Annotated in this window: 93 protein-coding genes and 2 tRNA genes (2 of these 95 cut by a window edge); 57 read left to right on the top strand and 38 right to left on the bottom strand. The window is 63.8% G+C overall.

The genetic code is table 11. From position 1 onward, the window contains the following. The 4 genes from Spa11_RS06090 to Spa11_RS06085 form a co-directional block, all read left to right on the top strand. Window positions 1-772: the 3' portion of a hypothetical protein gene (locus tag Spa11_RS06090; protein ID WP_145109403.1), read on the top strand. The gene continues 122 nt to the left of window position 1, outside the view; only the last 772 of its 894 coding nucleotides appear in the window; its start codon lies off the left edge, out of view; the stop codon is at window positions 770-772. 20 nt (window positions 773-792) lie between these two features. After that, window positions 793-927 carry a hypothetical protein gene (locus Spa11_RS23440; RefSeq protein ID WP_261342289.1) on the top strand — a complete coding sequence of 45 codons (135 nt, stop codon included), beginning with the start codon at window positions 793-795 and terminating at the stop codon, window positions 925-927. Between the two features lie 88 nt (window positions 928-1,015). Continuing rightward, complete coding sequence (locus Spa11_RS22805) at window positions 1,016-1,189, top strand: hypothetical protein (protein WP_197529781.1); 174 nt, start codon at window positions 1,016-1,018, stop codon at window positions 1,187-1,189. A 308-nt stretch (window positions 1,190-1,497) separates the two neighbouring features. After that, complete coding sequence (locus Spa11_RS06085) at window positions 1,498-2,382, top strand: nucleotidyl transferase AbiEii/AbiGii toxin family protein (protein ID WP_145109400.1); 885 nt, start codon at window positions 1,498-1,500, stop codon at window positions 2,380-2,382. Here the strand turns inward: Spa11_RS06085 and Spa11_RS06080 are convergent. Beyond that, the gene (locus Spa11_RS06080) at window positions 2,359-3,249 is read right to left on the bottom strand and encodes a type IV toxin-antitoxin system AbiEi family antitoxin domain-containing protein (protein WP_145109397.1); all 891 of its coding nucleotides are present in this window, start codon (window positions 3,247-3,249) and stop codon (window positions 2,359-2,361) included. The two genes, Spa11_RS06085 and Spa11_RS06080, sit on opposite strands and share 24 nt — an antisense overlap. A gap of 617 nt (window positions 3,250-3,866) precedes the next feature. Here Spa11_RS06080 and Spa11_RS06075 point away from each other — a divergent pair. Then, window positions 3,867-4,163 carry a helix-turn-helix domain-containing protein gene (locus Spa11_RS06075; protein WP_145109394.1) on the top strand — a complete coding sequence of 99 codons (297 nt, stop codon included), beginning with the start codon at window positions 3,867-3,869 and terminating at the stop codon, window positions 4,161-4,163. Here Spa11_RS06075 and Spa11_RS06070 read toward each other — a convergent pair. After that, window positions 4,137-5,216, bottom strand: a complete 1,080-nt coding sequence (locus Spa11_RS06070; protein ID WP_145109391.1) for a tyrosine-type recombinase/integrase — start codon at window positions 5,214-5,216, stop codon at window positions 4,137-4,139. The two genes, Spa11_RS06075 and Spa11_RS06070, sit on opposite strands and share 27 nt — an antisense overlap. Before the next feature lie 99 nt (window positions 5,217-5,315). On the opposite strand from Spa11_RS06070, the gene Spa11_RS06065 reads away from it, so the two are divergent. From Spa11_RS06065 to Spa11_RS05990, 16 genes are all read left to right on the top strand, one after another. Then, window positions 5,316-5,400: transfer RNA gene (locus tag Spa11_RS06065), tRNA-Ser, on the top strand. 569 nt (window positions 5,401-5,969) lie between these two features. Continuing rightward, window positions 5,970-6,278 carry an EsaB/YukD family protein gene (locus tag Spa11_RS06060; RefSeq protein ID WP_145109389.1) on the top strand — a complete coding sequence of 103 codons (309 nt, stop codon included), beginning with the start codon at window positions 5,970-5,972 and terminating at the stop codon, window positions 6,276-6,278. Next, a complete protein-coding gene (locus tag Spa11_RS06055) occupies window positions 6,275-6,676 on the top strand; it encodes a DUF4190 domain-containing protein (RefSeq protein WP_145109386.1) in 402 nt (133 codons plus the stop codon). The genes Spa11_RS06060 and Spa11_RS06055 overlap by 4 nt, the downstream gene beginning before the upstream one ends. 1 nt (window position 6,677) lies before the next feature. Further along, the gene (locus Spa11_RS06050; protein ID WP_145109384.1) at window positions 6,678-7,868 is read left to right on the top strand and encodes a HesA/MoeB/ThiF family protein; all 1,191 of its coding nucleotides are present in this window, start codon (window positions 6,678-6,680) and stop codon (window positions 7,866-7,868) included. Window positions 7,869-7,898: 30 nt separating this feature from the next. Further along, a complete protein-coding gene (locus tag Spa11_RS06045; RefSeq protein WP_145109381.1) occupies window positions 7,899-9,035 on the top strand; it encodes a Mov34/MPN/PAD-1 family protein in 1,137 nt (378 codons plus the stop codon). Between the two features lie 4 nt (window positions 9,036-9,039). Next, a complete protein-coding gene (locus Spa11_RS06040) occupies window positions 9,040-10,104 on the top strand; it encodes an FHA domain-containing protein (protein WP_145109378.1) in 1,065 nt (354 codons plus the stop codon). A 47-nt stretch (window positions 10,105-10,151) separates the two neighbouring features. Then, window positions 10,152-10,706, top strand: coding sequence for a TFIIB-type zinc ribbon-containing protein (locus tag Spa11_RS06035; RefSeq protein WP_145109375.1), 555 nt, complete (start codon window positions 10,152-10,154; stop codon window positions 10,704-10,706). Window positions 10,707-10,723: 17 nt separating this feature from the next. Next, on the top strand, window positions 10,724-11,425 hold the full coding sequence (locus tag Spa11_RS06030; RefSeq protein WP_145109372.1) for an RING finger protein: 702 nt from the start codon (window positions 10,724-10,726) through the stop codon (window positions 11,423-11,425). 3 nt (window positions 11,426-11,428) lie between these two features. Next, window positions 11,429-12,739, top strand: coding sequence for a trypsin-like peptidase domain-containing protein (locus Spa11_RS06025; protein ID WP_145109369.1), 1,311 nt, complete (start codon window positions 11,429-11,431; stop codon window positions 12,737-12,739). Continuing rightward, window positions 12,736-13,407: a ubiquitin-conjugating enzyme E2 gene (locus Spa11_RS06020; protein WP_145109366.1), complete on the top strand. Its 672-nt coding sequence runs from the start codon at window positions 12,736-12,738 to the stop codon at window positions 13,405-13,407. The genes Spa11_RS06025 and Spa11_RS06020 overlap by 4 nt, the downstream gene beginning before the upstream one ends. Then, window positions 13,408-13,881: a DUF2752 domain-containing protein gene (locus Spa11_RS06015; protein ID WP_145109362.1), complete on the top strand. Its 474-nt coding sequence runs from the start codon at window positions 13,408-13,410 to the stop codon at window positions 13,879-13,881. A gap of 41 nt (window positions 13,882-13,922) precedes the next feature. After that, window positions 13,923-17,357 carry a hypothetical protein gene (locus tag Spa11_RS06010; RefSeq protein ID WP_145109358.1) on the top strand — a complete coding sequence of 1,145 codons (3,435 nt, stop codon included), beginning with the start codon at window positions 13,923-13,925 and terminating at the stop codon, window positions 17,355-17,357. A gap of 210 nt (window positions 17,358-17,567) precedes the next feature. Continuing rightward, window positions 17,568-19,400, top strand: a complete 1,833-nt coding sequence (locus Spa11_RS06005; RefSeq protein ID WP_145109355.1) for a tetratricopeptide repeat protein — start codon at window positions 17,568-17,570, stop codon at window positions 19,398-19,400. Window positions 19,401-19,462: 62 nt separating this feature from the next. Further along, the gene (locus Spa11_RS06000) at window positions 19,463-21,127 is read left to right on the top strand and encodes a TIGR03790 family protein (protein ID WP_145109352.1); all 1,665 of its coding nucleotides are present in this window, start codon (window positions 19,463-19,465) and stop codon (window positions 21,125-21,127) included. Between the two features lie 242 nt (window positions 21,128-21,369). Next, window positions 21,370-22,128: a hypothetical protein gene (locus Spa11_RS05995; protein ID WP_145109348.1), complete on the top strand. Its 759-nt coding sequence runs from the start codon at window positions 21,370-21,372 to the stop codon at window positions 22,126-22,128. A gap of 87 nt (window positions 22,129-22,215) precedes the next feature. Further along, entirely contained in the window at window positions 22,216-23,520 is a 1,305-nt protein-coding gene (locus tag Spa11_RS05990; protein ID WP_231933168.1) for a polysaccharide biosynthesis/export family protein, read from the top strand. A 142-nt stretch (window positions 23,521-23,662) separates the two neighbouring features. Here Spa11_RS05990 and Spa11_RS05985 read toward each other — a convergent pair whose 3' ends face one another. From Spa11_RS05985 to Spa11_RS05970, 4 genes are all read right to left on the bottom strand, one after another. Beyond that, window positions 23,663-24,037 carry a hypothetical protein gene (locus Spa11_RS05985; protein ID WP_145109342.1) on the bottom strand — a complete coding sequence of 125 codons (375 nt, stop codon included), beginning with the start codon at window positions 24,035-24,037 and terminating at the stop codon, window positions 23,663-23,665. A gap of 149 nt (window positions 24,038-24,186) precedes the next feature. After that, the gene (locus tag Spa11_RS05980) at window positions 24,187-25,059 is read right to left on the bottom strand and encodes a hypothetical protein (RefSeq protein ID WP_145109340.1); all 873 of its coding nucleotides are present in this window, start codon (window positions 25,057-25,059) and stop codon (window positions 24,187-24,189) included. Between the two features lie 292 nt (window positions 25,060-25,351). Further along, window positions 25,352-27,568, bottom strand: coding sequence for a GumC family protein (locus Spa11_RS05975; protein ID WP_197529779.1), 2,217 nt, complete (start codon window positions 27,566-27,568; stop codon window positions 25,352-25,354). 283 nt (window positions 27,569-27,851) lie between these two features. Then, the gene (locus tag Spa11_RS05970) at window positions 27,852-30,356 is read right to left on the bottom strand and encodes an O-antigen ligase family protein (protein WP_145109333.1); all 2,505 of its coding nucleotides are present in this window, start codon (window positions 30,354-30,356) and stop codon (window positions 27,852-27,854) included. A gap of 394 nt (window positions 30,357-30,750) precedes the next feature. Here Spa11_RS05970 and Spa11_RS05965 point away from each other — a divergent pair, with 394 nt between their 5' ends. Next, window positions 30,751-31,419, top strand: a complete 669-nt coding sequence (locus Spa11_RS05965) for a lamin tail domain-containing protein (RefSeq protein ID WP_145109330.1) — start codon at window positions 30,751-30,753, stop codon at window positions 31,417-31,419. A gap of 185 nt (window positions 31,420-31,604) precedes the next feature. Here the strand turns inward: Spa11_RS05965 and xrtU are convergent, their stop codons facing one another. Both xrtU and Spa11_RS05955 read right to left on the bottom strand, forming a co-directional pair. Beyond that, the gene (gene xrtU, locus Spa11_RS05960; RefSeq protein ID WP_145109327.1) at window positions 31,605-33,272 is read right to left on the bottom strand and encodes an exosortase U; all 1,668 of its coding nucleotides are present in this window, start codon (window positions 33,270-33,272) and stop codon (window positions 31,605-31,607) included. A 265-nt stretch (window positions 33,273-33,537) separates the two neighbouring features. Continuing rightward, window positions 33,538-33,611: transfer RNA gene (locus Spa11_RS05955), tRNA-Ile, on the bottom strand. A 416-nt stretch (window positions 33,612-34,027) separates the two neighbouring features. Between Spa11_RS05955 and Spa11_RS05950 the strand changes: the two genes are divergently transcribed. From Spa11_RS05950 to Spa11_RS05930, 5 genes are all read left to right on the top strand, one after another. Beyond that, complete coding sequence (locus tag Spa11_RS05950; RefSeq protein WP_145109324.1) at window positions 34,028-34,324, top strand: hypothetical protein; 297 nt, start codon at window positions 34,028-34,030, stop codon at window positions 34,322-34,324. Between the two features lie 53 nt (window positions 34,325-34,377). Then, window positions 34,378-34,734, top strand: coding sequence for a helix-turn-helix domain-containing protein (locus Spa11_RS05945; RefSeq protein WP_197529777.1), 357 nt, complete (start codon window positions 34,378-34,380; stop codon window positions 34,732-34,734). Then, window positions 34,697-35,776: a reverse transcriptase domain-containing protein gene (locus Spa11_RS05940; protein WP_145109318.1), complete on the top strand. Its 1,080-nt coding sequence runs from the start codon at window positions 34,697-34,699 to the stop codon at window positions 35,774-35,776. The genes Spa11_RS05945 and Spa11_RS05940 overlap by 38 nt, the downstream gene beginning before the upstream one ends. Before the next feature lie 121 nt (window positions 35,777-35,897). Continuing rightward, the gene (locus Spa11_RS05935; protein ID WP_145109315.1) at window positions 35,898-36,149 is read left to right on the top strand and encodes a DUF485 domain-containing protein; all 252 of its coding nucleotides are present in this window, start codon (window positions 35,898-35,900) and stop codon (window positions 36,147-36,149) included. After that, window positions 36,146-38,086 (top strand): sodium/solute symporter, encoded by a 1,941-nt coding sequence (locus Spa11_RS05930; RefSeq protein WP_145109312.1) that lies wholly within the window; start codon window positions 36,146-36,148, stop codon window positions 38,084-38,086. The genes Spa11_RS05935 and Spa11_RS05930 overlap by 4 nt, the downstream gene beginning before the upstream one ends. A gap of 263 nt (window positions 38,087-38,349) precedes the next feature. Here the strand turns inward: Spa11_RS05930 and Spa11_RS05925 are convergent, their stop codons facing one another. From Spa11_RS05925 to Spa11_RS05915, 3 genes are all read right to left on the bottom strand, one after another. Beyond that, window positions 38,350-40,770, bottom strand: coding sequence for an MMPL family transporter (locus Spa11_RS05925; protein WP_145109309.1), 2,421 nt, complete (start codon window positions 40,768-40,770; stop codon window positions 38,350-38,352). 168 nt (window positions 40,771-40,938) lie between these two features. Continuing rightward, the gene (locus Spa11_RS05920; RefSeq protein ID WP_145109306.1) at window positions 40,939-41,838 is read right to left on the bottom strand and encodes a phosphodiester glycosidase family protein; all 900 of its coding nucleotides are present in this window, start codon (window positions 41,836-41,838) and stop codon (window positions 40,939-40,941) included. Between the two features lie 24 nt (window positions 41,839-41,862). Beyond that, entirely contained in the window at window positions 41,863-43,206 is a 1,344-nt protein-coding gene (locus Spa11_RS05915) for a phosphohexomutase domain-containing protein (RefSeq protein ID WP_145109303.1), read from the bottom strand. A gap of 257 nt (window positions 43,207-43,463) precedes the next feature. Between Spa11_RS05915 and Spa11_RS05910 the strand changes: the two genes are divergently transcribed. Both Spa11_RS05910 and Spa11_RS05905 read left to right on the top strand, forming a co-directional pair. After that, window positions 43,464-44,591, top strand: a complete 1,128-nt coding sequence (locus Spa11_RS05910; RefSeq protein ID WP_145109300.1) for an FAD:protein FMN transferase — start codon at window positions 43,464-43,466, stop codon at window positions 44,589-44,591. A 155-nt stretch (window positions 44,592-44,746) separates the two neighbouring features. Continuing rightward, window positions 44,747-45,496, top strand: coding sequence for a DedA family protein (locus Spa11_RS05905; RefSeq protein ID WP_145109297.1), 750 nt, complete (start codon window positions 44,747-44,749; stop codon window positions 45,494-45,496). Window positions 45,497-45,725: 229 nt separating this feature from the next. Here the strand turns inward: Spa11_RS05905 and Spa11_RS05900 are convergent, their stop codons facing one another. The 3 genes from Spa11_RS05900 to Spa11_RS05890 all read right to left on the bottom strand — a co-directional run bounded on the left by Spa11_RS05900 (window position 45,726) and on the right by Spa11_RS05890 (window position 49,444). Further along, a complete protein-coding gene (locus tag Spa11_RS05900) occupies window positions 45,726-46,265 on the bottom strand; it encodes a keratin-like protein (protein WP_145109294.1) in 540 nt (179 codons plus the stop codon). A 443-nt stretch (window positions 46,266-46,708) separates the two neighbouring features. Next, the gene (gene serS / locus Spa11_RS05895; protein ID WP_145109291.1) at window positions 46,709-48,001 is read right to left on the bottom strand and encodes a serine--tRNA ligase; all 1,293 of its coding nucleotides are present in this window, start codon (window positions 47,999-48,001) and stop codon (window positions 46,709-46,711) included. Between the two features lie 72 nt (window positions 48,002-48,073). Next, the gene (locus Spa11_RS05890; protein WP_145109288.1) at window positions 48,074-49,444 is read right to left on the bottom strand and encodes a dipeptidase; all 1,371 of its coding nucleotides are present in this window, start codon (window positions 49,442-49,444) and stop codon (window positions 48,074-48,076) included. A gap of 117 nt (window positions 49,445-49,561) precedes the next feature. Here Spa11_RS05890 and Spa11_RS05885 point away from each other — a divergent pair, with 117 nt between their 5' ends. Next, on the top strand, window positions 49,562-49,924 hold the full coding sequence (locus Spa11_RS05885; RefSeq protein WP_145109285.1) for an ATP-dependent Clp protease adaptor ClpS: 363 nt from the start codon (window positions 49,562-49,564) through the stop codon (window positions 49,922-49,924). Between the two features lie 94 nt (window positions 49,925-50,018). Continuing rightward, complete coding sequence (gene mtaB, locus Spa11_RS05880) at window positions 50,019-51,299, top strand: tRNA (N(6)-L-threonylcarbamoyladenosine(37)-C(2))-methylthiotransferase MtaB (protein WP_231933167.1); 1,281 nt, start codon at window positions 50,019-50,021, stop codon at window positions 51,297-51,299. A 145-nt stretch (window positions 51,300-51,444) separates the two neighbouring features. Here mtaB and Spa11_RS05875 read toward each other — a convergent pair whose 3' ends face one another. Beyond that, entirely contained in the window at window positions 51,445-51,939 is a 495-nt protein-coding gene (locus Spa11_RS05875) for a TrmH family RNA methyltransferase (protein ID WP_197529775.1), read from the bottom strand. A 203-nt stretch (window positions 51,940-52,142) separates the two neighbouring features. Here Spa11_RS05875 and Spa11_RS05870 point away from each other — a divergent pair, with 203 nt between their 5' ends. The 5 genes from Spa11_RS05870 (at window position 52,143) to Spa11_RS05850 (ending at window position 58,193) form a co-directional block, all read left to right on the top strand. Further along, entirely contained in the window at window positions 52,143-54,092 is a 1,950-nt protein-coding gene (locus tag Spa11_RS05870; RefSeq protein WP_145109279.1) for a peptide ABC transporter substrate-binding protein, read from the top strand. Continuing rightward, window positions 54,089-55,003 carry an ABC transporter permease gene (locus tag Spa11_RS05865; protein ID WP_231933162.1) on the top strand — a complete coding sequence of 305 codons (915 nt, stop codon included), beginning with the start codon at window positions 54,089-54,091 and terminating at the stop codon, window positions 55,001-55,003. The genes Spa11_RS05870 and Spa11_RS05865 overlap by 4 nt, the downstream gene beginning before the upstream one ends. A 109-nt stretch (window positions 55,004-55,112) precedes the next feature. After that, entirely contained in the window at window positions 55,113-56,339 is a 1,227-nt protein-coding gene (locus Spa11_RS05860) for an ABC transporter permease (protein WP_145109276.1), read from the top strand. 100 nt (window positions 56,340-56,439) lie between these two features. Then, window positions 56,440-57,210 (top strand): GDSL-type esterase/lipase family protein, encoded by a 771-nt coding sequence (locus Spa11_RS05855; RefSeq protein ID WP_145109273.1) that lies wholly within the window; start codon window positions 56,440-56,442, stop codon window positions 57,208-57,210. Between the two features lie 80 nt (window positions 57,211-57,290). Beyond that, window positions 57,291-58,193 carry a YihY/virulence factor BrkB family protein gene (locus Spa11_RS05850; RefSeq protein WP_145109270.1) on the top strand — a complete coding sequence of 301 codons (903 nt, stop codon included), beginning with the start codon at window positions 57,291-57,293 and terminating at the stop codon, window positions 58,191-58,193. Between the two features lie 138 nt (window positions 58,194-58,331). Here the strand turns inward: Spa11_RS05850 and Spa11_RS05845 are convergent, their stop codons facing one another. After that, a complete protein-coding gene (locus Spa11_RS05845) occupies window positions 58,332-59,624 on the bottom strand; it encodes an amidohydrolase (protein ID WP_145109267.1) in 1,293 nt (430 codons plus the stop codon). 135 nt (window positions 59,625-59,759) lie between these two features. Here Spa11_RS05845 and Spa11_RS05840 point away from each other — a divergent pair, with 135 nt between their 5' ends. Next, window positions 59,760-60,497, top strand: a complete 738-nt coding sequence (locus tag Spa11_RS05840) for a class I SAM-dependent methyltransferase (protein WP_145109263.1) — start codon at window positions 59,760-59,762, stop codon at window positions 60,495-60,497. A gap of 119 nt (window positions 60,498-60,616) precedes the next feature. Here Spa11_RS05840 and Spa11_RS22800 read toward each other — a convergent pair whose 3' ends face one another. The 5 genes from Spa11_RS22800 to pilM all read right to left on the bottom strand — a co-directional run bounded on the left by Spa11_RS22800 (window position 60,617) and on the right by pilM (window position 70,974). Further along, complete coding sequence (locus tag Spa11_RS22800) at window positions 60,617-61,246, bottom strand: SlyX family protein (RefSeq protein WP_197529774.1); 630 nt, start codon at window positions 61,244-61,246, stop codon at window positions 60,617-60,619. Window positions 61,247-61,468: 222 nt separating this feature from the next. Next, on the bottom strand, window positions 61,469-64,717 hold the full coding sequence (locus Spa11_RS05830) for a general secretion pathway protein GspD (protein ID WP_145109260.1): 3,249 nt from the start codon (window positions 64,715-64,717) through the stop codon (window positions 61,469-61,471). Window positions 64,718-65,173: 456 nt separating this feature from the next. Continuing rightward, entirely contained in the window at window positions 65,174-67,225 is a 2,052-nt protein-coding gene (locus Spa11_RS05825) for a hypothetical protein (protein WP_145109258.1), read from the bottom strand. 71 nt (window positions 67,226-67,296) lie between these two features. Next, the gene (locus Spa11_RS22795; protein WP_197529773.1) at window positions 67,297-68,682 is read right to left on the bottom strand and encodes a hypothetical protein; all 1,386 of its coding nucleotides are present in this window, start codon (window positions 68,680-68,682) and stop codon (window positions 67,297-67,299) included. Window positions 68,683-68,721: 39 nt separating this feature from the next. After that, window positions 68,722-70,974 (bottom strand): type IV pilus assembly protein PilM, encoded by a 2,253-nt coding sequence (gene pilM / locus Spa11_RS05815; protein ID WP_145109255.1) that lies wholly within the window; start codon window positions 70,972-70,974, stop codon window positions 68,722-68,724. Window positions 70,975-71,438: 464 nt separating this feature from the next. Between pilM and cmk the strand changes: the two genes are divergently transcribed. The 6 genes from cmk to Spa11_RS05785 all read left to right on the top strand — a co-directional run bounded on the left by cmk (window position 71,439) and on the right by Spa11_RS05785 (window position 80,781). Beyond that, entirely contained in the window at window positions 71,439-72,113 is a 675-nt protein-coding gene (cmk, locus tag Spa11_RS05810) for a (d)CMP kinase (protein WP_315851343.1), read from the top strand. A 233-nt stretch (window positions 72,114-72,346) separates the two neighbouring features. Then, the gene (locus Spa11_RS05805; RefSeq protein ID WP_145109251.1) at window positions 72,347-73,051 is read left to right on the top strand and encodes a lysophospholipid acyltransferase family protein; all 705 of its coding nucleotides are present in this window, start codon (window positions 72,347-72,349) and stop codon (window positions 73,049-73,051) included. A 355-nt stretch (window positions 73,052-73,406) separates the two neighbouring features. Beyond that, window positions 73,407-75,305 (top strand): 30S ribosomal protein S1, encoded by a 1,899-nt coding sequence (locus tag Spa11_RS05800; RefSeq protein ID WP_145109248.1) that lies wholly within the window; start codon window positions 73,407-73,409, stop codon window positions 75,303-75,305. A gap of 401 nt (window positions 75,306-75,706) precedes the next feature. Continuing rightward, window positions 75,707-76,603, top strand: a complete 897-nt coding sequence (locus tag Spa11_RS05795; RefSeq protein WP_145109245.1) for a sigma-70 family RNA polymerase sigma factor — start codon at window positions 75,707-75,709, stop codon at window positions 76,601-76,603. Between the two features lie 135 nt (window positions 76,604-76,738). Then, complete coding sequence (locus Spa11_RS05790; protein ID WP_197529772.1) at window positions 76,739-79,609, top strand: ATP-binding protein; 2,871 nt, start codon at window positions 76,739-76,741, stop codon at window positions 79,607-79,609. A gap of 20 nt (window positions 79,610-79,629) precedes the next feature. Continuing rightward, window positions 79,630-80,781, top strand: coding sequence for an HD domain-containing phosphohydrolase (locus Spa11_RS05785; protein WP_145109239.1), 1,152 nt, complete (start codon window positions 79,630-79,632; stop codon window positions 80,779-80,781). A gap of 123 nt (window positions 80,782-80,904) precedes the next feature. Here the strand turns inward: Spa11_RS05785 and Spa11_RS05780 are convergent, their stop codons facing one another. Further along, window positions 80,905-82,872: a TolC family protein gene (locus Spa11_RS05780; RefSeq protein WP_145109236.1), complete on the bottom strand. Its 1,968-nt coding sequence runs from the start codon at window positions 82,870-82,872 to the stop codon at window positions 80,905-80,907. A 145-nt stretch (window positions 82,873-83,017) separates the two neighbouring features. Next, entirely contained in the window at window positions 83,018-83,974 is a 957-nt protein-coding gene (locus tag Spa11_RS05775; protein WP_145109233.1) for an FHA domain-containing protein, read from the bottom strand. 166 nt (window positions 83,975-84,140) lie between these two features. On the opposite strand from Spa11_RS05775, the gene Spa11_RS05770 reads away from it, so the two are divergent. Then, a complete protein-coding gene (locus tag Spa11_RS05770; protein ID WP_145109230.1) occupies window positions 84,141-85,016 on the top strand; it encodes a RodZ family helix-turn-helix domain-containing protein in 876 nt (291 codons plus the stop codon). 204 nt (window positions 85,017-85,220) lie between these two features. On the opposite strand, the gene Spa11_RS05765 is transcribed toward Spa11_RS05770, so the two are convergent. Continuing rightward, window positions 85,221-87,176 carry an Hsp70 family protein gene (locus Spa11_RS05765; RefSeq protein ID WP_145109227.1) on the bottom strand — a complete coding sequence of 652 codons (1,956 nt, stop codon included), beginning with the start codon at window positions 87,174-87,176 and terminating at the stop codon, window positions 85,221-85,223. Then, window positions 87,173-87,757, bottom strand: a complete 585-nt coding sequence (locus tag Spa11_RS05760) for a hypothetical protein (protein WP_145109224.1) — start codon at window positions 87,755-87,757, stop codon at window positions 87,173-87,175. The genes Spa11_RS05765 and Spa11_RS05760 overlap by 4 nt, the downstream gene beginning before the upstream one ends. 256 nt (window positions 87,758-88,013) lie before the next feature. Here Spa11_RS05760 and Spa11_RS05755 point away from each other — a divergent pair, with 256 nt between their 5' ends. From Spa11_RS05755 to Spa11_RS05745, 3 genes are all read left to right on the top strand, one after another. Beyond that, window positions 88,014-88,658, top strand: coding sequence for an RNA polymerase sigma factor (locus Spa11_RS05755; RefSeq protein ID WP_145109221.1), 645 nt, complete (start codon window positions 88,014-88,016; stop codon window positions 88,656-88,658). A 19-nt stretch (window positions 88,659-88,677) separates the two neighbouring features. After that, window positions 88,678-89,739, top strand: coding sequence for an FHA domain-containing protein (locus Spa11_RS05750; protein ID WP_145109218.1), 1,062 nt, complete (start codon window positions 88,678-88,680; stop codon window positions 89,737-89,739). A gap of 634 nt (window positions 89,740-90,373) precedes the next feature. Further along, complete coding sequence (locus Spa11_RS05745; RefSeq protein ID WP_145109215.1) at window positions 90,374-90,880, top strand: methylated-DNA--[protein]-cysteine S-methyltransferase; 507 nt, start codon at window positions 90,374-90,376, stop codon at window positions 90,878-90,880. A gap of 373 nt (window positions 90,881-91,253) precedes the next feature. On the opposite strand, the gene Spa11_RS05740 is transcribed toward Spa11_RS05745, so the two are convergent. The 7 genes from Spa11_RS05740 to Spa11_RS05710 form a co-directional block, all read right to left on the bottom strand. Beyond that, on the bottom strand, window positions 91,254-92,060 hold the full coding sequence (locus tag Spa11_RS05740; RefSeq protein ID WP_145109212.1) for a PEP-CTERM sorting domain-containing protein: 807 nt from the start codon (window positions 92,058-92,060) through the stop codon (window positions 91,254-91,256). A 248-nt stretch (window positions 92,061-92,308) separates the two neighbouring features. Then, window positions 92,309-93,856: a right-handed parallel beta-helix repeat-containing protein gene (locus tag Spa11_RS05735; protein ID WP_145109209.1), complete on the bottom strand. Its 1,548-nt coding sequence runs from the start codon at window positions 93,854-93,856 to the stop codon at window positions 92,309-92,311. 1,356 nt (window positions 93,857-95,212) lie between these two features. Further along, entirely contained in the window at window positions 95,213-95,608 is a 396-nt protein-coding gene (locus Spa11_RS05730) for a type II toxin-antitoxin system VapC family toxin (protein WP_145109206.1), read from the bottom strand. A gap of 5 nt (window positions 95,609-95,613) precedes the next feature. Beyond that, window positions 95,614-95,889, bottom strand: a complete 276-nt coding sequence (locus tag Spa11_RS05725; protein ID WP_145109203.1) for a hypothetical protein — start codon at window positions 95,887-95,889, stop codon at window positions 95,614-95,616. Window positions 95,890-96,007: 118 nt separating this feature from the next. Beyond that, window positions 96,008-97,798: an aspartate--tRNA ligase gene (aspS, locus tag Spa11_RS05720; RefSeq protein WP_145109200.1), complete on the bottom strand. Its 1,791-nt coding sequence runs from the start codon at window positions 97,796-97,798 to the stop codon at window positions 96,008-96,010. A gap of 150 nt (window positions 97,799-97,948) precedes the next feature. Then, entirely contained in the window at window positions 97,949-98,968 is a 1,020-nt protein-coding gene (locus tag Spa11_RS05715; RefSeq protein WP_145109197.1) for an NAD-dependent epimerase/dehydratase family protein, read from the bottom strand. A 98-nt stretch (window positions 98,969-99,066) separates the two neighbouring features. Next, complete coding sequence (locus Spa11_RS05710) at window positions 99,067-101,052, bottom strand: AMP-binding protein (protein ID WP_145109194.1); 1,986 nt, start codon at window positions 101,050-101,052, stop codon at window positions 99,067-99,069. A 120-nt stretch (window positions 101,053-101,172) separates the two neighbouring features. Here Spa11_RS05710 and Spa11_RS05705 point away from each other — a divergent pair, with 120 nt between their 5' ends. The 4 genes from Spa11_RS05705 (at window position 101,173) to Spa11_RS05690 (ending at window position 104,535) form a co-directional block, all read left to right on the top strand. Further along, window positions 101,173-102,027, top strand: coding sequence for a deoxyribonuclease IV (locus Spa11_RS05705; RefSeq protein WP_145109191.1), 855 nt, complete (start codon window positions 101,173-101,175; stop codon window positions 102,025-102,027). 254 nt (window positions 102,028-102,281) lie between these two features. Further along, complete coding sequence (locus tag Spa11_RS05700; protein ID WP_145109188.1) at window positions 102,282-102,842, top strand: GNAT family N-acetyltransferase; 561 nt, start codon at window positions 102,282-102,284, stop codon at window positions 102,840-102,842. A 166-nt stretch (window positions 102,843-103,008) separates the two neighbouring features. Beyond that, window positions 103,009-103,488: an MgtC/SapB family protein gene (locus tag Spa11_RS05695; protein ID WP_145109185.1), complete on the top strand. Its 480-nt coding sequence runs from the start codon at window positions 103,009-103,011 to the stop codon at window positions 103,486-103,488. Between the two features lie 60 nt (window positions 103,489-103,548). Further along, window positions 103,549-104,535, top strand: coding sequence for a putative zinc-binding metallopeptidase (locus Spa11_RS05690; RefSeq protein ID WP_145109182.1), 987 nt, complete (start codon window positions 103,549-103,551; stop codon window positions 104,533-104,535). Between the two features lie 9 nt (window positions 104,536-104,544). Here the strand turns inward: Spa11_RS05690 and Spa11_RS05685 are convergent, their stop codons facing one another. From Spa11_RS05685 to lipA, 3 genes are all read right to left on the bottom strand, one after another. Beyond that, the gene (locus Spa11_RS05685) at window positions 104,545-104,976 is read right to left on the bottom strand and encodes a ribose-5-phosphate isomerase (protein ID WP_145109179.1); all 432 of its coding nucleotides are present in this window, start codon (window positions 104,974-104,976) and stop codon (window positions 104,545-104,547) included. A gap of 96 nt (window positions 104,977-105,072) precedes the next feature. Next, window positions 105,073-106,095: an ATP-grasp domain-containing protein gene (locus Spa11_RS05680; protein WP_145109176.1), complete on the bottom strand. Its 1,023-nt coding sequence runs from the start codon at window positions 106,093-106,095 to the stop codon at window positions 105,073-105,075. A 113-nt stretch (window positions 106,096-106,208) separates the two neighbouring features. After that, complete coding sequence (gene lipA / locus Spa11_RS05675; RefSeq protein WP_145109173.1) at window positions 106,209-107,246, bottom strand: lipoyl synthase; 1,038 nt, start codon at window positions 107,244-107,246, stop codon at window positions 106,209-106,211. 116 nt (window positions 107,247-107,362) lie between these two features. Here lipA and Spa11_RS05670 point away from each other — a divergent pair, with 116 nt between their 5' ends. Beyond that, window positions 107,363-107,602: a hypothetical protein gene (locus Spa11_RS05670; RefSeq protein ID WP_145109170.1), complete on the top strand. Its 240-nt coding sequence runs from the start codon at window positions 107,363-107,365 to the stop codon at window positions 107,600-107,602. Between the two features lie 137 nt (window positions 107,603-107,739). Further along, window positions 107,740-109,368: an AMP-binding protein gene (locus Spa11_RS05665; RefSeq protein ID WP_145109167.1), complete on the top strand. Its 1,629-nt coding sequence runs from the start codon at window positions 107,740-107,742 to the stop codon at window positions 109,366-109,368. 98 nt (window positions 109,369-109,466) lie between these two features. Here Spa11_RS05665 and Spa11_RS05660 read toward each other — a convergent pair whose 3' ends face one another. Beyond that, window positions 109,467-109,964 carry a hypothetical protein gene (locus Spa11_RS05660; protein WP_145109164.1) on the bottom strand — a complete coding sequence of 166 codons (498 nt, stop codon included), beginning with the start codon at window positions 109,962-109,964 and terminating at the stop codon, window positions 109,467-109,469. Window positions 109,965-110,207: 243 nt separating this feature from the next. Between Spa11_RS05660 and Spa11_RS05655 the strand changes: the two genes are divergently transcribed. The 4 genes from Spa11_RS05655 to Spa11_RS05640 all read left to right on the top strand — a co-directional run bounded on the left by Spa11_RS05655 (window position 110,208) and on the right by Spa11_RS05640 (window position 113,489). Next, window positions 110,208-110,579, top strand: coding sequence for a VOC family protein (locus tag Spa11_RS05655; protein WP_145109161.1), 372 nt, complete (start codon window positions 110,208-110,210; stop codon window positions 110,577-110,579). After that, the gene (locus Spa11_RS05650) at window positions 110,576-111,631 is read left to right on the top strand and encodes a hydantoinase/oxoprolinase family protein (RefSeq protein ID WP_145109158.1); all 1,056 of its coding nucleotides are present in this window, start codon (window positions 110,576-110,578) and stop codon (window positions 111,629-111,631) included. The genes Spa11_RS05655 and Spa11_RS05650 overlap by 4 nt, the downstream gene beginning before the upstream one ends. Continuing rightward, complete coding sequence (locus Spa11_RS05645) at window positions 111,628-112,212, top strand: amino acid kinase family protein (RefSeq protein WP_145109155.1); 585 nt, start codon at window positions 111,628-111,630, stop codon at window positions 112,210-112,212. Before Spa11_RS05650 ends, Spa11_RS05645 begins: the two co-directional genes overlap by 4 nt. Window positions 112,213-112,727: 515 nt before the next feature. Continuing rightward, entirely contained in the window at window positions 112,728-113,489 is a 762-nt protein-coding gene (locus Spa11_RS05640) for a PEP-CTERM sorting domain-containing protein (protein ID WP_197529771.1), read from the top strand. 44 nt (window positions 113,490-113,533) lie between these two features. Here the strand turns inward: Spa11_RS05640 and Spa11_RS05635 are convergent, their stop codons facing one another. Together Spa11_RS05635 and Spa11_RS05630 are read right to left on the bottom strand one after the other, a co-directional pair. Then, window positions 113,534-114,607 (bottom strand): S1C family serine protease, encoded by a 1,074-nt coding sequence (locus tag Spa11_RS05635; protein ID WP_145109148.1) that lies wholly within the window; start codon window positions 114,605-114,607, stop codon window positions 113,534-113,536. Then, window positions 114,604-115,343 carry the 3' portion of a S1C family serine protease gene (locus tag Spa11_RS05630; RefSeq protein WP_145109145.1) on the bottom strand. Its footprint extends 286 nt past the window's final position, so 740 of the gene's 1,026 nt are visible here — the last part of the coding sequence; the start codon falls outside the window, past its right edge — the gene reads right to left on this strand; its stop codon occupies window positions 114,604-114,606. Before Spa11_RS05630 ends, Spa11_RS05635 begins: the two co-directional genes overlap by 4 nt.

The following is a 115,343-nucleotide window of genomic DNA, read 5'->3' as shown; positions in this document are numbered from 1 at the left end:
CCTATTCTGTAGGGATCGCAGATTCTGGGAGCTTTTCGATGACTTCCGATTTTTCGGACACTTTCGGTTCATTAGACGCTTATGGTACGCGAGTAGCCGAAGCGGCGTACAGCTTAGCGTTGATTGGTGGCGTGAACTCGATCAGGCGCTTCCTTACTTCCCACGCTTCCGCTTCAACGTCTTTGTGCAGCATAAGAGACCCGATTATTTGGTAGCCTCAAGCGCTGGTGAGTGGGATCAATGGAATCGCCCTTACTATCGCTATAAGATTATGAGCCACCAGCAGAAGGCGCTGGAACAACTTGAGACTTTGGCGGGGAGTAAGGCAATTGTTGTTTACGCAAGCCCTGCCTTCGCAAAGCTGGGGGAGTTGTGGTCGGCAGTCAACAACCGACAACTAATTGAGAAGTCCAATTTCTGTCAACCACGGAAGCTATCAGGGCACCACGCCTATTCCTACGTTGAGCCGGGAAGGGTGGGTAAGGCGCACTCCGACGCAGAAGACGTTGAATCGTTTGACTTTTATGAACGATTCAACGTCTTGAGTGAGACGGCAGAGTTATCTGAAGACAATCGCGCATTCCTGACGCAGTTGGGGCGCTTGGTCGTTGAAGCTATTGAAGATTGCGGCGATCTGACGGATCGGTTCAATGCCATACTTGCAACATTCGACCGCCGAGAAGAGAACGATATTATTGGGTCTATGTCGCAAATCTCCACGTTCAATTTCGTCGTCGGTACTACATGGTCAGTTTCCGTCGCACCAAACTGACGGCGTGCTATTCTTGACCTATGACGCTTACCCAATTCCGCCGATGGCTCCAAGCCAAGATTGATTGGCTTCAAGCGTTCCCGACCGTGCAACGCCTAGAAGGCGACCACATCGACTCGCAGGGGCTGGTTGAGGAAGCCCGGTGCTACGCCTAGCGGGATTCGCTCTGACCGGGGAAATCGGCTACAAAGGCCAATCGCCATATCCGGCGTAGCGATCGCCTCAACTTACAAGGGAGACCAAATGCGATATAAGTTCGACAATCCCGAATTGCAGCGTCGGTACGAAGCGGAGGTAGATCGCACAAAGGGGATGACGATCGAAGAGCAATTAGCCGACTTAAAGGCGCTTCAGGAAGTTATTGAACGTCGTCATCAAGACATTATCGCCGACAAACCCGAAGGCGATGGGAACTAGACAAACGACAAAGAGCCCACATTCCAGGATTCCTGGAATGTGGGCTCTCATATCAGCCCGCCAAGGCACAAAGTGACCTATAGACCCGCACAAAGTGACGGGGCGGCTGGGCAGAGCCCTAGCGTAGTTGGCGGGTTAGTCGAGTCAAAGCATCAGACGCATCGGTCTGAAGTCGCAATCCGATACCCTTGCAACCCGCAGTGGGTTCTTTGCTCTTGAGGTAGAGACTAGTAGAGAATTACTATTGACGCAGCCTTGATTCGGCGCTGAGACTTCGGGAAGTAGCCCTATGTCTCTGGAAGCCCCGAATGGAAAGCATCGACTTCATAAACCGCGTCAAACAGCAAGTCATTATTGCGATACTTGCCGATGACGACTTAGGAGAGCGGCTTGTCCTGAAGGGTGGCAACCTTCTTCAATTCGCGTATGAGTTGACTGCCCGCGCATCGACTGATGTCGATATATCGGTCGATGGCGAATTCGAGGATTTCGAATGGCTTAAAGCTAAAGTAGAGAAGGCGCTTTCAGACTCACTTGCCGAGATTGGACTTGTCGTATTCGACTATCAGTTTTGCGAAAAGCCTGCGAGAATTTCTGATGACCTAAAGTCGTTCTGGGGAGGTTATCAATGCGAGTTCAAGCTAATTGACCCGCAAGCGTTTGAGGACGCAAATGGCAACCTGGACACGATGCGCAGAAAGGCTCATCACTTAGAAGGCGACGCTGGAAGCACCAAATTCAAGGTTGACTTTAGCCGCCACGAGTTCTGCGAAGCTAAAGAGACCTTCGAAATAGGCGGGTATTCAATTTACGGCTACAGTCCGAGGATGTTCGTAGCTGAGAAAATCAGGGCTATCTGTCAACAGATGCCGGAGTATTCTGCGATAGTGCATCGCAAGCGTTCGTCTGCTTCAAGGGCGAGAGACTTTGTAGACATTCATGTAATATGCAATCATTACGGAATTGCGTTTGAAGACACCGAACTTCACGAAATACTTAAGAAGACATTTGCCATAAAGAAGGTTCCGCTTGAATGGATCGGTAGAATCAAAGACACGAAGGAGCACCATGAACCGGATTTTGCCTCAGTGGTGGCTACCGTGAGCGTCGGCTTTGATCTACAGGAATTTGATTACTACTTTTCATGGCTCTGCGATCAGTGCGAGAAGCTAGAACCCTTGTGGCGTGAATAGACGCCACTCTTCATTGTAAGAAGGGTTTTTGATTTGGTATGTCAGGTAAAAGTCAAACTCTCGCGGAATCGCCCGTATCTTTTTGATTTGCGATTCCGAATAAGTGCCTGCTCGTTCCATGTAGTACCCGATCACTTGGTGATATGGGTAGGTGTAATTGAGCGACTTCAGATAAGTAGTTAGCCTGTTGCCCGATACTTTTTCTGCGGCGGCTTTGTAGGCATTAGCGACCTCAGCGACCCCACCTGAGTAGATAGGACGCACCGCTATATCTATTAGCGTCCGCTCAAGGTTAGTAACTGCGACGGCTGAGCCGTCAGCGGTACGCAACGATTCGACTCCGAGTCGCCCAGTATTTTGACCGTTGACCTTGTGAATCGTTACGTCTCGGAATTTGATGACGTTATTTGTGACTCGACACTTACCTTTGAAAGCGCGATCTATTCCCCCCTGCGTTAGCGAGCCGCCGCCCCCTGTTGCTGGTTGCTCTACATTGAAGTAGATCGCTTTGGGTATCTGATCGGTTAAGCCATGCAAGTGCATAGCTGTGTAGTGCGTGAAATACCCCTGAGCGTCTACCGCTTGGATAATCGCGTAGGTCGGCACGTCACCCCATACGAACCGAGTGACGCTTCGGTAGGGAAACGGGAGACTGACGGACTTCAGTTGCGTATGCTTGACCAGCAGGTTGAGTGCCTGCGTTGTGGTCGCCATCGGCGGTATCGGGAAGCAATCTGGTGATGCGTCATCTTGTGACCAGTGCTCCCATTGCTCTTGAATGAATTGCAGCAAAGGCTGCCGCGACCATATGCGTATTCCGGATTCGTCGAAGCTTGCTTTTATGCGCTTACGAGAGAACGCAGCCATCGTTTACCCCTTGGGAGGTGCCTTCATTGGCTAGTAGTATATATACTACTAGCCAATGAGCGTGACCTACTTTCCATTCGTGACGTAAAGCGTTGCCCAGGAAAGAGTTACGGATCAAACTGCGTCTTTTCGCCAGCAGCCGTGGTAGTATATATACTACCACGGCTGCTGGCAGAAGCACCCTTCTATCGGGGGGTGTTTTTGTGACCGAAGGCTTAGCGGCAGGAGTATATATACTCCTGCCGCTAAGCCTTCGGTCTCTACAACGGGACTTCGACAGTTGGGGGTGAGTGCAGAGGTGGTGAGTGCAGAGGTGGTCTTCCTGCGGCGTGGTGGGGCGATGCAGTATATATACTGCATCGCCCCACCACGCCGCACACGACACATCACCCTAAGTCGTTGCTACGAAACACCTTACGACGTGTTCGGCTGTTCTCCCTAGCTGCTGATGCCGTAGTATATATACTACGGCATCAGCGGACTCCCTGGCAGCCACGACTCCTGCCTTTCCGGACCAAATCCGTCTAGCGAATACGCGAAATTGGCGGGATTTCAGCCCTAACCGTCAGGACCAGCCGCTAGCGGTAGCCCGCCGAGGGGTAACCTATGCTTGGGGCATGAACTCTTTCTCCGCATGGTTGGAGTCCGTTAAGCAGAACTGCCAGTTCTTGCCGTACGCCATCCAACCGCAGACGGTCTACCAAGAGACCTTGAGCGTCCCAGAAGCCGCCAAGGAACTCAAAACCAGCGAAGATACGATTCGGGGCTGGATCAACAGCGGCGAGTTGAAGGCAAGCAATGTCGCCACGGGACCGCGACCACGCTACCTGATCCCGCGCGACGAACTCAATCGGTTCTTGAAGGGACGGCAGCCAAGCCCGCCACCATCAAGAAAGGGTAAGCGAACCCGTTAGCCACTTGTGGACGTGGTCAACGCACTTCCGCAACTCTTGGTCAAAGACGGTCTGGTTGTAGACCTCCGACATATCCGGGCGTTCGTGCCCCATGATTTTGTCAATCACTGACTGATTGACGGGGGCTGTCTTGGCGATGGTCTCGAACGTACGCCGCAGGGTGTAGGGCTCGGTCACGCCCTTCTGATAGATGCCGCAGGTTTCGCACAGCGCTTTGAACTCTCTGGCGAAAACGTGGCGGTCCCATTGGCGACCGTTGAACACCAACTGGCTACCGGCAATCGCCGCCACTGCCTTCTGAGTCTCTTTCCAGAGTGGGCATCGCCGGGGGACTTGGGTTTTGACCCGGTAGGAATCGTAGAAGCCGTCCCGAATGTCGCTAGGCAGCAACGACACGCAATCGGTCGGACCGAAGCCCGCATTGATGCCCAGCAGAATCATTGCCTTGATATGCGGGCTGGCTGCGTCGCGTAGCGTCCTGATCTGCTCGGCAGTGAAGAGCTTCTTAGCTGCTTGGTTCTTCCGTTCTCGAATCTGCTTCTTTGCCGGGGACGCCAACGGCTTGCTGTACTTGATATTGGCATCGTGTTCGTCGTTGGCGTACTTGAATACCATCCGCGCGAACGTCAGCAGCCGTTTGAGGGTCACAGGTGAGACCTGTTGCCCCTTCTTCCCCTTCGACAGCAAGCCCCGCAGACGGGTCAAGTCGTCTTTGCCGATGCCATTGATGGAACGATAACGACCCAACTTGCCGATGGTCTCGACCATCGCTTCGTACTCGCCAAAGGTACGGCTGTTGATGTCGCCTTCGTCCAGGGCTCTTTGCTTGTCAGCCTTGAAGGCGTCCAGCACGTCGCCTAGCGTCTCGCATTCGGTTGGCGGGGCTTGTCCGGCGTAGAGGTAGTCCCGTTGCTTGTCGAACTTCTCGCGCGCTGCGAACGGGTCATCCCATACGCCGAAGTAGTACAGACGCCCCCTGATCTTCTTTGCCCACTGTCCGTTAGCATGCGCAAACAGCGGAAAATCGGCGTATGGTTGGCTGGGCTTTCCCATGCGTAAGCCTACGTTGTTCCGCAACTGGTGTCGTAACTGGTGTCGTCACTTTTCAGTATGGCTTGCTAGAATGCGGAAAACAACGTAAAAGAAAGCACCGGTCGGGTGGCAGAGCGGTTGAATGCACCGGTCTTGAAAACCGGCGAGGGGCAACCCTCCGTGGGTTCGAATCCCACCCCGACCGCTTGGCGGCGGCAGCGGCTTGTGTTCGCACACGCTCCCCTGTTCGCAACGCGCAATAATCCCGCCTGATCTCGTCCGACGCGCAGCAACGGTCGATCTGTCGGCGTGGCGGCCTCTTCCAGGCCATGTCCCAGGCCCTCTCTCGGCTGGCCGTTTATCGCCGGCGCGTTTCTCGATTGGCGCCCTTCTCGGGGGTGAAACCATAAGGCCGGTTATGGCGACGATGGCCCCAGACGGCCAAACCACCTTAGCTCCCAGCAAGCCATCGCCAGAGGAAGACACGGATAAAAACGGGGACGCTGAAGCAGAGTCCAAGCAGGGGGCTAGACTGCGAGCTCTGCCGCGATGTGAAGTTTGCGAGTGGCTGGCTGGCGTTCCTTCCAATGCCGTCGCGTCACTCGTAACCTCGCGAGGCATTTCCACCGGTCAAGACGATGGCGGGCCGCTTAGGAGTGACAGGGGACTGTCACGGGACAAGCCAAAATCGCCATTATTCTTACCAGTTGCTTGGACTACACTGTCCGCACTTGTCGAAGGGCAACAAGAGAGATCGCAACAGAGCGACGCGGCATGAGCGACATCAAGATCGAAGTCTGGGACGCCACCGGCAACAAGCGCCAAGTGGTAGAAACCCCGATCGACGCCGAAGTGAATCGGCTAATCGCCGTGCTCATCGAACGAATGAACCTGCCCCGTCACAGCCCGGACGGTCAGGCAATGAGCTACAAGTTTCACCACAAGCGGACCGGCCGGCAACTGCTCGACAACGACACCCTCGCCGCCGCCGAGGTGCAAGAGGGCGACATCCTCCGACTCCAACCGGAGATCACCGCCGGCGGCATCGACAACGCCGGGGCCCGCTACGCGGGTAGTCGATGAGCGAAGGCGTCAAGCACTGCCCGATCTGTGGCGAGGAGATCTTGGCGGTCGCCAAGAAGTGCCGGCACTGCCGGTCGTACCTCGATCCGTCGTTGCGTGCCGCCGCCGAAGCCCCATCGGCGATGGAGCGATTGGCGCTACCGGTCGGGCGACCCGCTACAGCGATCGTGGCGGGCTACGCGGCATTGTTCGCCATCTTGCCTCTGTTTGGCTTGCCCTTCGCGATCACCGCCGCTACTTGCGGAGTGTTCGCGTTGCGTAAGATCAACCGGACACCTGGCCTGTCCGGGCGCGGACGGGCTTGGTTTGGGATCATCATCGGGTCGCTGATGACGATCGTGTCGTTGTTGGCCCTCGTCGTCGTCATCATCGACGCCACCAGCCGAGGCGATCGATAGCATGGACGATGTGTTGCGGATCGACCCCGACGCTCAGGACGATCGGTTCGCTAGGTTCCGTCTGATCGGGTGGTGGGACCAACAACGCATCGCCGAGGCGAAGGTGTTGGTGATCGGCGCCGGCGCTTTGGGCAACGAGATCGTCAAGAACTTGGCGTTGCTCGGTTTTGGACGGGTCGTCGTCTGCGACCTGGACCGGATCGAGCACTCGAACCTCTCCCGGTCGGTGCTCTACCGCCCCGCGGATATTGGCCGTAGCAAGGCGCAAGTAGCCGCCGAGCGGGCGTGTGAGATCTATGAGGGCATGCGGTGCCGGTCGCTCGACGTCAACATCGTCTACGACCTCGGCCTGGGGCTGTATCGCTGGGCCGACGTCATCCTCGGCGGTCTCGACAACCGAGAGGCCCGGGTCGCGATCAACAGCGCGGCCGCCAAGACCGGCAAAGCATGGATCGACGGCGCCATCGAGCGGCTCGACGGCGTGGCGCGGGTTTTTGAGCCGGCCACGGGGCCGTGTTACGAATGCACCATGAGCGATGTCGACTGGCGGATGCTCGAAGCCCGGCGGAGCTGTGCGTTGCTCTCCCGCGACGAGATGGAGCAAGGCAAAGTCCCCACGACGCCAACGACCGCCTCGATCATCGCCGGGATTCAGGTCCAGGAAGCGCTCAAGCGGCTACACGACGTCGCCTCGCTCAGCGGCCAGGGTTACTGCTTCGAGGGGGCGCACCATCAGAGCTATCTCGTCGAGTACCGACGGATGGCCGACTGCCCCACGCACGAAGCCTATGAACCGATCGAAACCCTCAATTGGTCCGTGCATCAAACCACCGCGCGGGACCTGTTGGGGCATGCCCAACTAGACCTGGGATCGCAGGCCGTCGTCGAGTCGAATCACGACCTCTTGCGGGAGCTCGTCTGCGGCGCGTGTGGAGACACCGAGCAACGACTGGGGTCCCTCGGACGCACCACGGCGTCCGACGCCCGCTGCCCGCGATGTGGCGAGCCGCGCCGGCCTGAGATTTTCCATACCATCGACATCGATCACGACTTCATCGACACGCCACTGGGCGAGCTAGGCGTGCCGCCGTGGGACATCGTGACCGTTCGCAGCGGCGGCGAGCAGCGTCATTACGAATTCGCCGGCGACCGCCATGAAGTCCTCGGACCGCTCAACGAAGCGCCGCAATAACTCCTCACGCGCCCCAACGATTGAAAACCCATGAGCGGAGTGGATGTACGCGACCTAGCTTCACAACCGCTCGAGGGCGGCGACTTCCCCGTCTCTTTGCAGAGTGACTTCCGTTTGCACTTCCGTCCCGCTGCGCGGGACAAGATGCTGAGTCACGCCGGCGCCGACGCCGCGATCGAAATCTGCGGCGTGTTGGTGGGACGACTCCTGAAGGACGGTGACGGTCCGTACGTCGTCGTTGAGGACTGCGTCTGTTGCGACACCGCGACGAGCAAGTTCGCCGAGGTGACCTTCACGCACGAGTCTTGGTCGCAGATCAACCAGGAGATGGACACCAAATTCACTGACAAGCAGATTGTCGGCTGGTATCACTCCCACCCGAACTTCGGCGTCTTCCTTTCGGACCGTGACCGCTTCATCCACGAGCACTTCTTCTCCGGCCCGGGTCAGGTGGCGTACGTCATTGATCCGGTCCGCAACGAAGAAGGCGTCTTTATCTGGCGTAACGGGACCACCGCTGCGCTGCCACACTACTGGGTCGGCGATTCCATCCGGCTCACGCAACTGCACGAATACTCGGTCCGCCGGCCCGAAACCGAGCAAGAGAATCCGCCAGCAGGTCGACCTTCGACCGCTGAAGCGGCCTGGTTCACAGGGCTTGTTCCCTTGCTGCTGCTGAGCGCGCTCGCGTTCTTGCTGGGGCATACCTCTTCGCGACTGCAAACCTCATGGGAGCGTCAACGGGTCGTCGACGGCGTCGTCGCTCACTACGGGGTCAACAAACTCGTGAAGCTCGGCCTCCAAGAGAGTTTGGCGGTCGTATCGAACCGCCTGAAGGAACTCGCTTCGGCGTCGGAAAGACTCGCCAAAGCGGCCCGCGACACGGACGCGTCTTCCAATGACGAGACGCTGAAGGCTCAACGGCAGATCGAACGCGGTTTCCGCGACTGCATCGACGCGCTCCAGCAGATCGGCGACCGCTTTGGTTACGACGAGTTCGAACGCCGTGCGTTGGCAGTCTATCTGGCCGAGAAGCAAGCGGGAGTCGGCGCTCCCTCGACAACGCCCGCGCCGACAAAATCACTCCCGCCGCCGCCCGCCGCTCCGGACCAAGCTCCGACGGTGGGTGAGCCTGCGAGCAACGCCCCACAAGAGGACGGTGAGTGAAACCATGAACGAGCCGCTACGGATCACCAAAGGCGACCTCAACACGCCCGAGGTTGACCAATTCGTCGAGATGCAGGCGTACCTCAGCCGTGACACCTCGTTTGAAGACGAGCGATCATGGATCGTGCGGGTGATCTATGCGAACTGGTTCTACTTGTCGATCGCGTCGTTGTGCGGCGCGTTGTTGGGGTGGGCTCTGATTGAACCCTCCATCGATGATTTCAGCGACGACGAGGAAGCCAACGCGGCTTTATTGCTGGTCTTCCCGATGATTGCCGGGTGCGTCGGTCTGTTCTTAGGGGCGGCTGAAGGGCTCATCTGCCGAAACCCTTTGCGTGCGATGAAGAGTGGGTTTGTGGGATTAGGAGTTGGGTTTCTTGGGGGCTTGGTCGCCCTGATCCCCGCGGCGTTCATCTTTGGTTTCGCGAGCCTAGCCTCGCTATCCATCGACGATGGACTCGATCCCAACGGGATGCCTACGGGAGTAGCTTTCTTGGTGCTGATGATGGGACGAGCGGCGGCTTGGGCGGTGGCCGGCATTCCCGCCGGCCTCGGTCAGGGAATTGCGCTGCGTGAGAAGAAAGTCATCATCAACGGCGTCGTCGGGGGCTGCCTGGGTGGCCTCGTCGGCGGCTTGCTGTTCGACCCTATCAGCCTCGTGTTGACTGCCGAGGACGGCCAGGCGACCTACAGCCGCGCCGTAGGCTTTGGCTCGATCGGCCTGTTCGTCGGACTGTTTGTCGGCTTGGTCGAGGGTTGGACCAAGACCGCTTGGTTGCAGATGCTCAAGGGCCCGCTCGCCGGCAAGCAATTCATTCTGTTTAAGGACACAACCTCGCTCGGCAGTTCGCCGAAGGCTGACATCTATCTGTTCAAAGACGACGCCATCGAGCCGCGACACGCACAAATCGTCAACCGTGGCGGGCGTTTCGAGCTCGAGGACAACGAGTCGCCCGACGGGACCTACGTGAACGGCGTTCCGGTGCGTCGTCACGTGCTCCGTGACGGCGACCAAGTCGTTCTCGGAAAGACCGTGCTGCAGTTTTCGCTGAAAGCGAACCCGGATTAGTCAAACAACGACGACTCTCTAGCCCGTCCCCAACTACGGAGCCTGCCGTGCCTATTACCGTCACTTGCCCCTCGTGCGGCGTGACTCTCAAGACTTCCGACTCCGCCGCTGGCAAGAAGGCGAAGTGCCCCAAGTGCCAGGGCCCGATCGTCGTCCCCATGCCACGTGCAGAGCTCGACCCGATCGAGGAAGCCCCTCCTGCCGACGACGCCTGGGGGGATTTCGACCAGGAATCGGAGATCACTGCATCGACGCCGGCCGCGCCGAGTGCGGACCGTAAGCCGTGCCCGGCGTGCGGCGAGATGATCCATGCCAACGCGGCGAAATGCCGTTTCTGCGGCGAGTTCTTCGATGCGGAGTTGGCGAAGGCAGAGAAGAGGAAGCTCAAGAACGATCCTGACGCCAAACTTGGAGTCTTCGACTGGATCGTCGCTATTCTGTGCCCCATGATCGGGTGCATCGTGGCGATCGTCTATTCGACGCAGCGAAGCCCCAAGGCCAAGAAGATGTTTACCGTGATCGCCGTTGTGATGTTGATCTCCTTCCTCTTCAACCTCCTGATCGGGGTGCTTGCTGCGCTCAACGAGAACGGCGGGCTCTAATCGACGGCGGCCTTCCTATGCTTACCTCGCTGAACTGCGACTGCGGCGCCGCGGTGAGCTTGCCACCGGACGCGTCCGCGCGCTCGCTACGATGCCCAAGCTGCCGCAGGGTATTGGCGCTCACCGCCGACGGCGTCGCCATCGCTTCAACGCCGATCACAGCGGATCGCCCCGTAAAATGCCCCATCTGCCAAACGGCAATGACGGCGGGGGAGGAATGCGTCACATGCCCCGACTGCGATCAGTTGCATCACCGCGATTGCTGGAGCGAGATGGGGGGCTGCGGCTCGTACGGCTGCGCGCAGGCGCCGGCGCTCGACAAGGGGGAGTCCGCGGCCACGCCGATGACTGCTTGGGGGGATAAGAAGCAATGCCCCGCTTGTGGCGAGGAGATAAAGGCGATCGCTCTGCGCTGCCGCTATTGTCACACGGAATTCGATTCGGTCGATCCGATGTCGCGAGACGACCTCCGACGCCAGTCGTCGAAGGTCAATCAACGCGATGGGATGAAGCGGATCGTCGTCGGCTTGTTCGTCACGTCCCTACTGGCGTGTGTTGCGCCGCTAACAGCGATTCTCTCCGCCGCCTATGTCATCCCTAAGCGAGCTGAAATCGCCAAATGTGGTCCGATCTATATTATCCTCGGATGGACGTCGCTCGGATTGTCGGTGTTCTATTCGATCCTCATGGCCCTCTTCATCCTTGCCGAATCGACCTGATTTGTGACCCCTGAAACGGAATCAACCGGCGAACCCGCCCCCGCCCCAAGACTCTCAATCGCTCAAGAGCGCGAGGCAGGGACGCTTTGCGCCGCGTGCTCCAAGGTGCTGTCGGTTGGAGAAGCGGTCGCCGTCTGCCGCGATTGCGGCGCGGTCCACCATCAGGGGTGTTGGGTTCCCGAACGGGGTTGCACGGCTTACGAGTGCACCGCGTCTCGGGCAAGCAACGAACGGCTCGAACAAGTTTCCATCCGCGTCTCTGCCGATGACCTTCGCGCTGTGACGCCGCTTCCTGCTCCCGTCCCGCCGAAGGGGGGCATCGACGCCCTCAAGCCGCGGTGGAACCGGGCGAGCCTGTGGGCGATCGCCATCGCGATTCTCGGCGCCCCGCTGTTTGGCCTGATCACGGGGGCGATCGCGATGCTCGTGGCGTGCATCGCGCTGGTTACCCACCGGCCGAACCAGCGAGGCGTTGTCCTCGCCGCCTTCGCAATGGCGCTCGGGCTGGCCGACATCGTTGGATGGGCCGTGGGGCTCTCGTACTACATGGGCGGCCCCAGTAACCAAACCTCGTTCGCTGAAATGGCGATCGATGACGAATCCCTCAATAGCCTGCCCAGCCACATCGCTCGCGCGATGCGGGCGAATGTCATGATCAACTCCAATATGGGGATCGGCAGGATGGGGATTGGCTCGGGAGTGGTGCTACGGGTTGTCGATGGCCTGAGCTACATCGTCACGAATCGTCACGTCATCGACGGCGCCTATACGAGTGGAACAACGACAGCCCTCGCGGACCTCTCGGGAATGGCGCGGCTCACGGTGGGATCGATCACGGCGGTACAGGCGCCGGCTTCGGTCGTCTGGGTGGCGCCGGACGGAATCGACTTGGCCTTGATATCTGCGCGGCTGCCAACCGGGGTTGTCGATGAGGCGCATTGGAACGCCGACGAGGACGTTGTCGTCGGCGACCCAGTTTTTGCGATCGGCAACCCGCATGGCCTCGGTTGGACGCACACGTCCGGCAGCATCTCGCAGGTCCGCCGTCAAACGCGCGGCGGCGTCAGCTATCGCATTCTGCAAACCTCGGCCGCGATCAACTCCGGCAACAGCGGCGGCGGACTCTACGACGCATCAGGGCGGCTGGTGGGCATTAATACGATGACCGCCGAGAAGCGCTTCGCCGAAGGCCTCGGGTTCTCCATCGCCTATGAAGCGCTGATCGAATTGGCGCCTGAAGAGATCGGCCTGCCGAAGCGAAACCCCGACGTATCCACTGACGACCCCACCGACACAACTGCCCCGGCGCCATGAGCACCGTCCGCCTGAAACGCCTGTCTGCCGATCACGCTCAACTGCGTGAGTATGTCCGCGCGCACCCCCGAGTCAGGGTCCTCCAGTGCGAAGGGGACCCGCCGGAGCGTTATCAACTGGAGTATCGCATCAACAGCTTGCGGAGCGTTGCCGGCGAACTGAAGCCGGCGGCGACCCACACCGTCGAGATCGTGCTGCCGCGGAACTATCCGCGGACCCCTCCGATGTGCCGAATGCTGACGCCGGTATTTCATCCGAACATCGCGCCCCATGCGATCTGTGTGGGCGACCATTGGAGCCCGGGAGAGCCGCTGCAATCGATCGTGATGCGTATCGGCGAGCTACTTGCTTACCAGAGCTACAATGTCAAAAGCCCTCTCAACGGCGAGGCGGCGCGCTGGGTCGCCGAGAATGAGGATAAATTGCCGCTAGACAGCGTAAGCCTGTTGCCCGAAGAGCATGACACGGATTCGGCTCACGAGGTCACAAACAGTCAACCTCCCTCGGCGCCGGCGGCCGTCGAGACGTCAACCGAGCCCGCCAAGAATCTGACGGCCTGCCCGAGCTGTCACAAACGGTTCCGAATCAACGCCAACTGGATAGGCCGCCGCACCAACTGCCCCGCCTGCCAAGAAGAATTTGAGCTTCAGCCGATCGTGGAGTCCTGAATGAGCGTCGCCACCGAGAACGCCGAGGACCCCGTCCTGATTGTCGTCGAAGACCCCGTGTCCGACGATTCGTACCGGCGGCGTCACTGGGAGATGCTCGCCGTTGGCGTCGTCGTGTTGACGCTTGCGTGCTGCCTCCGACTCAACGGAAACGGCAACGTCGAGGCGCCCCTTGGCGAGGGGTTCAAGCTCCCGCCCCTGTGCATGAGTCGGGCGTGGTTCGGCGTCGAATGCCCCGGCTGCGGTCTCACGAGGAGCTTTGTCGCCCTGGCCGAGGGGAACGTTGCTCGTTCGCTCTCCTTCCATCGCGTCGGTTGGCTGATGGCTTTGGCGGTGGCCGTGCAGGTCCCGTATCGACTCTATGAACTAAGCGGCCCCAGGCGCCCAACTCCCGACCTTTGGAAGACGCTGTTTGGATCGACGCTCATCTTCGCGCTCCTGGCAAACTGGTGTCTCAAGACATTTGGGTACTAAACGGCTACGACAACTTCATTATCTGGTAAGCGGAAGGTTCGGTGGATAAACGACAAGACGAAGTGGTGTGGCTCTCCATCGACGAGCCGCCGCGCAAGAAGCGAAGGGTTGGCGTTTATGTCCTCGGCGCCCTCGCGGTTCTCGTCGGCGTTGGCGCGTCTGGCGCCATGCTCGTTAAGATCGCCGCCATCATCGCCGAGAAGAATCGTCCGGCTGTGGTCTTGGCGCCACGTTCATCCGACGAAGTCTTCGCCGAATCTTACCGCGTCTTCTCCGACTTCGACGGGGCGAATGCGCCGCCGTCTGACGACGAGTATGCCGAGATTCAGTCGGTGATTGAGAAGATCGCCGAGTGTTCGGCCAACGACGATGACGCCGGCTTCGTCAAGCTCGTCGACTCCAAACGCCTTCATCGGCTGGTCGAATTGCACGGTGGTTACTTCGGCATTGATCCGATCGACAAACCGGCGGCGCGTCGCCAAGCCGTCGGCGTATCGGTCGAACCGTTCTGGTGCTCCCCGACTATCGTCGGCGTGGAGACACCTGCAGGCGATCCCGACACCCGAACGGTCTACATTGTCAGCACGTACCCGGACGATGAGGAGCAGTTCGAATGTCGCCTCCTCCTGGGCCGCGTTGGAAGCACCTGGAAACTCTACGACTGGCAGAGGCTCGATCTTGGATTGACCAATACGCAGTTCATCGCGGCGTGGATACAGACGGTCCTGGCGTCGAATCAGGACCAATTCGGTCCGTGGCTGACGGCTGTCAGGGAGGCTGACGAAGCAATCGCTGCTAATGGCGACGGCGACTTGGCTGGTCGGCGTCTCAAAGAAGCGGAGCAGGTAGTTCCTAGCGGCGAATTGCGAGACTATTGTCTCCTCCTGACCGGCTATCGATGGCAATCCGCAGGAAGGTGGGAGGATGCGCTTCGGTGCTTCAAGGCGGTCCAGGCCCCCGACCGTTTTCCCGGCGCCTACTTCGGCATTCACAACTGCATCAAGGAAGATGCTCGTGAAGAAGCATTGAATCACGCCAGGGCCTACGCCACCTTGATCGGGCCTTCGGCCAGCGCGTGTCGGATCCAGGCCGAACTTCTTGCCCGACTCAACCGGAAGGAAGAGTCCCTCGTCATGTGGCGTGAAGTACTGCGCAGCACCCCCGCCGACACGACGGCCCTATTGAAGACGTTGATCGGTCTGGCCGACGATAAGAAGGAGCAAGTGCTTCCGTTATTGCGCAGGTGCGATGACCCCGCCGTCGTTGCGGCCGAAACCGCCGCTTCACTTGGCTACCAAGATTACAACGGGCTCCGAGTGCTGGCGGACTATTTGCAAGAGTCGGCGCCCGATACGGACGGATATCACAACGCCCGCGGCGCCCTCCACTACATGGACGGTCGCTACGCCGACGCGATGGCTAGTTACCTGAGCGCCATCAAGACCTCCGAGGGTCAATCGGCGTACGTTTGGTCTTACCTTGACGCCGCGGCGTCGGCCGGCGAAATCGCCGGCGCCATCGAGGTCCTGCCCGATCCGGAATCGGCCTTCGAGGAGTTTTTCTACGCCTACGACGACGGCCAGATTGCGGTCTCAACCGAAGAGCTCCACGACGTTGTCGCCAAACGATTCGAAGCAAAGCCGGAGGACGCTGAGGTCGCTCTTCGTATGTCCGAAGTTCTCGGAGAAGGCGGGCGTACCGACGAGGCAGAGGAACTAATTCGCAAGACTCTCCAAAAGCTTGACGGCAAGGACCTGGACGAAGACTCCGAGTACCTGAGGGAGTCGCTTTCCAATGACCTCGTGAGGCTCCTCTATCGCACTGGTCGATGGGAGCAGGCTTACCCGGGGACCGAGCCAAATGACGATGCGCTCGATAGCCTTGTCCGTCTCGCCGCCAGTGAACGCCGACTCGATGTATTGAAGTCGCTCAATGATCGGGCGCAGGCCGCCGATGCGGGAGACGCGAGTCTCGCCGCGTTGGCCGGAGAAATCGCTCTGATAGAAGGCCGCCCCGGCGAAGCGGCGCGTCACTTCAAGCGAGCGGCGGACTCGGTGGAAGACCAGTACGGCTGGATCTACCGGCATTCTCAGCTCAACGCGTGTCTGAAAGCCGGCGAATGGCGCGCCTACTACGAGAGCGCCGACGACCCCGCTGAAGCCTTTGATCGGCTCAGCTACGAGCTTATCGACCGGAAAGAATGGGACTCGCTGCAACAGCTTTGGGCGTTGCATGAATCACAATCCGAGGCGGCCCCAGCGATTCTACTTTCCAAGAGCCGATCCGCCTGGGCCCGCAAGGACTATCACGAGTATCTGCGGCATTCGAGCGAGATTATCCTAAATAAGCCGCACGACCTTGCCGCATACGAGTTCGACGCGGTAGAGAATCAGCGTTTGATCGCGCTGCTGCAAATCCATGAGCACGGCGCCGCCAAGCAATTTGCCGACTCGCGCGAGGACGAAGCCCTCTTGGCGATCGTCTACGCCGCCACAGGCAATGTGGCATCCGCTCAGCGATCCGCTAGGAAGGTCGCTATCGCCAATCCGTCGCTTACCCGGCTGTACCAACATGACTTGATGGGGCCGCGTTTTCTTTCGGCAGAGTACGAGAGCCTGCACGACGAGTTCCCGGTCTCGCTACCTTACGGCGCATCACAAACCGTTGCGGTTCTCTATGCCGCCCAACCCAGAGCCATTACTTCGCCCGATATCCGGGAGGCTATCGACCAATTAGAGGAACGGCCGCAAAGCACTGTAAGGAGCGTCGCCGCCCACGCTGTGGGGATTGAGCAGGTCGCCACCCTGGCGGTGGGAGACGCTACGGTTTGGGTAGTGACGAGAAGCTCGCGACCTAATGAGGGCTTCCGCGTCAACGATGGAAGTCCTCCGTGGGCGACCCTCGTCGATGCGCCCCCGAGTTGGGTGGCGGTGGGCGTCTCGGCTTGGACCAATGGCGGCCGTGAGGGGGGAGAGGTCGTCGCTCGGCAACTTGCGGCTCGTCTCTTTTCGGGTCATGAGGGAGCTGTCCGACTCAAGCCGCCGGGCGGTTACCTCATGTCCGTCGTCTACCGCAACCAAGCCGACTTGCTCAGCGCTTGGGGGAAAGCCGGCGAACTAGAAGATTCTGTCGACGACCGGGTCGAACTGAAGTACTTCGATGAGTCGGATATCGCTGCCGAGCGAGTCTTCGTGGATGGTCTCTTCGCCGCGTTTCGCACTCTGAAATCAAGCCCTGGCCAACGACTCCAGGTCGCCGTCGAGGTTCCCGGTGTCGAGGGTTTCGGCGCCCATTGGTTGGAGGTCGAAAAGGCAGAACGGAGTTATGGGGCGTTGGAGTTCAGTGGACCGCTGCTTTCCGAATCACCACTACTTCCCGTGCTCCGTGAGGGGACGCCGATCCGAACCGGCTCCCACAGTGTTGTTGCTTGGCGATGGGCTAACGATGCTAAGGCCATCACTTGGCGCCAACCCTAGCCGGACGTAACCAGCCCCGTTGAAACGCGACCAAATCGATGGAGGTGGAAGGCGTCTGTCCCTGGAGACGGATACACCGCCTGTAGGGGTATCGGCGGTCGGTTGGGGCGACCGCGGGAGGTGTGGTCAGTCTGTTTGCCGCCGCTCCGGGCAGCGAAGTAAACTGGCCGTTTTACCAGTCGCCACTCCCGACCGGATTCCGCCTCCGCGATGTCCCGCCCTCCCCTCCGCTACCGAATCGCCGATTGGTGCGCAACGCGTGGCCGCCAGATCGGCGCGGCCTGGGATTCGGTGATCGGGCCGATTGAGAACCTCATCGGACGCGCCGGGGAAGGGGTACTTTCAGCTTTCGACAGCTTCGAGGGCCTCGAGTCCTTTGTGGTGCAGACCGTCCGCATCGTTCTCTGGCCGCTGATCTTCTTTGGGCGATTGGTGGGGCGGTTCCTTCCATCTGGAACTGGACGCGGACCGCTTTATGTCATCGGACGATTCCTTGGCCGCACCGGCGCGGCGATCTACGGTCTCGCCGAGCGGCTGAATCTCGACGGCGTTCTCGTCTTCTTGGCCACAATCTCGAAACCCCTGTGGCTGCCCATCGCAAGCCTCTTGGGATTTGCGAACGCTTGGCTCGCGACACGGCGGCCGCACGAACTGCTGCTCGCAGCGCCGGCCTTGGTGTTCGCCCTGCCATTCGCGTTCGTCGCGGTACATGGCGCGATGATCGGCAAGGAGGACATCGCCGAACGCTACAAGATCGCGGTACGCGACGCGGCAAATGCGGGCGACTACGCGATGGTCGAGCTCTTTGAGCGAAAGCTCGCGCAACTCGGAATCGACACGCGACGCACCGACTATCGAACGGCATTGAAGCTGGCAGACGACGGCGACCTGCAAGAAGCCTACATGAGGATGCAGCGGTTGGCGACGCTCGATAGCCCTGGCTACGCCCCGGCGCACTTGTGGATCGCCCGGCATTTGGCGTCTGGTCGAGTCGATGTCGCGGGCGCACCCTCCGATTCAACCGATCGCCTGGCTTCCCTGGCTCTCGCCGAGCAGCATCTTGAACAACTCATGAAGCTCGACATCGCCAGCGACGGGATCGCTCTCTTGCGTGCCTATGTCTTGGCGTCGACCGGTCGCATGGTGACTGCAATTGAGTTGCTGGAGCCCTACTCCGACAACCCGGGGCCTGCGGCTGTTCTGCGCCTACGGCTCTTGACGCAGGTCCGCGACCTTATGGCAGCGCGCGATCAGGCCCGCGTCGTCTTGGAAATGGCCGCCGATCGCAAGTGGCGGGATACGGCTAGGACCGACGACTTCGAATCCTGGGCTCTCGCCGCCGAGGTGCTGGGCGAAGAGGATCAACTAGAAGCGGCGCTTAGCGCGTGGCTAATGTCTCGTCCTGACGATCAAGAGCCACGAAAGCTGTTGTCGAAGCACCGGCGCGAAGAAGCCGAGCAACTCCTCAACTCCCCGACGACGGCGCCGGCGAAAACGGCAACGATCATCGTCGAAGCCATTCGACTCGGCGCCCCGGACACATGGACGAACGCCCTCATCGGACGGATCGTGCAAGATCGGACCACTTCTCGCTATGTCGAACGGGTTTGGGACGAACTGTCGTCTTCTGATGCAACGCCCGAACCGCTCACCACGGCGATGGCGACCATCGCCGCGGCCCGGGGCGACATCGTCAGCGCCCGCGCCGCCTTCCAGCGGGCGATCGAGCACGAGAACGCCAAGGCAGTGGTCTGGAACAACTACGCGTGGACCCTTCTTCAAGAGCCCAATCCCGACCCCCAAGCGGCGTTGGAGGCGGTCGGTCGCGCGCTCGATCTGGCGCCGGACGATTTCCGTTTCCGCGAAACCCGTGGTCAGGCGCTGCTCGCCCTGGGCCGTTGGGAAGACGCCATCGCGGACCTCGAATACGCCCTCAACGGGCTGCCCGACGCCGTTGACGTTCATCGATCGCTCGCAAAGGCTTACGAAGCCACAGCGCAACCTCAACTCGCTGAGGTCCACCGACGACAAGCCGGATTCTAGACGGCGCCCCCGCCCGTTGCTCAAACCATCTTTCGTTCCCTTCGGAACTCACGGTGTCAGTTATGCGAACTCTTCTTGCGATCCTAGCGGCTCTCCTATCGGCGCCCGCTACAAGTTCGTTCGGCCTTGAGCCGAGCGAGATTGCCCTCGTCGCCGCCCGTGGCAATCGCGAATCGGTGGGCCTCGCTAAATACTATTGCCGCCAACGCGGCGTGCCAGAGTCGCAGATCATCGAGATCGATATTTCGCCCGACGAAACGCTCGACCGCGATAAATGGCGATTCGCCGTGCGGCCAGAGATTCAGAAGTGGCTCAAGAAGAACGACCCCGACCAGAAGGTCCGTTGCTTGGTGACGACCTGGGGCATCCCGCTCAAGATCAGCGCCGGCAAGCCGAGCGGCATGGACGCCGAATACCGGAAGTACCTCACCAACGAACTAACCTCCCGTACGCAGAAGCTGAGACAGATCGCGTCGGCATTGGATCGATTGGCGGGCGGGTCGCCGCTGACAGACGCCCTCGAGTCGCTGCCAACCGAGGAACCCACCGCTGACGCCTCGTCGAATGTCGACAAACTCAAGACGCAACTTGAAGCGGCTCTCCGCTCGGCGCAAGAACGCATCGTCAAGTTGCCGGCCGAAACGCGGCGGACACAAGAGGCGCAGCTTCAACAGCTAACCACCGCCGCGGGCGGGGCGACGGTGCTGCTTCAAGCCATCAACCAACAGATCCGCGCTCGCGAAGCCGCCGGCGAAACGGTCCCCACGCAGCTGTTGCAGCAGTTCGAATTGCTCCGTGGCCGTACGTCGGCCTTCACCGAGCTGAAAATCCTGCTCGATGGGCGTCCGCCGAGCTTTGAACGCGATGAGACCACGCTGCGTCTTTTGGAGCAGACGGGCGGTCTGTTGGCCTGTATCGATTGGCTTAAGACGCAAGAAGGCGTCGCTAAGCGCAACGAACGCGGCGCGTCCTTCGACAGCGAGCTGAGTCTTGTTTACTGGCCCGACGGGTACGAGTTACTCCGTTGGCAACCGAACTATCTACGCGGCGCGTACGATAGCAGTCAATTGAGGAAGGCGTTCCCAACGCTCATGGTCGCCCGTCTCGACGGCCCCGACCTAAAGACCGCCAAGCGGCTGATCGACGACGCTATCGCCGTCGAGAAGACGGGCGGCCTCACCGGCAAGGCCTACATCGACGCGCGGGGCCTGACGACGCTCGAAGGCCCGCCGCTCGAGCCGGGTAGTTACCCCGACTACGACCGCGCGCTCCTTGTCACGGCCAAGGGCCTCGAAAATCTGAAGGACGAGGCCGACGAATCGCGGTTCGAGGTGGTTCTGAACGACGAACCCGAGTTGTTCGCGCCCGGCCAGTGCCCCGACGCGGCCCTGTACTGCGGCTGGTACAGCTTGGCGAAGTACGTCGATGCGTTCGAGTGGAAGCGGGGCGCTATCGCCTACCATCTAGCGAGCGCAGAAGCCAATACGCTCAAGGAAGTCGATAGCCAAGCGTGGTGCAAGAAGTTGCTTGAAGACGGCGTCGCTGCAACGATCGGTCCGGTCAACGAACCGTACCTCGTCGCGTTTCCGCGACCGAATGAGTTCTTCGCCTTACTGGTCCAGGGTGAACTGCCGCTGGTAGAGGTTTACTACCGGACGAAGCCATTCAACAGCTGGATGATGACCCTTATTGGCGACCCGCTGTATCGTCCGTACGCGAAGCAGTGACACCCGACGGTAAACGATCGTGACGGAAAGCCACCGTGAAATCCACACCGTAGCGAGGTCAGCCAGCCATTCACACTTCTCGGTGCGCTACCTCGCAACCGGCGTCCGTGTTTCCATGAATGCTGGGGCGCCCCCACGTCTCTCCCGTTTTACCTAAACCTGTTAATCGTTACTCCCGATATCAACGTTAAGGGCCGCATTGCGTCCCGAGGTATTCGCATTGTGCCCAGACAGATCGCTGCATGCATTGCAGGCTCTCTGCCGCTGTTCTCGCTGTCGTCGGGTGCCTCGGGACGTCGGGGTGCTCCGTATGGAGCTATGCGTGGCGTGTAAACGTCTCTGAGCGAAAGCTCTTCTGCCTGGAAGAAGACAACGAAGTCAGTCTGGCGACGTACCGCTCTTGGGCGGACCAGGCTTGGGCCGATGCAGGCGCCTGTTGCCCCGAGGACTGCCTCGCTGCGGACTATGCATGGGGATTCCGCGAAGGATTTGCTGAGTATGTCTATGCCGGCGGCAATGGCGAGCCACCGGCGATGCCGCCTCGTCCCTACTGGCAGGCCGACCTGCGGAGCCACGAAGGCGCCGCCGCCGCTTCGAGTTGGTTCGCGGGATACCGCCACGGCGCCCGCGTGGCTCGCGACGGTGGCTACCGCGCGGCGACCACTCTCAAGCTCTCGGGTTCGCTACGAGATTGCGACGCTTGCGGATGTCAGGACAATGAATTGTGTGGTGTTCAGGCTACCGAGCCGGCAGATGAAAGCGGCCCGGTCCTCGATGCCCCTAGCGTCATCCCTCCGCCCGCGGAGATCGTGATCCCGTTCGAAAGGCCCGACGCCTCCGGGCCGGCGTATGGCGACGACGATGATGAGTTCTTACTTCCCTCGCTAGACAGCGGCGTTGCGAAGCCGGCGCCATTGCCAACGGGGCGCCTTGAGCCACCGGCCATGAATGCCGCGGATCAGGGGCGTGTCCGAACCGCTCTCTTCCATATCGTGAGGTAAGAGAGCGACATGACCACACGCAGCAGCGCAATTGCCCGGCGCCCTCATCGCGTATCGCCATGTCTGCTGGTGGGTCTAGTGGCCACTGTGATCGCCACACTTTCGGGCTGCGCGGCTTTCACTAACCCGGTGGCAAACGGCATCCCGGTGCGGATGCTTCCTGACGATATGCTTGCGCCATCTCGGGAGGGCTTCGAGCCGATCAACCTCGCTCTGCTGCGGACAAAACCGCCGGAGATTTTCCTGCTCGACGTCGGCGACACCTTGGGGATTTATATCGAGGGAATCATTGGCGACGAGAGCACGCCGCCGCCGGTCAATCTGCCTTCGTCGTCCGAGTTGCCTCCGGCGATAGGCTACCCCTTCCCGATCCGCGACGACGGCACAATCTCACTGCCATTGGCTGGATCGGTGAAAGTCTCTGGCATGACCATTGAACAAGCCGAGCACGCGGTGGTGCGGGCCTTCCTCGACAAAGAGATCATCCGCGAAGAAGACTTCCGAATCATCGTCACCCTGCTGCGTCCGCGGACGGTGCGGGTGCTCGTGGTGCGTGAGGATCAGGTCGAACCCAGTGTCACGATCCGCAACCCAGGGCTACGCGGCATCGGCGCGTCAAGCACAACGATCGGCGGCGGCGCAACGCCGACCGGCAACGCCCTGGAACTGCCGATTTACGAAAACGACCTACTCAACGCGCTGACGAGCACCGGCGGCGTCCCAAACAACGCGCGCACGCCGGAAGTGGTGATCTACCGTGGGTACGCTAAGGGCGGAGACCTAGACGAGGTCTATGCGAGCCAGCTTCCCTCGCCAGACCAGTGCCTGTGCGAAGACGCCAGCAACGATGGCCGCCAAGTGATCCGCATTCCGTTAAGGAAGAGGTGTGGGCAGCAAGTCGCAATCCCCCGCGATGAAATCATCCTCCGAGACGGCGACATCGTCACGCTGCGTTCCCGTGAACTCGACCGCTTTTACACCGGCGGCCTGCTGCCTCCCAGCGAGCAGTTCTTGCCGCCCGACTACGACTTGACGGTTATCGAAGCCATCCTCAAATCGAGCGGACCGTTGATCAACGGTGGCGTCAATAGCAGCAACCTAAACGGCAACATTGTTGGTTCGGGGCTTGGTAACCCGTCTCCGAGTCAGCTATCGGTCCTGCGTAAACTGCCCAACGGCCAGCAGGTGAATATCAACGTCAATCTTAACGAAGCGTTGAAAGACCCGCGGTACAACATCCTGGTTCAAGCGGATGACATCCTCTTGCTACAAGAGAACCGGGACGAAGCCTTCAGCCGGTACTTCTTCAACAGTGTGTTCCGGATGGATTTCTTCTTCCGAATCTTGAATCGCAACGACGGGCAAGGCTCGGCGACACTTGGGTTCCCATAACCCATAACGTCGCAACGTCAACAAGCAGCCGATACCAAAGCCGAGCAGCCGTGGCGAATGCTCGCCACGGCTGCTCGGCTTTGGACGCTATCCTCAACACTCGACCATCAAACAGGGCACACTTGTCGAGCGTCGCTGGCTATCATGGGGCGAAAGGCGGACGCGGCGGCGGACGGAAGGGGCTCCGGACCGGCGGGCGGTACGGCGGACGAGTCGCGATCGACGCCGGCGTGAGCTCGATGGCGTCAAGCGACGCCACGGGTTCCTGAGCGATTAATGGCGCGGGCGTTACGGGGTCGGATGCTGTCTCCGTCGCCGGGACGGTTCCCGGCGCTGCCGAGAGGGCGGGCAGCCCAAACGGGTTGCTCACTAGTCGGCTGTAGATCGACACGGCAAATGGATTGGTGACACGCTTCTGACCGGTGGACCTGCCGGTGCGTTCAGCCGCGAAGGCGTCGCTTGAGAAGGCGACGCTCACCGTCAGCAGCGCCACACTCCGCAAGAGGTAGTTAGGCATAGGTGGGCACTCTTCTTTTTGGGCGACGCCAGGAGTTTCACTAGGCGAAGCTGGGAGTGAAATCGATAGCGTCCGCCCGACGTGCTATGCGATTGTAGCCAGCCGTCAGTCACGGCACAAATACCGCGGCCACCCCATCCTTGAGGAAATCAGACCCTGCAGCGAACCGCCAGCACCGCGATCCCAACCAACCCTGCCATCATGGCGCTGGGCTCGGGGATGAAGCAGGGGGCATCCGACTCCGTCACGTGGTAGTTGTCGAAGTACGCCGTGCCAGTGAGGCTCTGCGAAATCGCGTCGCCCGCGGCGGCAAGGGCAGCGATGTCCGCATCGGTGAATTGTGCTGCGCCGGGGAACTCGAAGTCCGTATCAATGACCAAGGCGCCGTTGACGTAGCCCGAGTAAGTCTGTGTGAGGAAGTCCAGCTGAATGTGAAAGCTATTCCAACTGCCGAAAGCAACCGTCTCGCCACCGGGGGTTGGTTGCAAGGCGTCGACGGCGTCGCCGTAGAGGACTTCGCCGGTCGATGCGTCAACGCCCAGCATGCCCATGCGAATCAGCGAGGTAGCGTCGTCGTAGGCTTCGACGCCAAAGAACGGTCCAAAGCCGGCGGAGACGGTCGGTTCGACGAGCATGTCCCAGCCGATGCAGACGTAACGTTCCGCTGGATAACCCGTCACAGGAACGGCCCAGCGATCATCCGAGCCAGCGGCACGGTCAACTCGAACAGCTTGCGAACCCGAAGCCACCACCGAGTCCTGAACGACTGCCGTGCCCGCGCCGGTGTTCGGGCTGCGTTTCCATTGAGTCGATCCAAAGCCGCCATCGATCGAGGCGAATTGGCCTTCGAGCTGGCCGGAACCGAGGAAGGTCGTGGAGTAGTTGGGAGCTTCGAAGCCCTCGCCATCAATGACAGTGAAAGGCGCTGCGCAGGTGGCGGCCGGCATGGCAAGAAGGCCTGCAAAGGCCAGTGCGCCCACGGCCGCCGGCAGGCGGAAGGTCGCTGGGATGGAGGCGTTCACTAGCGCGGTCCTACTGAAGGTGTCTTTCGCCGGTTGTTATCTCTGATGCGCATTCCCTCTTCGACCAGCAAGCACGAGGGCACGCCGTCTACTGCTTGGCAGAGTCGAGCACTTGGTCGAGGCTATTTGGGCGTCAAATGGTGGTCAACGATAAACCTGCAAGAACGTCTAAAAACCGTGGACCCTGCGCCATTAGCGGGCAACCCAAATCGCAAATGTTATGCACAAAGCAAGGGGCTGCGAGCTGCTAACTCGCCGCGGAACCAACCCGACTCACTCGCGTACCTGAGTGCTAACCGTCGATAGACGTCAGGTCCTCATCGGCCATCGATTTGAGGCGCCGCCGCACGGCTGGACGCGCTTCAGCGGCGTCCTCATGCCCATACGCAACTTGGCCGTAGCTCCCGTAGCCGTAACCGGAGTAGCCTCCAAAGTTCGACCGGTGGATCGGCGCCGCGTTGACCACAACGCCAAGCCGCTGGGTCCGTACTCGAAGCAGTTCGTCGCGGGCGCCAACACTTATCCGCCGTGTCGAGCGCTCGGCACGCAAGACTAGGAGCGAGCAGTCCACCATCGCTGAGATCATCCGGGAGTCAGCGACGGGCATCACCGGCGGCGAGTCGATGACAATTTGGTCGTATTGCCGCAACAACTGCTCTAGCACTTCGCTAAACATGCCGTTGTTAAGCAACTCGACGGGATTCGGCGGGATCGGGCCGCACGGCAAGAGGTCCAAGTTGGGCGCAACGCCGGAAACGACCGCCTCGATCGCGAGAACAGCGCCCGTCAGCACGTCCGAAAACCCGGTGGTCGGCGTCATGCCAAAGGTCTCGTGCTGTGTCGGCTTCCGCATATCAGCGTCGATTAGCAGCACCCGCTGGTTCGCCTGGGCCATAGCAATCGCCAGATTGCTCGCCACCGTGGACTTGCCGTCACCGGGAGCGGGTGAGGTCACCACGAAGGTCTTGGATTCCCCGCCAATCCCAAAGTACAGCGCAGTCCGTAATGTGCGGATCGCCTCGGCCGCGGTCGAACGCGGCTGCAGCGCGACAAGCCGTCCGCCGACACTGCGATCACCCTCTCGACCGCGCGACCCCGCCATGAGCGGTACGGCGCCGATCACCGGAAGCTGCATCACCGAAGCGATCTCTTCGATGGACTTAAGCCGCTGGTCGAGCATGCTGCGGAGCCACGCCAATCCGAAACCCAGCATGCTGCCGAACGCCAGGCCTAGCGAGAGCGTCTTGCGACGACCCGGGAATGTCTGGATGCCGGGCGTGGCGACTTCGAGGATCGACACGTTCATGGCCCCAACATTCTCGCTGAGATTCACCTCGCGGATCTGCTTGTTGAGCGTGTCGCAGTACTCGGAGGTCTGTTCGTAGGCCTCTTGCAGATCGGCCAACTTAGCCGCCTGTTGGCTGACTTCAGTCGCTAGAGCGAATTGCTTGTCGTAGGCCTTCTGGAGTTCGTCACGACGCTGCGCGAGGAGTTCGTAGTTTTGACGCAGGCCATCGACATAGGCGTTAAGGGTCGCTTGCTGCTGTTCGGCGCGACGTTCTCGGAGTTTCGCCAGCGACTCCTCTAGCAGCCGCACCGCGGGGTAACCCGGCCCCCACTTCGCCTGCTGGGCAATGAGGTTCTGCTCCATCATCTGGATTTGACCGTCGAGGTCACCGCTACGCGAGCCTGCCTGGGCAGTGCGGGCCAGCTCCATCAAGAAGGGAATCTGGTCGGGGTTCTCGAGCATCTTCTGGGCACGGGCATAGCGTGTCTTCGCTTCGAGCAGCTCGATCTGAGTCGCGTTTAGTTCACGCGACAGCGCTGCGAACAACTCGGTGACGACGTTGCCCTCTCGCCCCTCTTTCGATTGCACGGCGAGCGTGACATGGTCGCGTCGGAACTCGTCGAGCGCTTGGCGGCGTTCTTCGAGGTCTTGGTCGCTGCGCTGTTTCTCACTGCGGAGGATGTTCACCACATCAACAACATCGGAACGACGCTCTTCGGCGTACTTGGTGATGTAAGCGTCGACCACCGAATTCACGATCTGGGCCGCGTCGGTCGGGTTCTCCAGTTCGATCGAGATGTTGATGATGTCGTCGCGTTCACCGACAACAACCTCGATCTCTTCTCGCAGCAGTGCGAGTGGGTTATCGGTGTTGCGGAAAGTCTCAATGCCGACGTTCTCTGGCGCTTCAATTGCGGCGTTGAGAACCGAAGGCGAGCAGATCAACTGGGCTTGGGTATACAGGTGCTTGGTGGAGAAGGCGCCGAGTGACTCGCCGGCGAGAACGCTCGGCAGCTTCTGCTCGACGAAGATACGAGACAGACTGGTGTACCGCGGGGTGGCCTGTTGCAGGTACGCCCACGCCGCCACGCCGCCCAGCAGGGTGAAGAGCAGAATCAGCCAACGGCTCTGCCACGCGACCGCCAAGACGTTCACGCCATCCGAGTCGTCCTCTTGATCCACGCTCATGGCCGCCGTCGCCAGCGGACTTACGTGGCTCATAGCGACAGGCGTCGGCGCGTAGGGATTAGCGGGAGACGACGCCATCACGTTCCTACGCTAGTTGAAGGCGGTGGGCCTGCGGTGTCGGGGGGCCGGTCAAATGCGTAGGCGTCCTGCGGACGAGGGCGCCGGCGGGGAGACGATTTCGCCGACTCGCATCATAACGTTGAGCCGAAGTGAAGGCCAAAGTTTCATTCCACGTTACGCAGCCGATACCAAGACTCGCTGCGCACGGTCTGATTCTGTCGGTTACGCAGGCGGTCACGACCCTCGGCGGTGACGATCAACCCGCGGGGGGCGGCACGGCATCAGCGCCTTCGCTTCTGACGGGCATTGCCGGTGTCGGCTGCAACGGTTCATCGGGAGGCGCGAGCAGACTGAGCTGCTCCATCCGCTGGATCGCCGGCTGCCAACCCGGCTTGATCCGCAGGCAAAGCCGCGCTTCGCGGAATGCCTCGTCGTACCGTTGGAGTTTCGTCAGCACGTCGGTTAGCGCGAGCCGCCAGTTCACATTGGCGTGACTACGAGCCAGCGCCTGGCGGTAAAGCTGTGCCGCTTCTTCCAAGGCCCCTTCCGCCGCCGAGCACTCCGCCGTCGCGGCGATTTGAGACGGACTGGCCTTACCGGCGGCGACCCGCTCTCGGGAAACCACCGCCGCACTCTGTAAGACTTCCTCGACCGTTTCGTTGTGACCCCCAACCTCACGGAGCACTTGCGCGACTTGCCTGAGGCGTTCTGGGTTGTCGTCGGCGAGGCGGATCGGGAACTCTTCGTCTCCGAAGGTGTTGACCCAGACCCGCACCGTATCGACAAACAAGGGGGGACGGAGGGCGACGGCCCGGCTCAACAGCTGTTCCGCCCGCAAATGGTCGGGCGGGTCCTGCAAGCATGCGGCGTAGCCGGCGATATAACTTGCCTCAGGATCGCCTGGAGAAAGCTCGCGCCCCTCTTCGATGCGTGCAAACGCCCGCGGGTCTTGCATCGTTAGAAGCACCTGTCCTTCGAGCGTGTATAACGGCCCGAAAGTCGGGCACAATCGCCGCGCCGACGCGATCTCGGCGACCAGGCGCTCGGCGACTTTGGCGCCGACGGGTGACTGAACCACCTGAGTGGCATCGACGCCGACCGTAAACGCCTCCCAGCGATAGGCGTTGAGCCAATAGGCGTATTCAACGTCGTGCGGTCGGATCGCGTAGGCCGTTTCCGAGGCGGCCAACAGGTTGATGTAATCGTTCTGCGTCGGCTCCCAGTCGTCGCGGTGGATGAGCCGCTCCGTCGCCTGGGCAACGGAGAACCAGCGTTCTCCGCGATAGTCGAGCCACGCTTGGTAGCTTAGCCACCCGGCAGCCCCCAGCGCTGTCGCGACGACGCCAAGTGTCGACAGGTTCGGTCGAGCGATGAACGTCGGCGTCTTGCCGGCAGCGATCCCCGACACCGCCGGGACCAAGCCTGCTAACGCGGGTATCGTGCAATACACTGCCGGCAGCCGCAAGCCGAAGTCTGTCAGGCTTTGCGCGCCACAAGCCACGATGGCGTAGAGCACCCCATAGAGGGCGTAGCGGACCGAAGACCGACTCGTGCGGGTGATCCGCTCCAACGCGAAGAGCAGCACAACTACGAGAATCGCCGCCAGGGCGGCGCCGGGCGCCCCCATTTCCTCGAAGAGCTGGGCGTAGTCGTTGTCCGCCTGCTCGGCGAGGGCGGATGAATTCGTCGTGTCGTAAGCGGGGAACACATAGCGATGCGTCCCTAATCCGGTCCCGGCTACGGGATGATAGAGGCCGACCCGCAACGTCGCTTTCGAGAGCTCGATGCGGTCGGCGTAGGAGGAGCGCTCGTCAAGCGTATCAATGCGGTCGAACAGAGCGTCGGCGCCGACAGCAAGCAGGCCGGCGATCGAGATGGCGGGGACCGCCAGCAGGCCCCATGCCGTCGGCCCTAGCCGCCGATGTCGACCCAGCGTCAACGCTACAACCGCCGCCGCCGCGGCCACTCCGATAACGCCGCCCCGGCTGAGCGATAAGGCGATGGCTACGGCTTGGACCGCGAGTCCAACAAGCACGCTGCCATGCTTCTGCAGATAGGATGGCAAGCTGAACCCATGACTCAATCGCCCAGCGAGGCGACGTTCGGCACTGGAACGCATCAGCAGCAATCCCAATCCCGCTCCGAACGTCGCGTTGACCAGTTGGCTGAAATTACTGTGATTGACGAAGCTGCCGGTCCACGGACCGACGCCGAGGGAGGCGTCCCAGTAGACCCCCGGCGCTTCTGTCGCCATTTGCAGGATCGCCAGCAACGACTGCGCGACGCCAACGGCGAACAGTCCCGTAAGCAGCCACGTTATGGATTCCGCGGATCGAACCGTTGTCGCTACGGACGCAAAGACAGCGCTCGCGACCAGCAGACTGGCGAGCGCTTGCCGGGTGGAGGGAGAGTAGTAGCTCAATGGCGCCCACGCCGGCGCTCCGTCCAACGACCCGTCGCCGAGCTCGCTTAAGACCTGGGCCCGAGCAGGAGAAAGCAGGTTGAGTACCCCTAGCGGCAACGGAACCAATTGAACCGCGGCGATAGCCACGAGTAGAGCAAGCGAGACCGAAATCCAGCCAGGCCGGGGGTACCCTCCGGCCCGCGCTGACACGACCGCTAGAAACCCGGCGGCGGCGATCAACAGCGGTTGGACCCACGCCTCTACGCCGCCGTAGGCGAACGTGGAGAGGCCGACAACCGATACGATCGTCGTAACGACCGCCAGCGACCACCGCCGCATGGCGGGGTCAGGTGGCAACGGGATCGGCGCGGATCTGGACCTGCGGGACACGTGCGAGAACCGCCCCAGCGGTAGGCGAGCGAACAGAAAGCTCTAGGTTAATCGCGACTTTGTCACTGCCAAAAACTTCTTAAAGCGTGCCACCAGCACTCTGTACGCTCTCGAGCCACAGCGGCCTGTGCCTAAAGATCGAGCGGCTTACTCCGGCTGACTGCGATGTTTCGCGGCACGAAACCCTCCTACCGGGGGGATTCTGGTCACTCGGCAATGAAGAGTTGGAGAAACTTCTCACTATCGAGGCCGAAATAATTGACGGACGGGATGGTCGTAAGGATTCTGCTCACCGAACAGTAATGTCCCCAATGAGTGGCTGCGCCCGCTCTCGTAACCTCACCGCGAGGCACTCTCCGCTATGAATCGCACCTTGTTGGCTGCTCTTGCGTGTGTCGCCGCAGCGTCATCTGCGAACGGTAACCTCGTCATAAGCCAGTACGTCGAAACTAACTCCGGCACCTCTCCGAAGGGTATTGAGCTTTGGAATATCTCCGGAGCGACGATTGATTTCGCGGTGACAGGACTTTCGGTGTTGCAGGGAACGAATGGCGGCGCCCCGGCAGCCGGATTTACGCTAAACACCGGCACGCTTGCAGCGGGCAGCGTTATTGTGATTGGTACGCCGGACATGGAAGCTACTGCCGTAGGAAATGGCGCTACTTATTATGAGAGGGGCTACACATTCAATGGCGACGATTCCCTCGTCGTGCAATTGGGCGGCATGACAACTGACACGTTCGGCATGCCCGGCAGCGACCCCGGATCGGCTTGGTCGGGCGGCGGCGTTTCTACTGCCAACAGCAACCTTGCCCTGATCGAGCCTGTCGATCTGGATTCAGTATCCTTTACCTCCTTCACGGACCCGTCGATTCGCTTTGAGACGATTGGCACGACCGGCGCTGGCCTGTTGACTGGATTCGGAATTGCTCCGGCCGCGATCCCCGAGCCCACGGCCGCTCTGTTCGGCAGCCTGGTCGCTGGCGGCCTTGGCTTGATGGTCGCTCGTCGGCCTGCCGACCGCGGCTGATCCTCTGAATACCCGCTCTAGCATTACAACAAAGCCACCCGCGTGATTCGCACGGGTGGCTTTCTTCATGGATGCCTTGGTGAGCGACACCATGGCGATACTGGCGAGGCCATGACGCGACTCTTGAAGGGCCAATAGCCCGTTCCCCTCCTGTCACTCGCGTCGCGGACTCGCCGCGGCCGCGTTCACAGGGATTCGGCGACCGCTGCGACGCGCTTCCGCGCCTCGTCCAGCAGGTTTTTAGCGACCTCGCGGTCGGCGTCGGAGATCTCTTCGATCCGTTCGGTAAGAACCTGCACCTGGTACGTCTGTCGTGCGTCGGCGTACGACTCGCGGCGTGAGAAGGCTTCGAAGAGGCTCTCAACGAGCGTCAAGGCCGGCGCCTTGATCGGAGCGCCGTCGATGCCCGTCGCGCAGAAGTCGACAAGCGCCGATCGGCCGTCCGGTCTTGTGAGTTCAAGCCGGGCGAATTCGTAGGCCTCCCCACCGGCGCTCACGACTTCGACCTCTCGGCCATCGAGGCGCCACCCGATGCCCCGATAACAGACCGACAGTTCGTGCCATCCCCCCACGAACGGGAAGTCACACGACACAAGATAGACATCGCCGTTCCCGTGCTTGTACTCGTAGATCACCGAGTTAGCGCCGAAGATCGAATCTCTGTCGCGCTGTTGGTGCTCGGTATGGATGAGCTGCATTCCAAGCAACCGGTCGGGCATCGCCCCGTTCTGAAGCCCGGCGGCGAACGCCCCGACGTCCGGGAAGTTAAGCTTGGCCCGCTCGGGAGTGGTAAGCCACACGAGCTGCGCCGCGCCGAGGGAGGCGAAGGCCAGCGTGGCGACGAGCGTCGCTCCGAGCCCTACCGAACCGGTCAGCAGCCAGCCCCAACTGAACGACCCCGCGTAGGCGGGCTTCTCGACAGGCCGACCGGAGGTCGCGATGAAGCGGTCCCAGGCGTTCACCAACAGCGAGCCAAACCGCAGCGGTTCGCCCGTCAGTTGGCGCCATCGCGGGCCGACCTCTGCCAGCGCCGCCTTGAGCAGCCAATCGGTCGCCACAAGCGTCAGGAGGCTGAGCGCGAACGCGGCAATACCGACCATCGTGTGCGGCAGACCCTCGGCCCAGTCGGCGCCCGCCCACCGGTGCGCCAGCGCGATGCTGACGATCCGCATGACGTTGATCAGCACGGACCACCCCGCGGCTGTAGCCATCAACAAGAGGCCATGCGCCAGTCCACGGCGGCGCCAGACGGCGTACATCGCGGCGCACGTGACGATCGAAATAGCCGATACGATTCCGCTGCACGCCTCGTCAACGAACAACGTCTTGTCGATGAGCACCAGGGCGTTGCCGTCCATCAGGTGGTTGACGCCCATCACATCCAGCGCCTTCCCGGCGAGCCAACTGCTGGAGCGCTGCAACGTGCCGATCAGCTTGTGGTCGAGCCCTAGCGGCGGCGGCAGCACGAGCCACGCCAGCGCCCACGAAGCCAGGGGGAACGGCGCGTCGGCCCTGCGAGCAAGCACACAGCCGCCCGCACCGAGAAGGAGCAACAGCGACGCGGACGCGAACAGCGGCGAGGGGATCAAGGACGCCAATCCCAGGAGCAGCCACGAGGCGATCCCCCCCACCCAAGCCCACGCCTTGTGCGGCGGCTCGTCCGGACCGGGGTCCGCCAATCCGCGGGCGAAGAGCAACACCGACGCCAACAACACGAACGGGAAGTGCTGGTAGTGCGACCGCCGCCAGAGATTGCCGGCCTCCTCCATCAACAACGGCCCGTACGCCGCCGTGATCGCGACAGCCAGCAGGGCCAGAAGTCCGATCAAAACGGCGGGGCGTTCCACCTTCATCGCGACGGCAGACCTGGGTCGTGACGGGTCAATCGTGGGAGGGCAAAGAAGCCTCCATCGTGCTTGAACGCCCCGAAGTTGTCGAGCAACAGCGCATCACCCCAACAACCGGCACGAACCCGACGACCGGGCTCTCGCCACCACATCGCCATCCACCAACGGCGTCGGGTCATCAGAACCGCCAGCGCCCAACGAGAAGACGCCACGGGGGCGCGACGCACGAGCCCCCGGAAATCGGGGAGAGGGCGTGCCGTCACGGCAAAAGTAGCCCGGGAGGGACTTGAACCCCCGACCAAGGAATTATGAGTTCCCTGCTCTAACCAACTGAGCTACCGGGCCAAAGGTAGTGGACGTCACAGGTTACGTTGGATCGGCGTGGGGGCCAACTGGGGCTTCGTTCTAGACGATGCCTCACAGGAGGGGGCGAAGCAGTAGGTCAGTTAATAATTTCACTGCTGTTGACAACGCGATCGGCAAAGCTCATCATCCGCTACGCCTGAATCAACAGGCTTGTTCTTTGACAATTCGCTGAACCTCATTGCGTGGGCTCTGACCAAACCCGCCGGCTAAGTGCCGGAGGCGAGCCTGCCGTGCCGCTGGCATGGCGGGACCGCCGCACCTCCACCCCAAGGGTGGCAGCGGTTGAGGACTGCGACGAACGTCGTCGCAGATGGCCATGACTCCCCAAACGGATCGGCTCCCGTGCCTATCCGTTAATCGTTCCTGGAGCCCGCTTTCAACAAAGGAGTTTTTCCATGAAAGCAAAAACGCTTCGAGGTTCCGCAACTCGACCCCGCGACGTGTTCCGCGATGCCGAAAGGCGTGCGGTTACCCTTCGCAAACTGCTCAAAAAAATTGAGCAGGGAAAAGGTCGTGAGCTGCGGGGGGTTATGGATGACGCGGCTAAGCTTGCTGAAACCATCGAGCATGTTGCTCGGTGGGGACAGACTTGCCCCGCGGTGGATGTGGTGAATGTTGAATTTCAAGTCGAGGCTTTCACGTCTCTCCTGGAAGGCAAGGTTGACCAAATCTTTTGCGTCTTGATGTCATAAGGTCGGCGAACGAACGATCTGTCCAACATACTGAATACAAGGAATCTTTCCGCGTGGACAACAAGCTGGGAAAGACCATTCGCATATTGCGTCAAGCGAAGTCGCTGAAGGTCAGCGAATTAGCAAAGCTAAGTGAGGTCAGCGTACCGTACATCAGTTTAGTGGAGAGCGGCGATCGGCAACCGTCTATCGAAGTCTTGAAGCGTATAGCCGCCAAGCTCGGAGTTCCCTCCGATGCATTACTCATACTTGGGATGAACGATGACACGCTCAAGTCGGCCGACAAGCGAACTGCCGATTTGACCGACACGGTTAATCGCTTAATGGCTATGGAACGGAAGCTCGAAAGCCTAATGGGAATGGAGTACCGCCTTGAAACCAAGCGAGATTCGCGTAGAGCACCTCGCTGAAGCGATGGGGCTTAGCATCAACGCCTTCTGGTTCTTTGCCAGGAATATCGATAACGCATACAAGCCGCGCCGGATGCGGTGGGACGGTAAGAAGCACCGCCCAATAGATCCACTTAAGCCGATGGCGAAGAAAGTCCTTCGTAGACTTCATCGCTTCTTGCAGCGAAATCGACTTTGCCATCCGGCGGCTCACGGCGGGATAAAGGGACGTTCATGCTTTACGAGCGCCAGAGTGCACCTTGGCGCCCGCAATGTTTGGACTCGTGACGCGAAGGATTGCTACCCATCTATCGCTCCAGAGGCGATGCAGAAGGAATTGCAGGCGCTAAGTTTTCGCAACGATACGTCCAAAGCTCTAGTATTGCTTTTCACCTACAGAGGCGCGGTCCCACAAGGATCGCCTATTAGCGGCGATGCTCTTAACATCTTCTTTTGGAGACTCGACCAGCTGCTCGCCTCAATGGCAGGTAGCCTAAAGCTTGGTTACAGCCGTTCAGCCGACGACTTTGTATTCTCCGGCGATGATCGAGATGCGGGCGATCAGATTACTGCTTGTCTCGAAAATGAGCTCTTGAACCGAGGGATGAAAATCAATCGGAAGAAGAAGGAAGAGAGCGGCCATCAAACGGCGTCGGATGAACGACTCGTCCACAGCATCGCTGTATCCCGGCGAAGGGGTACCGGAGTATGCCGGCTGCACGCCCGAGAGGCCCTAGAGCTATGCAGAATCTTTGTCGCAGCGTCACGTTCTGTTTCGGCGAACTCCATTCAATCCGTCGCCTCTAAGCGAGCGACGATCCAAGGCTGGTTGAACTACTGCCGACAAGCGGACTTTGGGCCAGCTAAGACCGTTCGACAGCAACTTGAAGCCGGTGATCGCCATGTACTCCGCAAGCTCCAGTCCATGGACTTGAGTGCCAAGGGCAACAAGTGGTGGTACGTTAATTCTACTCAAGGCAGAGACGAGCCGAGGCGACTTTCTGCGACATGGCGCGCTAAGCAAGCTAAGAAGTCCGCCGACCTGGCTGGCTCAAACGCCTAGCAGGTTTTCTCAGGCCTCTTCCCCGGTTCTATCTCCGGGCCCCAACCGCTAATCTGTCCCCGTCGGCTTTGCCGTTGGGCTCTCGCCGGTTCGCTCCTCTTGTTGCTCTGAGGCTCCCTTGATGGCTGGCCGCAACGCCCGGATTGGGTTGGGTCTCTTTATCGTCTATGCGGCGTGTTACGCGGCGTTTGTGTTCGTCAGCGCTTTTGCGCCCGACTGGATGGACGTCAAACCCGTTGCGGGGCTCAACCTCGCCATCCTCAGCGGGTTCGGGCTGATCGTGCTCGCCTTGGTGCTGGCCCTCATCTACGGCGTGATGGCCGACCGTGGGCCACGCGACCTTGCAAACGGCCGTGAGGGGGCGTCGCGATGATCTACGACTTTTCGCTGCTGGCGTTTGGCGTTTTCTTGGCGTTCGTGGTCGTCACGCTCGGGCTGAGTTTTTATCTCGGCCGCGGCGCCAAATCGTCGGCCGGGTACTTCGCAGCCCACGGGCAGATCCCCTGGTTCGTGAACGGCGTCGCGTTCGCCGGCGACTACCTGTCGGCCGCGTCGTTCCTCGGCATCTGCGGGATGATCGCGTTCTATGGCTACGACGGCTTCCTCTACTCGATCGGCTACCTGGCGGGATGGATTGTCGCGTTGTTCGTTGTCGCCGAGCCGATGCGGCGGCTGGGGCGTTACACGTTCGCCGACGCGCTAAACTCGAGCTTTCAATCGCGCGGCATCCGCATCGTCGCTGGCGTCAGCACGCTGGCGGTGAGCGTCTTTTACCTGATCCCGCAGATGGTCGGAGCGGGGGCATTGGTGCAGCCGCTGCTGGGACTGCCGCATTGGCAAGGCGTGGTGCTGGTGGGCGCGATCGTGATCCTGATCGTTGTCACGGCGGGGATGGTCTCGACGACGTGGGTGCAGTTCCTGAAGGGCGCCCTGCTGGTGATCTTCAGCGCCGTCCTCTCGATCATCGTGCTCAGCCGCGGGCTGACGACGGGGGGCTCTGTGAACAACGAAGTCGCCTTGCGGACGCTCGGCCCGTTGCCGACAGCGATTGCCGACGGCACGACCATCCCGGGGCTTCCCGACGAAACCGTCCTCGAACCCGCCGCCGGCTGGGTCGGAACGCCGTTCATCGTGACGCGCGACGAGGCGACAAGCCGGCTCTCGGTATGGAAGCCGCGCACCGACGCCGACGGCGCCACGTACCTCGACGAGGCGCAGATCGTCACCACCACGCCCGAGGGCAAGACGCTTGTCGCCGGCCTGCCGAAGGGACGCGGTGAGGGAGAGGCCGAACTGCTGCCGGTCGGCAGCATCGCCCGTTTGCCGGGCGGCGTCGCCGAGACCGGGCCACTCGGTCCGCTGGAGTTCTTCCGCACGATCGGCGACAGCGACATCAAGCTGTGGCGTAACCAAACGATCGCCGAGGCCGACGGCGGCAAGAGCGTCGTTTACTACCCACAGGTGACGCCGGGCTCGAAAGTGCTGCGTCCCGGCGAGCACCCGACGTTCGCCGGCATCCGCAGCGGCCGCTGGCTCGACAAGCTCGACTTCCTGTCGCTGATGCTCGCGCTGTTCGGCGGCACCGCGTCGCTGCCGCACATCTTAATCCGTTACTACACGGTCAAGGACGAGGCCGCCGCGCGGAAGAGCACGATCGTCGGCATCGGTTGCATCGGCTTCTTCTACGTGCTGACGCTGTATCTCGGCCTCGGCGCGATGACCAGCGGCGCGCTCGACCCGGTCGACACCAACATGGCGGCGCCGCTCTTGGCGCGGAGCGTCGGCGAGACGCTCTTCGCGGTGATCTCGGCGATCGCTTTTACGACGGTGCTTGGCACGGTCAGCGGCTTGATCTTGGCCTCGGCCGGCGCCGTGACGCACGACCTGGTGGACAGCTTCCGTAGCGAGCCGCTCGACGACCGCACCAAGGTCACCGTCGCCAAGTTCGCGTCGGTCGCCGTCGGCCTGATCGCGGTGGCGCTGGGGATCCTCTTCAAGGGGATGAACGTCAGCTACCTGGTCGGCTGGGCGTTCAGCGTGGCGGCGTCGGCGAACCTGCCGGCGCTGGTGATGCTGCTCTTCTGGCCGCGGGTCACCAAGCAAGGGATCATCGCCGCGGTCGCGGTGGGGATGGTCAGCTCGCTGACCTGGATCCTGCTCTCCGCCGACACGTTCTCGAAGGTCTACGGCCTCCCCGCCGCCGACGCGCCGATGCCATTCAGCCAACCGGGCTTGGTGACGATCCCGCTGGGGTTCGCAACGCTGGTGGTCGTCTCCCTCCTAACCCAGCGCAAAAAAGAGAGCGTCTGAGCCGTGGGCGCAAGCCCTCGGTGGCCGCCGGGTACGCGCTTCCCACCGAGGGCTCGCGCCCCCGGCTCCGGCGTCTCGGTGGGGTTCGGCGGGGGCGAGACCTCTGGACATGCGTCCAGAAGCGACAGGAGGGCCCTAGGACGCGACTTTTTCGGTTCCTCGACATCTTCGTCGACCCCGAGGAGGAACGCACAGGCGACCCCTCTATGCGGCTCACAGAGGGCGCCGCGGAAAACCCCGTGTTTTCCAGGGGGCATCCAGCCTCAAGAGACGCCGGCTTTGGCGTGGTGGCGGCGGGACATCGGGGTCGTCGTCTCGATGGCTTCGGCGGGCGTCGGCTTGGCCCGCTCGTTGCGGGCGAGCAGCGCGAAGTAGCACGGCACCACCACCGTGCGGACAAAGAAGGTATCGAGCAGCACGCCCAGGGCCAGCGCGAAGCCGAGCTCGATCATGCCGCGGAGCGTGCCGGTGGCCATCGCGATGAAGGTCCCGGCCATGATGACGCCGCAGCTGGTGATGATGCCGCCCGTTTGGACGATCGCTCGCCGCAAGCCTTCACGGAGCCCGTGCGTGCGTTGCTCTTCATAGACGCGGGTCACCAAGTAGATGTTGTAGTCCTGACCGACCGCGATCAGGATCACGAACAAGAAGATCGGCACCTTCCAATCGAGGCCGCGGAACGTGTCGCCGTAGCACCACTCGAAGAACAGGCTCGTGGCGCCGAGGGTCACCCAATAGCTGACCAACACCGAGACGATCAGGAACGCGCACGTCATCGGTCGCCGAAGGATCACCAGCAGCACCATGTAGACCGCGGCGACCGTCAGCACCTGGATGCGGACGTTGTCGCTGTTCGTGATGAGCTCGAGATCACGCATGCCGGGCGTGGTGCCCACCAGCTCGAACGTGGCGCCGTACCACGGGTTGGGCGCGTCGTTGACGGTCTTCTGCTTGGCAAACTCGGCGAGCGCCGCTTGCATGGCGGGGATCTTGTCGCGGGCCGTCTTGCTGAACGGATTGTCCGAAAGGATCAAGGAGAGCTGCGTGACGCGACCCTCGTTGGGCGCCGTGTGCGAGACGAATGTGTCGGCGGTGATCGGGCTCCCCGCCGCCGCCAGATCACGGAACGCGGCGCCGCCGAGGAAGCTGCGGTTGCGTGGGTCGCCGCCCGTCGGCAGGTAGAGGCTGCGGACGTCGGCGACTTGACCCAGGTCGTGGAGCATCGAGTGCAGCGGCGCGATCGCGAACCTACCGTCGGCGGTCCGCAGGTCGAGCGGCTCGGCGCCCTCGCCCTTGCCCGCGACGACGTCGTCCGACAACTTGGCGACGACCTTCATCGGGGCGATCGTCCCTTCGTCGTAGTAGCGACCGATCGCCTCGGCGCCGACAACCGACACGCGGTCCGGAGCGAGGTCGGCCATCAAGTCGTGCGTGACGCCAACGTTCGCGCCGAAGTAAACCAGCGGAGCCGCCAGCCAGACCGACAACGCCAGGATGGTGGCGGGGCGGCGCATCACCATATCGGCGACCCAGCCCCAGACCCGCGCTTCGGCCTGTTCGCCCGAGTCGGTTCTCTCACGTTCGAGAAGCTTTCTGCCGTATGGCCAGAAAACCAGCGGCCCCAGCGCCCGCAACAGCGCCGGCGCGAAGGTGACGCTTGCGATGAGCGCGATGAACAGGCATACGGCGACGATCGGCCCGCTGCTGACGAACTTGCCGTACTGCGCGAAGACCATCGTCGCCAGACCGAGGATCGTCGTCATGGCGCTGCCGAAGAGCGCGTCGGAGACATTCGCCAGGGCGCGACCCGCCGCCTCACTGCGGGGGACGCCGCTCGCGAGCTCTTCCTTGTAACGGGCGATCAGGAACAGGCAGAAGTCGGTGCCGGCGCCGAAGAGGATCACCACGACAAAGATCTTGGTCGTCGTGAAGATCTTGAACTGCGACCAGTCGAAGGCGTCGGCGCCGAAGTTCTGGGCGAGCAGGGCCACCGTATCGGTCGCCACCGACAGCGACACGCCGATCGTCGCCAGCGGGATCAGCACCAGCACGGGCGCGCGGTAGATGACGATCAGACAGCCGAGCACCAGCAGGACCGTTGTCATCTCGGTGCTGGCGAGGCTTTCGGCGATCGACGCCCGCATGTCGCCGCCGATCATCGCCGAACCGGTGAGATCGACGACGAGCCCCTCCGGCCGCTTGTCCTCGTGTTCGGCGATCAGCTGTTCCATCTGCCGCAAGAGTCGGACGTTGCCGACATCCATAAGCCCGCTAGTGAGTCGGGCGACGACCATCGACGCCTTGCCCTCATTGGCAAGCAGCATGTCGCCGACGACTTGGGTCGTCTCGTCCCACACATCAACGAGCGGGAGCTCCTCGTCGTTGCGGATCGCTTCAGCGAGCAAGAGTCCGAAGCGTCGATCATCCGCGGTCAGCTGTTCGCCGTCGCGCGACAGAACAAGGCTGACTTGGCTGTGCGCCTTCTCGTTGGGAAAGGACTCCTGCAACAGCCGCTCGCCGCGGAGGCTCGGCACATTGGCCGGCAGATACTCCAGGTCACCGTCTTTAGCGATCGAGTCCCATGTCGGCGCCACCAGCTTTAGGCCCACAGCCAGCACCACCCAGCCAATCAAGAGCCACATCCAGTGGCGGTTGATCAGCGCGGCGATCCGCTCGGCGAACATAACGGCGTGTAGGTGGCGGGGAAGTCGGGGCGCTACCGATTGGCGGCCCCAGGCAGGGCAGTTGCGAATCCCCGAACCTATACCTGCCCCGCAAGATTGCCAAGGTCGCCGCAAGCAACCAAACCCCTCAAAAGCGCATCCTGTGCGGGGATATGGCCAACAGGAAGACTAGCGAACCTGCGGAGAATACGGCAACCGCGTCGCCCGAACGCCGAGATGGCTCGCGGAAACCCGCTCGGTTCCGGGAACGCCGCCTTGGATCGGTCGATTCACGAGCTGGAAACCGCCGGCGCCCCGTCGTTCAACTGGTCGTTCGATGACCATCGTCGACGTCCCGCCGCCGTCGAGATTAACCGCGTCCTCGGCGCCGAAAAGCCGCATAATTTCGCTCAGCTCGGGAAGACTCACCCCCTCGCTGTACCCCGGCTGGCGCCCGTCAACCACAACGAGGATCAGCGTCCGACCGCCTTCGCTAATTCCCAGCGCCGTCCGCGGGTGCTGGTTCTCGACGAACTCGTCGTACTCGTGGGTGGGAACGGCGGCGCCGTTTCGCAACAAGTCGCCGTAGCCGCCAATCGCCGTGACGACGCCGTCGATATCGACGGGGGGATCAACAATCGCCGCGCGGCGGTCGGCGCGGAACACGACGGCTGAGCGAGGCTTGTCTTCGTCGATGCGCGAGACAACCTCGCCCTCAGCAATCACCAACCCGCGGATGTCCTGCTCGCCGCCGTCTTCTTTGTGAAGCGGCCAGAACGCGCTGGCGTTGATCGCCGCCTGGCAACCGTTCCGTAAGAGGAACGAACTGGTCCGCAGGCCATCGACCTCGAGTTCTCGGTCGCCGTTGTCCTGATCGGTGACGAGCGAGAGCCCCTGAGCGTCGAGGTCGACCCGCAAAGCATGCACCCGCAACGGCCGCGGACGGGCAAGCGTGATGTTCGCCATGCCGACGCCAACAAACTGCGGCTCCCATACCACGCATCGCGGCCACTGTGGCAGGCGCATTTCGGCGTCGGCGACGCCCAACAGCGTCGTCAACATCGCCAGTAAGACGACCGAGTATCGCATCGCTGTCTCCCTAAACTTCGCCATTCAATCGATCAACGCGGCGGCTTCCTCACAAACCGCCACGGCCGCGGCCTTGTCGGGTGCCTCGGCGATCAGACGCACGATCGGCTCGGTGTTGCTCGCGCGGACGAGGAGCCATTTCTTTTCGGCAGGCCAGTCGAGTCGCAGGCCGTCCATCTTGTCGACTTCGGCGTCGGCGAAGTGCTTCTCGATCTTCGCCAGGGTCGCGGCGAGTTGGGCCGGCGCGACCGTCGCCTTGGTCTTGTGGATCGCGTAGGCGGGCAGTTCGTCGGCGAGCTGGGCCAGCGACAGGCCGCGCGACGCCATCGCGTCGAGCACCATCGCCATTCCGACAAAGCTGTCGCGCACGAGAACCACCTGCGGGTGGATCACCCCCCCTGCCCCTTCACCGCCCAGCACGGCGCCGCACGCCAGCATCGCATCGACGACGTTCGCCTCGCCTACCGCCGAGCGATGGAACGGTACGCCGTGCTTCTCGGCGAGGTCCTGCGTGACGCGGCTCGAGGAGCAGTTCGACACGATCGGCCCCGGCGTCTGCCGCAGCAGGTGTTCGACGCACAGGGCGAGCGTCAACTCTTCGCCAAGGTAACGCCCGGCGCCGTCGATGATCGCCAGCCGGTCGGCGTCGGGGTCTTGGCAGAAGACCGCGTCGTAGCCCCCTTGCGCGCCCTGCTCGGCGACGAGCGTCAGGTTGGTCTCGGTCGGCTCCGGCGGATGCACGAACAAGCCCGTTGGCGCCGCGCCGAAGACCGTCACGTCACAACCCAGCGCCTCGAGCAAGGGCTTGCCGAGCACAGCGCCCGAACCGTGGTTGGCGTCGAGCAGAACCTTGAACCGCTTCGCGCGGATAAGCTCAACATCGACGATCGCTAAGACCAACCGTAGGTGCTCGCTTGTCGAGTCGGCGAGCGTCTCGGCGGCGCCGATCTTGTCGTGCGTGGCCCAGGGGATCGGGCCGTCGAAGTAGCGCTGCTTCACCTCTTCGCCACGGGGCGCCGGGATGATCCGGCCGTCGCCGCCGAAGAGCTTGAGGCCGTTGTACTCGGCCGGGTTGTGACTGGCGGAGATCTGCACGCCGCCGACGCAGCCTTCGCTACGGACGAGCACGCCGGCCGTTGGCGTCGAGGCGACCCCGGCGTCGAGCGGCGTGCGCCCCGCGGCGGCGATCGCCGCGCGGACCGCATCGGCAATCATCGGCCCCGTCGCCCGCCCGTCGCGCGTGACAAGGACTTTTCCTTCGGGCAACGCCCCGGCAAACGCGGCGACGTAACGCGCGGCGACGGCCGGCGTCAGCGACTCGCCAATAACGCCCCGCAACCCAGACACACTAATGATCGGTTCTGACATGTTAACCTAAAGAGAACAGTCGCCTGCGAGCCGGGAAGCGTCAGCCCCCGGAGTTCCCGCCAGTTTTACTCCACACGCCCGCCACCGTCTGCGGCCCGTCTGTCTGCCTGTTAAAGAATGCCCTCGTGGCATTCTTCAACCTCGCCAAGTTCGCAGCGAAACTGCTCACGGCTCGCGAAACCGCGGCGCGGTTTCGTCGTCGCCTCCATGCGACAGGCAGGCCTACGATAGATCAACGGCCTGCTACACTGTTAATCATGTCTTCATCCCGCCACAGCCGACGCGACTTCCTCCGCGGCAAAGCCGCCCTCGCGGCCGCGGCGGACGTCGTCGAAGCCGTTGTCGAAACAGCGGCCGAGGCGGTGGGCGTCGCCGTGGACCAGCAGCTCGGCGGGACGGGTTCGCCCGAAGCGAAGCGTCGAGGGCTACGCAACCTCACGCTCTCCCGCCGGGCGATGGCGTGCGACTTCGAGCTGACGCTCAACGCGTCGGCCGACGAGAATGCGGTCGCCGAAGGGATGGCGGCGCTCGACCTAGTCGAGCGGCTCGAGGATCAGCTGACGGTATATCGGGAGCACAGCGAGCTCATCTCGATCAATCGCCAAGCCGCAGGCGGGCCCGTCGAGGTTGAAGAGCGGCTGTTCGCCCTCCTCGAACTCTGTGGCAGGATTCACGCCGCCAGCGACGGGGCGTTCGATCCGACCAGCGGCCCGCTGTCGCGGGTGTGGGGGTTCTACCGCCGTGAAGGACGCATGCCCTCACCGGAGGAGATCGACGACGCCCTCCAGCGCGTCGGTTGGCGCCACGTGGAACTCGACCCGGCAAACCAAACGATCCGGTTCAGCCGCGATGGAATCGAAATCAACCTCAACAGCTCGGGCAAGGGCTATGCCCTCGATCGCGTCGGCGAAGAGCTGACGGCGCGCGGCGTCGCTGATTCGTTGATGCACGGCGGGCGGAGCACGCTCCTGGCCCGTGGCGACAATCGGCTGCAAGCGGAGGGCGGCTGGCTGGCGGGGATCCGGGACCCGCTGCGGCCCGAACGGCGCTTGGCGGAGATTGTCCTGCGCGACGAAGCGCTCAGCACCAGCGGTTCGGGGACGCAGTTCTTCGAACACGAGGGCCGCCGCTACGGCCACCTGATCGACCCCCGGACGGGCTGGCCCGCCGCGGGGCTCTATTCGGCGACGGTGGTCGCCCCCACGGCCGGCGAGGCCGACGCCCTTTCAACGGCTGCCTCGATCCTCGGCGTCGAGGGGACCCAGCGGCTCTGCGACCGCCGGCCCGGGCTGCGTGCCCTGTTGCTTTCGCCAGGCAATGAGGGTGATGCGGTTATCCACGCCTTCAATTTCAACGAGTCGGATTGGCGGCCCCGGTCAAGATGACGCGGTTGCCGTGTTGGACGCCGCTACTGGCCGAGCGTGTGGGCAGCTACAATCGGCTGCTACCAAACCACGGCCCCCAAGGCCGGCGGAAGCGACACAGGCGGAACCTGTCGCCCCGCTGACGCCTACGGCCCGACGAACGACGGCTTAGCGAAGTGCTGCAGTTTTTTGTTGACCATCAGCTCGGCTACCTGGGGATCGTCCTGTTCCTTGCCCTATGCGGGTGCGGCATCCCGATTCCTGAAGAGGTCCCGCTTGTCCTGGCGGGCGTGCTCAGCTCGCAGGGGACGCTCGATCCCTGGATGGCGTTTTCGTCGTGCCTGATCGGCGCCCTGCTGGGCGATTCGGTGATGTACATGCTCGGCCGCTACTTCGGCCACGCCTGGCTCACCAAGCACCCGAGCCTCGCTAGGTTTATTGACTCGAAGAAGGAAGAGAAGTTCGAGCACGCCGTCCACCGCCACGGCTTCAAGATGCTGGTGCTGACGCGGTTTCTGGTGGGCGTCCGTGGGCCCGTCTACTTTGCCGCCGGGGCGGCGAAGGTCCCTTACCTGCGGTTTCTGCTCTGGGACCTGATCGGCGCGACGATCGTCGTCGCCGTGATTTTCGGGCTCGGCTACAAGTTCGGCAACGGCATCGCCAAGATCATTGGCGACGCCGAAGAGGTCGCCACCGCCGTGGTGGTGCTCGGCCTGATGTCGGCGGGCATCTACTTTCTCTACAAGAAGCAAACGGCCCGCGTCGCCGAGGCGCTCGAGGACATCACCGAAAAAGACCTCGAAGAGGCCGCCCACGAGCGAGAGGAAGAACGCATCGCGGCGTCTGGCCGCGGCGCTCAACCGATCCCCTCGACCAACGGCGCGTTGGCGTCGGAAAGTGACCAGCCGAACGACGTGTCGATGTAGCGTTGTAGCCGTCACGATTATCGCCGAGCCGATAGCGTCAGCGACCGGAGTGACATGGCTACCCGGCTCAACCCCGGTCGCTCACGCTCACGGCTCGCCCAAGTTCTCTTCGTTCAACAAAAAACCGCCGCCGGACCTGACGGTGGCCCGGCGGCGGTGAATCGTTTCGTTTCTCAGCTACCTCGGCGGCGCCCGGTTGGAGTGCCGGCTACCGTGAGGGAGTCACAGCTCAGCCAGCGCAACCGCAGCTGGGCTCAACGGCACAGCACGACGGCTCGCAGCCGCAGGTCGGCTCGCAGCACGAAGGGGCACAGCAGTGACGCTTGAAGAGACCCTTCAGGCCACCGAACAGCTTGCAGCGGTGACCACCGCAGCAAGGATCGCAGCAAGCGGGCTCGCAGCCACAGCTGGGCTCAGCGGCACAGCACGACGGCTCAGCAACGCAGCAGCTGGGCTCGGGGGCACAGCAAGAGGGCTCAGCGGCACAGCAGCTCGGCTCGCAGCACGCGTCAGCACAGCAGTGGTGACGGTGGAACATACCCTTCAGGCCACTGAACAGGCCGCAACGCGGCTTGCAGCAAGGATCGCAGCACACCGGCTCGGCGACGCAGCACGACGGCTCACAGCCGCAGGTCGGCTCGCAGCAGTCGGTCGCACAGCCACAGCCGTGACCACCGAGGAGGCCGAAGCCAAAGGCGTTGGCGCTCGAGGCGCCCGACGACATCAGGGCGACCGTACACAGGGCGGCCGCAGCAAAACGCAGGTTCATGAGGGACTCCTTCACGAAACGGGGAGGGGGGGAATCACGCGCTTCCGTCGCCTGCTTTCTCCGTCGAGAGGGGGCCGGCCTCAGCCATGCACCCGAACTCTCGCGGCGACCCAGCGGACGACGTTCGCTTGGTCTGTCTGCCCTCCGATATCGACAACGCAATCGGCGCCCTTTGACCAGCCGAGCCAATTCGCCCCACTTTCCCAGATAGAACAGCCGCTTATAACGGCTGTGTCGATGCTGCGGACGTGCGTAGGGTCCGCTGGGCGGACCGTGGGACAGGTCCACCGTTAAGTGGTCGCTCACCACTAATTACATGGAGAGCCCACGACGCGCGTCGTGGGCTCTCCATAATCTTGGTAGAGGCGGTCGCGTACTGCGTACTGCTGACTCGTAACTACGGTCCGCACAGCGGACCCTACTTTGGTCGGTACAGCACCGCGTTACTCGGCGTCGTCCGGTGCGCCGATGCGGTCTTTGCCGACGTACACCCGCAGCACCTCGGGCACGAGGATCGAACCGTCCGCTTGTTGGCAGTTCTCGAGGATCGCGATCATCGCCCGGCCGCAGGCCACGGCGGTGCCGTTGAGCGTGTGGACGAAGTGTGTCCCCTTCTCGCCGGGCTTCTTGTAGCGGATGTCGAGCCGCCGCGATTGGTAGTCGGTGCAGTTGCTGGTGCTGGTGACCTCGCCGTACTCGCCCCCCTGGCCGCGGCCGGGCATCCAGGCTTCGAGGTCGAACTTGCGGTAGGCCGGCCCGCCGAGGTCGCCCGACGCGATGTCGAGCACCCGGAACGGAACGCCCAGCCCATCGAAGATTTCGCACTCCAGTTCGAGGAACAGGTTGTGCATATCCTCGCTCTGATCGGGCGTCGTGAAGGCGAACATCTCGACCTTCGTGAACTGATGGACGCGGTACAGGCCACGCCCCGCCCGACCGGCCGCGCCCGCCTCGGTGCGGAAGCAGTGGCTCACGCCGGCGAGTTTGATCGGCAGCTGCGATTCGTCGAGCACCTGGCCGGCATGAAGCCCGCCGAGGGTGATCTCCGCCGTGGCGACGAGGTTCAGGTCGGAGTTCTCGATCGAATAGATCTGCGTCTCCGGGCCACGCGGGATGAAGCCGATGCCCTGCACGATCTCGTTGCGCGCCAGGTCCGGCGTCATCGTCGGTGTGAAGCCTTCGCGCATCAGCCGGTCGAGCGCGTAACGCTGCAGCGCAAACTCCAGCAGCACCGCTTCGTTCCGCAGGTAGTAGAAGCCGTTGCCAGAGACGCGGCTGCCCCCCTCGAAGTCGATCAGGTCATGCTGCTCGGCGAGCGCCAGATGATCGAGCGGCTTGAAGTTGAACTTGGGCGGCTTCGACTCCCCCTTGCGCAGTTCGTGGCTGGCGGCCTCGTCGCCGCGCGGCGATTCGGGGTGGGTCATGTTCGGCAGCCCGCGGAGGATGCGGTCCGCCTCGAGGCCGACGCGATCGACCTCGGACTGCTTGGCGTCCTTCGCTTCGCGGAGCTGGCGGCCCTCTTCCTTGCGGGCCTCGCGCTCGGCGTCGTCCTTGGCTTTGCCGATCGACTTGCTGACCTCGTTCGCCTGCCGATTAAGGTCCTCGGCCTCCTGCAACAGCGTGCGGCGCTGCGTCTCGAGCTCCACAAACCGCGAAACATCGGCCTTCACGCCGCGATCGACGCAGTTCTGTTGGACGAGTTCGGCGTTTTCGAGAACGAAGCGTTTGTCGAGCATGATGAGATTGCGGAATTCGGATTGCGGAATGCGGATTGGATTTAATGCGACGCGTGTTCGGCTGGCAATCCGCTATCCACAATTAGCTAAGTGTGTCCAAAGCGCGGCTGACGCCTTGATTCCTCGGTGGAAGTCACCGAGGTTGAATTTCTCGTTGGGGCTATGAGTGTTGTCGTCGTCCAGTCCCCAGCCGAGTAGTAGCACATCCGCATCTAGCTCCCGAGCAAACGTGCCGACAATCGGGATCGAGCCGCCTTCGCGCATGAAGACGGGCTTGGCGCCGAAGCCGGCTTCGATCGCGGCGGTGGCAGCGGCCATGTAGGGGCTTTCGAGTGAGAACTTGACGCCCGGGGCGCCGTGGTGCGGCTTGATGGTTAGTTTGGCGCCGGGGGGGACGAGCGGTTCGAGCAATTTCCGCAGTCCCGCGGTGATCTTCTCGGGGTCTTGGTTCGGTACGAGTCGGAAACTCACCTTGGCGCCAGCACGCGCCGGGAGCACGGTCTTCGCGCCCTCGCCCTGGTAACCGCCCCAGATGCCGTTGACGTCGCACGTCGGGCGGGCCCAGCGACGTTCGAGCGTGGTGAAGCCCTTCTCGCCCGTGACGCCATCCACATTGAGCTGCTTCTTGAACCGCTCTTCGTCGAAGGGCAGCCGCGCGAACTCGGCGCGCTCGCGGTCGGTGAGCGGCTCGACATTGTCGTAGAAACCGGGGACCTGAATGCGGCCGTCGCTATCCACGAGCGCCGCCAGCAGCTTCGCCAGCGTATTGACGGGATTGGTCACACCGCCACCGAACGAGCCCGAGTGCAGGTCTTGCTTGGGGCCTTCGACGAAGAGCTCGTAGTAAGCGATGCCGCGTAGGCCGTAGGTGATCGCCGGAACGCCGGGGGCGAACTGCGAGCTGTCGCTCACCACCACGACGTCGCAAGCGAGTTTGTCGCGATTGGCGCCAACAGCGGCTTCGAGGTGCTCGCTGCCAACTTCCTCCTCCCCCTCGATGAGGAACTTCACTTGGATCGGGAGCTTGTCTTCGGCCTTAAGCAATGATTCGACGCCCAACACGTGCGTCAGCATCTGCCCCTTGTCGTCGGTGGCGCCACGAGCGTAGACGTTGCCGTCACGCACCGTCGGTTCGAACGGCGGCGACTGCCACTCGTCGAGCGGGTCGGGCGGCTGCACGTCGTAGTGCCCGTAGATGAGCGCTACGGGCTTGCCTGGCACAGGCGGCGACTGAGCGAATAAGATCGGCGCCCCGGGGGTCGCAAGCCTCTCGACGGCCAGCCCCATGCCACGCAGCCGGGCTTCGACCCAGTCGGCGGCCCGGGCGACATCGGGCTTGTGCCGCGAATCGGCGCTGACGCTGGGGATCCGCAGCAGCTCGAACAGGGCCGCTTCGTGTTGGGCCGACTCGGAGGGGACGGCAGAAGTGTCGGTTTGGCTCATGGCGAGCGTGGGGGCGTCTCGATGGGGCGGTGTCGTCGCGGCGGCTGGACCCTCGTTGGCCAGCCGCCATGCCGGCGAATATACTTCTCAACCCCCCGTCTAACCACCGACCCGCCCATGGATGAGCCCTCCTTCGAAGACGACCCCGGCGACGGGACTGCGACCGTTGTGCGCCCCGAGCGGCCGCCGCAGAAGGAAAAGAAGAAGTACAAGATCCCCCGCTACCACGTCATCCTCTGGAACGACGAAGACCATTCGTACGAATACGTCATCCGAATGCTCAAAGAGCTGTTCGGCCATTCCGAGACCACTGGCTTCAAGCTCGCCCAGACCGTCGACAGCGAGGGCAAGGTCGTCGTCCTCACCACCACCAAAGAGCATGCCGAACTAAAACGCGACCAAATCCACGCCTACGGCAAGGACGAGTCGATCGCATCGAGCCAGGGGTCGATGTCAGCGTCGATCGAAGAAACTGAGTAGGTTGATTGCGGATTGGGGATTTCGTATCGCGAATTCCTTCGCGTCGAGCCCGTCCTGCTAGTAATCTGCATCCCGCAATCCCCAGTCCGCAATTTTGAAGCTCAAGACCCACACCCTCGGTTGCAAAGTCAACCAGTACGAGACCGAGTACCTCCGCGAAGGGCTCGCGTCGATCGGCTGGCAAGACACGGCGGAGGGCGAGGCGGCGGACTTGTGCGTCGTCAACACGTGCACCGTCACCGCCGAGGGGGACTCGAAGAGCCGGCAGGTGATTCGGCGACTGGCGCGGGAGAACCCGTCGGCGAAGCTTGTCGTCATGGGCTGCTACGCGACGCGGGCGCCCGAGGAAGTGAAGGCGCTGCCGGGCGTCACCGAGGTGCTCACCGACAAGCGTGAGCTCCCCGACCTCTTGGGCCGCTTCGGCGTCACCGACATCCCGACCGGCGTCACCGGCATCGGCACCCGCAAGCGCGCTTATGTAAAGGTGCAAGACGGCTGCCTGCTGCGGTGCAGCTTCTGCATCATCCCTTCGGTGAGGCCGAACCTCGCCAGCCGGCCGCTCGAGGAAATCGTCAACGAAGTCGAGAACCTTGTCGCCCACGGCCGGCGTGAGATCGTGCTGACAGGGATCCATCTCGGCCACTACGGCGTCGATTTCAATCGTGAGAACCTTCGCGACAAGTCGGCGTGGGTCCGACTGTCGGACCTCCTTCGGCGGTTAGCAGAAATCCCCGGCGACTTCAGGCTGCGTCTCTCTAGTATCGAAGCCACCGAAGTTACGCACGAACTCATCGACGTGATGGCGGAGAACCCGCAGAAGGTCTGCCCGCATTTGCACCTCTCGATGCAATCAGGCTCCGACGGCGTCTTGCGGCGGATGCGGCGGCGTTGGGGCAGCCGGCGGTTTCTCGACCGCTGCCATTTGCTGCGCGAGCGCCTCGACCGCCCCGCCATCACAACCGACGTGATCGTCGGCTTCCCCGGCGAGACCGACGCGGAGTTCGAAGAAACCCTCGCCGCCTGCCGCGAAGCGGGTTTTTCAAAGATCCACGCCTTCCCCTTCAGCCGCCGCCGTGGCACCCCGGCATGGGACATGCCCCATCAAATCGAGAAGCACGTCAAACAAGAACGGATGCAGCGACTAGCCGAATTGGAAGCGGAGCTGCGAGACGACTACTACCGCTCACTAACCGGCATGCCACTGCGAGTCCTGGTCGAGGGCCGAGTCGGCGAAGACCGCTACGTCGGCTCGTCCTGCCGCTACGCGCCGGTCGAACTATCGGCAACGGGCAATCCCCTCGCCCAGTTCGTTGACGTGATCGCCGGACCCGTTGCTAGCGGTCAGATTGAAGGAATGGAACCGCGAAGGAACTAAGGAACAATGAAAGAGGTAAGCGCCCGCGAATGACGCGAATAAAGGCGAATGATCTACTCTTCATTCGTGCTTATTCGCGTCATTCGCGGGCTCTCTTATTTCGTCTCATTCCTTTGTTCCTTCGTTCCTTCGTGGTTCAACTCTGTCACCCCTCAGGCCACTGCCGGCAGTACTCGTACAGCGCCATGCACGTCGCCGTGGCGGCGTTGTAGCTGTGCGGCAGGCCCCAGACGGGGATCTCGATCGCCTCGTCGAGCAGGGCCAGCTCTTCGTCGGTGAGGCCGGTGCGCTCGTTGCCGATCACCAAGGCTGTCCGCCTTGGGAAGTTGTAGTGGTGGATGTCGTGCGAGTTGGTCGTCTGTTCGAGGCCCACGAGGCGATAACCCTCTTTGCGTAGCTCCTTGAGCACCGGCTCGAGCGAGCGGCGGTTCTCGAGCGTGATCGTGTCGGCCGCGTCGCGGGCGACCTCGGGGTCGAGCTTCATCGGCCGGCCCGTGGCGATGATCCGCGTCACGCCACAGCACCCAGCCGCGCGGGCGATGCGCGACAGATTGACATTGCTGCGCAACGGCGCGCACACGACCACCAGCTCACGGGGCTGGGTCAGTTCGCGCGGCGGGCGGTGGCGGGTGTGCTCCATAGACGTACAGAGAACCGCCAAGACGCCAGGAGCGCCAAGGGGAGTCGTGAGAATGACGAAATCCGAATGACGAATGACGAACCTGCCGGTGGCTGCTAGCGCCCTCCGACAGGTTCGTCATTCGTGCTTCGTCATTCGTCATTCGAGTTTCGTCACTCCCCAGTGTCTGGCGTCTCCGCCGTTAGCTTCCTAAGCTTAAGTCCATGCCCCCACGCCTCGCCCTTGCCATCGCGATCTTCGTGCTGCTCGTCGGCGGCATTATCGCTGTGGTGAAAGAGGGCCAGCTCCCGCCGGCGGACTTCACGTTCAACAACGACACCGAGGTCGAGTCGCTCGACCCGGCCGTCGTCACGGGGCAGCCCGAGGGACGGATCATCGACGAGCTCTACGAAGGGCTCGTGCGTCTCGGCCCGAAGGACCGCGAGCCGATCCCCGGCGTCGCCGAGAGCTGGGACATCTCCGAGGACGGCCGCACCTACACGTTCCACCTCCGCCACGACGCGAAGTGGAGCGACGGATCGCCGCTGAACGCTCATGACATGGTCTACAGCATGCGGCGGTTCCTCGACCCGCAGACGTTCGCGGAATACGCCTACCAAGCTTGGTACCTGAAGAACGGCCGCCGCTACAGCCGCGCGGCCCGCGGCGTCGAGCCCGGCGACAAGGTCGAAGTAGAACTGGTCGAGCGACCGGACGGCGCCCTGCCGTTCGCCCGTGGCGCGGTGCTCCGCGGCGAGCTGGTGCGTATCGAGACGGATGAGGGCGTCGATCAAGAGATGCTCGACGATCCGATGAAGTTTGTCGATCACCGCACGTTCGTCGTTTCGATCGATGGCGAGGAGCGGTTGTTCCGCGTAGGCGACAACGTCCCCACCACCGCGCCGGAGGGCGCCGAGCCGTGCCGGCAGGTGCTGCTCGACTTCAGCGAGGTTGGCTTCCGCGCGATCGACGACTACACGGTCGAGACGGTGCTGGAGTCGCCGACACCCTACTGGCTCAACCTGCTGGGCTTCTACCCGCTGGCGCCGGTCAACCAGAAGTGTGTCGAGACGCACGGCCCGGGCCAATGGACCGAGGTCGAGAACATCGTCACCAACGGCCCGTTCAAGCTCGAGTTCCACCGCATCCGCGACCGCATCCGACTGCGGAAGAACGAGCACTACTGGAACCGCGACAACGTCGCCTTGGAAACAATCGACGCCCTAGCGGTGCAGGCGCTCACGACATCGTTCAATCTCTACGAGACCGGCAAGGTCGATTGGATCACCAAGGTGACGCCGCTGATCGCCCGTGAGCTGTTCGAGGCCGATCCACCGCGTCCCGATTTCAACCCCGACGCGCAGTTCGGCACCTACTTCTACACGTTCAACACGTCGCGCAAGCCGTTCGACGATGTCCGGGTCCGCCAGGCGTTGATGCTGGCGATCGACCGCGAAGAGATCGTCACCACCGCTTGTGCGGGCGAATTGCCGGCGCTATCGATGACGCCCCCGGGGCTGCCGGAATACAAGGCGCCCGAGTGCGAGCCGATGAACATCACAAGAGCGAAGGAATTGCTCGCCGAAGCCGGCTACCCCGACGGAACCGGGTTCCCCAAGATCGAGATCCTCTACAACTACGAGCAGCAGCACCAGACGATCGCCGAGCTGATCCGCAAGCAGTGGCGCCGCAACCTGGGGATCGATGTCGCCACTCGCAACGAAGAGTGGGGGAGCTATCTCTCGAGCCAACGGCAGCAGAAGTATGACGTCGTCCGGCGGGCGTGGATCGGCGACTACCTCGACCCCAACTCGATGCTCGACCTGTGGGTCACCGGCGGGGAGAACAACTCGACCGGCTGGAGCAACGCCGAGTTCGACAAACTGATCCAGGACGCCAAGGCCGAGCCCGACGCCGACAAGCGTCTCGAGATGCTCGCCGACGCCGAACGCATCCTGATGCGGGAGGGCCCCGTCATGCCGATCTACTACTACGTGTCGCGGAGCATGCTCAAGCCGTACGTCTACGGTTGGTACAACAACCTCGAAGACCGCCACCCGCTGTGGACGCTGTCGATCCGCCGCGACGCCTCGGGGCCGAACGACTTCATGGCTTCCAAGCCCGTGCGTGAGATCACGATGAAGCCCCGCCGCACGGAGGCCGCGACGCCGTGACCACGTTCCTGCTGCGCCGCTTCGGCTGGATGCTTATCACCCTCTGGGTGGTGTTCACGGTCTCGTTCTTTCTGATGCGATCGGTGCCCGGCGGGCCCTACGACTCCGAGCGAGCGCTCGAGCCAGAGATCGAAGCGAACATCAAGAAGAAGTACCGCCTCGACCTGCCGCTTACCGAGCAGTACGTCTACAACCTCGGCGAGACCCTGTCGGGCGACCTCGGCGTCTCGATGAAGAAGGACTACACAACCAACCGCCTGGTGAGTGAGGCCCTGCCGGTGTCGGCGGCGCTGGGGCTGTTGGCGTTGGCGTTTGCGTTCAGCATCGGGTTGGTCGCGGGCGTGGTCTCGGCCGTCTTCCGCGGGACTTTCGCCGACTTCGCGTTGATGTCGATCGCGACTGTCGGCATCGCGCTACCGAACTTCGTCGTCGCCGGTTTTGCGATCATCCTGTTCGTGTTCATCTTGCAGTGGCTCCCGGCGGCGGGATGGGGGTCGCTCGACCAATTGGTGCTGCCGGCCCTGTGCCTCGGCGCGCCGTACGCCGCGTACGTCGCCCGCATCGCGCGGACCGGCATGCTCGACGTGCTCGGCCAAGACCACATCCGCACCGCGCGGGCGAAAGGGCTCTCGCCATTTGTGGTCGTCGCCAAGCACGCGCTGCCGACGGCGCTGCTGCCGGTGGTGTCATTCCTCGGCCCCGCGGTGGCAGGCATTCTGACGGGCTCGCCGGTGATCGAGCAGATCTTCGCCATCCCCGGCCTCGGCTGGCACTTCGTCCAGGCGGCGATCGACAAGGACTATCCGATCGCGATGGGCCTCGTGCTGCTCTATACGACGCTGCTGTACGTGATGAACCTGATCGTCGACTTGCTGTACGGCGTGCTCGATCCGCGGGTGGAGTGGAAATGATCGGAAGTAGGAAGTGGGAAGTCGGAAGTGGGAAGGAAGCGCTGGCGCGTTCAGCGTGGGCCTATTCCCACTTCGCACTTCCAACTTCCCACTTCGCTGAGGAGGCCCCATGACCCCCACGCCCACCCAACCAACGGAAACCGGCGTCTCCCTCACCCAGGACGCTTGGCGTCGGCTGAAGAAGAGCTGGGCGGCGATGGCGTCGCTGGGGACGCTCGTGGCGGTGGTGCTGCTCGCGTTCTTTACGCCGCTCTTGCCGCTGGCGCCGCCCGACCGGGATGAGACGCCGCTAATGCTCACGGGGCCGGTGGTGTGGCCACCGCTGGTGGAGGCGTTTAAGTTCGATGCGGCGCAGATTGAAACGCTTGCGGAACCGATCGCCGAAGCGAAGTCCAAGCTCAGAGAAGCCCTCGGCGAGTACTCGGCGACTCGCCGTTCGACCGACGCGACCGACGACGAAGTGGAGGAGAAGGCCCGCCAAGTGCTGCTCGCCCGCGCGGCGGTGGATTCGCAGGTGCAGCGGCCCTACGCCAGCGCCGGCTTCCCGAAGCTCGGTCCGCTCGCCCGTCTGATGGTCTGCGCCCGTTACGCGATCTTTGGCGAGTGGGAGCTCAACAGCGTTTGCGGCCGTGACAAGCTCGGCCGCGATCTGTTGAGCCGCATCTTCTGGGGCGCGCGGGTGTCGCTGATCGTCGGCTTCGTGGCGACGCTGGTGTCGCTGGTGATCGGCGTCACCTACGGCGCCGTCTCGGGTTACGCTGGCGGCTGGGTCGATGACCTGATGATGCGCATCGTGGATGTGCTCTACAGCATCCCGTTCGTCTTCCTGGTGATCTTCATCATCTCGATCCTCAGCGAAGAGTCGGTCAAAGAGCGCCTCGCCGGGTACGGGATCGACCGGATCACGATCTTCTACTTCGTCGTCGGCGCCATTTATTGGCTGACGATGGCCCGCGTCGTCCGCGGCCAAGTCGTCTCGCTCCGCAACGAGCAGTACGTCGAGGCGGCCCGCTCGCTGGGCGTGTCGCAGACAGCGATCGTCTTCCGCCACCTCGTGCCGAACCTGCTCAGCATCGTGCTGGTGTACCTGACGCTCACCATCCCACGTGTGATCCTCTTCGAAGCCTTCCTGTCGTTCCTCGGCCTGGGCGTCGAGCCGCCCGATGTCTCCTGGGGCCTCTTGGCGAACGAGGGTATCCAGGTCATCACGCCTGTAAAGATCTACTGGTGGCTGATCGTCTTTCCGAGCGTCGCCATTGGCGCCACGCTGTTCGCGCTCAACTTTCTCGGCGACGGCCTCCGCGACGCCTTCGACCCGCGGATGAAGGGACGTTAGGATTTAGACAGGATTAACCGGATCGACGCGGTTCTGGTTATCATTGCTCTTCAACTTGTCGATTCCCTATCCTCCTCCTTCGATTACCAACACGATTGTCATGCTCAAGATCGCTTTCTGCGTTGCGATGGTTCTAGGATCGGCTTCGGTAGGTTTCGCCAAAGATACGCCTACCGAGGGCATGAAGCTCGCCACAACACCGGACCATCGCCTCCGCGACCGTTGGTGGCGTAACCGGCACGACGAGAAGCTCGACGCTAAGAAGCGGCTGCTCGATTCCGATAAGGAAGTCCGGCTGGTCTTCGTCGGCGACTCGATCACCCACGGCTGGGAGAATGGCGGCAAGCAGCTCTGGGAAGAGCGGTACGCCCCGCGCGGCGCCTTCAACATCGGCTTCAGCGGTGACCGCACCGAGCATGTCCTCTGGCGGCTCGGCATGGGCGAGGCCGGGAAAGACAACAACGAGATCGCCGGTCTCGAGCCCGAGTTGTTCGTCGTGATGATCGGCACCAACAACACGGGCCATCGCAAGGGCGACCCCGGCGCCACCGCCAAGGGCGTTGAGATGGTCGTCGATCGCCTGCTCGAACTGGCGCCCGAGAGTAAGGTGCTGCTGCTGGCGGTCTTCGCCCGCGGCGAGAAGCCCGACGACGAACTCCGCCAGATCAACGACGACGTCAACGAGCGGATCGCGGGGCTTGGCGAGCGTGACAACGTCGAGTTCCTCGACATCAACGACGTCTTCCTCGACGACGACGGCACGCTCCCCAAGAGCGTCATGCCCGACCTGCTCCACCCGAACGAGCACGGCTACAAGCTGTGGGCTGACGCCATCGAAGAGCCGATCGCCCGCTTGCTCGGCGAGAAGTAGAGCGTTGCGCGGAGTCGGGCCGGCGGTTGTTGGGTAGAATGGCGCTCCGCCCACGGAGCCTCAACCGCCCAGCTATTGTCATGAGCTACTTCCGGCAGGTCTTCACCGAATTCGCCGCGGACCAGTGCACGACGCTGGCCGCGGCGATTTCGTACTACACGGTCTTCGCGCTGCCGCCGCTGCTCTACCTGCTGATGATGGTGGTGACGGCCGGACTGTCGCTCGCCTACGACTCGCAGGTCGCCGAAGAGAAAGCCGGCGAAGTCCTCGAAGAGCAGGCGACCCAGCTCATCGGCGACGAAGCGGCTGTCGATAGCATCGCCGCGATGATCCAGCGCAGCCGCCAAACGGAGGGCGCCTGGTGGAAAGTGACGCTCAGCGTCGCCGGCGTGCTGCTCGCCGTCACCGGTCTGATGGGCGCTTTGCAGACGGCGCTCAACGTGGTTTGGGCGGTCAGGCCCGACCCCGATCGGTCGCAAGTCCGTTACTTGGTGCGGAAGCGGGCCGTCTCGTTCGCCTTGGTGCTGGGGCTGGGCGTCTTGCTGCTGGTCTCGATGACGGTTTCCGGCGCCATCGCGTACCTCGGCGACCAACTGAACGAGCTGGCCGGCGTCGATCCCCTCCCAGCGGCCTGGATCAACTACGCGGTGCAGTCCCTCGTGGCCTTCATCGTCTTCGCCGTGGTCTTCAAGGTGCTCCCCGACGCCCACGTCACTTGGCGTGACACGTTCATCGGCGCGCTGATCACGACCGCACTGTTCCTGGTCGGCCGCATCGCCATCCAGCAATTCTTCGTCCTCAGCCCGCCGGGCGCCCAGCTCGGCGGCGCCGCGGCGTCGCTGGCCGCCGTGTTCGCTTGGGTCTATTACTCAGCGATGATCCTGCTCTTCGGCGCCGAAGCGACCGAGGTCTACGCCCGCCGCCGCGGCCGCGACATACAGCCCAAGAGCCGCGCCGTACGCATCGCCAAAGTCATGGAATAGAAGGTCGTTCTAGAAAAAATTAACCACTGAGGCACTGAGAAAACAGAGGACGCACAGAGAAAAGTTCCTCGGCGCCGTCCCTCGGCGCCGTCTGTGCCTCCGTGGTTAACAATTGCCGCGTACTTCCAAGTTAAGACACTACCGCGGCATCAAGTCCAGCACGATCGCCGTCATCGCTTGTACCCCCGTGCGCAGCGTCGGCTCGGGGTTCGGCCAGTAGAGGGACGAGTGCATCGACGGCGGCGTCTCGCCGGCCGCCTTCCAGGCGTCGAGGCGTTCTTTGCTGATCGTCCCCAGGCGGAACATGCAGATCGGCACGCCCGCCTTGCCGTAGCGGCTGAAGTCCTCGGCGCCCATCATCGGCTCGGCCTTGTTGACCGAGCCGTCGCCGAGCGTCTTGCGGAGCACGCCATCGACGCGCGTCGTCAGGTCCGGGTCGTTGTACAGTGACGGCGTCCCCTCGCTGTAGACAATCTCCGGGTCGGGCGCATCGGCGCTCGCGGCGGCGGCCTTCGCCTTGCGCTCGATCGCCTCGGCGATCTGCTTGCGGATGTCGGCGGAGTAGGTGCGCACTGTGAGCTGTAGCTTCACGTCGTCGCCGATGACGTTGTGCTTTGTGCCGCCGTGGATCGAGCCGACCGTGATGACCGCCGGCTCGGTCGGCTTCAACTCGCGCGACACGATCGTCTGCAAGTCGAGCACCAGCCTCGCCGCGATCACCACGGGGTCGATCGCCGTGTGCGGCGCCGCGCCGTGTCCCCCTTTGCCGCGGACGGTGATGTCGACCGAATCGACGTTGGCGCCGAAGAAGCCCGGGCACGTGCTCACCTTGCCGGCCTCCAGGTCGTTCGCGGCGTGCAACGCGATGGCGTAATCAGGCCGCGGGAAGCGTGCGAACAGGCCGTCGGCGAGCATCGCCTCCGCGCCCGCGCCGAGCTCCTCGGCGGGCTGGGCGATACAGACGAGCGTTCCCTTCCATAAGTTCTTGTTTTCGGTGAGGCAACGCGACACGCCCACCAAGTTGGTCATATGGACGTCGTGCCCACAGGCGTGCATGACGCCCACCACGGCGCCTCGCTTGTCGGTCGTGCGGACCGTCGAGGCGTAGTCGAGCCCCGTCTGCTCAACGACCGGCAGACCGTCGAGGTCGGTGCGGAGCATCACGGTCGGCCCGTCGCCGTTCTCGAGCACCGCGACGACGCCCGTCCCGCCAACGCCGCGCGTGACCGTGTACCCGGCCGCTTCCCAGGCGTCGGCGATCTTAGCGGCCGTCTTGTGCTCTTCGAGCGACAGCTCCGGCGCCGCGTGCAACTCCTTGTAGAACTCCACCAGCGAGGGCGTCTGAGCATCGACCCACTCGACGACCTCGTCCGCCGCTACGGAACGAACGGCAAAGCCAGCGACCAATAGCAAACTCAGCAAGCGAATCATGGCGGCGTCCAGGCGAGGAGAGGTCCCAAAGATTCGCCCGATTATGCCCTGCTCGCCCGCCCTCGCCAACTTGAGCGGTGTGGTAAAGTAGTGACTATGAAGAATGAACCGCAAAGGAACGAAGGAACAAGGGGCATGAAGGCGAGCCGATACTTCGTTCCTTTGTTCCTTTGTGGTTCCATCCTCTTTAGCAACGCCGAAGCCCAGCGGCCCGAGCGTGGCCGCGACGAGTACCTCGGCAGGCCGATCGCGCAGACGATGCACTACCTCGGCGCGCCGTGGCTAGTGCGTGAGTCGCGCGAGCGTGAGGAAGAGCCCGCCAAGCTGCTCGCCGCCCTCGACATCCGGCCCGGCCAAACCGTCTGCGACCTCGGTTGCGGCAACGGCTTCTACTCGCTGGCGCTGGCGGAGCAGGTCGGCCCGAAAGGGAAAATCCTTGCGGTCGATATCCAGCGCGAGATGCTGCAGATGCTCAAGGAGCGGGCCGAGGCGCGGAGCGTCCCCAACATCAAGACCATCAAGGGGAAGGTCAACGACCCGCGTCTGCCAGTGGGAGAGGTGGACCTCGTGCTGCTCGTGGACGTGTACCACGAGTTCTCTCACCCCGCAGAGATGCTCGCCAAGATGCGTGAGAGCCTCCGGCCCGAGGGACGCGTCGCGCTAGTCGAGTTCCGCGCCGAAGACCCCGCCGTCCCCATCAAGCCGCTGCACAAGATGACACAGGCGCAGTGCCTCAAAGAGTTCGAGGCCAACGGCTACAAGCTCGTCGGCCAGTTCGACGAGCTACCCTGGCAACACGTGCTGTTCTTCGCGCGCGACGATTCACCACTGGAAGAAGTCGATTTGAAAGCTTGGGCTAACGCAGCTCCGTAGGGTGGGTAACAACCCACCGCTCGACATATCCCGGTAAACGGTGGGTCATGACCCACCCTACAAGTATTCGGTCGATCGCGGCGCCGGCAGTTCATAGGGTCGGTTGTAACCCACCGCTTTCAATAATGCGGCGGCTTCTCGTCGGGCAAGTCCTCGGCCGCTGTTTGCAGGTCCACCAAGCGACGGACCGTCAGCTCGACGCCGTGCTGACGCCGCGCCGTTGCATCGACCTCATCGCGCGCCGCGGTGACGGCTTCGTTGAGGTCATTCACCAGTTGCTGCTGATGGCTGATGACTTCTTGCAAGCGATTCAACTCGGCGGCGAGGTCGCGGGACTCGGTTGATCCCGAAGGTTTGCTGGGCGTGAATGCGGCGAACCCCGCCAGCAGCCAGCCGACGATCATCGCTAAGCCGCCGAGCAGGACGATCGCGCCGAGCCAGCGCATGCCGTCGCCAACGAACGCCAGCACGTAGAGCAGCCCCGAGAAAACGACGACCCCCGCCACCAGCAGCCAGGCCGCCTTCGCCAGCAGCGGCCGCCCGGCGCCGGCCAGCGCGATCGCCAGCACGGCCGCGGCGGTCGTCAATTGGTAGCGCGAAGCCGTCACGAAGTTATCGACGCGGTGCGTTAGCTCATCGCCCGCATAGCCGAAGCCCGCGAGCGCGTCATCGAGCCCATGCGCCGCGTAAGCGCCCAGCCCTACGGCCGTCGCCCCCAGCAGTCCCGCCGCCGCCAACAACTTCGACATCCTTCGGTTTCCTTTGCGCCTCGGCGCCTTTGCGTGAGTCAACCAGCGTAGCCTCACGCAAAGCCGCCGAGGCGCAAAGGGGCGGCTTTTCGTCGCAAGCAATAAAAAAGGGCCGCCGGTGATCGCTCACCGACGGCCCCAAATTGTCGTTTCGCACTGGCGTCAGGCTCGCGGCGTCAGGCCCTCACAACTGCCCACTGCCGACCGCCCCCTGCCCACTAACTAATTCCCCGCGAGGCCGAGCTTCTGCTCTTCCTCTTCCTGGATGATGATCCGCGGCGTGACCATCATCATCAGGCTGTCCGTCTCGCGGCCGATGCCGACGTTGCGGAACAGGCGGTTGATGTAGGGAACCTTCGACAGCAACGGCACGCCGAACTCACGGCGCCCTTCGCTCAGCCGTTTAATTCCACCCAACAGCACCGTGCCGCCGTCGGGCACGCTAACGGTGGTCGTCACCGACACGAACTGGAACGTTGGCAGCTGCACCGTGGTGCCGGCCGTCGTGATCTGCCGGTTCTCCGACAGGTTGGCCGACTCGTTGGTGCCGTCGTCGTCGCCGTCCGTCGTGTTGCTAGACGCCGACGCGTTCGTCGTCGTCGAGCCATCGAACGTGAAGACGTCGACATCACCGATCTCGCTAAAGAACGGCACGACCGTCAACCGGACGTAACGCCGGTCTTCGGAGACGACCGCTTGGATCGACATCAGTGTCCCTTCGTTGAGCACCACGATCACCGGCTGCTGGGCGGCGGCGAACTCGCCGACCACCGGGATCACGCTGATCACGAACGGCGACTGCGACGTGTCCGACACGAAGGCCTGCTGACCGTTGAACAACGTCACCTTCGGGGCGTTGAGCACGTTGGTGCGCGTGTCGCCCTGAGCGGCGTTGATCAAGAAGTACGCCTCGATGTCACTGAGGATCGCGAAGCCGAACGTCGCCGCCGTGGAGGGGTTGAACCCGCCGAACTGTGGCTGCGCGACGTTGAAACTCCCTTGCCGGAACGGTATGTCGAGGTCCGCGGTCACCTGCGCTAAGTCGCCTACCAGTGGCGCCTGCACGCCTACCGTGGCCCCCGTACGGGTGCGTTGGATGCCGTTGCGGACGCTCTCACCGAACGACGCCGCGGCGACCGGGTTCGACGTCTGCGTGAGCTCGTCGGTGCCGAGGATTTTGTCGTTGATGTTCATGTCGAAGTCGATGCCGATCCGCTCGAAGAAGTCGTCGCTGAGACGGATAAAGCGGACCTCGATCGTCACCTGCAGGTCTTGCAGACGACGCAACTGCTCGAGCAGGTCGGCGATCTCTTCGTGGACCGACTGCGTCTGGCTTACGACGAGGCTGAGGTTCGTCGGGAACGGGCGGATCTCCGCCTCGCCGCCGCCGTTCTCGGCCCAGGTGTCCGAGGCGATCGTCGAGGTGATCAACTCGATCAGCGAATCGAAGTCCGCCGACGCCGCGCCACCGAGGCCGCCGGGGCCCGTGGTCAACTGACCCGGCGCCGCGCCGATCTGGCCCGAGGGGGCGAAGTTCTGCGCCAGGACGTTCGGGTTCTGGGCGCCGCCGGGGGCGCCGGTCGGTCCCGCCAGCGAGATCGGCCCGGGGCCACCGAGGCCACCGGCGCCGGCGCTGGTCACCGCCAGAGCGTCGTTGATCAGCCCTTGCAGGCCGATGTTGTTGCTCGGCAGGAAGTTGGGGATCGGAATCACCAAATCCGCGACGTAGTACACCTCACGCTGCAGCTCGCCGTCGCGGAGCGAGATGCTGGTGACCTTGAGCACCTCGTCCTTCACCGTGAAACCCATGTGCAGGGGATCGAGGATCAGGTTTAGCGCGCTCTCCAGCGAGATCTCGCTGTTGATGTTGATCGTGACGGGCGTGTCGCTCGAGACACCCTCTTGGTTCATGCCGCGCGGGTCGAGGTAGATGTCGACTCCGGTCATCTTGGCCAGCGCGTCCATCACCTCCGCCAGCGGACGGTCGGTGTAGCGAAGCTGCACCGGCGTCTTCAGCTTGCGGCGGATGTCCTGCTCACGAGGCGAAAGCTGGTTACGCCCGTCGGCCAGTCCCTTGCGCCGCCTTAGCTGATCCCAGTCCTTGGCGAACTTCATTTCTTGCCCGTCGAAGACGTTGGGGATAGCGGCCTCATCGACGCCCTTCCAAGCTTCCCAGTTCGCGATATCACGCTGATCGCGGAGGCCGTTATTGATTGCGTTGCGACGTTGGAGCTTCGCGAATTCCCACACCTGAATCGCAACCGGGTCATCCGGGGCCAGCTCTTTGAGCCGCTTGGCGACGACCTCGGCTTCTTCGATGCGGTACTCGCCTTGCAGGTCGTTGTACTCCTCGATCAGCTGCTGCATCTTCTCGCGCTTGCGCTGCTCAGCGAGATTCTCGCTGTCGATTTCATCGAGAACGGCGGCGTTCGTCTCGTCGAGTTCGATCTGCGCCTTGTTCGCTTCGATGTACTTGTTGGCGTCGTCGATCGACCGATCGACGCGGCGTACCAGTTGATCCCGGTACTCTTGGTTGATGCCCGAGGCCTCAACCTCTTGTCGCGCGGTCTCGAGAATCTCCAACGAACGCCGCGGGTCGGATTCGCGGATCTCGCGCGACTCGACCTGGGCCTGTCCCACGGTCGAGGCGAGCTTGCGGGCCAGCACCTGCTGGTCCTGGTCCGTCTGATCGATCATCGACGCGTCCACCGCCGGCACACTGAGCGGCGCCGGCTCACCGGACGCAACTCCACCGAACATCCGCAGGTGGTCGTCGAGGCGACGCTGGGCGCCGGCGTCGAGGCCGCTGCGGCCATCGCTGGCGGCTTGGAACTTTTCGAAGGCGCTGTCGAGGTCGCCCTCACGGAGCTTCTGCTCGCCCTCGGCAAGCAGACGCGCCGCCGCGGCCGGCTCGGCCTGGACGGACTCGCCCGTCAGCGGCAACTGCGCCAGACGCGGGACGTTGTCGCCGCCGACCATCGCGGCCGCGGGCTGGAGTTCGGTGCCGTCCGTCTCGGGGACGTGCATCGCTTGCCGGGCGTAATCGGCGCCCGTCTGTTCCCAGGCCGCGCCGGTTGTCATCACGGCGGTGTCGTAGTGACGCGCCGGCTGACGGAGCTCGAGGGCCAGCTTCGCCGGCGTGTCCTCGCCCTTGGCGAACGCCGAAGCGGGCACTTCGAGCTGGCTGGCTCGCGCCACCAACTGCTGCGCCCTGTCCGTGTCGCCGGCGGTCATCGCCGCACGGGCGTCGACCAACAGCCGCTTACAGACGGCCTTCTTGTCGGTCGCCTCGCCGACGGTGGGCGTGGCCGGGGTGAGCGTGTAGCGCTGACCCACCGCCGACGCATCGGTCGGCTTCGGCAGCGCTCGTGGCTGCGTAGCGCTCGTTGCAGGTTGTTGGGCGAGTGCCGGGCCGCTAGCCAGGGCCGCCAGGGCGGCCGCCAGGGCGGCAAACTTCCGTGTCGCGTTCAACTCAACTCTCCTTGTTGCGTTGGATCGCTTCCGTTCCGAAGCGCGCATTAGTCGGGCGAACCTCCACGACGCGACGCAATCGGCGCAGCGGGGGGCGGTCGTTGGGCGTGCTCCTGCGGCCGCCTCCCTCGGGCGCGAACGCCCGCTGGTCCTCACGACGCCTCCTGCGTGTGCGGGCCAGTGGTCAGCGGCTGGGTAGAAGAGCGGCGGGTGATTAACCGCTACGAGAAAACCGGTCAACGCCAGTTTCTAGAAAAATCTCGCCGGTAACCCCGTCCACGACGCTTGAGCCCCGTACTGACGCTCAGAAAGAAGCGGACTCAACGGGCGGCAGAGCAAGCTCTTCCTCGCCATAACGCCTGAGCCGTAGGAGCCGCTACGCAACGGCGCCCCCACGAAGAGGGCCTCATGGTTCTCACCCTAACCGGGCTCACGCAGCCGTGAGCCTGCCCAGCCTCAACGGAATTCGCCGCGGCCGCCACGCCCTCCGCCGCCGCGGGGCATAAACCCGCCGCCAGCGTTCGCGGCGTTCTCATCGAACAGGTTCTTGTAGTTCTGCACGGCCGTGCGGTCGTCGAGTTGGTCGTGGACGAAGAGTCGCCCCGCCGCATCCATGAACAACGCCTTCACCGGCGCGGTCTTCTTTCCAGGAAGCTCTTCGCCGCCCTGGAAGTCGCACAAGGTGAGCCCCGTGCGGAACTTGAACGACTTCATCTCCACAAGGTTCTGCCCGTCGGCGCTGACGACCTCGGTGTTCTCAACGAGGTTGAGCACCGAGCCGATCCGGAAAGACTCCTCGACGCCCGCCTTGATTGCGCGGCGGTCGTCGTCGAGCGCGTACGACTGAACCAGCAGATCGACGGTTCCCTCGGAAGGCAGCGACTTGCCGCTGGGGAGCTTCGCCCCTTCAACCAGTGCGTCACCCGCCATCGGCACCGAGATGATCGAGCTCGGCTCGCTCCACTCGGTCTGCAGGTAGGGGTTCCTACTCCCTTGGACCCGCGCGGTTACTTCCGACGAGAGGGCGCCAGCGATGTCGGGCCGGCCGGTGCTGGGGCTAATGTCGTTGACGTCGCTCAGCACGAGCTTCACCCGGTAGCGGTACTGACGACCCGGCTGCACGCCGAAATCGAAGATTCGCACCATCGCGAAGGGGACGTCCGGGTCGATCGTGAAGTCGCCCATGGCGCCGGGTCCACGACCGCCGCCGCGGCCCGCGTAAGCTCCTCCGCCAAACTCGCCGCGACCGCCACGCCCGCCGAACTCGCCCCCACCTCCGAACTCACCACGCCCGCCAAAGCCGCGCGGCGTCGGCTGGCGACCACCACGGCCACCGAACTCGCCGCCGGGACCGGCCGTCCCGCCCACCCGGCCGAAGCCCGAATCGCCTTCCCGTATCTCGGGAAGCGGCTCGTTGACGCCGGGATCGGTTGCGCTGGCGGTCGCCGCCTTGGCGTCGGTCTCGGCTTGGAGCGGCGCGTCGCTGTGGACGACATCCGGACTCCAATTCTGTTGCACCAGCGGCGGCAGCGGCATTGTCAGGATCGGATGCACATAGCGTCCGTCAACGATCTGCTCCTGCCAGGGAAGCCAGTCGGCGGTCGTCTCTAGCAGATAACGCTCCGACAAGTAGGGTCGGCGCGGCTTCGAGCCCGACACGTCGCCGAACTGGACCTGCTCCCACTTCAGTTCGGCATCCTCATCGCCGGTGACTTCGGCACGCTCGACGATGACGCCGGCGTACTGCGGGACGTCGAGTGCCGGGTTGTAGCCCTTGGAATCGCGGAGGGCCTCTTCGTAGATCTTGGCCTGATCGAGGACCGGCGCTTTGGCGAGCACATAGGCGACCGACGACGCCTGGAAACGCTCGTAGCCCCCGGTAACGACGCCCTCCTGCACGGCTCCGCCGGGGATCGGGCGAATCTTGCGACCTTTCTCGTCCACGGTCGGCTCGCCGGCATCGTTGAAACCGCCGCCTCGACCGCCGCGTCCGCCACCGCCGAGGAGTTCACCCTCATTGCGTTCGCGCGCCGCCTCTTGCTCCAGCTTCTCACGCTGTTCTCTGGCGCGCTCCTCACGGATTCGCTTCTCGGCCTCTTCTTTGCTCTCGAACGCAAAGATCGCTGTCACCGCGCCCCCTTCCAAGTCCGTGGCGGGGAGCAGCTTCGGGTCGGTCCGGTCCACCACCGGTGGCACGACCGAACGGTTGAGGCCGCTTGGCTCTTTGTACGGTTTCTCCGGGAGGTTCTTGAGTAGGTTGGGCGACGCAATCGGGTAAGCGGGCCTGAACTCGCCTTCCGGGACTTCCGATATCGGCGCCGTCTCCCACGACGTCTTGGCGGTGCCGGCTTGCGTCATCAAGTCGTTGGGCGCCTTGGAGAGCCCCTGCACGCTCAGCGACGAATACGCCAAGTAGCCCGCGGCGCCGACGAGGACGACAGCGACCACTTTTTCGACGTGCTGAATGGCGAGCTGCTTGATGCCGCCGCCTTTGTTGTTCCCGGCCATGCCGCATTCCGTGTGGGTTGGTGGGGGCCGCCTGACAAGGCCCCGCGACGGGTTAGGTCGAAAGATTCGGGTTACTCAACCGCCGCCATCGCGTCGGTCGCGTCCGCCCCTTCGGACGGCAGGATCGACGGATCGGGCTGGTTAAAAATGTACACGATGCCGTGCAGGATGACGGTCCCCTTGGTCGGACGCCGATCGAAAGCGGCGACTTCGCCACCGCCTGCGAATCCGCGCGCCGCTTGGCCAGCTTCACCCTCGGGGTTGAAGCGGACCTGCTCGACCTGCACCTGCAAGGGGGCGTTCGCCAGCTCCCACATAAGCGTGCCGAGCCACTTGGTGTCCATCTCCAGGACCATCCGCACCGGCAGTCGCTTGAACTCACCGCCGAAGTTGAGGTCGGCGGGGACGTCCGTCCGTGGCTTGCCGTCGTCGCCGAGGTAACGTCCGGCCAGCATGGCGGTATTGGGATCGGCGCCCTCGGTCCCTCCCTCTTCGAATGAGCCCCGTCCGCCAAAGCCCCCCCCGCCGCCGAACTCGCCACCACCGCCGCCGCGACCAAATTCTCCGCCGCCGCCGAATTCGCCGCCGCCGCCACGACCGAAGTCACCGCCGCCGCCGAATTCACTTCCTGAGGAGACGCTCGTCTCAGGCGGAACGAGTTGGGCCGTGTCCCTCTGACTCGCGGCGCGGCCAACCTTCATCTCGATGATGGTCGGGATCGCGGCGCGGTCGCGACGCGTGGCGCCGGTCGCCTCGTTGGTGTTCGCGATCGCCTGGAGCAGCGTGCGGTAGACCCACAGATCCTCCTGCAGCACCCAGGCCTGGAGGTCGGTCACCGACTCGGGCGACAACCTCGCACGGAGGTCGCCTTGGTCGAGCCACTGGACGAGATGATTGGACGTCTCTCCGTCGGCGCCGCCAGCGAACTCACCTCCACGACCACCGAACTCGCCACGCCCGCCGCCAAAGGCGCGACCGCCGCCGCCCGAAGCGTCTTCGGCGAGCAACTCGGCGTCGACGATCTCGACCAGCGACGGGAAGGTCTCTTTGATGTAGTTGACGTAGATCTCACGGTTGCGGGGGCTGATCCGGTCGCCAAACTTGGCGTCCTTCACCGCATTGACGAAGCGATCGCCCAACTCAGGCGGCCAGATCAAGACTTCTTCTTTCTGAATCTTGTAGAGCCCCTGCCACTCACGCAGCACGTCTTCGGCGAGCTTCTCTGTTTCTTCTTTCTGCGCTTTATTGACACCGTCGTTCGGCTTGAACGGCTTGCCAATGATCTGCTGGATGGACGAGAACTCGCTTTCGATCTTCGAGATATTGGCCTTCGTCTGACTCGCGACCGATGACGACGCGGTGTACCACACGCCGAGCGTGATCACGACGACAAGGACCGACAACACCCAGAAGTGATGTTGTTTAAGCCAGGCGAGGACGACTTTGACCTGATCCATGCGAGAGCGGGAGCCGTTAGTGGGAAAGGTTGGAAGGGATCAGAGCGTGCCGGCTCCGCCGCCATCGACGGCGGCGCCTTCGACAATACCTTGGCGGGCGAGTTCGCGCGAGTGACGCAGCGTCGGCTTCCAAGCGAACTGGACGACGAAGTCCAGCCGGCGAAGCGTCCACAACTCGGGCGGCTTGGGCTGGCCATCGGCGGCAAAACCGCCCCGATCCATCGCCGGCCCACGGGCCACCCGTGCGTTGGCGTCGTCGCCTTCGACCGCCTCGGGGTCGTACTGCACATCAACAATCCGCCGCTTGGTCACGATGACCGGGTGGCTGATCCCCAGCTCGGCGAACGACACGTCAATCATGGTCGGCGAGCCGTCCGGGCCCGGAGGTCCATCGGGCAGCTGGATGCTGCCGTTCATTAAGTTCTCGATCAGCGTCTCGCGGAGGAACTGCTGTCCGATGCGCCCGCCACGCTCGTTATGGAAGTGGTGGCCCCGGAGCTGGATCACCCAGCCCGGACCCGAGGGCCCCGCCGTCGCTGTGCCGTCGCCGGCTGCGGCGCCTCCTGTCGCGTCGAAGGCGTACTCATCAACCGGCGCCGCTTCGACGGGCGGCGCCTCGACCGCGGCGCCTTCCTCCGGCGGCGCGTTTGGGTCGGCTTCTCCGGTTGCGGCGGCAGCCTCGGCTTCGTCGGCGATGTCACGCCCCGACTGGGCCTCTTCCCACAACGGCTGGACCGCGGTGAACCACGTCGAGAGGTCTTCCATGTGGGTGCAATCCATCGACGTGATGTGCACCTCTTCGCGGGACATCACGTCCTCGGGCGTCTCCTGACGCTCTTCCTCCGGGCGCGTGTCCTTGGGGATCGCTGCGTTGAGCGCCGCCCACAGCTCGGGCCACAAGAGCCGGCCATCGACGTTGCTCGCCAGGTTCTTACCCATCTGCGAGATGTTGTCGAACTTGGACTTGAGATCGGTGTTGGTCGATTCCAATCCCCCGGTGAATTGCTTCGTGGAAGCCGCTTGGCCGAGGGCCTGCTTCCAGTCGTTGTCCACGTCGGCCGTCTGATACGCCGAGACGTAGCTGCTGTAGTTGAACGCCAGACCCGCCATCAGTGCCGCCGCCGCCGCGACCGCCCACGGCTTCTTCGCTCGGATGATCCGCTGCATGACGATGTCTTCGGGCAGCAGATTGGTCGACATCTGCGCCTTGCCAAGCGCCTGCACGCACAGGCCGTAGGCGACCGGGAAGCTCAGGTGGTTCTGCTGGAACGCCGGCTGCGCGGTGACGCTGCCGCCGGCGAGGTTCTCAAACTCCTCGGCCATCTTGACCGGGATATCGAGGTTCTGAGCTAGGTACCGCTGCAAGCCCGGCAACTTCATCGCGTTGCCGACGGCGACCACCTCGCCCAGATCGCGGGCCCACTTGTTGTTGCTCGTGCAGAAGCCGATCGACCGCTGGATCTCGGCGACCAAGTCGCTAAACACAGGCCGCATCGCCTGGAACACCGCCTTGGGGTCCTCGGCCTTGGCGGCGTTCTTCTTCAGATGCTCGGCCTTACCGAAGGTGAGCTTCAGCTCCTTGGTCAACGCCTTAGTGAAATGGCTGCCGCCGATCTGAATGCTGCGTTGCCAGACGCGGAAGCCGTTGGTGACCACGAGGTCTGTGGTGTCGACGCCGATCGACAGGATGGCGATCGACTGCGGCGGGTTCTCCGCGTCGTACGACTCCTTCACCACCTCGCCGAGGCGGTCGAAGCAGGCGTAGTTGTAGAGCGACAGCGGCGTCAGCTGGATGAAGTCGATCTCGACCCCGGCGCGAAGCAGCGGCTCGAGCGACCGCGCGACCTGGTCGCGCTTCATCGCGAACAGGCCGATCTCGGTCTCGAGGGCGTAGCCCTCTTCCTGGTTGCCGCCGGCGAGGGCCTGGTAGTCCCAGACAACGTCTTCCAGCTGGAAGGGGATCTGTTGCCGGGCCTCGTACTTGACGATGTCGGGGATCTTCTTCGCTTCGACGGGCGGCAGCTTGATGAACCGCGCCAGGCCCGCTTGGCCGGGAACGCTCATCGCGACGCGGTCGCCCTTGAGCTCATTGCGCTCGAGGAACGTGCCGATCGCTTCGCGGACGATCTCCTCGGGGTCGGCGTCGGGCTGGCTCAGCAGCTTCGGGTACTCGACGTAGTCGAACGCCTCGACCACCAAGCGGCCCTCGTCCGACTCGTGCGGACGGCAACGCAGCGCCTTCAGCGCGCTTTGGCCGATGTCGATGCCCCAGGCGGCTCCGGATTTCGCCATCGCTCGTTTGGCCTCGGATCGAGGCGTCTTGTACGGTTTGAAAACGGGTCAGCAGCGACGAAGCACGGCGCGCAGCGCCAAACGCATCGCAGCAATCGTGGTAAGGGATTAGCCGGAAAGCTGGCCGACCCCTGAATGCGACCACCGCCACGCCCCCACCCTTGGGAGCATGGCGCGCAGCGCAGACGGCAGATCGGCCTCTTTCTGTCCACGCCTATTCTAATCGATAGGACGCCTATTGGTAGCAAACTTGGCCACTAAGATGCTCAATCTGGCCATCCGACCGAAATACCGCCCCTGCCGCTCTAAACCGCCCTGCTGGACGCCTCGGCTTGCCGCTTCGCGGGGGTTTGTGTCGGCGGGCGGGTAGTCCACCCCGGGGGCCTGCTGGTAACATTGCCCACGTGGCCAATCGCCAGGAAAAACCCGCCGCCGTCGGCTTCGACTCTCCCTCCCATTCTGCGTTGATCGCCCCCGCTATGGTCGTGACGATCGACGGCCCGGCCGGCGCCGGCAAGAGCAGCGCCGCCCGTGAGCTGGCCCGCCGTCTCGGTTTCCGTTTTCTCGACACCGGGTCGATGTACCGGGCCGTGACCCTCGCCGCCGTGGAGCGAGGGATCGACCTGGCCGACTCCGACGCCCTGGTCGAGGTGGCCGAACAAGTCGAAATCTCCCTCGACGAGGACCGCGTCCTGCTCGACGGCCGCGACGTGACCCGGGCGATCCGCACCCTGGAGATCACCTCCGCCACCAAGTTCGCCGCCGACTGCCCCCGCGTCCGCGCCCGACTGGTGGACCAGCAGCGCCGCGTCGCCGAGGGCATGGACGTGGTTACCGAGGGCCGCGACCAAGCGACCGTCGTCTTCCCCGACGCCGAGTGCAAGATCTTCCTCACCGCCAGCGAAGAGGTCCGCGCTGAACGCCGCTACCTCGACCTAGTGGGCCGCGGCGAGCACGTGACCCGCGAAGAGGTCCTCGACAAGCAGCGGGTCCGCGACAACGGCGACTGCACCCGGGCCGTCGGCAAGCTCTACAAGGCGGACGACGCCATCGAGTTCACGACCGACGGCCTGACGCGCGAAGAGGTGGTCGATCACTTGATGAAGATCGTCGAGAAACGTCGCGCCGGTGAAGTCTGAGCAGGAGCTGTCATGTCGCTGAGGCAATTGGAGAAAATCTGCTTTACAATCTGCCTCGTCTGCATCGTAAGCGGCACGGTCCTGTCTCTCGCCATGATCTGGCTTGAAGTGACAGAGGAAGAGGTGATAAGGAAGTCTTGGCTCACGATTCTTGTGCTGTTTCTCGCCTCAGCGCTAACGCTAAGCGTGAGCAAAACCCTCGGCAGGCATCATGGTGGGAGTGATGACGCCTGATGGCCACCGAATCGAGCCCTACTCCTAGCCTCGCCCGACCGGGCAAAGAGGCCCCGCCCCCCACCTACCGCCGCGGCCCCGCCAAAGCCGCCTGGTACTGGCTCTCCAGCACCGCGATCTGGGTCACCGCCAAGCTCCTCTACCGGCTGCGGTACGAGGGGGCCCGCAAGGTGCCAATGGAGGGGCCTTTGGTGCTGCTGGGCAACCACACCAGCCATTTTGACTCGCCACTCGTGGGCGGTTCGCTGCGACGACAGCTCAGCTATCTGGCCCGCGACACGCTGTTCGTCGGCCCGCTGGGCTGGCTGATCCGCTCGTACGACGCCGTCCCCGTGGACCGCGACGGCTCGGGCATCGCCGGCATCAAGGCGACGCTCAAGCGTCTCAAACAAGGGGGCGCGATGCTCCTCTTCCCGGAGGGGACCCGCTCGGACGATGGCGAAATGAAAGCCTTCAAGCCGGGCTTCGTCTCCCTCGTCCGCCGGGCGCAAGCGACGATCCAGCCGATCGGTTTCGATGGGCCGTTCGGAATCTGGCCGAAGGGCGCTAGACGTCCCCGCCTCTTCGGCAAAGTGGCGATCCACTACGGGGATCCGATCCCCTACGCCGAAGTCGCGGGGCTGAGTGACAACGAGCTCGTCGAACTGGCGCACCGTCGCGTCGCGGAATGCGTCGCGCGGGCGCGAGAGCTAAATCGTATTTAGCTCCCGCCCGCGTTTGGCTCCCCAGCCCCATTTAACCCCCGGTCATTGACCGGGGGTTAAATGCGTGTGGTGTGACAAATCTATCGCCACCACCGCTTGCCGTTGCTGCAACGCCGCAAAATCGGTACGATGCGTAGCTTGTACCCGCTCCCTTGGGCCCGGCCGTGTGTGTCGGGAGTTAACCCGAGGGCGATTTCGTTCCTTTAGCCCCCTGTGCCGCCGCTCGCGTAGTCTCCTCGCGGCGTCGGGTCTGGCCTCTCTGGCCGCCCGATTTCGGTCGATCCCAACCACCCCTGGGTCGCCTTCCGTCCACGAGTCGAGCCGCCCGTTCATACGGCGCATTCCTAAGGATTCCATGGTCAACCGCAACCTCCTCAACCAGTACGACGTTTCCGACGACGACCTCATCGCCGTGATGGGCGATCAGGAGCTCATCGACGAGACAGCGTGGCTTGAGGGCGAAGACGTCTCGATCAACCAGATCGTCGAAGGCAAGGTCATCCGCATCGACAACGAGTTCGTCGTCGTCGACGTCGGCTACAAGAGCGAAGGCCTGATCCCGCTGTCGGAGTGGGAGCCGGAGATCGAGGAAGACCCGTATGGCAACGACCCCGAGGCGACGGACTTCGAGCCGCCGGTCGTGCCCGAGCCGGAAGAGCCGCCGAAGCCCGGCGACATCATCCGCGTGCTGGTCGAGGACGTTGAGGACGTCGCCGGCCGCCACGACGAGCGTGGCATGCTGGTCCTCTCGAAGCGTAAGGCCGAGCGGATCGAGCAGTGGATGGGCGTCATGTCCGACGTCCACGAGGGCGACGTCGTCACCGGCACCGTGATCCGCAAGATCAAGGGCGGCCTCCTGGTGGACATCGGCGTCAACGTCTTCTTGCCGGCCAGCCAGGTCGATATCCGCCGTCCGCACGACATCGGCGAGTACATCGGCAAAGAGATCAAGTGCATGGTGCTCAAGATCGACGAGGAGCGCCGCAACATCGTCGTCAGCCGCCGCAGCCTGATCGAGCAAGAGCGCGCCACCAAGAAGGCCGAGCTGCTCAAGACCCTCTCCGTGGGCGATATCCGCAAGGGCATCGTCAAGAACATCGCCGACTTCGGCGCGTTCGTGGACCTGGGCGGCATCGACGGCCTGCTGCACATCACCGACATGAGCTGGGGCCGGATCAATCACCCCAGCGAGATGGTGAAGATCGAGGACAACCTCGAGGTGATGGTCCTCCACATCGACTACGAACGTGAGAAGATCGCCCTGGGCCTCAAGCAGAAGTCGCCCAGCCCGTGGGAGAAGGTACCGGCAACCTACCCGGTCGGCACCCGCGTGAAGGGCCATGTCGTCAACGTCATGAGCTACGGCGCCTTCGTCAAGCTCGAGGACGGCATCGAGGGCCTGGTGCACATCTCCGAGATGAGCTGGACCAAGCGCATCAGCCACCCCAGCGAGTTGGTGCAGGTCGATGACGAGGTCGAGGTCGTTGTCTTGGGCATCAACCAAGAGAAGCAAGAGATCTCGCTCGGCATGAAGCAAACCCAGGACAACCCCTGGGACCGTGTCGCCGACCGTTACCCGCCCGGCGCCGACGTCGAGGGCCGTGTCCGCAACCTCACCAACTATGGCGCGTTCATCGAGATCGAAGAGGGCATCGACGGCCTGCTCCACGTCTCGGACATGAGCTGGACCCGCAAGGTCAGCCACCCGAGCGAGGTCGTCGAGAAGGGCGAGCTGCTCAAGTGCAAGATCCTCTCGGTCGACACCGAACGCCGCCGGATCGCCCTGGGCATGAAGCAGCTCGACGAGGACCCGTGGTCCAGCGACATCCCCAACCGCTTCCAGCCCGGCGACCTTGTGAAGGGCAAGGTCACGAAGATCACCAACTTCGGTGTCTTCATCGGCCTGGAGGACGGCCTCGAGGGCCTGCTGCACGTCTCGGAGCTCTCCGATCAGAAGATCGAGAACCCCGAAGAGATCTGCAACGTCGGTGACGAGATGGAGGTCAAGATCCTCCGCGTCGATATCGACGAGCGCAAGATCGGCCTCAGCCGCAAGCGGGTCGACTGGGCCGAGGAAGAAGCCGGCGCCGAGGGCGAGACCGAAGCCGTTGGCGCGACCTCGACGGCTTCGTCGGCCTCCAACGAGAACCTCAAGGGCGGCATCGGCTCCGGCGAGGGCCCGCTCTTCAAGGCGCCCACCGCGGACGTGGGCGCTGACACGGACGCCGACTCGGATTCCGGTTCGGAAGACTGACCCTTTCGAACGGCTCGTCATTACGACCGATACCATGGCAGCATCGACGACGCCACGCTCCCTACGGGGAGCGTGGCGTCGTGTTTTTGGTAGACCACTGAAGGGCGCCTCAGCCGCGGGCGGTAGCCATCGGCCTGTAGCGACGTGCGACCGCTGGCTTCCGCCCGCGGCTGAGGTCGATACGTAGAGAGGCCCTTTTCCACTCCACATGCGGCAAATCCGCTCGGATCGGGATACCCCTACAAGCGGCGCACCCGGCGCCGCTTACCTATGCGTGAAGCCTTCTCGCTCGATCGTCGATAGCAATCGGTAGCCACCGCTTCGCCCCGCGGCGAATCGCCACCGGTCTACCCCGGCCCGCACCCCGTCCCGGCGCGCCACGCCAAGCCAGTCGACGACCTATGCCTACCGCCGCCAAGAAACGCACCACCGCCGACTCCGCCGTCCAGACCCCGCTGGAGACCTACCTACGGGAGATCAACGAGACGCGGCTGCTCACCGCCCAGGAAGAGCGCGACCTCGCCGTACAGATCGGCAACGGCAACCTCGCCGCCCGCGACCGGATGGTCCGCGCCAACCTGCGGCTGGTGGTCAACATCGCCCGTGGCTACGCCGGCAAGGGCCTCGGTCTGCAAGACCTGATCGAAGAGGGCAACCTCGGCTTGCTCCGCGCCGTGGAGGGCTTCGACCCCGCCGTCGGCACGCGGTTCAGCACCTACGCCAGTTACTGGATCAAGCAGTCGATCAAGCGCGCCCTGATCAACACGGGGAAGACCATCCGCATCCCGGCCTACATGGTCGAGTTGCTGAGCAAGTGGCGCCGCGCTTCGGCCCGGCTCACCGAAGAGCTGGACCGCACGCCGACGCCCGAAGAGATCGCCCGGGTGCTCGGGCTGCCGAAGAAGAAGCTGCCGATCATCAAGAAGGCGATCAAGATCTACAACGCGACGCCGCAGACCGACCAGACCGAGGCGGGCTGGACGCTGGGCGACATGGTGATGGACGAGACGCAACTCTCGCCCGACGAGCGGATGGTCGAGAGCGACTCGCTCCGCCACGTGCTGAAGATGCTCGGTCGGATGGACGAGCGAGAGGCGACGATCCTGCGTCTCCGCTTCGGGCTGGGCGGCGTTGAGCCCAAGACGCTCAAAGAAATCGGCGAGCAACTCGGCCTGACCCGTGAGCGGGTCCGCCAGATTGAGACCGAGGCCCTCGCCAAGATGGCCGCAAGCCTCGACGACCCGCGCGACGCGGCGCGCCTCTTCGGGACGGACGACGATTCCGATAGCAACGATTAGTCCGGTCGTCCGGCCGCAGCGCGACAGCCTTGTTGCGAGTTAGCGTATCGGGCCGTGGGACCGATGCTTTGCGGGCTAGGTTTCTTCTGGTGTTGCGCGCCCTGCGCCCCGTTGAGCCTTTTCGTCCCCGAGCCGATGTTCCGCTCTCATTTCGGCAGCATCCGAACCCAAGTTCAACTGCTTGCAGCGTTGTCGGCGGCGACAGCGCTGGCGGTGGCGTGCGCAGCGTTCGCGCTGAACGACATGCGGGTGCTCGCTTGGAACAAGCAGCAGCAGCTCTACCGTTATGCGGCCGTCGTCGCCCGCAATGCAGGCCCCGCGCTCGCCGAAGCGAAATGGGATGACGCTGACACGCACCTCGAGACGCTGAAGCTTGAGCCCACCGTCACCGCGGCCTGCCTGTACGACGCCAGAGGGGCTGTCATCGCCGAGTACCTCCGTGACGAGATGATCGACGGCGTCTTTCCCGAGCAATCGGACGGCGCTTGGCTCAAAGAGTCTCGCGACAACGACGTCCAGCTCTTTCAGCCGATCCATCGGCGTGGGGTCCGCGTCGGCTCGCTCTATCTACAAGCCACCGGCGACGACATCCGCGAGCAGCAGGCGAATTATCCGCTGATCGTAGGGTCGGTCTTCCTGATCTCTCTCGGCGTCTCGGCCGTCTTCGCTTCGCGGATACAGAAGCGGATCCTCGGGCCGATCGACAAGCTCGTCAGCGCCGCCGAGCGGGTGTCGACCGAGGGGGATTACTCCGTCCGCGTCGGCGAACGCCCCGCGGGGCAGGTCGGCAAGCTGTGCACGGCGTTTGACGCGATGCTCGATCGCGTCGAAACGGCCGACAAGAGCCTCCAGGAAGCCCACGACAAACTCAACGCCCGCGTCCGCGAGCGTACGCGCGAACTGCACCGCGAAGTGCTCGAACGCCGCCACGCCGAGTCGATCGCCTCGGGTCAATCGAAAGTGTTGCAGATGCTTGTCGGCGGCGAACCGCTTACCGATGTATTGACCTCCCTCGTCACCGAGGTCGAGAAGCACGTGGGCAACATCGTCGCTGCGGTCTCGATCGTTGATGATCACGAAGAGTGGTTCGGCGATCCGATCGGCGTGCAGCTCAGCGGCCAACAGCGTGACGGCCTGCGGCAACTCCCGTTCAGCAAGTTGGGGACCGCCCCCGCTCGCGCGGCGGTATCGCTGCTGCCGGAGTTCGACCTCTGCGACGGCGATCAGGCCGTCGTGGACGCCTCGGGCTTCGAGTCCACCGCTCACGGCGGCGCCTGCTGGGCCGTCCCCTGCGTCACCGCCGACGGGCGCCTGTTGGCGGTCGTGTCGCTGTTCTTCAAGCACAGCCGCCGCCCGAACGAGGACGAGCTGGCCGTCATCGTCTCGGCCTGCTCCCTGGCGACGCTCGCTATCGAGCAGCGGTGCGGCGAAGACAGTATCAAACTGGCGATGCAGAAGGCTACCGAGGCCAATGCCGCCAAGAGCGTGTTCCTGGCCAACATGAGCCACGAGATCCGCACGCCGCTCAACGCGATCCTCGGCTTCGCCGATCTGTTGATCACTGAGTCATCCGATCTCGACGCCGAACGACGCGAACAACTCAACACGATCGCCTCGAGCGGCAAACACCTGCTGACGCTCATCAACGACGTGCTCGACCTGTCGAAGATCGAGGCCTCGGAGATGCATTTCGACAATGAGCCTACCGACCCCAACCGAGTGCTGGTGGAGGTGATGTCGCTCTTGCGGGTGAAAGCCGTCCAGCAGGGGATCACCCTCGACTACGAGTGGCGCACGCCGGCGCCCACCACAATCGTCACCGACGAGCCGCGGCTGCGGCAGGTGCTCCTGAACCTCGTCAGCAACGCGGTGAAGTTCACCGAGGAGGGCGGCGTCCGCGTGTCGGCCGCGGTCGAGAACGCCGAATCCCCCGCGCCGATGCTACGCGTCGATGTCGTCGATACGGGCGTCGGCATCCCCCAAAACAAGCTCACCGAAATCTTTAAGCCCTTCGTGCAAGCCGACGCGTCGGTGACGCGCAAGTTCGGCGGCACGGGGCTCGGCCTCTCGATCTGCCAGCGCATCGCCGAAGAGATGGGCGGGTCGCTCACGGTCGCCAGCAAGCTCGGCGAAGGGAGTTGCTTCACGCTGCGGTTGCCGACCGGCAGCCTCAGCGGCGTCACCTCGTCGCTGCCAGTCTGCGACGGGCTACAGGCCCATAACTCCGCGCCATCGCCCTCCGGAGCGATCCAAGCTTCCGATAACTCCAAGGCGCTCAAGGGGATGCGGGTGCTGGTCGTCGAAGACGGCGAGACGAACCGTCGCCTTATTGGTCTCGTGCTCCGCCGGGCCGGCGTCGAGGTCGAGATGGCCCACAACGGCCAAGAGGGGATCGACGCCGCGCTCGCTTGCGAATTCGATGCGATCCTGATGGACATGCAGATGCCGGTCATGGACGGCTACACCGCCGCCGGCCGATTGCGAGACGCCAACTTCAACGGCCCGATCATCGCCCTCACCGCGCACGCGATGAAGGGGGACGAAGAACGCTGCCTCGAAGCCGGCTGCAGCGACTACCTCACCAAACCGATCGAGGCGCCACGGCTCTTGGCGAAGCTCGCAGCGGTCCGTGGTGAGGTCGCGATCGAAAAGTCGGAGGACGCCGATGCGCCCGTTAGCTACGACGACCTGATCCCCAGCACACTGCCGACCGACGACGAAGAGTTCGGCGAAGTCGCCGAGAGCTTCTTGGCGAAGTACTCCAGCGAGCTCGAGCTGATGCATCGCAGCATCGACGACGCCGACTGGGATTCGCTCCGGCGTTCGGCCCACTGGTTAAAAGGGTCGGGCGGCACCGCCGGCTACCAGGCCGTCACCGACGCCGCCCGCGACCTGGAAAGCTCGCTCAAAGGCGCCCCCGACGCCGAAACCGTGCAAGCCAAGGTCGATCATCTCCGCAAGCTGCGTCGGCGTCTGGTCGTCGCTCTAGAACCTGCTCACGCCTAATCGCTTCCCTGAGTTGCTCCATGCCTTACTCCGCCCTGCTTTCGCGCGAATCTACCAGCCAAGCCGAATCCAACACGGCCACGCAGAACGCGCGGGTGATGATCATCGATGACGAACCGATCAACGTCACCGTGGTGCGGAAGTTCCTGCAGCGCTCGGGCTACCGGAACTTCGACGAGATCACCGACTCGACCCAGGCACTCGGCCACATCTACACGAATCCGCCGGACGTGCTGCTGCTCGACTTGATGATGCCGGTGGTGAGCGGGCTCGACATCCTCGAGGCCGTCCGCGCCGATCCGACGCTCGACCGCGTGCCGGTGCTGATCCTCACCGCCAGCTGCGACGCCGAGACGAAGATCGAAGCGCTCAACCTGGGCGCCACGGACTTCCTCTCCAAGCCGGTGGACCCGACCGAACTGATCCCGCGGGTGCGGAACGCCCTGCTCGTGAAGGGCCGCGAGGACGCGCTCGAGGACCTCGTCGCCAAGCGGACGGCCGAGCTCGAACGCTCGCGCCGCGAGGTGATCCACTGCCTGGCCCGCGCCGCCGAGTTCCGTGACAACGAGACCGGCCGCCACGTCATCCGTGTCGGCAAGTACGCCGGCATCCTCGCCCGGCAGATGGGGTTCAACGAACGCGACGCGCAGCAACTCGAAGTCGCCGCCACGCTCCACGACATCGGCAAGATCGGCATCCCCGACGCCATCCTGCTCAAGCCCGGCAAGCTCGACCCCGAAGAGTTCGAGCTCATGCAGAAGCACGCCGCGTACGGCCGCAAGATCGTCAGCGCGATGGACGCCACGGAGTACGCGTCGTTCGTCGGTCATGCCGAGCTAGGCTCGACGCTGCTGGGCGAGTGCACATCACCCGTGCTGCAACTCGCCAGCCGCATCTCGCTGACGCACCACGAGCGCTGGGACGGCAGCGGCTATCCGCTCGGCCTCGCCGGCACGGACATCCCGCTCGAAGGCCGGATCACCGCGGTGGCCGACGTGTTCGACGCGCTCAGCAGTCGGCGCCCCTACAAGGCGGCGTTCCCGTTCGCCAAGTGCGTCGAGATCCTCGAAGAGGGCCGCGGTAAGCACTTCGACCCCGACGTGCTCAACGCCTTTCAAGCCGAACGCGAAGCCATCATCCGCGTCCAAATCGACTACGCGGACGACGAGTGATCTTCGTCACAACGTGATCGCTTGAGCCGCACGCGCTAGTGTCGGGCGCCACCTTTACACAGCGTCGTTCGTAGCGCCGTCCGAGGCTAGCGCCTACGGCTCAAATTCGACCCGTAAAGTCGCTCAAAGCGCCGGGCCTGCCGAGATCACCGCGTCGCGGCGTGTGTAGTCCAGCGGCTTCGTACGGCGCTGTGAGAGGTCGATCGCGTCCCTGACGGCGCCAGCGGGCGACGGGCCTTCCGCTAGGAAAACATTGTTGTAGTCGAGCAGCGTGCCGGTCTCGTAGTAGACGTTCCGCAGCGCGAGCATGTAGTCGACCGTCGCTTGGTGGTAGAGGATCTCGGTGTCGAGCACGCGGCGCTGCGCTTCGAGCTTCAGGTCCACCGACGTCTCGCCCGCTTCCTCGAGCCTCGATAGCGCCTCGATCTGCCGCTCGGCGGCCTGGAACCGGTTGTACTGCGCCTGCACGACGCTAAACGAGCGCTGGGCGTCGGCGATGGCGTTGCTGAGGCCGAAGACGACGTCGCGCTTCTGTTCTTTGAGGATCGCCCGCGATCGGGCTAGTGAGTGCTCGGCGTTCCTCACCGCCGTGTGGGCGCGGCGGAAGCCTAGCGGCACCTCCATCTCGACGCCGAGTTGCCACTCTTGGTAGTCGCCGCTGGTGAGGTCGCCGTACGCGCTTGAGAACGGCTGATTCGACTGCGACATCAGGTCTTCACCGAAGCCACGCCAGCGGTAACGCCCGACGACGTCGAGGTCGGGCAAGAGCAGGTTGCGCCCGGCGAGCAGTTCCATCTCCAGCTGCTTGATCCGCCAGCGCTGGGCGCGAAGCTCGGGACGCGCCTCGACCGCTGTGCCCGCTAGTCGGTTCCAGTCGAACGACACCGGCGCCACCAGGGGCTCGGTGCTCGGTCGTAGCACGGCGCCGCCATTGATCGGCATGCCGATGATCAGCCGCAGCCGCCGCTCCGCCAGCCGCACGCCGACGGGCGAACGGCTCGTGCCGCCGCTGCTGCCCCAACCGGTGCGGGTCCCTTCGACGGGCCGGCCGGTCTGGGCGTTGAGCACCTCGGATTCGTAACGCCAATACTGCTCGAGCGCCTGGCCGATCTTCTCGTTGGTCCCCTCTTCGTCGCCATAACCGGCCCGGACCGCGACACTCTGGTAGGTCTCCAGCGCGAAATCGCGAGCCCGTTTCTTGGCGTCGAGGTCGCGGTAGGCGAAGTACAAGTCCCAATAAGCGTTCTCGACGTTCGACACGAGGTCGCGCACCGATGCCTCGAACTGGGCGAGCGAGATATCCGTCCGTGTCCGCGCGAGCAGCACGCCGTTCAGCTGACCCGGCTGGCCGTTTGGTCCGGCGATGCGGTTGAACTGGACGCCGGCGCCTTGCAATAGCGGTTGGCGGATTTCACCTTCGAGCAACGCGCCGAACGACTGACTCGGGCTGCCGAAGCGATTGCCGACGTTGTTGTTGAAGTCCGACTCCAGCAGGTGCCGCATGAACACCTGCGTGCCGGTCGCGGTCGTCTTGCGCAGCTCCGCCCGGGCGTTGCCCAGGTCTTGGATCAACTGGCCGCCTCGACCGATGAATGTGTTGTTGTACTCACGATCGACCTTTTCGAAGTAGGCGTTGGCCGCGAACGTCGCATCGAAGGCCGATAGCGCCGCCTCTTCGCCAGTGAGCGGGTCGGAGTACTGCATCGCCGGGTCATAGACCGACGCCACCAGCGCGTCGGGCGTCGTGATCACGCCGCCCATGTCGCGCAGCACCCGCGTATTTTGCAGCGCGTGCTGAATCGCTTCTTCGAGCGTGAGGTCCTGATAGTCGATCGGCGCGTTGGGGTCGAGCGCGCTGGGCTCGGCCATGTCGATGTCGTCCTCGGAACAGACGACGGGCGACTCGAGGGTCAGTTGGCTCGCCGTAGCGGCGGGCGCTTCGTACGTGACCTGCGCCGCGGCCGAATCGTAGAACGTGCACGGCTCTTTCTTCACCGAGCGGCACCCCGACGCCGCCATCACACCGACCAGCACGCACGACACGCAACGGCGCCAATGTAGGCGATCGGTGGCGGTGTGGCAGGTGGTCATCGAAGCGTCCCCGAGGATCGCTACGCGGCGGTCGTAATGGACGCATCAAGGGCGCAGCGCATGCCGGTAGCGCCAGAGATGCCGGTTAGCCTATCGACCACGCCGGAAGCGTGGCTGAAGAGAAACCACACGCCGCCGTGCTAGCTCAGCGTTTGCGGACCGCCTGAATCAATGCCTGGGCGAAGACCTTCGCGGCCCCGAAGTAGACCGAGACGTGCTCCGGCAACTCGCAGGCGCTGATGCGATTGGTCAGGCTGCCAACGCGCGTGCCGTTCAGAGAGTCAAGGTCCTGGAGCAGGATGACTTCCCCCTCGATGAGTAGCTGCGCGTGGTGCTGCGACACCGATTTGTCGTCGAGCACGTAGTCGCAATCGGGCGCGCGGCCGATCGAATAGACCCGCAAGTCACGCCCTGTGCACTCGGGCGGCAGCGGCCACGGCAGCCGGGTCTTGCGGCCCAGCGTGACGTAGTCGGCGGCTTGCAGTCTTGTCGGTCCCTCGATCGGGACCTCGTTCACAAACGTGCCGTTGGTCGAGCCGAGGTCCTCGATCCAAGCGTCGGATGCGTCCTCCCAAATCCGGCAGTGCCGCCGGGAGACCCACGGCGCCAGCACACGGATCGCCGCTTGGGAACCGCTGCCGACAACCCACTCGCGTCCCTTGGGCGGCTCGGCGACGCGCGCCGGCGCCAGCATCCACGAGTCGGTCTCGAACTTCGCCGCTTCCTCGGCGTCGCTGCCGAGCGGCACGGCGTGCCGTATCCCGGATGGCGCTTCGGCTTGGCTGACGCTTGCAAGCTTCGGCGCCGTTTGTTTCGCCAGCAATTCGCGGTCGTACGCCGCGCGTTGCACGGGGTCGAGCAGGCAGCGCTTCGCCGTCATGATCGCGTCGAGGACCGGCTCGGTCAGCTCGGGGATCGTCAGACTGACGCTCTTCACAAATTGACACCGCGCGCGGGCCGCGTTCGCGATCACCTCCCGGTCGGTCTCGAAGGGCTCGACCGCCAGCAGCCGGTAGTGCGTCGGCGGCTGCTCGTTCGGCGGGATGCCCAGCAGTTTGTGGTAGACGTCCATAACCAGCAACAGTAGCAACGACAGCAGCACGCCGCGAGCGTTGAGCGCGTTTCACTCCCGGGTCGGCGTCCCGTTGAAACGGCGCCAACCGCACGGCCTGAACAGTTTGCCACAACCCGGCGCCCCTCGCCGGCCGATTCCCTCGAAGAGGACCGTTGTCCCTTCCGCTCGGGTACCGTTCGCCAAGAGCCCTGTCATGCGTTACGCCCGTCACTCAGCCCTCGTCCGGGTCGCCGCAATGGCGGTAGCGCCGCTCGGCGTGCTAGCCCCGTTCTGCACGCCAGTGAGCAGCGCCTCCGAGCCGGCCGCCTCGGACGACCTTTACGTGAACGCCTGCAGCGCCATCGATGACGGTTCAACGAGCGACGCCGAGAGTGACTCCGTAGCGCCGAGCGTTCCCGCCGCGACGCCCCCGCCAGCCGTAACGTCAGGCGACGACCTCTTCGTTCAACTCGCCGCGCCGTCGGCGACCGATGACGCGACCGCCGTAACCGTCACCCAGTCGCAAGAAGTCGTCCCGGCGCCCAGCGCCTTCACGCCGCTCGAGCCGGCCCCGCCAGCAGGCACAGGCCTCAACCGCCCGATCGTTATGCTCACGCTCGACGCGGCCGCCAATCCCGAACTGGTCGCCAACCTCTCGAAGCTAAAGACCGACGTCGCCATCCGGGACGAGTCGATTGACCGCTTTGGATCGTGGGACGATCCGACGCGCGAAGCGGCTTCGACGCCGTCACGCTTCAATCCACAGTTGGTTAATTGGGCGGCGCCCGCCGTCTACACCAACCCGCTCTACTTCGAGCAACCCAACGTCGAACGTTACGGCCACTACGTCGGCGTTTGCCAGCGCGACAACCTCACGCAGTCGGCGATCAGCGCCGCGCACTTCTTCGTCTGCGTTCCGGCGTTGCCGTACAAGATCGGCGCCGAGGGACCCTGCGAGTGCAACTACACACTGGGCAGCTACCGCCCCGGTTCGTGCAACCCGCACCAACTCGTGAAGCCCCCGCTGAGCTTGCGGGGCTTGGTGTTCGAGGGCGCGGCGGCGACGGGGTTGGTGTTCTTGTTGCCGTAACCACAACTTAAGCCGCACGCGCTAGCGTCGGGCGCGACCGGCACACGCTTACCTTCCGTCTACAGGAGAGCCGGAACGCGTATGCGCCATGAGTTGAAGTGGGCACCCGGATTTGACGCCGGCGTGTACGCATTCCGTCTCCGGGATGATCGGATAGAGCGCGTTGCGTGACGCCGCCCGACGCTTGCGCGTACGGCTCAAGTGTTATTCATCAAGCGCCGCCCGCAAGTCACAAAATTCATCCGCCATCTCTTCGGCGTCGGGAAGCGTCTTCTCCGTCGCCAAGCACAGGCCGCCGAACGCCACCTTCGAGTACCGTAGCAGGTTCTCCGCTTCGCGGAGCTGCACCCGCAGCGCCGCGGCGGCGGCTTGAAGCCGCGTTTGTTCGGACTGGTCGGTCTCTCGTCGTCGATCGCGGAGCACCTCTGACAGGATTTGCTCCAGCGCGCCGTGCTCTTGCTCGGCCGCGAACCACTGATCACGGGCGGCGCCGGCGCGTTGTGACACCGACTCCCCCGAGTAGAGGTCCGCGGCGGATTGGCAGAGGTAATCGACTCGTCGGACCATCGCCTCTTCATCGTCCTTATCAACCGGCGGGGCATAGGGCAACTCGGCGACCGAGCCGCTCTTCTCGTCCGCTTGATCGTTGAGGTTCCTGCCCAGCAGCCGATTCTTCCAGACGTCCAGCGACTCGAGTTCCAAGAGCCCGTCGCGGCGGATCTCGACATGCGCGCCCTCGTCGGTCGCGGGCACCAGGCACGACACGCTGAGCGTGCCGTTGGTCCCCAGTCGGCAAGTGACGATCACCTCGGTCTGCGCCGGCAAGTTTGGCGACAGTGTCGCCACGCACGCCCCGACGGGCACGCAGTAGTCGGGGTTCTCGTTTTCGCCTTCGACGATGTTGATCTTGATGGTCTTCTGTCCCGCCTTCTTGGTGACGAACTTCTGCCGCTTCGCCGCGGGAAGGCGCGAGTTGCGCGGGATGATAATGCGGTTGACTCCCATCCCCGTCCGGGGATCGACGCCCGCCACGCCGAGGCTGTGCGCGTTGACGTTCACAACCGTCAACCGTGAGAGCGAAGGCGCGTGGTCGAGCGCCGCGAACAACGCTGCGCCGCGGGCGACGGCGAGGTCGGGGTCGTGCGACCGCGTCGGCTTGATGCCCGTCTCAGCCTCGACCATCTGCGCGACGGCCGGGATACGCGACGAACCGCCAACCAACAAGATTTGATCGACACGGTCCCAAGTAAGGCCCGCCTGCTCGAGCGCATCGGTCGAAGTGGCGAGCGTCCGCTCCAGCAGCGGCGCGATCAGGCCGACGAAGCCGGCTCGCGACAGCCCGATCGACATCTCCTTGCCGGCGAGCGAGCAGTTGACGCTTGTTGTCTCGGCGGCGGTCAACTCGTGCTTGGCCCGCTCACACAGCCGCCACAGCCTCTGCACCAGCGTGAAATCGCTGCGTGGGTCGAGGCCGTGTCGGTCGCGGAATCGCTCGGCGATATAGTCGACGATCCGCTGGTCGAAGTCGCGGCCGCCGAGCCGCACGTCGCCGTCGGACGCGAGCGTCGTGATCTCGGGCCCCTCGACCCGCAGCACCGAGACGTCGAAAGTGCCGCCGCCGAGATCGTAGACGACGACGTTCGATGGCGTCGCCTCGATCATGCTCTCGTTGAGCCGCCCGGCGTGGTGCAGCTCCGCCAACGCCGCGGCGACGGGCTCGTTGACGATGTCGATGACGTCGATCCCGGCGAGCCGGCCCGCTTCGAGCGTCGCCTTGCGGCGGCGTTCGTCGAAATAAGCCGGCACCGTGATCACGGCCCGCCGCGTAGGCCAGTCGGCCTGCACGGTCTTGCGGATCGCTTCGAGCAGCAGCGCGCTGAGCACTTCGGGCGGGACCCAGTGGCCGCGCACTTGGCGGTTGAAGTGGGGCTGCCCCATGTCGCGTTTGAACGCATCGACGAGCCCGTCGGCGTCGTCGAGCGCACGGGCGAAGGCCGCTTCCCCGGCGACGACGGCGTCGCCGATGTGCAGAGCGCTAGGGAGCAGGTAGCGGTTGTCTTCGAGCAAGTAGCAGGACAACTCACCCACCGCCGTCAATCGCGCGGCGGCGCAGGTGGTCGTGCCCAAGTCGATGCCCATGGCCGGAGCGGGTTCGCTCATTCGCTGGCCTCCGCAGGCGTCGCGGCGGGCGCGATGCTTGGCGTCGATCGAATCGACCCGGCAAAGTAGGCAAGCGCCATCGTAATCGCCAAAGCGGCCACGATCCCTGCTTGTTTAACCAAGGCCCTCCCCTTCGCTGCGGTGGCGACGGACGCCACTTGCTGCTTAGCGCGGCCTTGCTCTGGTGGTTGCGAAGCCGCTCGCTTCGGCGCCAACCGCCCGGCCAGCCGCGTCACGGTCGCGTCCTGCTGCCGCACTAGCAGTTGCATCCCCGGCCCGCCGGGCGCCAGCCGCACGACGTCGCCCGACTGGAGGTCGGTCAGGCCGATCGTCCGGCGCTGGTTGACGTAGAGCGGCAGGTTGTCCGCAGCCGTCACGCGCCAGCTTTCGGGGCCGCGGCTGAACCGCAGCTTCGTCGGCCCCAAGCGCCGCAGGGCCGCCGGCAGCGGCACGTCTTCGTCGCCCGCGTCGCCGACCGTGAAGTAATCGCCATTCAATCCCCGCATTTCATCGCCGCAGCCGAAGAACCGCACCAGGATCGGAGTGGCGGCGGCCGAAGGGTTTCGGTTTGGGACAGCCATACAGTGGGTCGGCTTGGCGTGAAGGGAAGATCGCGGGCCGTACTCTGGCTGGCCCCGTTTGTGCCGGCAAGGTCATCGTCAGGCGTCCAATTTAATCGCGGTGTGGGTCAACTGACCAAAAGAATGTAGGTCGAGCGCCCGCCGATCGGTCGAAGCGCCGCCGCCGTGTGGGTATAACGACAATTAGCGAATCCCTGCCCACCCTCACCCGGCGGCCGTTACCAGCGGCCCTCCCCCGGCGAAGACTTGCTCCCGCATGGCGTCCCCGCGCGAGAAAACGCCGCCGTCCGCCGAAACGCTCGCCGAAGAAGCGCTTGTAGCGAAAGCCGTCACGGGCGACGCCCCGGCGCTGGAGTCGCTGCTCGTCGCCCGGCACGAGCACTTGCTGCGTTACATCGAGCGCAGCCTGCCGGCGAACTTGCAAGCCAAGGTTTCCGCCGAGGACCTGTTGCAACAGACCTACTTGCAGGTGTTTAAGTCGATCACCATCTTCGAGCCCAAGGGACCCGGCGCCTTTTTTGCGTGGCTCAAGACGATCGCCACCCGCAAGCTGATCGACGCCACGCGGTCGATCAAGCACGAGAAGCGTGTCGGCCAGGCGCCCGCCGCCGGGTCAGAGTCGCAGTCGAGTTACGACAACTTCATGAACAAGGTCGCCCAGACCGGCGCCGGCGCGGGGACGATCGCGATGACGGACGAGCTCCGCGGCGCCTTCCACGTCGCGCTCGCCAACCTGCCGGAGAACTACCGCGCCGTTGTGCAGCTGCGATACCTCGACGACCTGTCGCTCGAAGAGGTCGCCCAGCGGCTAGGCGTCACCACCGGCGCCGCCCGCGGACTCTGTCATCGTGCCCGCCAGGCCGTGCGTGACGAGATCCAGCGGATGTCCCGATTCATTTAGCGCCGCCGCAGCGACCACTATGCCCCCGAGCGACGGACCCGCGCCGAACGACCCGCTGGATTTCATCCGCCGCGCTGCGCGATTGGCGCAGTCCGACAGGGGAGCGCAGTCAGATAGGGTGAACCCCGCGGGCAAGGCGCTCAAGGCCGACGACGTCAACGCCGCCATCGAACGCATGGTGCGCGACGACAGCGCCGACGACATGGACTCGTTCGGCGTCGACATGTCCGCCGACACGCCGCCAGCGCTCGACTCGATCGACGACGAGTCGGGGCTCAACCACACGAGCGAAGCACCCTCGCGCGGCACGCTGGCCGAAGCGGACTTCTCGGTCGACTCGACGATCGAACTCCCCGAGGGCGACCTCAGCGGCGCCGACGAGTCGGGCGAACCCAGTCTCTCAGACCCGACCGCGTCGAGCAGCCGGGCGCGCAACTCTTCGCGCCAGACGATCCTCGCCACGCCGCTCTACCGGCCGACGCGTCGCCCGCCGATGGCGGTGCTGCATCTGTTCGACGACGACCAGCGCAATTACGAGGCGGTCCGCATCCGTCAGACGCCCTTCGTCATCGGTCGGCAAGACGGCGACCTCGTCGTCGGACACGAACGCCAGATGTCGCGGCGCCACGCCCGCATCGACCGCGTCCAAGAGGGGGACCTCTGGCGCTGGTACTTGGCCGACCTCCGCAGCACCAACGGCACGTTCATCCGCACCAAACAAGCGGCGCTCGAGGACGGCGTCGAGGTGCTACTCGGCGGCGAGCTGGTCCGCTTCGTCGATGCCGGCGCGGGCCCGCCGGCGCTGGTGCGGATCGCTCCCTCCACGGAGGAAGAGCGCATCACCATCTCGCCTGGCGCCCACCTCATCGGCAGCGACCCGGGCGTCTGCCTGCCGTTCTTAAAAGAGAGCCGCTTCCTCGACCCCCAGCACCTGCGCGTCGAGCACGTGAAAGGCCATTGGCAAGTGACCGACCTCTCAAGCACCAACGGCCTTTGGGTGGCGATCACCAAACGGACCGAACTGGTCAGCGGCGCGTCGTTCCAAATCGGCGAACAACGCTTCGCCTTCCATGTGCCGTAGTTCGAGTTTGGGCTAAGCGCGCTTGTCCCCCTCCCCGTTCAAGGGGAGTGGTATGGATGTAGCCCCGTCGATGTCGCTGATGCGGTGCTGCGAGGTTTTGTAGGAGGCGTCTCCGACGCCGATGACGCACACCACGCCGTTTCGAAATGGACGCCGTAATCGGCGTCGGAGACGCCTCCTACAAATATCTCACGTTTTGGCGCGCGGGTTGCAACGCTTGAGGTCGAGAGAGAGCGACGGGCCGATAGCCCGTCGCCACAGTGCAACCGGATGGCGGACGCCGCCGCCTGTGAGATCAGGCGCGTCGATTCCGATGAGGCTGCCCAACTCCGTTGACGGCTAACTTTTTACGCGCCTTCGTTAGCCCGAGGAAACGCCCGACGACAAGCACGCCAAACTGGTCGCTGTCGCACTCGGGTGGGTGACTCACGGACAAGTGGCGGCGTCCGTCCCGGAAGCAGTGGCGCCTGTAATACTTCAAAGCGCACGAGGCCCCGCAGCGGGCGACGGTGACTCCAATCAAAGGGTCCGTCGCTCCTTCGGGGTTTTTTCATTGGCTTGCGTCGCAGAACCGTACGCCCGTATAGTGTCCCCTGCCAGTTCTTAAATCCTTTTCCGCGATCCAACCAATGCCATGTCGCCCGCTTGGAAGACAATGCGGTCGCCGGTCGGCGAGTTGAAGCTCGTCGCCAGCGGCCGTGGGCTGACGGCCATCCTGTGGGAGAACGACGTGCCGACACGCGTCCGGCTCGGGGAGATGCACGAGGAGACGGCCCACCCGGTGCTCGTCGAAGCCGAGCGGCAACTCACCGAGTACTTCGGCCGCGAGCGCACGGCGTTCTCGCTGCCGCTCGACTTCCGCGGCGCCGACTTTCAGAAGCGTGTCTGGCAAGAGCTGCTAACGATCCCCTACGGCGAGACACGCAGCTACGGCGACATCGCCCGCCGCCTCGGCAACGCCCAGGCGTGCCGCGCCGTGGGCGCGGCGAACGGGCGCAACCCGATCTCGATCGTTGCGCCTTGCCACCGCGTCGTGGGGAGCAACGGCAAACTGACGGGTTTTGCGGGTGGCCTCGAAGCCAAGGCGTTCCTGCTCCGGCTCGAAACGGGCGCCGATGAGGAGCCCTTCGCACTGCGGTGAACCGCACGTTGGCCGCCGCGTCGGCGACGCTAAGAGACGCGTTATTGCCGGGAGTTTTGCCAAGACCCTCTGTGAGGCTCTCAGAGCCAATCTACGACGCTTCCGCTCGAGGTGGACAAAAGTATCGCCCCACCCCCTCGAAGGCGATTCTAGGGCCCTTTATGGGCCTCTGGTCGGGTGTTCAGGTCCACCCGGTCTCGGGCCGGCGCCGTGGGGCCATTTGTGTGCCGCTGCTGGCTCGCCAGCAGTGGGCGCCGGGTACCCGCGCCGCTGCGACGGAATACGTCAACGGCGGCGGTGACCATCATCCGTAAACGACTGAGCCGTGGGCGTTACCCACGGCTCAGACGCGACGGTAAATCGAAATTCGTTCTTAGGCGCAGCGCCGTGTCGTGGCGAAGGCCGCGACGCCGGCGAGGCCGAGCAGCAGCGCGGTGGTGGGCTCGGGGACGGGCTGTCCGCTGATCGCGAAGACCACCATCCGATCACCGCCCGTGTTTTGGATCGTCACCGACTCGAGCAGCTTCGCCGAGTCCCCACCCGACAAGGTGAAGTACGACTCGTTGATGCCGATGGCGTCGTTCTGCTGGTAGAAGAGGCGTGTGTAGAGCTCTTCGCTCTTGTTCGATGCGCGCGCCTTCGCTTCAAACGCTTTGTCCGTGCCGGAGTTGAACCAGTCGGAGCCGATGCCGGTCCCCGAATCGACATTGAAGATGGCCGTCGATGCGTCGTCGAACGTCAGGGTGACGGTCGCCGTCTTCGCGCCGAAACCCGAGGCGCCATAGAGAGCGATCGCCGAGTACGCTGCCGGGCTATCGAGCGTCAGCGTTCCCGACTCCCCGCCGTTGAGGCCGACAACATTGTTGGCGGAAAACGATTGGAACTCGAAATTACCGGAGCCGGTGAGGCTGGCGTGCGTCCCCGCCACGAGGCCTTCGAATTCTTGGGGATTGCCGTCGGAGTTCGTGTAGGTCCCTTTCTCGACCCAGGTCCAGTTCTCGCTCTGGCCGAACCCGCCGTCCATCGTGCCGGTGACGGACGCGTCGTAGGGACTGGGGTCATTCAAGACCATGTCGTGGTTCCACCCCGTCACAGCAATGGGGTTCACCTGAGCGCTTGCGGAATTCGCTACGCAGAAGAGGGCCGCCATCGAGCCCATCGCAACCGCTGTTAATTTCATTACTCACTCCCTTCGAATCAGGATGCCGTACTAGTGAGAAGCGAGAGCCCTCCGAGGAACAGGTCGGAGGGCTTACTTGGAGATGGGGCTGATTACATACCGCCACAAGGGGGGAGTGCAAGCCTTTTCCGGTATAATCGCCGGGATTCTCCGGCAATCGGCTATAAAGTGGGTGCGCAGGCTCCCTCGACGCGTGATGCGGGCGCACCGGAAGTCGCCGCTGCGAGCAAGTGTCGAGCATCCGGGGGCTACGGCTGCCGCCTTCGAACGTGGCTGGCCATCGCTAGTCCTAACCACAGGAGGGCTGCCGTCGTTGGTTCCGGCGCATGCCCCAACGAGCCCAGCAATCGGGTCGAGGCGTCGTCTACGCCAGATCCGTAATTCGCTTGCCACGTCGCGTACTGAGCGGGGCCGATGACGCCGCCATCCACGTCGTTGGGAAGGGTACCGGCTGGTTGACCGACAGCGTCACGCCAGGACGTGTAATCGGCGGCGTCGATCACGCCGTCGCTGTTGTAGTCGCCGGGAATCGAGACGGGTGCTTCATACGCGCCAATATCAACGACCGCTCCCTGCGGACGCGGCGTACCTTCCAAGTCAGCAGCGGGCGCCAACTGATTCCAGCCGGCGTCACGGGCAGGAGACCCTTCGCGCAAGCGGTAGTCCCCCGCCGTTGCGTCAACAAACAACTCATCCGCCGTGGCCACCAACGAGTTGGAATCGAGCCCGGTTTGCGTCTGCCATTGAGGGAGGGTGAGGATTGACCCGCCGCCGTTCGTCGTCAGTCGCGAGATCATCACGTTGTAGTCGCTAACGGTTCCGGTAAGGCTATCTTGCGATATGTCGATGGCGCCACGAGAGCTGTGATCGCTAATAAGGATATTGTTGGCGATCGTCGTGTCGGTCGAACCATTCTGAAGATTGAGCGCCCATCGCCCGTCGTTAGCCTGGTGGATGGTGTTGTTGGCGACGACATTACCGCTGGACGGCTCGGCGCCATCGATCCGGTAGAGAGAGATCCCGCTGGCATGGGCGTTGTAGATCAGGTTGTTCTCGATCACCGAGTTCCGGACACCATCCAAGTTGATGCCGCTCCCCCCGCCAACGCCGTTGTCGTAGATGACGTTGCCGTCGATATGCGCCTCCTCGATGACGCCATCGAGCCCGCTTGAGACGTCGGCGTTGACGTGGATGCCATTGGCGCGGTTTCCGAACGACGTGTTGTTGCGAATGATGGGGCGGTCTCCGCTGTTGCCGACGTAGATGCCATGCTCCCTCGCCGAGTTCGAGGTGCGGTTCCCTTCGATCAAGAGGTCGTCCACGAAACCCGTCAGGATCCCCCACACGGTGTTGTCGCGACTGATGGTGTTGCGAATCGTCACGAACTCCGCAAAGGCCTGCTGCCCTCCGACATACGGACCCACGGTCCGCACACCGGCGCGTGGCATCCCAATAACCTCGAAGCCATCGATCGTGACGTACGAGGCGCCTTCCAGGTTGATCCCGTCCGGCGTCGTGCCGTTCCGCGCGGTAACCCGAGCGCCCGGCTCGGCAAGGAATTCGATACGGCCATCCGCGACGCCGCTACGGGTAAGGTGAAAGCCGACGTAGTCCCCCGGTCGCACGATGACGCGATCGCCTGCGCTTACTTGGTCAGCAGCGTACTGCAGTGATTCCCAGGGGCTCGTCGCCGATCCATTTGCGGCGTTACTCCCTGACGGCGAGACGTAGTAAGTCGCAGCAACGCCATAGCTGGACGAAATTACAATCAAGAAGGTCGCAATTGGCCACGGCATGATCTCAATCTCCTTGGCTAGGCAGGTCCGCTGTGCCCGATGGAGTCCGGGCAGTAAGTTGCCCGCGCTCTTCTTGAGAAATGGCGCGCGGTACAGACACGCTTCTTTTACCGCGCGGTCCTTCCATGAAACCGCATTTGAACGTCCCTAGCAGGGCACAATCCGTACCAAGTGCTATCGGTGCGAGCTAGCGGCGCCACCGCTTGGCGCTTTCCACAGGCTGCTCAGAAGTCTGCCAGAACGTGCCTTGCCCCGCGGTGGAGGGCGAGACGCCCCCTCTAAGGCGACTTCAGTTCCTTCGACGGGGTTCTGAGCTGAGATTTTGGACCCAAGGCACTACCTCCAAGGCACTACCTCGGCGTCTTCGCGGCCCTTGTTGCCCCCCCCTCGTCGGGCGGCCGCACGTCGCAGCTTAGCGGCGCCCCTGCGACATGGAGACCCGGTTTCGATCGAGAGCCACGCGTCCAGGGGCAACACGTCAACGCCTCAGATCTGCGTGCCACTGCTGGCTCGTCCAGCAGTGGGCGCCGGGTACGCGCTTCGCACTGCTGGGCGAGCCAGCAGTGGCACCCGCCGCCGCGTTGCCTGAGCGGCGTTAGGAGCTTGGTCGAGCCCATGGCGCCCGGCCCGGATTGCCCAAAGGCCAGCCTCTCGGTACGAGAGCTATGGCATAGCTCTAGGAGCCCCTAGGACGCTGCGAGGCAAGCGCCGGCGATTGGTTTGAGACTTAGGTCATCGAACCGCAAACGCTCGCCAGCCGAGCTCTGTGGGGCTGTGGCGAGGAGGCGGTTCTTTCGGGGTTTCTGGCCGATTTCTCGGCCGATTTGGCCACCTTCGTGTGCCACTGCTGGGCGAGCCTGCCGTGCCACCTGCCGGCGAAGTGGCGACGCGGTTTAGATCGAGAGTCGAGCGTCCTGGGCTACGGCTGCCGCGTTCGATGTCGGCTGCTCGACACCCGCGATTGGCTGATTCAGCATGCTCCCGGCCATCCGGGAGAGGCAAAGCCTTGATCGAACTCCCACCCTCCCGACAACAGCTCGCTGTGAAATCGCAACTGATCTTCTCGGGATGTGATGTCGCACGATGTTGCCAATTGAACAGCGATGAGACTCCGTCCCGTGCTTGAGATGGAGAAGCTAACGTCCAACGCTTCCGACTCAATATCTTCCAAAATCACTGAGGCGCCTTCGTGAATCTGAAAGGGCAGTTCTACCATTTTTCTATATCTACCACGCGCTCCTGTCCTACTATTAGTTAGATCGACACAAAGTACAGTGGGGAACGCTCCCATTTCAGAACTCAACCCAATGTCGTAGGGAGAAGACTAAGTACGTTACGGTGACTCCTTGACTTGCTCTACGGCAGCACCGACGCGAAACCGAACTGCCGGAAGTGATCGTCTAGTGACAATGCCTCGGTGATGCCTAGCCGCTGCATCACCGCGTAGCTGGTGCAGTCGGTGAAGCTCCACTGCTTGTCGGTGAAGCGTTGAACTAATCGCCACGCTTCGGTGAAGTCGTCGTCAGTGACGCGGATAAAGTCACAGAAGCCCGAGTCCAACAGCGAAGGGACTCGCTGAACGGCGACTCGTCGCAGGCCGCGACCGACTAGCAGAGTCACTACCTCGTCGAGGATGTAGTCGGTGGTGACAAGCGAAGCAGAGTGTTCAATAAGCAGGGATTTGCAAGCGACGTGGTACGCGGCGTTCTCGACAAACGCGGCGTACCAGACGCTGGTATCAACGAACACCATGGCGATTACGCTGGACCGTTGGGGCCGCCGTAGAGAATATCGTCATGGTTGGCTGGGTCCCAACCATCCTCAGGCCCCTTGCAGTCGGGGTCGGCTTCTATTTCCGCGAACAACTTCTCCCACGCGGCTCGACGGCGCGTTGCTAGATCCTCGCCGCCCTTGTCATTCACCTCGGGCGCAGGTTCAGCGGGCTGGATGAGGACTTTGGTCCGTTCAGGGAGAGAGATGGGGCCGATGAACTTGGCGACGCCACCTTCGATAATGCCTTCGTAGGATTCCATGTTGCAATCTTATCTCAAGGCCTTGAGTGAGAGCAAACTTTTGCTCAGAGCGAACTCCGACCGATGCCGTACACCCTCCCCTAGCCCCTCCCTCAGAGAGGGAGGGGGATACGCGCCATCAAAGGTCCGTCTTGATCGCCAGTTCTTTGAGTTGCTTCGCGTCCACCAACCCCGGCGCCTCGGTCATCAGGTCGGTCGCCTTCTGTGTCTTCGGGAACGCGATCACGTCGCGGATGTTGTCGTAGCCGCCGAAGAGCATGACGACGCGGTCGAGGCCCAGGGCGATGCCGCCGTGCGGCGGGGCGCCGTAGGCGAGGGCTTCGAGCAGGAAGCCGAAACGGTCGGCGGCGGTCTCTTTGTCGATGCCGAGCAAACCAAAGACCTTCGACTGGACTTCGGGATCGTGGATCCGGATCGTGCCGCCGCCCGCTTCGTAGCCGTTGATGATCAGGTCGTACGCCTTCGCCCGGCACTTGCCCGGGTCGTCATCAAGGTTCACGACGTGCTCGTCGAGCGGCGCCGTGAACGGGTGGTGCATCGCCGACCACTTGCCGACCGCTTGCGGGTTGTCGGAGTCCTCGGTGCGTTCGAACATCGGGAACTGCACGACCCACGAGAAGTTCATCGCCTTCGGGTCGTACAGCTTCATCTCCTCGCCGATCTTCTTCCGCAAGTTGTGCAGCAGCTTGCACGTCGGCAGCCACTGATCGGCGGAGAAGAGGACGAGGTCGTTCGCCTTGGCGCCGAGCCGCTCGGCCATCTCGGCCTTCAGCTCGTCGGTGAAGTACTTGCCGATGTTCGAGTCGAGCTTGCCGGCGTCGTCGACACGGAAGTACGCCAAGCCCTTGGCGCCGAGGCCTCTCGCAAATTCGGTCAATGCGTCGATGCCGCGACGGCTGTAGTGGTTCGACCCGCCGGGGACGCAGATCGCCCGCACGTGGCCGCCCGCTTCAACGACCGACGTGAAGACGCCGAACTCGCACTTCGCCGCAAGGTCGGTTAGGTCGGTGATCTCGCAGCCGTAACGCAGGTCGGGCGCGTCGTGGCCGAAGCGGCGCATCGCTTCGTCGTACGTCATCCGCGGCAAAGGTAACTGGACATCGAGGCCAAGCACTTCCTTCGCCAACTTCTGCATCAGTCCGTCGATGATCGTCATGATGTCGTCGTCATCGATGAACGCCATCTCGAGGTCGATCTGCGTGAACTCGGGCTGCCGGTCGGCGCGGAGGTCCTCGTCGCGGAAGCAGCGCGCAACCTGCACGTAGCGGTCGTAGCCCGCGATCATCAGGATCTGCTTGTAGAGCTGCGGCGACTGCGGCAGCGCGTAGAACTTGCCGTGATGCACGCGCGACGGCACGAGGTAGTCCCGCGCGCCCTCGGGCGTGCTGCGGCCAAGGATCGGCGTCTCGACGTCGATGAAGCCGAGGTCGGCGAAGTAGTCGCGCATCCCCTTGGTGATCTGGTCCCGCAAGATCAGCGCGCGCTGCATCGACTGGCGACGCAGGTCGAGGTAGCGGTGCTTGAGACGCAGGTCCTCGTTGGGGACTTCGGTGATCGACTCGCTCGGCGAGACGGGCGGCACCTTTGATTTATTGAGCAGCTTCAGCTCGGTGACGCGGAGCTCGATCTCGCCCGACTTGTGCTTGAGGTTCGCCATGCCGGTGGGGCGCGGCTCGACGTTGCCGGTCACCTGGATGACGTACTCGGCCCGCAGGTCCTTCGAGGCCTCGATGATCGCCGGCGGCGTGTCGGGCGGGTTGAACACCACCTGCGTGATGCCGTACCGGTCGCGGAGGTCGATGAAGAGGCCGCCGCCGTGGTCGCGGTAGCTATCGACCCAGCCACAAAGCGTGGCGGTGGTCCCGGCATGGGTCAGACGGAGATCGCCACAGGTATGCGTCCGCAACACGTTAGCCTCAAACGATGTCTTGTTTGGTAGGGATAACCACAGAGGCACGGAGGACGCTGAGGGACGCACAGAGAAGCAGCTCTCTGTGCGTTCTCGGTGACCTCTGTGCCTCGGTGGTTAATTCAGAACCGCAGATTCTAAGCCGGACGGCTATTGTTTGGAACGGAGCCAGACGCCGAGCCTTTCCATCCCCTCAGCTGTCGAAATCCGCGGCCGGTAGCCGAAATCCTCAGCGGCGGCCTCTTTGTCGAACCAGTGGTCGGTCGCCAGCTGGCGGGCGACGAAGCGGGTCATGCGGGGTTCGCGGCGCCAGTTGCGGGAGGACCAGTGCTTGGCCTCCAGCAGGGCGCCGGCGGCGTAGGCGGCCCGTGCGGAGACCGACCGCGTCACCGGCGGCAGGTCCACCAGGGCGAGGATCTCGTCGACCCACCGCCACAGATCGACGGGCTCGGCCTGGGTGATGAAGTACGCCTTGCCGGCGTTCTTTGGCTCCGGTTTGTCGAGTTCATCGGCCGCCAGCAGATGGGCCTCCGCGGCGTTCTCGACATAGACCATGTCGACGCGATTCCCCCCCGGCCCGACGCGGCGGAGCTGCCCCGAACGGGCGCGTTCCACCAACCGTGCTGTAAGGTGATGGTCGCGCGGCCCCCACACCAGATGCGGTCGCAACGAGGTCGTGCGCAGCATGCCGCTGCCGGCGACATCGCTGCCGTCTTGCGTGAGGACGAAGTCCTCGGCGATCGCCTTGGAGTGCGGGTAGTGGGCGAGCCAGCGCGTCGGGTAAGGAACGTCGGCCATGACGCCGCGCTGGTCCTTGCCATCGAAGACAACGCTGGGGCTCGACGTAAACACCAGCCGCGTGACGCCCTGCTCGCGGCAAGCGCCGAGGACGTTGAGCGTGCCGTGGACGTTGGCTTGAAAGTAGTCGAACCACTTCCCCCACACACCGACCATGCCGCCGACATGGAACACGCAGTCGACTTCCTCGCAAGCACGCATCACGGCGTCACGGTCCGCCAAGTCGCCACGGACCATCTCGACGCCGAGCGCGTCGAGCTCTGGGTACGCACCGCGCGCAAGGCCGCGGACCTCATCGCCACGGGCGACGAGTTGTTCGCAGATATAGCGGCCAAGAAAGCCGCCGGCGCCGGTGACGAGGTAGCGAGGCAAGTCGAATGCGGATTGGGGAATGCCGATTGGGGATGGAAACGATGGCGAGCCCCACTTAGCCCCCGGTCAATGACCGGGGGCTAAATGCGGAGGGGAGTTTAAGTTTTGCGTCGCTTCGCAAGTTCTTTCGCCGCCCAAATGGCGAGTTCCTCACGGCGGATTTTGGAGTTGTGGCGGATGTCGGTGGGGAGTTTGGGGTGACGTAGGAAGGTGTGAATGCCGCGAGTCGCCTCGCTACTCGCCGCCAGTTCAAGGAGCTGGCTCGGAATCTCGGCTAGCAATGCGTCATAGTCGGGACCAGGAAGACGATGCAACATCTGCGCTGGGTCGAACGTTTCGTAGACCACGACGGGCATTCGCGACTCTCGTTTGACAACACCAACGAGGGCTGTGCGATAGACCATTGGCTGCTTGTTGAAGACGTTCTCAACGCACTCGGTATGGAGCGTACCTTGCTCCGTCACCACGCGTTGCGACTTCCGTCCGCAGTACCAGAAGCGGCCCTCGGCGTCGAAGTAGCCGACGTCGCCCATGCGGTGCCAGATCGTGTCGCCGTCTTGAATCTTGGCGACGACATTGTGGACGCTCCAACTCGCGATGGATGCGGTGGGGTCGTGTGCGAAGTGATAGGAAGACGAGACTTGGGGTCCGCGGACGATGAGCTCGCCGATTTCACCGGTGGGGAGTTCTTCCGTTTCGTCGATCGTGGCGATGGGGGTGTCGGTGATGCGGATGACGCGCCATTCGAAGTCCCCACCCCCGACTACCGTCGAGGGCTCGCCATCCATTGAATCCGCAATCCGCAATCCACCTTCCGCATTTCCCCTCGTCCCCCGTCCCCCGTCCCTCGTCCCAAACTTTTTCCCCACACAAACGCCCGCCCCAGCGTCCGTCTTCGCCGCCGTTTCGCCCAGAATCTCCTGCGCTTCGATCGTTGCGATCGGCAGGGCTTCGGTGGCGCCGTACGGCGTGTGCATCTGGGCGTCGGGGTGGACGCAAGCCAGCGTTCGCCGCAGGACCTTCACCGGCACCGGAGCGCCGCAGGAGAGAATCTTTTTGAGCGTGGGGATTCGCTCGCCGGTGGATTCGCAGTAGCGACTGACGCGGTCCCACACCGCCGGCGATGCGAAGGCTTGCGTCACCTTCCACTTATTTGCGGCGGCGAGGATCTTTTTCGAGTCGCACGACGCGGGTCTGGAAAAATCCATGTCGGGGAGCACCGTCGTAACGCCGCAGGCGACGTTGAACAGGCCGAAGAGCGGGAAGCACGCCAAGTCGATGTCGCCGGGCCGGATGTTGTACTCCGCCTGGATCATCGCGCACTGTGTGACGAACGTCTCGTGCGTGTAGAGCACGCCTTTCGGCGGCCCGGTGCTGCCGGAGGTGAAGACGATCGCGGCGGGATCAGTGGCGGTGGTGTGAGGTAGATCAGTAGCTCCCCTCCCTTGTAGGGAGGGGTTAGGGGAGGGTGGAACGCTTCCGTCGTCGTGCCGGCATTTTAGCGCTTCGTTGTTCAAACCGGGCGGGGCACAAACAGAAGTCCCTCCACCGGACACCGTACCCCCTCCCCTAGCCCCTCCCCCCAAGGGGGAGGGGGTAGTCGATTGCCCAAGCTTTCTCAACGATGCCAGCGTCTCCCCGCCCCAAAACCACCGCCGGCCCACCGTGACGTTCAACTTCGCCTTGGCGAACTGCTTCCGCTTCACGACACGCAGCGCGTGACCTAACGGGATCGCCACGAAACCATCGGGCTCGGTCGACGCCAAACAGCGGACGATGTTCTTGCGGCCGAGGCCCGCGTCCACGAGCACCATCGTCGCGCCGGTTCGCAGTAGCGCGAAGACGAGCGTGACGAACTCGACGCTGGGCTTCACTAAGAGCGCGATGCGTTTGCCGGGGCCGACGCCCATCGCCGCTAAGCCGCGAGCGGCGAGCGTCGCGTCGCGGTCGATCTCGCCGAAGGTGATCGTCTCCCAGCCGCTTGACGGCTTAGCGGCCGCCAGCGCGATCGCGTCGGGCCGCTCCCGCGCCGCCTCGGCGAGGCGGTCGGCGACATTCATGCGGGGCTGTAAGGAGCGGTCCATAGCCTTGCGATTGTCGCTGAAGGCCGTAGGTTCGGCGAGGGTCGCTCGAACAGCCAAAACGCGGTTATCATCCACGCTCCGTCACCAATCTCAGCCCCCGCTAAACCGCGAGCGTCCGCGATGCCCCTGCTCGGTTCCCACATGTCGGCCGCCGGCGGCTGTTACAAAGCGGTCGAAGCCGCCGCGGCCGTCGGCTGCGACGTCGTGCAGGTCTTCACCAAGAACAACAACCAGTGGAACGCCAAGCCGCTCACCGACGCGGATTGTGACGCTTTTAAGAACGCCCTGGTCGAACGGAAGATCACGCACCCGATTTCGCACAACTCGTACCTCATTAACCTTGGCTCGCCCGACGACGAGTTGTGGAAGAAGTCGATCGACGCGATGGTTGTCGAGCTGCTGCGGGCCGAGCAGCTCGGCATCCCCTACGTGGTCGCCCACCCGGGAGCGTTCACCACCAGCAGCGAAGAGGCGGGCATCAAGCGGATCGCCAAGGGGCTCGACGAGGTCCACAAGCAGACGAAGAAGGTCGAGGCCCAAGTCTTGCTCGAGACGACCGCGGGGCAGGGGTCGCATCTCGGCTGGCGCTTCGAGCATCTCGCCGACATCATCGCCAAGGCGAAAAACCCGGACCGCATCGGCGTCTGCTTCGACACCTGCCACGTCTTCTCGGCTGGTTACGCGATGACGGAGAAGAAGGACTATCAGGCGACGATGCGTGAGTTCGACAAGCTCGTCGGCTGCGACCGCATCAAGGCGTTCCACCTTAACGATTCGTTAAAACCGTTCGGCGCTCGCAAGGACCGCCACGCGGCGATCGGCGAGGGCGAGATGGGCCTCGAACCGTTCCGCCACCTGCTGAACGACAAGCGTTTCAAGAAGACGCCGATGTACCTCGAAACGCCCAAGGGCCTCCAAGACAGCGAAGACCTCGACGTGATCAACCTACGCGTCCTGCGCTCGCTCGTGGCTTAGTTGATTCACCACGACGGACACGACGAGCACGACGGACGATAAGAAGAGGTAAGATCAACCGAGATAGCTTGCGTGACTCGGCGTGAACTGAGAGGGCGGTCGTCGTGTCCTTCGTGCCCGTCGTGGTTCATTTATAACGGCTGTAACGTCATTCGACGTCAAGCGTAGTTATTCGCGGGCGGCAAAGTTTTGACCCGCGGGGGTGGTTGCGGTAGATTCTTGGCATCTCAACCGCGGCCTCCGGGGCGTCGCCGATGGGCGTCACCTACTACAAGCGTTACCGAATGGAGGCCGACCTCCGCCGTGATTGGCGGCGGCCGACGCTGCCGCACGGCTATCGCTACGCGCCGTGGTCGGCCGACCAGCTGCTGGAGCACGCCGAGGCGAAGTTCCACGCCTTCCAAGGCGAGATCGACGCGGGCGTCTTCCCATGCCTATCGGACGAGGACGGCTGCTTACGGCTCATGGAAGAAATCGCCAGCAAGCCCGGCTTCCTGCCTGAGGCGACGTGGCTGGTTGAGTTCCACGACGCGCCCGGCCCGCCCGAGCCCGTCGGCACGATCCAGGGCATCCGGATCACGCCGCGCTACGGCAGTATCCAGAACGTCGGCGTCACCCCCTGGGCGCGGAGCCGCGGCATCGGTCGGGCGCTGGTGATTGCGGCCCTCGAGGGCTTCCGCGACGTGGGTCTGCAGCGGGCGACGCTCGACGTCACCGCCACCAACGCCCCGGCCGTGCAGATGTACCTGTCGCTTGGGTTCCAGCGCGTCAGCACCAGTTACCGCGCGACTTCGTCGTCGCTTGAGTTTGCCTAAACGCAATCCGTCAAACGCGAGCTCTCAGGCAGCGACGCTTGCTGGCTCAGCGACTGCTGTGCACTGGCATCGGCTTTGCGTTGCTGAGCACGTTCCGGCTTTGATTACTGATAGCGATCCCCGGCGTGATGCGAACGAGCGTTCCTTTCCGACAGACAAGTCGCCCATGTACGAATCCGAGTTCCCCCTCTGGGAGGTCGCCGCCCGCTTAGCCGCGGCACTGGTGGGTGGCGCGCTGTTGGGCATCGAGCGCGAGGCGAAGCACAAGCCCGCCGGCCTACGCACCAACATGCTGGTCAGCGTCGGGGCGGCCGCAGTGATGTTGTTGACGCTCGACTTGTGCCGGGAGGTCGCCGAGTTTGCGATGGATTCCGATGTCTCGAAGACACACGTCCCCAACCTCGATCCGCTCCGCACCGTGGCGGGGGTTATCGGCGGCATCGGATTTCTAGGCGCGGGCTCGATATTCAAGTCGCAAGGTGACGTCGAGGGCATCACCACCGCCGCGGCGATCTGGACATCCGGGGCAATCGGGCTCGCTTGCGGAGCGGGGCGGTTTGAGATCGCGGCGGCGACCGTTGTGCTGGCTCTCGTGATCCTCGCCGTCGTCGATGGCGTCACCCATGCGCTGACGCCGAAGAGCTAATCGGGTCTCTGGCGCCCGCTTTGCGATCTCAGCGTCATCCCTCACCAATACCCGGCGCAAATGAAAACCACTGCCTGCTGCTGCGGCGCGACGCTGTACTTTGACAACACAAGTTGCTCGTCGTGCGACCGGCAAGTTGGCTGGTGTGACGCCTGTGGCCAACTGGCCGCGGTGGAACGAGACTCGAGCACCTGCCTCGCCTGTGGCGTTGGCGTGACGCCCTGCGCGAATCGCTCGGCTTACTCCGTGTGCAATGGGATGATCGCGACGGGCGCCGGCCCGCTCTGTCGCCGCTGCGTGACGACGACGCTGGTTCCCGACTTAAGCGACCCGGCGAACGTTGAACGCTGGGGCGTCCTCGAAGCGGGCAAACGCCGCCTGCTCTACGGTCTCGACGCCATCGGTCTCGGCGAGGCCTGGCGCGAGGGCGAGCCGCCGTTGCGGTTCAAGTTCGCCGCCGACCAGGGCGACGAGAAGACCCTCACCGGTCACGCCGACGGCGTCATCACGATCAACCTCAAAGAAGCGGACCCGGTCCACCGCGAGATCGCCCGCCAGGAGTTTGGCGAGCCGCAGCGGACCGTCATCGGCCACCTGCGGCACGAGTTCGGCCATTACCTGCAGAAGCGGCTCTTCGGCGATGAGCCCGGCCCTGAGGTCACCGCCGTCTTCGGCGACCCTGCGCCGCTCGACTACAGCGAAGCGCTGGAGCGTTACTACGAGAACGGCCCGCCTGAGGATTGGCGAGACCGGCACATCAGTGCCTACGCGTCGACCCACCCGTGGGAAGACTTTGCCGAGACGGCGTCGTTCTATCTCGATATGCAGGCGGTGCTCGACACGCTGGCGGCCCATGGCGTGATTGTCACCGAAGTTCCCGCGGACTTCGACGCGGCGATCGCCTCCTATCAAGAGGCCGCATTAAGGCTCAACGAAGTCAACCGCGCGATGGGACTAACCGACCTCGTGCCCTACATCGTCCCGCCGCCGGTGGTTGAGAAGTTGCGGCTGATCGACAACGGCGTCCGCGCCGCGGCCGGGAGATAGGGCGTTCAATTATACGGCGTCGATCATGTCGATCCGGCGCTGATGCCGACCGCCGTCGAACGGCGTCGTCAGCCAGGCGTCGACGATCTTCAGGGCCAGCTCCTCGCTGACTTGTCGCTCGCCGATCGACAGGCAGTTGGCGTTGTTGTGGCGCCGGCCCAGCTCGGCCGTCTCGACGCTCCAGCAGAGCGCGCAACGCACGCCGCGGACGCGGTTGGCGACGATCGCTTCGCCGTTGCCCGATCCGCCGAGCACGATCGCCCGGTCGGCTTCACCCCGGGCGACCGCCTCGGCCGCGGGACGGATGAACTCGGGGTAGTCGCACGACTCAGTCGAGTCGCAGCCGTGGTCGGTGACCTCGTGCCCGAGCTCGGCCAGATGGCTCTTAATAAGTTCTTTGTAGCGGTAACCGGCGTGGTCCGAGGCGATGGCGATCTTCATGGGCAGGGCGTTTGGCGCTGAGCGGGACGATCACGGGTTCGCTGACGGGAGTCAGCGGACATCGTAGTGCGAGCATCGTAGCAGGTTCGACGACGCCTAGCTTTCCCAGTACACGGCGCCATCCGAGTCAAACGCCAGCGGTCGCGGGTCGATCTCTAGCCGGGGTCGCTCGCCCCGCGCCGCGGCGATCATCGCCGCCACCAGCCCGCCCCGTACGACGCGCCGCAGGCCGACGTACGAGGTTGTCAGCCGCGGATTGACCTCGATCACCACGTCGAGCGTGCCGGTGGGGTCGTCCCCTAGCACTAGGTCGACGCCGGCCCAACCAACCAACGGCGGCAGCGCCGCAATGGCCCGCAGCGCGAGCGATGTCGCACGTTCGGCGAGCCCTCCGGCCAAGGGCGTTGACCCGCCGAGGTAGGAGAAGCGACCATCGACCGATAGCCGTTGCCGACAGGGCGGCAGGGCGATCGCTTCGCCGCCGGCGACGCCGATCACCGCGACGCTCACCCCCACGCCCGGCACATAGCGCTCGAGCCTCCGCGGCCAGGCGTAGGCCGGCGGGTTGTCGTAAGCGTGCGCGACGACGTGCGTGTCCTGCGAACCGGCGCCGTCGAGCGGCTTGAGCACGGCGGGGTACGCGAACGCCTGCGGCAAGGCGGTGTCGGGATCGATCCGTACGGCCTGCGGCGTCGGCACGCCCGCCGCACTTAGCGAGTTAGCGGTTCGCTCTTTATTGCCGGCGATAGCGATGAACGACGAACGAGGCGACACAAGCTTGGCGCCGACCGACTCTAGCCGCCGCACCGTCTGCAAGAGGACGCCATCGGTTTCCGGCGCGATAACCAAGACGCCGTCCGCCTGCGAGGCGAGTTCTTCGAGCCCCGCGTCGTGCTCGCTGCGGCTGGCGACTTCGACAACCTCAGCGCCCGCCGCCGCCAAGTGTGGCAAGCGCAGGTCCCGCAGCAACGAGCGATGGCGAATGGCTTCAACGCCAGCCGCGTCCGCCGCCACGGCTTGGACCATCGCCAGGCCTTCACGCAGCAGCGACTCCGGCAATGACCCCTCACTACCAACCAGCCCGCCGCCGGTGATCCATTCGTAGATCAGGAGCCGCATGAATTAGCCGCGGATGCGATTCGTGGGTACAGACTCAACCCATAAGTCGTACTTTAAAAATTAAATGGAGTAAGCAACACCGAGGAGTGTACCGTTACGAAGGACATCCGCGTCTATCTGCGTCCATCTGCGGCTAACTGAACTTGAACCACATCAGGCTCCTCCGCGCTCAAGAGGTCCTCGACGCGGCGGCCGGTGCGAGTGGCTTCGTAGAGGACGCCGGCGCGGAAGCTACTGCGGACCATCGGGCCGGAGGCGACGCCGGCGAAGCCCATCTCGTACGCTTGGTCGCGGTACCGATCGAACTGCTCCGGCGTCACATAACGATCAACAGGCAAGTAACGCTCTCCGGGCCGGCCCGGCGTCAGATACTGGCCAAGGGTGACGATATCGACACCCGCCTCTTCACGCAGCCGGCGCATCGCATCGCGGACTTCGTCGTCGGTCTCGCCGAGGCCAACCATCAAGCTGCTCTTTGTAGCGAGGTCAGGCCGTAAGCGTTTGGCTTCACGGAGGATCGTCAGCGACTGGTCGAACGACGCCCGCGGGTCGCGCACTTGTTTGTCGAGGCGGGGGGCGCATTCGACGTTGTGGGCGAAGACGCTGAGGGGGAGGGACGAGGGGCTAGGGACGAGGGACGAGGGACCGGAGCCGCCTAGTAGCAGTTGCAACGAGGCCAGGTTACCGGCTAGATCGCTGCCTAATAGTTCGATGCCGATATTGGGGTCGCGCTGGTGGATGGCTTCGACGCAGGCTCGGTAGTGGCTCGCGCCGCCATCAGGCATGTCGTCGCGGTTCACCACCGTGATGACGACGTACTTGAGGCCCATCCGCTGGACGGCGTCGGCGAGGTGTTCGGGCTCGTCCACGTCGGGCGGGGCCGGGGCCCGCAACGTCTGCACGCTGCAGAACCGGCAGCCACGGGTGCACTCCTTGCCGGCCACCATGAAGGTCGCCGTGCCGCGGCCCCAGCAATCGTGGATGTTCGGGCAGCGGGCCTCTTCGCAAACCGTGTGGAGGGCGTTGCCATCGACGGCGCCCTGCGTGCGGTTGAACAGCCGCAGTGCGTCGCCCGACGGCAGCTCGGATCGCAGCCACTGGGGCAGACGCGGGCGGTTGGTCTTGGTTTCGCGGGCGGGGACGGTCGACATGCTTTCCTTACCGTGAGCGTAGCGGTGAGAATCCCATTATCGCACTGTAGGACCCCCAGCGAAACGCCCCACTCCCTACCCATCTTTTCCTGCCCACTGCCCACTGCCGACTCTCTATGCGCCCAATCACCCTGCTGGTAATTCTCGACGACGAGGGCCTGTGCGACCCCCACGCCGCCGAGGAGGCCGCCCGGGCCCGCTTCCCGGACGTACCGATCGACCGCGTCATCCCGCTTGAAGAACTGCGCCTCGGCGCCTGGCTCCACGCCCACCGAGCCAAGCGCTGCCGCACGGCAGCCGATGTGCTCCGCACCCCCGAGCGCCAGCAGTCCGTCGTCGTAGATATCGACCTCTGATTCGTTGTGGCGTCCCTTGGCGTCTTGGCGGTTCCCCTAAAACCGGTCTGCCCCCATCGCCGCCGGTTTGCGACACTGCTGGCGCCCCCACTTCGCCAACCTTGTCCCCGACGCCACTCACCCGAGTGGATGCCGCTGTGTCCAACGCCACGCCCCCCGCCGCAGGATTCAACCCCGCCACCCAGCTCCCGCTGCCTCGGCAGATGCTGCGGTCCTGCGCTCGCAATCGCTTCCGACGCAAGGCGGTTGATTCTACCGGCGGCTCACTAACGGGCGGGCAGGCGCTGATGAAGGCGCTGGTGCTGCGGCGACTGTTGGAGCGCCACGTCCTGGCGCCCGATGAGAAACGCGTTGGCGTTCTTTTGCCGCCCTCGACTGGCGGCCTTGTCGTCAACGCGGCGCTCGCGCTGATGGGTCGCGTCGCGGTGAACCTTAACTACTCCGCCTCGGAAGAGACGATCAATGCCTGCATCCAGGCGGCCGGCATCCGCCACGTCCTCACTAGCGGCAAGGTGCTCGAAAAGCTCGGCATGAATCTCGTCGGCGAGATCGTGCTGCTCGAATCTTTCAAAGACAAGGTTACTTTCGGCGACAAACTAGCGGGCGTTGTTGGCGGCTACCTCACGCCGGTGGCGACGCTCGAACGCCGGCTAGGCCTCGCCAAGATCGACATGCAGGACATGGTGACGATCATCTTCACCAGCGGCTCCACAGGCCGGCCGAAGGGCGTGGTCCTCACGCACGAGAATATCGTCTCGAACATCCGCGCGTTCGAGAGCGCGGTGCACCTCGACCGTGACGATGTCCTGCTGGGCATCCTGCCGTTCTTCCATGCCTTCGGCTACACCGTGACGCTGTGGGCGCCGCTGATCCTCGACGTGGCCGGCGCGTACCACTTCAACCCGCTCGACGCTCGGCAGGTCGGCAAGCTCTGCCAAGAGACCAAAGCGACGATCCTACTCTCGACACCGACCTTCCTGCGTTCGTACATCAAGCGAGTGGAGCCCGCGGACTTCGCGACGCTCGACGTCGTGGTCGTCGGCGCAGAGAAGATGCCGATCCCCGTTGCCGACGCGTTCGAGAAGCGCTTCGGCGTGCGTCCTGTTGAAGGCTACGGCGCGACGGAGCTCGCACCGGTCGCCGCGGTGAACATCCCGCCGACGCGTTCGCGCACCGCCGAAGCCGATCTCCGTGAAGGGAGCATCGGCAAGCCACTCCCCGGCGTGCGGGCGCGCGTCGTTGATCCCGAGACGCTCGTCGAGTTGCCGCTGGAAACGGAGGGGATGCTCGAAGTCACCGGCCCCAACCTCATGCAGGGTTACCTCGACGACCCCGACAAGACGGCGGAGGTCGTCAAGGACGGCTGGTACATCACCGGCGACATGGCCCGCATCGACCCCGACGGTTTCATCTACATCACGGGTCGCCAGAGCCGGTTCTCGAAGATCGGCGGCGAGATGGTGCCGCACCTCCGCGTCGAGGAAGAGATCCAGGAGTACCTCGCCGCCGAGGACGAAGAACGCCAACTCGCTGTCGTCACCGGGGTCCCCGACGAGAAGAAGGGTGAACGCCTCGTGGTGCTCCACCTGCCGATCGACAAAACGCCCGACGAGATCGTTACCGCCCTGAGAACCAAGGGCCTGCCGAACCTCTGGGTCCCCGGCACGGACTGCTTCCTCGAAGTGCCGGAGCTGCCGCTCTTGGGTTCCGGCAAGCTCGACCTCAAGGGCCTCGCGAAGGTGGCGCTCGAACGCTTCGGAAAGTAGTTTCCGCTGTGCGGACCGTGGTTTTGACCTTCCTGTGCGAAGCGGGATTCCACTCGACACAACCCTCTGCGGTCCGCCCAGCGGACCCTACGGAGGGTCTACTCCGCCGAAAGGGTCGGCTCGGGGCCGTTCATCCGCCGGCTGTCCATCGCCGTCACCTTCATCGCCCCGCCGCAACAAAGCGGCAGGGTGTCTTCTTCGCTGATGCGTTCGGTGCGACGGCACTGGGGGCATTTGACTACCATCAGCCGCTCGAACGATTTACGAACCGCTGGGACCGCCGCGGCGAACGAGGCTTCGATGCACTCCATCGCGCCTCGCAGGACCTCATGGGTCGGGACCGTTATCGGCGACGGTTCATCGACGCCTTGAGGATCCACCATGATCTCTTTCACGCCCTCGATCCGCAGCCGCAGCAAGAAGTCGAGCAGCACATGGCTGCGGAGTTCGACCGTGCGATAAGCGGCGCCGAGATCGGCCACGTAGGCCCGCGCGGCGGCCTCGCTGGTAAAGACAACCGCCGCGTCGTGGTCGTCCATCAGGACGCCGAAGGAGGGGAGGTAGTCGGACCGGCGGTCTTTGACGGTGTAGAGCATGTTCAACTCGCAGGGGTTGATCCAACGGCGGGGTTCCGCGGCGCGCCGGTTCTTACGAACGATGCACGTCGCGCGCCAGTCGCCATTTGCGCGGCTAGACGCGGAACTCCGACCAGGATTGGTTTGTCTGACGAGCAGACTGGCCGGCATGAAGCCAACGTGGGAGAGGCTAGAGGCTAGAGGCTAGAGGCTAGAGGCTAGAGAATGGCGGGAGATTGCTTCCTCTTGCCCCGGAGCCTTTCGATGACGCCTGCTGGTTACACGACGGTTTCGCCGTACCTGATCGTTACCGACGCGCCTGCTCACCAGCGGTTCTTGCAGACGGTCCTTGGCGCCGAGCTGATCCGTAGCATGCCGCGCGAAGACGGCAGCGTGATGCACTCGGAACTACAGATCGGCGACTCTCTGGTGATGCTCGCCGACGCGACCGAGGGTTGGCCCGCGTCGCCGGCGCATCTGCATGTCTTTGTGGACGATGTCGACGCGGTGTACGCGCAAGCTCTTGCCTCGGGAGCTAAGGAGGTCATGCCGCCGGTCCAGAAAGGCGACACCGACAAACGCGGCGGCTTCCTCTTGAACGGCGTTACTTGGTGGGTGGCGACCCGCGTCGAATGAACGCCGACCACCAACCATCCGCCGAGTGGCTGGCGCCGAGCGATTCGCCCCGCTGGGTCGGCCTCGACATCGGCGGCGCCAATCTCAAGATCGCCGACGGCCGCGGCCGGGCCGCGTCGGCTGCGTTCCCGCTGTGGCGAGAGCCTCGGGGGCTCGCGACGGCAATCACGTCGTTACTCGCCAACTTTGCCGCGCCGCGCGAAGCGTCCATCGCGTTGACGATGACCGGCGAACTCGCCGACTGCTACGCGACGAAGGCCGACGGCGTCCGTGCGATTATCGACGCGACGCTCGACGCCGCGGAGGGACGCGCCGTCCGCGTCGCTGCCGTCGACGACCGATGGCTTACGTGCGCCGACGCCAAAGAAAGCCCGCCGCTCGTGGCGGCGGCGAATTGGCGACTCGGCGCCAGGCTCGTCGCTGGGCAATTTCCCAAGGATCGCGGCGTTTGGGTCGATATCGGCTCGACGACTACCGACGTCATTCCGATTGAAGACGGGAAGGTGATCGCCGTCGGCGCCAACGACACCGCGCGTCTGCTGGCGGGTGAGCTCGTCTACACCGGCGTGCGGCGAACGCCCCTCTGCGCAGTGGTCGATCGGCTGCCGTACCGCGGGCGCGAATGTCCCGTCGCCGCCGAGTGGTTCGCGACGACCGCCGACGTGTGGCTCCTGCTCGGACAGTTGCCTGAGAATCCTAGCGACAGCGGGACCGCTGATGGCCGACCGCTGGTTCGACAAGCGGCCGTGGAGAGACTCGCCCGCTGCCTCTGCGCCGACCGCGACAGCTTTGACGTGACCGACGGTTTGACGGTGGCTCGACACGTCGCCGCGATCCAAACCGCAAAGATCGTCGGCGCCCTCGCCCGGCATGACGCCGAGTGGGCCGTCTTCACCGGAGAAGGAGAGTTCTTGGCCCCGCAGGTCGGCAACAACGCCACCGTCGCGGCGACGTCGGTCGCTTCCGGCCACTTCGGCACCGCAGCGAGTCGCTCCTTCCCGGCCCACGCCGCGGCGGTGCTAGCTTCGCACGAGTTGGGGTCCAACCTATGAACGGCCGTGTCGTCATCAAGGTGGGCGGCAGCCTGCTAGCGGAACCAGGCGTCATGCGCCGGGTGGCTGACTGGCTAGCAATGACAGCGAGGCCCGGCCAGATGCGGATGCTGATTGCCGGCGGGGGTGAATCGGTCGAGGCGATCCGCCGGATCGACGCCGCCAATCCGTTGTCGCCCGCGGCCGGTCACTGGGCCGCGGTCGCCGTCATGGACGCCAACGCCCTCCTGCTAGCCGACTGGCTGCCGAATTTCGAGATTCGGGACCAGTACCCAGTCGTGGCGGGAGACTACCTCCTGCAATGCGGACGGCTGCTCCGTGAAGTCGAGCCACACGCCGACGGCGAGCGCCTCCACATCGGTTGGGAGACGACGAGCGACGCGATCGCCGCCCGCATCGCGGTCCTCTGGGACGCCGACCTCATGCTGCTAAAGCATTCACTGCTAGCAACTTACGACGAGCTACCAATAGCCGCTGCTGACGGCGTGATCGATCGTGAGACGCCGAGAGTCGGGGCTTCGGTAGCGTCGACCCAGCTGTTCGGGGTCGTCAATCCCGGGCTAGCGCTTCGCCCGTCGTGAGCCGGACCTGCGGGTGTCGGCGCCCAGGAGGGCCGGTTTTTCGGTTTTTCGCAGGTGAAAGCTTGACGTGCGGGGTGTGCCCAACTCTACTAGTGCCGTGGCGGGAACTCCGCCCGAAACTTTCAGCACGAGTTAGAACTAATCCGAAAGCGGCAATCTCTGGTTCTCTTCCCTGTCTCCCGGCACAAGCTAGGCGACAGCGGCACTGAGGACATGAGATTGCCGCTTTCTTTTTTGCCACATGGGTGAATTCACTCCGCGGCACCGAACAACCGAGCAGTCCTAATCCAGAGAGCGGCCACAAGACCTCCCCCCACGACATTCGGCATTTGCCGAGGGTCGCTGTTGGGTGTCTTGCGGCCGCTCTCTTTTTTTGTCGCTGGAGGCTTCAGCGACGCACATCGGCCCGGATTCGGCCGGAAAAAACTGACCCTCGTCCTACGACCTCCATCCGTTCATTCCTCCGCATCCGACCGCGACGTCCCTGACGACGCCCCTAACAGGCACCTATGAGAATGATGAATCTTAAGACGCACACCCTTTGTTGGGCCCTGCTTGTCGCCACCGCAGCGGTCGGTGAAGCGGCAACGATGAACTGGGGCGATAAGACGACCGCGGGCAGCGATGTGGTCTTCTTGCAAGTCACCGAAGACAACGACGAACCATCGACGGTCTTCGCCCCGGCGGCCACCGGCCCGTCGGTTTCGGGCAACATGCTCGTCTTCAATCCAGTCAACTTCCAGTCGCAAGCCAATAACGGCGCCGACTTGATCGACAGCACACTCAGCACCACGATCCAGGCCAAGCCGGGCGCGACGATCGACTCGATCAGCGTCGATGAGTTCGGCGACTACACCCTCGGCGGTCTGAGCGGCTATGACGCTCTCGCCTCGGTTGGCGCGGCGTTCTTCTGGCGTGTGACAGAAGTGGACGGCGCCCCGGTTTCCTTGTCGACTCAAGTCGCTTCGATGACCTTCACCGGCGGCGGCATGTACGAGCGGCCGGCGGACGACGGCACCGCGGTCCCCTGGACCGGCAACGTGGTCCTCGACGTCGCGGCCTACCTGCTCAGCCAGGGCATCAGCGGCGACGCGACAGAAGTCACGTTGCGTTTCGACAACACACTCCAGACCGCAGCCGACAACTTCAGCAACGCGTTCATCAAGAAGAAGGGCGTCGATATCACCGTCACGCCCGGAGACCCCGTGATCCCCGAGCCGACCTCGGCCGCCCTGCTGGCCCTGGGCGCTCTGGCGTGCGGGTTCCGTCGTCGCTGAAAACCGACGCTGAATCTCGAAGAGAATCAACGACCCGGCGAGCCTCACGGCTCGTCGGGTTTCTTCGTTTCGTCGGGATGGTAGGGGTCTTTCGACTCGTCCTCGGCGGGCTTGATCGCCAAGTGAACGACGCGGATTTGCTCCGATGCAGCGTCGTCTTGTCGAACCCTGAACTCAACTTCTGCATCGGCGTCGAGCCCCGACATCTGCCGTCGCAGGTCCCAGACGGAGCCGATCGCCGCGCCGTTGACCGCCGTTATTGTGTCACCCGCGGCGAGCCCCGCCGTGTCGGCGGGGCCGTCTTGGGTGACACGTTTCAGCTTGGGCGCGGCCCGAAGCGGGTCGTCGTTTGGCAGCGTCACGCCGAGCCACCCGGGGTGCAGGTCACGGCCCGAGGCGAGCGTCGCTAGCCGCGGGGCGACCGCCTCGTACGCCGCCGCGAAGCCGACGCCCGAGTCGTAGAGGCCAACGCCGCTCTGCCCCGGCGGCCCCAAAGGGGTGATCACGCCCAACAGCTGCCCATCGAGACCGATCAGCGGTCCGCCATAATTGACCGGTGAAACCAGGGCGTCGGTCTGAACGGCGCGTGACCCAAGGCGTTCGGTCGCGCTGACGACCCCCACCGTGACGTTCACGGAATCGGCGTCGTAAACACGGCCCAAGGCAATGGCGGTCTCGCCGACGCGCGCCGCACGGCCCCTTAACTTTGGTGGATCGCTATCGGCGGCCTCGCCGACGCTAATCAGGGCGAGCTGCCGGTTATGGTCCCGCGCGACGACGCGAGCCTGCGTCTGCGAACCATCCGCGAAGTGACAGAGAACGCCGGCCGGGTCTTGTCGCAGACCGTAAGTGCTCGTAATGACCCAAGGCTCCTCCAGAGCGTACCCCGTGACCGGCGCCGCGGCGACGCCAAGCGAGTCCGCACCGCCGCCGAAGTAGCGTAGCTGCACGACACGCGGCGCGACTTGTTCAACCGCCCGCTCGATCGCCGCGTCGATGGCGCGTTCGGGCGTATTCGATGCCGCCGCGACGACTCCCCCGCCGACAAACACCGCGGACGTGGCCAACAACGCGACAAGCAAACCGCGTGGACCGCTGTATCGGGTTGCCTGATTCATGGGGCGTCGCCTCGCAGGTTCAGTGTCACCAACCGCTCTTCGCGAAGCACCGTGATCTCCACCGCGGCGTCGCGCGTCAGCCCGCGTTCGATGGCCGATGCGGCGGCCTCGACGGTCCCCACCGTGGCGCCATTGATGGCGACAATGAGGTCGTCGGGCTCCAACCCGGCACGAGCGGCGGGGCTGCCCTCGACCACCCTCTCGATGTAGGCGGGCGACCTCTTGGTAATTGCAGCGATCAGCCCCAGACCGGCACGCCGCAGCGCACGATTCGGATGTGGCGCCGCCATCCGGTCAGCCGTTGCCGCATTGGTTCGATCGCGGATGCGAGCGATGGCCGCGTCGACCGCGTCCGCCGGTAGGGCGTAGTTGAGCCACGCGCCGGTCACCGGCGAACGGCACTCGGCGCCGAGCACGCCGACGAGTCGCCCCGCCTCGTCGATCACCACGCCGCCGCCCGCGCCGGGGTTGCTCGTCACCGCCGACAGCACCAGCACCGGCGAGCCCGCTGCGGGCGCCCCAACGGTGGGGCGTCCCTCGTCAACCGAGGTCGGCATCGAAGCGATCGCCGCCAGCCGCGCTCGTTGCAACGTCACCGGCTCGTCGCCCGCCGCGATGTTGAAGCAGTTCGACAGGGCCCATAGCCGCTGTGAGAGACTCAGTTCGGCGTTGCTCGTAAGCGAAAAGGTCGATGGCGGTTCAACGCCGGCCGGACACTCGACTAGCACCAGCCCGC

The sequence above is a fragment of the Botrimarina mediterranea genome (genome assembly GCF_007753265.1).
Classification (GTDB): domain Bacteria; phylum Planctomycetota; class Planctomycetia; order Pirellulales; family Lacipirellulaceae; genus Botrimarina; species Botrimarina mediterranea.
The sequence above is the reverse complement of the archived record's forward strand: the minus strand, read 5'-3'. Positions and strand labels throughout refer to the sequence as shown.

Excerpts from the sequence above, each read along its gene's own strand:
- Spa11_RS23440 (WP_261342289.1), top strand. The coding sequence starts at position 793 with ATGACGCTTACCCAATTCCGCCGATGGCTCCAAGCCAAGATTGATTGG.
- Spa11_RS22805 (WP_197529781.1), top strand. The coding sequence starts at position 1,016 with ATGCGATATAAGTTCGACAATCCCGAATTGCAGCGTCGGTACGAAGCG.
- Spa11_RS06085 (WP_145109400.1), top strand. The coding sequence starts at position 1,498 with ATGGAAAGCATCGACTTCATAAACCGCGTCAAACAGCAAGTCATTATT.
- Spa11_RS06080 (WP_145109397.1), bottom strand. The coding sequence starts at position 3,249 with ATGGCTGCGTTCTCTCGTAAGCGCATAAAAGCAAGCTTCGACGAATCC.
- Spa11_RS06075 (WP_145109394.1), top strand. The coding sequence starts at position 3,867 with ATGAACTCTTTCTCCGCATGGTTGGAGTCCGTTAAGCAGAACTGCCAG.
- Spa11_RS06070 (WP_145109391.1), bottom strand. The coding sequence starts at position 5,216 with ATGGGAAAGCCCAGCCAACCATACGCCGATTTTCCGCTGTTTGCGCAT.
- Spa11_RS06060 (WP_145109389.1), top strand. The coding sequence starts at position 5,970 with ATGAGCGACATCAAGATCGAAGTCTGGGACGCCACCGGCAACAAGCGC.
- Spa11_RS06055 (WP_145109386.1), top strand. The coding sequence starts at position 6,275 with ATGAGCGAAGGCGTCAAGCACTGCCCGATCTGTGGCGAGGAGATCTTG.
- Spa11_RS06050 (WP_145109384.1), top strand. The coding sequence starts at position 6,678 with ATGGACGATGTGTTGCGGATCGACCCCGACGCTCAGGACGATCGGTTC.
- Spa11_RS06045 (WP_145109381.1), top strand. The coding sequence starts at position 7,899 with ATGAGCGGAGTGGATGTACGCGACCTAGCTTCACAACCGCTCGAGGGC.
- Spa11_RS06040 (WP_145109378.1), top strand. The coding sequence starts at position 9,040 with ATGAACGAGCCGCTACGGATCACCAAAGGCGACCTCAACACGCCCGAG.
- Spa11_RS06030 (WP_145109372.1), top strand. The coding sequence starts at position 10,724 with ATGCTTACCTCGCTGAACTGCGACTGCGGCGCCGCGGTGAGCTTGCCA.
- Spa11_RS06020 (WP_145109366.1), top strand. The coding sequence starts at position 12,736 with ATGAGCACCGTCCGCCTGAAACGCCTGTCTGCCGATCACGCTCAACTG.
- Spa11_RS06015 (WP_145109362.1), top strand. The coding sequence starts at position 13,408 with ATGAGCGTCGCCACCGAGAACGCCGAGGACCCCGTCCTGATTGTCGTC.
- Spa11_RS06005 (WP_145109355.1), top strand. The coding sequence starts at position 17,568 with ATGTCCCGCCCTCCCCTCCGCTACCGAATCGCCGATTGGTGCGCAACG.
- Spa11_RS06000 (WP_145109352.1), top strand. The coding sequence starts at position 19,463 with ATGCGAACTCTTCTTGCGATCCTAGCGGCTCTCCTATCGGCGCCCGCT.
- Spa11_RS05995 (WP_145109348.1), top strand. The coding sequence starts at position 21,370 with ATGCATTGCAGGCTCTCTGCCGCTGTTCTCGCTGTCGTCGGGTGCCTC.
- Spa11_RS05985 (WP_145109342.1), bottom strand. The coding sequence starts at position 24,037 with ATGCCTAACTACCTCTTGCGGAGTGTGGCGCTGCTGACGGTGAGCGTC.
- Spa11_RS05975 (WP_197529779.1), bottom strand. The coding sequence starts at position 27,568 with ATGAGCCACGTAAGTCCGCTGGCGACGGCGGCCATGAGCGTGGATCAA.
- Spa11_RS05965 (WP_145109330.1), top strand. The coding sequence starts at position 30,751 with ATGAATCGCACCTTGTTGGCTGCTCTTGCGTGTGTCGCCGCAGCGTCA.
- xrtU (WP_145109327.1), bottom strand. The coding sequence starts at position 33,272 with ATGAAGGTGGAACGCCCCGCCGTTTTGATCGGACTTCTGGCCCTGCTG.
- Spa11_RS05950 (WP_145109324.1), top strand. The coding sequence starts at position 34,028 with ATGAAAGCAAAAACGCTTCGAGGTTCCGCAACTCGACCCCGCGACGTG.
- Spa11_RS05935 (WP_145109315.1), top strand. The coding sequence starts at position 35,898 with ATGGCTGGCCGCAACGCCCGGATTGGGTTGGGTCTCTTTATCGTCTAT.
- Spa11_RS05930 (WP_145109312.1), top strand. The coding sequence starts at position 36,146 with ATGATCTACGACTTTTCGCTGCTGGCGTTTGGCGTTTTCTTGGCGTTC.
- Spa11_RS05925 (WP_145109309.1), bottom strand. The coding sequence starts at position 40,770 with ATGTTCGCCGAGCGGATCGCCGCGCTGATCAACCGCCACTGGATGTGG.
- Spa11_RS05920 (WP_145109306.1), bottom strand. The coding sequence starts at position 41,838 with ATGCGATACTCGGTCGTCTTACTGGCGATGTTGACGACGCTGTTGGGC.
- Spa11_RS05915 (WP_145109303.1), bottom strand. The coding sequence starts at position 43,206 with ATGTCAGAACCGATCATTAGTGTGTCTGGGTTGCGGGGCGTTATTGGC.
- Spa11_RS05910 (WP_145109300.1), top strand. The coding sequence starts at position 43,464 with ATGTCTTCATCCCGCCACAGCCGACGCGACTTCCTCCGCGGCAAAGCC.
- Spa11_RS05900 (WP_145109294.1), bottom strand. The coding sequence starts at position 46,265 with ATGAACCTGCGTTTTGCTGCGGCCGCCCTGTGTACGGTCGCCCTGATG.
- serS (WP_145109291.1), bottom strand. The coding sequence starts at position 48,001 with ATGCTCGACAAACGCTTCGTTCTCGAAAACGCCGAACTCGTCCAACAG.
- Spa11_RS05890 (WP_145109288.1), bottom strand. The coding sequence starts at position 49,444 with ATGAGCCAAACCGACACTTCTGCCGTCCCCTCCGAGTCGGCCCAACAC.
- Spa11_RS05885 (WP_145109285.1), top strand. The coding sequence starts at position 49,562 with ATGGATGAGCCCTCCTTCGAAGACGACCCCGGCGACGGGACTGCGACC.
- Spa11_RS05875 (WP_197529775.1), bottom strand. The coding sequence starts at position 51,939 with ATGGAGCACACCCGCCACCGCCCGCCGCGCGAACTGACCCAGCCCCGT.
- Spa11_RS05870 (WP_145109279.1), top strand. The coding sequence starts at position 52,143 with ATGCCCCCACGCCTCGCCCTTGCCATCGCGATCTTCGTGCTGCTCGTC.
- Spa11_RS05860 (WP_145109276.1), top strand. The coding sequence starts at position 55,113 with ATGACCCCCACGCCCACCCAACCAACGGAAACCGGCGTCTCCCTCACC.
- Spa11_RS05855 (WP_145109273.1), top strand. The coding sequence starts at position 56,440 with ATGCTCAAGATCGCTTTCTGCGTTGCGATGGTTCTAGGATCGGCTTCG.
- Spa11_RS05850 (WP_145109270.1), top strand. The coding sequence starts at position 57,291 with ATGAGCTACTTCCGGCAGGTCTTCACCGAATTCGCCGCGGACCAGTGC.
- Spa11_RS05845 (WP_145109267.1), bottom strand. The coding sequence starts at position 59,624 with ATGATTCGCTTGCTGAGTTTGCTATTGGTCGCTGGCTTTGCCGTTCGT.
- Spa11_RS05840 (WP_145109263.1), top strand. The coding sequence starts at position 59,760 with ATGAAGGCGAGCCGATACTTCGTTCCTTTGTTCCTTTGTGGTTCCATC.
- Spa11_RS22800 (WP_197529774.1), bottom strand. The coding sequence starts at position 61,246 with ATGTCGAAGTTGTTGGCGGCGGCGGGACTGCTGGGGGCGACGGCCGTA.
- Spa11_RS05825 (WP_145109258.1), bottom strand. The coding sequence starts at position 67,225 with ATGGCCGGGAACAACAAAGGCGGCGGCATCAAGCAGCTCGCCATTCAG.
- Spa11_RS22795 (WP_197529773.1), bottom strand. The coding sequence starts at position 68,682 with ATGGATCAGGTCAAAGTCGTCCTCGCCTGGCTTAAACAACATCACTTC.
- pilM (WP_145109255.1), bottom strand. The coding sequence starts at position 70,974 with ATGGCGAAATCCGGAGCCGCCTGGGGCATCGACATCGGCCAAAGCGCG.
- Spa11_RS05805 (WP_145109251.1), top strand. The coding sequence starts at position 72,347 with ATGGCCACCGAATCGAGCCCTACTCCTAGCCTCGCCCGACCGGGCAAA.
- Spa11_RS05800 (WP_145109248.1), top strand. The coding sequence starts at position 73,407 with ATGGTCAACCGCAACCTCCTCAACCAGTACGACGTTTCCGACGACGAC.
- Spa11_RS05795 (WP_145109245.1), top strand. The coding sequence starts at position 75,707 with ATGCCTACCGCCGCCAAGAAACGCACCACCGCCGACTCCGCCGTCCAG.
- Spa11_RS05790 (WP_197529772.1), top strand. The coding sequence starts at position 76,739 with ATGTTCCGCTCTCATTTCGGCAGCATCCGAACCCAAGTTCAACTGCTT.
- Spa11_RS05785 (WP_145109239.1), top strand. The coding sequence starts at position 79,630 with ATGCCTTACTCCGCCCTGCTTTCGCGCGAATCTACCAGCCAAGCCGAA.
- Spa11_RS05780 (WP_145109236.1), bottom strand. The coding sequence starts at position 82,872 with ATGACCACCTGCCACACCGCCACCGATCGCCTACATTGGCGCCGTTGC.
- Spa11_RS05770 (WP_145109230.1), top strand. The coding sequence starts at position 84,141 with ATGCGTTACGCCCGTCACTCAGCCCTCGTCCGGGTCGCCGCAATGGCG.
- Spa11_RS05765 (WP_145109227.1), bottom strand. The coding sequence starts at position 87,176 with ATGAGCGAACCCGCTCCGGCCATGGGCATCGACTTGGGCACGACCACC.
- Spa11_RS05760 (WP_145109224.1), bottom strand. The coding sequence starts at position 87,757 with ATGGCTGTCCCAAACCGAAACCCTTCGGCCGCCGCCACTCCGATCCTG.
- Spa11_RS05755 (WP_145109221.1), top strand. The coding sequence starts at position 88,014 with ATGGCGTCCCCGCGCGAGAAAACGCCGCCGTCCGCCGAAACGCTCGCC.
- Spa11_RS05750 (WP_145109218.1), top strand. The coding sequence starts at position 88,678 with ATGCCCCCGAGCGACGGACCCGCGCCGAACGACCCGCTGGATTTCATC.
- Spa11_RS05745 (WP_145109215.1), top strand. The coding sequence starts at position 90,374 with ATGTCGCCCGCTTGGAAGACAATGCGGTCGCCGGTCGGCGAGTTGAAG.
- Spa11_RS05740 (WP_145109212.1), bottom strand. The coding sequence starts at position 92,060 with ATGAAATTAACAGCGGTTGCGATGGGCTCGATGGCGGCCCTCTTCTGC.
- Spa11_RS05735 (WP_145109209.1), bottom strand. The coding sequence starts at position 93,856 with ATGCCGTGGCCAATTGCGACCTTCTTGATTGTAATTTCGTCCAGCTAT.
- Spa11_RS05730 (WP_145109206.1), bottom strand. The coding sequence starts at position 95,608 with ATGGTGTTCGTTGATACCAGCGTCTGGTACGCCGCGTTTGTCGAGAAC.
- Spa11_RS05725 (WP_145109203.1), bottom strand. The coding sequence starts at position 95,889 with ATGGAATCCTACGAAGGCATTATCGAAGGTGGCGTCGCCAAGTTCATC.
- Spa11_RS05710 (WP_145109194.1), bottom strand. The coding sequence starts at position 101,052 with ATGGACCGCTCCTTACAGCCCCGCATGAATGTCGCCGACCGCCTCGCC.
- Spa11_RS05705 (WP_145109191.1), top strand. The coding sequence starts at position 101,173 with ATGCCCCTGCTCGGTTCCCACATGTCGGCCGCCGGCGGCTGTTACAAA.
- Spa11_RS05700 (WP_145109188.1), top strand. The coding sequence starts at position 102,282 with ATGGGCGTCACCTACTACAAGCGTTACCGAATGGAGGCCGACCTCCGC.
- Spa11_RS05695 (WP_145109185.1), top strand. The coding sequence starts at position 103,009 with ATGTACGAATCCGAGTTCCCCCTCTGGGAGGTCGCCGCCCGCTTAGCC.
- Spa11_RS05690 (WP_145109182.1), top strand. The coding sequence starts at position 103,549 with ATGAAAACCACTGCCTGCTGCTGCGGCGCGACGCTGTACTTTGACAAC.
- Spa11_RS05685 (WP_145109179.1), bottom strand. The coding sequence starts at position 104,976 with ATGAAGATCGCCATCGCCTCGGACCACGCCGGTTACCGCTACAAAGAA.
- Spa11_RS05680 (WP_145109176.1), bottom strand. The coding sequence starts at position 106,095 with ATGCGGCTCCTGATCTACGAATGGATCACCGGCGGCGGGCTGGTTGGT.
- lipA (WP_145109173.1), bottom strand. The coding sequence starts at position 107,246 with ATGTCGACCGTCCCCGCCCGCGAAACCAAGACCAACCGCCCGCGTCTG.
- Spa11_RS05670 (WP_145109170.1), top strand. The coding sequence starts at position 107,363 with ATGCGCCCAATCACCCTGCTGGTAATTCTCGACGACGAGGGCCTGTGC.
- Spa11_RS05660 (WP_145109164.1), bottom strand. The coding sequence starts at position 109,964 with ATGCTCTACACCGTCAAAGACCGCCGGTCCGACTACCTCCCCTCCTTC.
- Spa11_RS05655 (WP_145109161.1), top strand. The coding sequence starts at position 110,208 with ATGACGCCTGCTGGTTACACGACGGTTTCGCCGTACCTGATCGTTACC.
- Spa11_RS05650 (WP_145109158.1), top strand. The coding sequence starts at position 110,576 with ATGAACGCCGACCACCAACCATCCGCCGAGTGGCTGGCGCCGAGCGAT.
- Spa11_RS05645 (WP_145109155.1), top strand. The coding sequence starts at position 111,628 with ATGAACGGCCGTGTCGTCATCAAGGTGGGCGGCAGCCTGCTAGCGGAA.
- Spa11_RS05640 (WP_197529771.1), top strand. The coding sequence starts at position 112,728 with ATGATGAATCTTAAGACGCACACCCTTTGTTGGGCCCTGCTTGTCGCC.
- Spa11_RS05635 (WP_145109148.1), bottom strand. The coding sequence starts at position 114,607 with ATGAATCAGGCAACCCGATACAGCGGTCCACGCGGTTTGCTTGTCGCG.